This is a genomic window from Staphylococcus kloosii, from assembly GCF_032139365.1.
GTDB classification, from domain to species: domain Bacteria; phylum Bacillota; class Bacilli; order Staphylococcales; family Staphylococcaceae; genus Staphylococcus; species Staphylococcus kloosii_A.
The window spans coordinates 1-84,615 of the sequence record NZ_JAVTDB010000070.1 but is presented as its reverse complement, the minus strand read 5'-3'; the positions used below and the strand labels follow the sequence as shown (position 1 = coordinate 84,615).

The 84,615-nt window shown below is 33.8% G+C and carries 77 protein-coding genes, 1 tRNA gene, 1 other RNA gene, 2 pseudogenes and 2 riboswitches; of the genes and pseudogenes, 55 read left to right on the top strand and 26 right to left on the bottom strand.

Annotated features, from left to right (window positions below):
• The first annotated feature begins 296 nt into the window (after window positions 1–296).
• Window positions 297–470 carry a hypothetical protein gene (locus tag RPL90_RS09490; protein ID WP_313548282.1) on the top strand — a complete coding sequence of 58 codons (174 nt, stop codon included), beginning with the start codon at window positions 297–299 and terminating at the stop codon, window positions 468–470.
• A 114-nt stretch (window positions 471–584) separates the two neighbouring features.
• Window positions 585–758, top strand: coding sequence for a hypothetical protein (locus RPL90_RS09485; RefSeq protein ID WP_313548278.1), 174 nt, complete (start codon window positions 585–587; stop codon window positions 756–758).
• Window positions 759–810: 52 nt separating this feature from the next.
• Here the strand turns inward: RPL90_RS09485 and RPL90_RS09480 are convergent, their stop codons facing one another.
• Window positions 811–1,080, bottom strand: coding sequence for a VOC family protein (locus tag RPL90_RS09480; RefSeq protein ID WP_313548275.1), 270 nt, complete (start codon window positions 1,078–1,080; stop codon window positions 811–813).
• A 246-nt stretch (window positions 1,081–1,326) separates the two neighbouring features.
• Here RPL90_RS09480 and RPL90_RS09475 point away from each other — a divergent pair, with 246 nt between their 5' ends.
• The 5 genes from RPL90_RS09475 (at window position 1,327) to RPL90_RS09455 (ending at window position 4,431) form a co-directional block, all read left to right on the top strand.
• On the top strand, window positions 1,327–1,731 hold the full coding sequence (locus tag RPL90_RS09475) for an SRPBCC domain-containing protein (RefSeq protein WP_313548273.1): 405 nt from the start codon (window positions 1,327–1,329) through the stop codon (window positions 1,729–1,731).
• 20 nt (window positions 1,732–1,751) lie between these two features.
• Window positions 1,752–2,135 carry a VOC family protein gene (locus RPL90_RS09470; RefSeq protein ID WP_313548271.1) on the top strand — a complete coding sequence of 128 codons (384 nt, stop codon included), beginning with the start codon at window positions 1,752–1,754 and terminating at the stop codon, window positions 2,133–2,135.
• 7 nt (window positions 2,136–2,142) lie between these two features.
• Window positions 2,143–2,319 carry a VraH family protein gene (locus tag RPL90_RS09465; RefSeq protein WP_313548267.1) on the top strand — a complete coding sequence of 59 codons (177 nt, stop codon included), beginning with the start codon at window positions 2,143–2,145 and terminating at the stop codon, window positions 2,317–2,319.
• 245 nt (window positions 2,320–2,564) lie between these two features.
• Window positions 2,565–3,923, top strand: coding sequence for a glucose transporter GlcP (glcP, locus tag RPL90_RS09460; RefSeq protein ID WP_313548264.1), 1,359 nt, complete (start codon window positions 2,565–2,567; stop codon window positions 3,921–3,923).
• Window positions 3,924–4,104: 181 nt separating this feature from the next.
• Window positions 4,105–4,431, top strand: coding sequence for a PH domain-containing protein (locus RPL90_RS09455; protein WP_313548260.1), 327 nt, complete (start codon window positions 4,105–4,107; stop codon window positions 4,429–4,431).
• An 85-nt stretch (window positions 4,432–4,516) separates the two neighbouring features.
• On the opposite strand, the gene RPL90_RS09450 is transcribed toward RPL90_RS09455, so the two are convergent.
• Window positions 4,517–5,455: a ketopantoate reductase family protein gene (locus RPL90_RS09450; protein ID WP_313548257.1), complete on the bottom strand. Its 939-nt coding sequence runs from the start codon at window positions 5,453–5,455 to the stop codon at window positions 4,517–4,519.
• A 278-nt stretch (window positions 5,456–5,733) separates the two neighbouring features.
• Here RPL90_RS09450 and mbcS point away from each other — a divergent pair, with 278 nt between their 5' ends.
• From mbcS to RPL90_RS09435, 3 genes are all read left to right on the top strand, one after another.
• The gene (gene mbcS / locus RPL90_RS09445) at window positions 5,734–7,314 is read left to right on the top strand and encodes an acyl-CoA synthetase MbcS (RefSeq protein ID WP_313548254.1); all 1,581 of its coding nucleotides are present in this window, start codon (window positions 5,734–5,736) and stop codon (window positions 7,312–7,314) included.
• A 298-nt stretch (window positions 7,315–7,612) separates the two neighbouring features.
• Window positions 7,613–8,044 carry an organic hydroperoxide resistance protein gene (locus RPL90_RS09440; RefSeq protein WP_313548250.1) on the top strand — a complete coding sequence of 144 codons (432 nt, stop codon included), beginning with the start codon at window positions 7,613–7,615 and terminating at the stop codon, window positions 8,042–8,044.
• A gap of 116 nt (window positions 8,045–8,160) precedes the next feature.
• Window positions 8,161–8,583, top strand: coding sequence for a GNAT family N-acetyltransferase (locus RPL90_RS09435; protein ID WP_398573865.1), 423 nt, complete (start codon window positions 8,161–8,163; stop codon window positions 8,581–8,583).
• A 40-nt stretch (window positions 8,584–8,623) separates the two neighbouring features.
• On the opposite strand, the gene RPL90_RS09430 is transcribed toward RPL90_RS09435, so the two are convergent.
• Window positions 8,624–8,848 (bottom strand): hypothetical protein, encoded by a 225-nt coding sequence (locus RPL90_RS09430; RefSeq protein WP_313548241.1) that lies wholly within the window; start codon window positions 8,846–8,848, stop codon window positions 8,624–8,626.
• A 223-nt stretch (window positions 8,849–9,071) separates the two neighbouring features.
• Window positions 9,072–9,172: riboswitch (guanidine-I (ykkC/yxkD leader) on the top strand.
• Between the two features lie 50 nt (window positions 9,173–9,222).
• Here RPL90_RS09430 and RPL90_RS09425 point away from each other — a divergent pair.
• The 9 genes from RPL90_RS09425 (at window position 9,223) to araD (ending at window position 15,930) form a co-directional block, all read left to right on the top strand.
• Window positions 9,223–9,546 carry a DMT family transporter gene (locus RPL90_RS09425; protein WP_313548235.1) on the top strand — a complete coding sequence of 108 codons (324 nt, stop codon included), beginning with the start codon at window positions 9,223–9,225 and terminating at the stop codon, window positions 9,544–9,546.
• A 3-nt stretch (window positions 9,547–9,549) separates the two neighbouring features.
• A complete protein-coding gene (locus RPL90_RS09420; protein ID WP_313548228.1) occupies window positions 9,550–9,864 on the top strand; it encodes a DMT family transporter in 315 nt (104 codons plus the stop codon).
• 553 nt (window positions 9,865–10,417) lie between these two features.
• Entirely contained in the window at window positions 10,418–11,482 is a 1,065-nt protein-coding gene (gene ulaG / locus RPL90_RS09415; RefSeq protein WP_313548220.1) for an L-ascorbate 6-phosphate lactonase, read from the top strand.
• Between the two features lie 20 nt (window positions 11,483–11,502).
• The gene (locus RPL90_RS09410) at window positions 11,503–12,930 is read left to right on the top strand and encodes a PTS ascorbate transporter subunit IIC (protein WP_313548213.1); all 1,428 of its coding nucleotides are present in this window, start codon (window positions 11,503–11,505) and stop codon (window positions 12,928–12,930) included.
• A 28-nt stretch (window positions 12,931–12,958) separates the two neighbouring features.
• Window positions 12,959–13,237 carry a PTS sugar transporter subunit IIB gene (locus RPL90_RS09405; RefSeq protein WP_313548207.1) on the top strand — a complete coding sequence of 93 codons (279 nt, stop codon included), beginning with the start codon at window positions 12,959–12,961 and terminating at the stop codon, window positions 13,235–13,237.
• A gap of 11 nt (window positions 13,238–13,248) precedes the next feature.
• A complete protein-coding gene (locus tag RPL90_RS09400; RefSeq protein WP_313548201.1) occupies window positions 13,249–13,719 on the top strand; it encodes a PTS sugar transporter subunit IIA in 471 nt (156 codons plus the stop codon).
• An 18-nt stretch (window positions 13,720–13,737) separates the two neighbouring features.
• A complete protein-coding gene (locus tag RPL90_RS09395) occupies window positions 13,738–14,379 on the top strand; it encodes a 3-keto-L-gulonate-6-phosphate decarboxylase UlaD (protein ID WP_313548171.1) in 642 nt (213 codons plus the stop codon).
• The gene (locus tag RPL90_RS09390) at window positions 14,376–15,239 is read left to right on the top strand and encodes an L-ribulose-5-phosphate 3-epimerase (protein ID WP_313548161.1); all 864 of its coding nucleotides are present in this window, start codon (window positions 14,376–14,378) and stop codon (window positions 15,237–15,239) included. The genes RPL90_RS09395 and RPL90_RS09390 overlap by 4 nt, the downstream gene beginning before the upstream one ends.
• Window positions 15,232–15,930 (top strand): L-ribulose-5-phosphate 4-epimerase AraD, encoded by a 699-nt coding sequence (gene araD, locus RPL90_RS09385; RefSeq protein WP_313548154.1) that lies wholly within the window; start codon window positions 15,232–15,234, stop codon window positions 15,928–15,930. The genes RPL90_RS09390 and araD overlap by 8 nt, the downstream gene beginning before the upstream one ends.
• 443 nt (window positions 15,931–16,373) lie before the next feature.
• On the opposite strand, the gene RPL90_RS09380 is transcribed toward araD, so the two are convergent.
• From RPL90_RS09380 to ahpC, 7 genes are all read right to left on the bottom strand, one after another.
• Window positions 16,374–16,739 carry a magnetosome magnetite crystal formation protein family gene (locus tag RPL90_RS09380; RefSeq protein ID WP_313548151.1) on the bottom strand — a complete coding sequence of 122 codons (366 nt, stop codon included), beginning with the start codon at window positions 16,737–16,739 and terminating at the stop codon, window positions 16,374–16,376.
• Between the two features lie 132 nt (window positions 16,740–16,871).
• A complete protein-coding gene (locus RPL90_RS09375) occupies window positions 16,872–17,231 on the bottom strand; it encodes a hypothetical protein (protein ID WP_313548145.1) in 360 nt (119 codons plus the stop codon).
• Between the two features lie 118 nt (window positions 17,232–17,349).
• Complete coding sequence (locus RPL90_RS09370) at window positions 17,350–17,565, bottom strand: hypothetical protein (RefSeq protein WP_313548137.1); 216 nt, start codon at window positions 17,563–17,565, stop codon at window positions 17,350–17,352.
• 226 nt (window positions 17,566–17,791) lie between these two features.
• Entirely contained in the window at window positions 17,792–18,412 is a 621-nt protein-coding gene (locus RPL90_RS09365; RefSeq protein WP_313548132.1) for an NDxxF motif lipoprotein, read from the bottom strand.
• 185 nt (window positions 18,413–18,597) lie between these two features.
• Entirely contained in the window at window positions 18,598–18,936 is a 339-nt protein-coding gene (locus tag RPL90_RS09360) for a hypothetical protein (protein WP_313548127.1), read from the bottom strand.
• A gap of 81 nt (window positions 18,937–19,017) precedes the next feature.
• Window positions 19,018–20,568 (bottom strand): alkyl hydroperoxide reductase subunit F, encoded by a 1,551-nt coding sequence (gene ahpF, locus RPL90_RS09355; RefSeq protein ID WP_313548123.1) that lies wholly within the window; start codon window positions 20,566–20,568, stop codon window positions 19,018–19,020.
• A 17-nt stretch (window positions 20,569–20,585) separates the two neighbouring features.
• A complete protein-coding gene (ahpC, locus tag RPL90_RS09350; RefSeq protein ID WP_313548120.1) occupies window positions 20,586–21,155 on the bottom strand; it encodes an alkyl hydroperoxide reductase subunit C in 570 nt (189 codons plus the stop codon).
• 544 nt (window positions 21,156–21,699) lie between these two features.
• Here ahpC and nfsA point away from each other — a divergent pair.
• Both nfsA and RPL90_RS09340 read left to right on the top strand, forming a co-directional pair.
• Window positions 21,700–22,455, top strand: coding sequence for an oxygen-insensitive NADPH nitroreductase (gene nfsA / locus RPL90_RS09345; protein ID WP_313548117.1), 756 nt, complete (start codon window positions 21,700–21,702; stop codon window positions 22,453–22,455).
• A 76-nt stretch (window positions 22,456–22,531) separates the two neighbouring features.
• Window positions 22,532–23,119, top strand: coding sequence for a hypothetical protein (locus RPL90_RS09340; protein WP_313548294.1), 588 nt, complete (start codon window positions 22,532–22,534; stop codon window positions 23,117–23,119).
• 49 nt (window positions 23,120–23,168) lie between these two features.
• Here RPL90_RS09340 and RPL90_RS09335 read toward each other — a convergent pair whose 3' ends face one another.
• From RPL90_RS09335 to RPL90_RS09320, 4 genes are all read right to left on the bottom strand, one after another.
• Window positions 23,169–24,554, bottom strand: a complete 1,386-nt coding sequence (locus RPL90_RS09335; RefSeq protein WP_313548114.1) for an L-cystine transporter — start codon at window positions 24,552–24,554, stop codon at window positions 23,169–23,171.
• A 270-nt stretch (window positions 24,555–24,824) separates the two neighbouring features.
• On the bottom strand, window positions 24,825–25,838 hold the full coding sequence (locus tag RPL90_RS09330) for a hypothetical protein (protein WP_313548111.1): 1,014 nt from the start codon (window positions 25,836–25,838) through the stop codon (window positions 24,825–24,827).
• 125 nt (window positions 25,839–25,963) lie between these two features.
• Entirely contained in the window at window positions 25,964–26,647 is a 684-nt protein-coding gene (locus RPL90_RS09325) for a hypothetical protein (RefSeq protein ID WP_313548109.1), read from the bottom strand.
• Between the two features lie 148 nt (window positions 26,648–26,795).
• Window positions 26,796–27,230, bottom strand: coding sequence for a general stress protein (locus RPL90_RS09320; RefSeq protein WP_313548107.1), 435 nt, complete (start codon window positions 27,228–27,230; stop codon window positions 26,796–26,798).
• 215 nt (window positions 27,231–27,445) lie between these two features.
• A riboswitch (purine riboswitch) is annotated at window positions 27,446–27,548 on the top strand.
• A gap of 222 nt (window positions 27,549–27,770) precedes the next feature.
• On the opposite strand from RPL90_RS09320, the gene xpt reads away from it, so the two are divergent.
• The 6 genes from xpt (at window position 27,771) to RPL90_RS09290 (ending at window position 36,642) form a co-directional block, all read left to right on the top strand.
• Window positions 27,771–28,364, top strand: coding sequence for a xanthine phosphoribosyltransferase (gene xpt, locus RPL90_RS09315; RefSeq protein WP_313548105.1), 594 nt, complete (start codon window positions 27,771–27,773; stop codon window positions 28,362–28,364).
• Window positions 28,361–29,617 carry a xanthine permease PbuX gene (gene pbuX, locus RPL90_RS09310; protein WP_313548102.1) on the top strand — a complete coding sequence of 419 codons (1,257 nt, stop codon included), beginning with the start codon at window positions 28,361–28,363 and terminating at the stop codon, window positions 29,615–29,617. The genes xpt and pbuX overlap by 4 nt, the downstream gene beginning before the upstream one ends.
• A 41-nt stretch (window positions 29,618–29,658) precedes the next feature.
• A complete protein-coding gene (gene guaB / locus RPL90_RS09305; protein ID WP_313548099.1) occupies window positions 29,659–31,125 on the top strand; it encodes an IMP dehydrogenase in 1,467 nt (488 codons plus the stop codon).
• 20 nt (window positions 31,126–31,145) lie between these two features.
• Window positions 31,146–32,687, top strand: a complete 1,542-nt coding sequence (guaA, locus tag RPL90_RS09300; protein ID WP_313548096.1) for a glutamine-hydrolyzing GMP synthase — start codon at window positions 31,146–31,148, stop codon at window positions 32,685–32,687.
• 1,304 nt (window positions 32,688–33,991) lie between these two features.
• A complete protein-coding gene (locus RPL90_RS09295) occupies window positions 33,992–35,440 on the top strand; it encodes an SUMF1/EgtB/PvdO family nonheme iron enzyme (protein ID WP_313548093.1) in 1,449 nt (482 codons plus the stop codon).
• Entirely contained in the window at window positions 35,440–36,642 is a 1,203-nt protein-coding gene (locus tag RPL90_RS09290) for an MFS transporter (RefSeq protein ID WP_313548091.1), read from the top strand. Before RPL90_RS09295 ends, RPL90_RS09290 begins: the two co-directional genes overlap by 1 nt.
• Window positions 36,643–37,425: 783 nt before the next feature.
• On the opposite strand, the pseudogene RPL90_RS09285 reads toward RPL90_RS09290, so the two are convergent.
• The 4 genes and pseudogenes from RPL90_RS09285 to RPL90_RS09270 all read right to left on the bottom strand — a co-directional run bounded on the left by RPL90_RS09285 (window position 37,426) and on the right by RPL90_RS09270 (window position 40,564).
• Window positions 37,426–37,901, bottom strand: a pseudogene (locus RPL90_RS09285) (GNAT family N-acetyltransferase).
• A 130-nt stretch (window positions 37,902–38,031) separates the two neighbouring features.
• Entirely contained in the window at window positions 38,032–38,451 is a 420-nt protein-coding gene (locus RPL90_RS09280; protein ID WP_313548089.1) for a lipocalin-like domain-containing protein, read from the bottom strand.
• 25 nt (window positions 38,452–38,476) lie between these two features.
• Window positions 38,477–39,229 carry a 3-hydroxybutyrate dehydrogenase gene (locus tag RPL90_RS09275; protein ID WP_313548087.1) on the bottom strand — a complete coding sequence of 251 codons (753 nt, stop codon included), beginning with the start codon at window positions 39,227–39,229 and terminating at the stop codon, window positions 38,477–38,479.
• A gap of 18 nt (window positions 39,230–39,247) precedes the next feature.
• A complete protein-coding gene (locus RPL90_RS09270; RefSeq protein WP_313548084.1) occupies window positions 39,248–40,564 on the bottom strand; it encodes a GntP family permease in 1,317 nt (438 codons plus the stop codon).
• Window positions 40,565–40,733: 169 nt separating this feature from the next.
• On the opposite strand from RPL90_RS09270, the gene RPL90_RS09265 reads away from it, so the two are divergent.
• The 3 genes and pseudogenes from RPL90_RS09265 to RPL90_RS09255 all read left to right on the top strand — a co-directional run bounded on the left by RPL90_RS09265 (window position 40,734) and on the right by RPL90_RS09255 (window position 43,408).
• Window positions 40,734–41,648: a LysR family transcriptional regulator gene (locus RPL90_RS09265; RefSeq protein ID WP_313548081.1), complete on the top strand. Its 915-nt coding sequence runs from the start codon at window positions 40,734–40,736 to the stop codon at window positions 41,646–41,648.
• Window positions 41,649–41,740: 92 nt separating this feature from the next.
• Complete coding sequence (locus tag RPL90_RS09260; RefSeq protein ID WP_313548078.1) at window positions 41,741–42,721, top strand: ketoacyl-ACP synthase III; 981 nt, start codon at window positions 41,741–41,743, stop codon at window positions 42,719–42,721.
• Between the two features lie 141 nt (window positions 42,722–42,862).
• Window positions 42,863–43,408 (top strand): annotated as a pseudogene (locus tag RPL90_RS09255) (PepSY domain-containing protein).
• Between the two features lie 111 nt (window positions 43,409–43,519).
• Here the strand turns inward: RPL90_RS09255 and RPL90_RS09250 are convergent.
• Entirely contained in the window at window positions 43,520–44,008 is a 489-nt protein-coding gene (locus tag RPL90_RS09250) for a DUF805 domain-containing protein (protein WP_313548075.1), read from the bottom strand.
• A 175-nt stretch (window positions 44,009–44,183) separates the two neighbouring features.
• The gene (locus RPL90_RS09245) at window positions 44,184–45,626 is read right to left on the bottom strand and encodes an MDR family MFS transporter (protein ID WP_313548072.1); all 1,443 of its coding nucleotides are present in this window, start codon (window positions 45,624–45,626) and stop codon (window positions 44,184–44,186) included.
• Window positions 45,627–45,883: 257 nt separating this feature from the next.
• Here RPL90_RS09245 and RPL90_RS09240 point away from each other — a divergent pair, with 257 nt between their 5' ends.
• From RPL90_RS09240 to RPL90_RS09230, 3 genes are all read left to right on the top strand, one after another.
• Complete coding sequence (locus RPL90_RS09240; RefSeq protein ID WP_313548068.1) at window positions 45,884–47,095, top strand: CynX/NimT family MFS transporter; 1,212 nt, start codon at window positions 45,884–45,886, stop codon at window positions 47,093–47,095.
• A gap of 60 nt (window positions 47,096–47,155) precedes the next feature.
• Complete coding sequence (locus RPL90_RS09235) at window positions 47,156–47,896, top strand: alpha/beta hydrolase (RefSeq protein WP_313548065.1); 741 nt, start codon at window positions 47,156–47,158, stop codon at window positions 47,894–47,896.
• 198 nt (window positions 47,897–48,094) lie between these two features.
• Window positions 48,095–52,933 carry a YSIRK-type signal peptide-containing protein gene (locus RPL90_RS09230; protein WP_313548062.1) on the top strand — a complete coding sequence of 1,613 codons (4,839 nt, stop codon included), beginning with the start codon at window positions 48,095–48,097 and terminating at the stop codon, window positions 52,931–52,933.
• A 93-nt stretch (window positions 52,934–53,026) separates the two neighbouring features.
• Here RPL90_RS09230 and RPL90_RS09225 read toward each other — a convergent pair whose 3' ends face one another.
• Window positions 53,027–53,401, bottom strand: a complete 375-nt coding sequence (locus RPL90_RS09225; RefSeq protein WP_313548059.1) for an iron chaperone — start codon at window positions 53,399–53,401, stop codon at window positions 53,027–53,029.
• A gap of 115 nt (window positions 53,402–53,516) precedes the next feature.
• Window positions 53,517–54,830 carry a branched-chain amino acid transport system II carrier protein gene (gene brnQ, locus RPL90_RS09220; protein ID WP_313548058.1) on the bottom strand — a complete coding sequence of 438 codons (1,314 nt, stop codon included), beginning with the start codon at window positions 54,828–54,830 and terminating at the stop codon, window positions 53,517–53,519.
• Window positions 54,831–55,162: 332 nt separating this feature from the next.
• On the opposite strand from brnQ, the gene RPL90_RS09215 reads away from it, so the two are divergent.
• The 8 genes from RPL90_RS09215 (at window position 55,163) to RPL90_RS09180 (ending at window position 64,305) form a co-directional block, all read left to right on the top strand.
• Window positions 55,163–56,494, top strand: coding sequence for a sodium-dependent transporter (locus RPL90_RS09215; protein ID WP_313548290.1), 1,332 nt, complete (start codon window positions 55,163–55,165; stop codon window positions 56,492–56,494).
• A 353-nt stretch (window positions 56,495–56,847) separates the two neighbouring features.
• Window positions 56,848–59,109: a YSIRK-targeted triacylglycerol lipase gene (lip, locus tag RPL90_RS09210; protein ID WP_313548056.1), complete on the top strand. Its 2,262-nt coding sequence runs from the start codon at window positions 56,848–56,850 to the stop codon at window positions 59,107–59,109.
• Window positions 59,110–59,291: 182 nt separating this feature from the next.
• Window positions 59,292–59,843 (top strand): GNAT family N-acetyltransferase, encoded by a 552-nt coding sequence (locus RPL90_RS09205; RefSeq protein WP_313548054.1) that lies wholly within the window; start codon window positions 59,292–59,294, stop codon window positions 59,841–59,843.
• A gap of 3 nt (window positions 59,844–59,846) precedes the next feature.
• Window positions 59,847–60,314: a GNAT family N-acetyltransferase gene (locus RPL90_RS09200; RefSeq protein WP_313548052.1), complete on the top strand. Its 468-nt coding sequence runs from the start codon at window positions 59,847–59,849 to the stop codon at window positions 60,312–60,314.
• A gap of 189 nt (window positions 60,315–60,503) precedes the next feature.
• A complete protein-coding gene (locus tag RPL90_RS09195) occupies window positions 60,504–61,529 on the top strand; it encodes a methionine ABC transporter ATP-binding protein (protein ID WP_313548050.1) in 1,026 nt (341 codons plus the stop codon).
• Window position 61,530: 1 nt separating this feature from the next.
• Window positions 61,531–62,190, top strand: coding sequence for a methionine ABC transporter permease (locus tag RPL90_RS09190; RefSeq protein WP_313548048.1), 660 nt, complete (start codon window positions 61,531–61,533; stop codon window positions 62,188–62,190).
• A gap of 20 nt (window positions 62,191–62,210) precedes the next feature.
• Entirely contained in the window at window positions 62,211–63,050 is an 840-nt protein-coding gene (gene gmpC / locus RPL90_RS09185; protein ID WP_313548045.1) for a dipeptide ABC transporter glycylmethionine-binding lipoprotein, read from the top strand.
• Between the two features lie 274 nt (window positions 63,051–63,324).
• Window positions 63,325–64,305, top strand: a complete 981-nt coding sequence (locus tag RPL90_RS09180; RefSeq protein WP_313548043.1) for a LysM peptidoglycan-binding domain-containing protein — start codon at window positions 63,325–63,327, stop codon at window positions 64,303–64,305.
• 49 nt (window positions 64,306–64,354) lie between these two features.
• Here RPL90_RS09180 and RPL90_RS09175 read toward each other — a convergent pair whose 3' ends face one another.
• The gene (locus RPL90_RS09175) at window positions 64,355–64,621 is read right to left on the bottom strand and encodes a hypothetical protein (protein ID WP_313548041.1); all 267 of its coding nucleotides are present in this window, start codon (window positions 64,619–64,621) and stop codon (window positions 64,355–64,357) included.
• Between the two features lie 171 nt (window positions 64,622–64,792).
• Here RPL90_RS09175 and RPL90_RS09170 point away from each other — a divergent pair, with 171 nt between their 5' ends.
• From RPL90_RS09170 to RPL90_RS09160, 3 genes are all read left to right on the top strand, one after another.
• Complete coding sequence (locus tag RPL90_RS09170) at window positions 64,793–65,179, top strand: NUDIX hydrolase (RefSeq protein ID WP_313548038.1); 387 nt, start codon at window positions 64,793–64,795, stop codon at window positions 65,177–65,179.
• A 9-nt stretch (window positions 65,180–65,188) separates the two neighbouring features.
• Window positions 65,189–65,656, top strand: coding sequence for a GNAT family N-acetyltransferase (locus RPL90_RS09165; RefSeq protein ID WP_313548286.1), 468 nt, complete (start codon window positions 65,189–65,191; stop codon window positions 65,654–65,656).
• A gap of 98 nt (window positions 65,657–65,754) precedes the next feature.
• Window positions 65,755–67,020, top strand: coding sequence for an ammonium transporter (locus RPL90_RS09160; RefSeq protein ID WP_313548035.1), 1,266 nt, complete (start codon window positions 65,755–65,757; stop codon window positions 67,018–67,020).
• Window positions 67,021–67,058: 38 nt separating this feature from the next.
• Here RPL90_RS09160 and RPL90_RS09155 read toward each other — a convergent pair whose 3' ends face one another.
• The 3 genes from RPL90_RS09155 to gltC form a co-directional block, all read right to left on the bottom strand.
• A complete protein-coding gene (locus tag RPL90_RS09155; protein WP_313548032.1) occupies window positions 67,059–67,844 on the bottom strand; it encodes a YibE/F family protein in 786 nt (261 codons plus the stop codon).
• Complete coding sequence (locus RPL90_RS09150) at window positions 67,841–68,953, bottom strand: YibE/F family protein (RefSeq protein WP_313548028.1); 1,113 nt, start codon at window positions 68,951–68,953, stop codon at window positions 67,841–67,843. The genes RPL90_RS09155 and RPL90_RS09150 overlap by 4 nt, the downstream gene beginning before the upstream one ends.
• Window positions 68,954–69,049: 96 nt before the next feature.
• Window positions 69,050–69,937 carry a glutamate biosynthesis transcriptional regulator GltC gene (gene gltC, locus RPL90_RS09145; RefSeq protein ID WP_313548025.1) on the bottom strand — a complete coding sequence of 296 codons (888 nt, stop codon included), beginning with the start codon at window positions 69,935–69,937 and terminating at the stop codon, window positions 69,050–69,052.
• Between the two features lie 142 nt (window positions 69,938–70,079).
• Between gltC and gltB the strand changes: the two genes are divergently transcribed.
• The 11 genes from gltB to recR all read left to right on the top strand — a co-directional run bounded on the left by gltB (window position 70,080) and on the right by recR (window position 84,264).
• Window positions 70,080–74,576: a glutamate synthase large subunit gene (gene gltB, locus RPL90_RS09140; RefSeq protein WP_313548021.1), complete on the top strand. Its 4,497-nt coding sequence runs from the start codon at window positions 70,080–70,082 to the stop codon at window positions 74,574–74,576.
• 19 nt (window positions 74,577–74,595) lie between these two features.
• Window positions 74,596–76,059, top strand: coding sequence for a glutamate synthase subunit beta (locus tag RPL90_RS09135; protein WP_313548017.1), 1,464 nt, complete (start codon window positions 74,596–74,598; stop codon window positions 76,057–76,059).
• Window positions 76,060–76,120: 61 nt separating this feature from the next.
• Window positions 76,121–76,213 (top strand) — tRNA-Ser (locus RPL90_RS09130).
• Between the two features lie 188 nt (window positions 76,214–76,401).
• Window positions 76,402–77,829 (top strand): PTS system trehalose-specific EIIBC component, encoded by a 1,428-nt coding sequence (treP, locus tag RPL90_RS09125; RefSeq protein ID WP_313548015.1) that lies wholly within the window; start codon window positions 76,402–76,404, stop codon window positions 77,827–77,829.
• Between the two features lie 83 nt (window positions 77,830–77,912).
• On the top strand, window positions 77,913–79,547 hold the full coding sequence (treC, locus tag RPL90_RS09120; RefSeq protein ID WP_313548013.1) for an alpha,alpha-phosphotrehalase: 1,635 nt from the start codon (window positions 77,913–77,915) through the stop codon (window positions 79,545–79,547).
• A 20-nt stretch (window positions 79,548–79,567) separates the two neighbouring features.
• Complete coding sequence (gene treR / locus RPL90_RS09115; protein WP_313548010.1) at window positions 79,568–80,293, top strand: trehalose operon repressor; 726 nt, start codon at window positions 79,568–79,570, stop codon at window positions 80,291–80,293.
• A gap of 103 nt (window positions 80,294–80,396) precedes the next feature.
• Window positions 80,397–80,665: signal recognition particle sRNA large type (ffs, locus tag RPL90_RS09110), an RNA gene on the top strand.
• A 288-nt stretch (window positions 80,666–80,953) separates the two neighbouring features.
• Entirely contained in the window at window positions 80,954–81,478 is a 525-nt protein-coding gene (locus RPL90_RS09105) for a GNAT family N-acetyltransferase (RefSeq protein WP_313548008.1), read from the top strand.
• 59 nt (window positions 81,479–81,537) lie between these two features.
• A complete protein-coding gene (dnaX, locus tag RPL90_RS09100; protein ID WP_313548005.1) occupies window positions 81,538–83,259 on the top strand; it encodes a DNA polymerase III subunit gamma/tau in 1,722 nt (573 codons plus the stop codon).
• Window positions 83,260–83,345: 86 nt separating this feature from the next.
• A complete protein-coding gene (locus RPL90_RS09095) occupies window positions 83,346–83,663 on the top strand; it encodes a YbaB/EbfC family nucleoid-associated protein (protein WP_195721563.1) in 318 nt (105 codons plus the stop codon).
• A gap of 4 nt (window positions 83,664–83,667) precedes the next feature.
• Complete coding sequence (gene recR, locus RPL90_RS09090; RefSeq protein WP_048794399.1) at window positions 83,668–84,264, top strand: recombination mediator RecR; 597 nt, start codon at window positions 83,668–83,670, stop codon at window positions 84,262–84,264.
• Window positions 84,265–84,615 lie beyond the last annotated feature (351 nt).

The following is an 84,615-nucleotide window of genomic DNA, read 5'->3' as shown; positions in this document are numbered from 1 at the left end:
AAAATAAAGCTAAATAATTTTTAAAACAAAATTATTTTGGCTATAAATCTACATAAAAAAATAATGAAAAAGTGTTGCAATACAAAGTTTTTAATATATACTGTTTTATAGAGGCTGGTATTAAGTTTTTTTCTTTGTACTAGGTCTATTTGCAAACATAAATATTCAATTAAATGGTAAGTACTTTATGTACTTACCACTATTTTTTATAAATTAAATTTATTACTTTAGATAGTAGCAGTATCTAAAATTTAAAATTACATTTTTGATATCTTCTTGAGAGGAAGTTTTATAATTTGTTATTACACATGAAAGCAATTTTGAAAAGTTTATTTATAGCGATAATCATCTTTTTATTGTTGTTAGCAATTTGTGGTACAGATGCGATAATTGGATCTGTCATAGTAGCTATAGTAGCATTCGTTATAGGTTATACTTCTTTCTTGTATGCACAACACAAAAATAAATAGGCATACGTTAATGTATACACTTGCATAACTAAGTGAGTTATGAAAATCATATTCCGGGTATTTATAATAACAAGGGCATTTATGCGGTATTATAAAATAAGGAGAGGGATCGATATGTGGATTGTAGCAATATTATTAGTTATCGTAGGTATTGTGTTCTTAGTATTAGGTAAAAGAACCTCTCGTCATCGTTTAGGAAGAAGACAAAGCTTCTTTAGTTTAGCTACCGTATTTTTAATTTTTGGTGTAGTCGATATTGTCGGTTTGATTATTAATGCATTAATATAATGTATTAGAATAAACATAAGACCTCCCGCAGTTTAAAAGGGAGGTCTTATGTTTATTTTACTTCTTTTACGGCAAAGTAATTTTGTTCTGAATCAGCAAAATTAAATACGCTACCCATAGGTAATGTCATTACTTCACCTGTTTCAATGCCACATTGTTGTAATGATTCACGTAACGAATCGAAATTTGCAGTAGCAAAGATTAATGATGGCGTAGCTGTATTAACACCCATATCCATCTCATCTACTTTTGCTTTATCTTGTAACACAATTAAAGTTTGTGCATCTTCTGATGGGGCTAATTTAACAACCCGCATTTCCATTTCAGTTGTATCTTGTACAACAGTGAAAGAAAGGTGTGTTGTTCAAAAATCTATCCTTTATCATGATCATATACATATATCATTACTTCATCTAATCTATCTAACATTATTTTCACCTCAAAAGAACATTTTTACAAAGTATAATAGAGTAATGGTGGAAAAGCACACTATATTTATTAGGAGTTTAAAGCATATTGTTGAAGGTAATAATTAAACATACCATGAGCTAGAAAAGAGGAATTACGTATGGATATCATTACTAAGATGGAAATAAAAGCGCCAGCTTCAAAGGTATTTGAAGCATTTGTGGATCCTAAAGAAATTGGTGGATTTTGGTTTTCATCAAGTTCAAAGCTTTGGAAAGCTGGTGCAAATGTAATGTTACGTTATGACGAATATGATGCAGAAGTTGAAATTAAAGTTAAAGCAGTTACGCCTAATAAAAATATTGAATTTCAATGGGGAGATAAAACGGTAACAATAAATTTTGAATCATATGATGATAAAACGCTAGTAACGATAAAAGAAAGTTCGTTTGATTCTTCCGAAATTGAGCGTATTCTCGGTCAAAAAGAAGGTTGGGTTTATATGTTAAGTTGTCTAAAAGCTTATATTGAGCATGGTGTAAAAATTAGAGCGGGATTACAATAAATGATGGTGGTGTATTAACAATGAAGATAGTAGCAACGAGTATATTTGTAGAAAATCAAGAAAGCGCACAACAATTTTATACTGAAATATTAGGCTTCGAACTGAAACATAAAATAGATATGGGTGGCCCCAAATGGTTAACTGTAAAAGAAAATAACGACGCTAATCCAGTAGAAATTGTATTAGAACCCAATGATAATCCTATCGCTAAAGATTACCAAACACGTCTTTTTAATGAAGGCATACCTGCTACAATGTTTGCTACTGATAATATAGAAGAAGAGTATAAGTCGTTAAAAGCGCAAGGTGTCCGATTCACGCAAGCACCACACGCTATGGGAGAACTGAAACTGGCTATATTTGATGATACTTGTGGCAATTTAATTCAATTAATTGAACAATAATAAGGATGTGCTCAAAATTTTACGTAAGAGAATTGAAAAAGAACGACAATCAGGATTTATCGCTATATTGTTTACCATCATTTTCGCAAGTGTTTTTAGTTTAATGTTTACACCATTTGTAGGAATACCTGTGGCAATATTAAGTGGGATGTTTATTCATTTCACTGATAGAGACGATGAATAATTGAATAACCTAACTTTATATTTTTTAAATAATTCTTATTCTTAGTGACATTTGAATAAGGATTTTTTTGTTTAATTAATAGAAATAGTGAAAATTTTTCTACTGTAAAAATTGGTCCTTATTCTATTATAAGCTTTTCTTATTACTTTTTTATTATACTTGTTTGTAAGTTCTATCAAAATATAAATTGAAACGCTTTCATTTTTAGATTATAATAACCTTAATTATGAAAGGGATGATATTAAGTGAATGCAAACAAGTATTTAATTTTTATTTTGGGAGCTTTAGGCGGATTATTATATGGTTACGATAATGGTGTTATTTCTGGTGCGCTATTATTTATCCACCATGATATTCCTTTAAGTGAATCTATGAAAGGTTTAGTCGTATCATCAATGCTATTTGGTGCAATAATCGGTGCTGGTGGTAGTGGCCCATTATCCGATAAAATAGGGAGAAGACGTCTAGTATTGATAATTGCGATTGTATTTATCATTGGTACACTGTTATTATCATTTGCGCAAAACATTGAAATGTTAATATTAGGTCGTCTAATTATTGGTCTAGCAGTAGGTGGTTCAATGGCTACTGTACCTGTATACTTATCTGAAATGGCACCTACTGAATTCCGTGGTTCTCTTGGATCACTTAACCAATTGATGATTACGATTGGTATTTTAGCAGCTTATATAGTTAACTATGCTTTTGCAGACATGGAAGCTTGGCGTTGGATGGTTGGTTTAGCAGTAGTACCTTCAGTTATTTTATTAGTGGGTATTGCGTTTATGCCTGAAAGTCCAAGATGGTTGTTAGAGCACAAAGGTGAAAATGCTGCGAGAAAAGTAATGAAAATTACATTTAATGAGCAAGAAATAGATAAAGAAATTAAAGAAATGAAAGAAATCTCAGCCATTTCTGAATCAACATGGACGATTTTAAAATCTCCATGGATTAGACCCACATTAATCATTGGTTGTGTTTTTGCTTTATTCCAACAAATCGTAGGTATTAATGCGATTATTTTCTATGCGCCAACAATTTTAAACAAAGCTGGTTTAGGGGAAGCAACTTCAATCTTAGGTACAGTTGGTATTGGTTTGATTAACGTTCTTGTTACGGTCGTAGCAGTATTCGTAGTAGATAAAGTAGGTCGTAAGAAAATGCTTGTGACTGGTAATATAGGGATGGTTGCTTCATTAGTAATTATGGCAGTCCTTATTTGGACAATTGGTATTACTTCATCTTCATGGATTATTATCATTTGCTTATCACTATTTATCGTATTCTTTGGTTTAACTTGGGGTCCTATTTTATGGGTGATGTTACCCGAAATGTTCCCAATGCGTGCACGTGGGGCAGCTACCGGTGTAGCAACATTAGTACTAAACGTTGGTACAATTATTGTTGCGCAGTTATTCCCAATGCTTAATAGTGCATTAAGTACAGAATGGGTCTTCTTAATATTCGCAGTTATCGGTGTCTTAGCTATGATTTTCGTTATTAAATTCTTACCAGAAACAAGAGGTCGTAGTTTAGAAGAAATTGAATATGACTTAAGAGAGAGAACTGGCGCTAAACCACAAGAAATGCAAAGTTTATCATAATAGTTATAGAGCCTGGGACTATTGTCTCAAGGCTCCTTTTTATTTACTGCACTTATGAGTTAAATATAGTTGCTCTTAATAGACAATTTTATAGTTATAATAGACAATGTTACTAAGCACGAATAAGTGGTAATTTAGAAAGAAAACATGATAACTAGAAAAAAGCAAAGGTGAGGATAAGATGATTTTAGATAATGTAAATCCAGATGATTTATTTCCAACTGAGAAGAAAGGGCCGACAGTACTTGGTGATATAGAATATAATGTTAAAGGTGAACAACGTTTATATAAAGGTGCTTACATAGCTACGAATGAAAGATTAATATTAAATGTTGATATGGATGGACAATTTTATTATAGGAATATTGGCTATAATGAAATTAAATCAATTTCTCTTGATGGCCAAGTTATCAATTTAAGTTTTGAAATAGGTGACTTCCCAATTAAAAATATTGAAAAGGGTGACGTTGAAACATTTGCGTCCTTTGTACAACAACAAATGAACTAAATAAAAATAATAAAAAAGGCTCACAGCTAAATGCGTACACTAGCTGTGAGCTTATTTGTTTTATAAGCAACTATAATATAAAATCTTAATACGTTACATAATCAAGTTCTAATTCGTGAACTTGGTGAGTTAACATTTCGTTTAGTGGGGTAGGGATATTTAGTTCTTTCCCATATTTAGCAATTTGCCCGTTAAGAAAATCAATTTCTGTCAAACGGCCTTTGTGTAAATCTTGATGCATTGAAGGATAGTGTAAACCTTGTGTAGATTCAGGATAAGCAGCTTCTATCTTGTGAAGCATGTCTTCTGTTTTGATGTCAATATTACGTGCATTAGCTACAGATACGATTTCTTCTATTAATGGCTTAATCATAGCTCTAGCTTGATCGTATGCGCCTAACTCGCCAATACGCTTATCTAAGATAGTACATAGAGGATTAAGCACACTGTTTAAAGTAGCCTTCGACCATATAGAAATAAAGACATTATCACTGATAGCTGAATTCAATCCAGCCTCATTAAAAATGTTATTTATTTCTTCAGTTCGTTTATCCGCCTCTCCATCGGCACGCTGTAATTCTATTGTGCCTGAACCTTCTAATAAAAGTTGTCCTGGGCCTCTTAATCCTGCAGTCCACATTGTAACTGCTAAAAATATTTGAGATTTTGGTACTACTTCTACGAACCGTTCGTCATGTCCTAAACCGTTCATCATAGTTAATATCGCTGTTGATTCTTTGATGGCGTTGTTATCATATAACGCATTGATCATTGCTGAAGCATCCATTGCTTTAGTTAAAATGATGAGTAAATCATACTGTTCATTTACTTCAGAGGGTTTTTTAGCAGTGATATTTACATTATAAGTTGATGTTTCAGTTTTAATTTCTAATCCGTCGTCATTAATTTTGGTAATATGTTCGTCCCAATAATCAATGAGTGTTACATAGTAACCTGCCTCTTTAATTTGTGTTCCGATGCGACCGCCCATAGCACCAGCACCAGCGATTGCGATATGATACATAAAAACACGTCCTTATCGAAAATGAATGGTCATTTCTTTGTATAAGACTAATAAATGACTTACTATATAAATTTTATAGCCTTAAATATTTTGTTATATATAATTAGTTTATCACTTTATTAATATAAATTTGCAATTATCAGACTTTTTACTTATCAAATTAATGAAATAGGCGTACAATTTAGACGTATGATTAAAGGTTAAGGTAGTATGTTCATGTTTAAGATGATATTAAAATAAGATGTATTGAATATTTTAATTTCAAAAGGAGAGTAATTATGAAGAAATCAGATTTAGTTGCACCAGAACGGTATAATATTGTTGAAGAAATTGAAAAGTATGCCGTTGATACGTCGAAACAGGCGATAGCTTATGAAGATGAAGAGGGTAATACAGATAGTATTACATATAGCAATTTAATAAAAAATGCCAATAAAATCGGACATGTATTTTCTAATCATGGATTACAAAAAGGGGACAAAGTACTAATAATGATGCCTCGTAGCATTATTACGTATGAAATCTATACTGCCGCATTAAAATTAGGATTAGTTATTATTCCTAGTTCTGAAATGCTTAGAACTAAAGACTTACAACATAGAATTACACATGGCGATGTAGCTGCTGTTGTAGTAATTAATGAGGGCATTAATGAATTTAAAGGTATAGCAGAATATGATAACTTAACGAAATTTATCGTCGGCGGACATGAAGACGATTGGATTAATATTGAAGATGAACAACAACAAGCAAGCGATGAATTAGATATCGTCACAACTTATAGAGACGATATTGCTTTATTGTCATATACTTCAGGAACGACTGCTAAACCGAAAGCCGTTGTTCATACACATGGTTGGGGTTATGCACATATGCAAACAGCACCGAAATATTGGTTAAGTGTTAATGAAGGTGACACAGCTTGGGCTACAGCTGCACCAGGATGGCAAAAATGGATTTGGAGTCCTTACCTATCTATTATGGGATCAGGTGCTAAAGCGTTAGTTTACCAAGGTAAATTTGATGCTAAAAAATATTTAGAACTGTTACAAAGATATGAAGTTAACGTGCTATGTTGTACACCTACAGAGTATCGGCTAATGGCTAAATTACCTAATTTGAAAGATTATGATTTATCTCATCTTCATAGTGCAGTTTCTGCAGGAGAACCTTTAAACCAAGAAGTAATAGAAAAGTTTCAACAAAACTTTGATTTAACTGTAAGAGATGGCTATGGTCAAACAGAAAATACGCTACTTATTGGTTCGCTTAAAGACGCCGAAACGCGTCCAGGATCAATGGGGAAAGCTATTTTAGGCGACCAAGTTACAATCATTAATGAAGATGGTAATGAAGTTGAACCAGACGTAACAGGTGATATTGCCGTCTGGTTAGATTCACCAGCACTTTTCAAAGGTTATTATAAAGATGAAGAACGTACTACAGATTCCAAACGTGGAGCATTTTACGTCACAGGAGATCGTGCACGTATCGATGAAGATGGCTATTTCTGGTTCCAAGGCAGAAGTGACGACATTATTATTAGTTCAGGTTATACAATTGGGCCATTCGAAGTAGAAGACTCACTCATCGGACATCCTTCAGTTAAAGAATGTGCTGTAGTGGCTAGTCCTGATGATATTCGTGGCAACGTGGTTAAAGCTTTCGTTATTTTACAAGATGATGTAGAAGGCAATGATGCACTAGTAAAAGAGTTACAAAACTACGTTAAACAAGATGTTGCGCCATACAAATATCCACGTCAAATAGAATTCGTTGATGATTTACCTAAGACAAATTCTGGCAAAATTAGACGTGTAGAATTGCGTGCATCAGAAATTGAAAAATTTAATAAATAGTAAATTAAGCGTCTAGGATATCGTATTAATTCTAGACGCTACTTTTATATTGACAGTAGACGACTCAATTAAAACGACGTTTGTATCTAGCTTTTTTCTACTCTAGTCATCCTTGCCGATGCAGGGCTACAAAATTTTCTTATACGAATAAGTTTTCTGTTCTAATCTCTTGATGAAAGCATATTTATTGCTATATGGATAATAGGGATTTATAATTAAATCAATCTCAATTACATTGTGTTTAATTTAATTGAGAAAAATACATTATACTTTTAAGTATATTTAGAGGTGCATATTTATGGCAAAAGTACTATATTCTACAAACATGATTAGTAACGGGGGTCGTGATGGCCGTGTATTTAGCCCTGATAATACATTCGTGCAAAACTTAGCTACACCTAAGGAGATGGGCGGACAAGCGACTACTGCTGAAACAAATCCGGAACAATTATTCGCAGCAGGTTATAGCGCATGTTTTAATAGTGCATTATCATTAATATTACAACAAAATGGTGTTGCTGATGCTAATCCAGAAGTAGAAGCGGAAATTGAATTGATTGCCGACGAAGTAGATAAAGGTGTTAAATTAGGTGGCAAGCTTACAGTAACACTAGAAAATTTAACTCAAGAACAAGCAGAAAAATACGTAGAACAAGCACATAATTATTGCCCATATTCAAAAGCAACGAAAGGGAATATCGACGTAGCATTAGAAGTGCACGCGCAATAAATCATTTAATTGGAATAACAGCGTATCTATTTTAATAGGTGTGATTGTTATTCCTTTTTGTTTTTAACTATTTTATCAGGGTAAGAGTTGAGTGAAGTAGCTAAGGGGTGAATGAGTTGAAAGTAAATTTTACATATGATTTCGACGCAAGCAATGTTCCGAAAATGAAAGCAATATATCAATCTAATGGCTGGACGAGCCATACGGAAGATAATATAAATACTATTTTCAAAGCAAGCACGCATGTTGTTATAGCTAAGGTCGATGAGAAAGTTATTGGGTTTGCAAGGGCATTGTCTGATGGCGTTTATAATGCCGCAATTTATGATGTAGTGGTAGATAAAAATTATCATAAATATGGGATTGGCAGGGAAATTGTAGAAAAGTTAATAGATCGAATAGGTGAAGTATCGTGTATACATTTGATAGCGACGACAAAGCATACGACTTTTTATAAGCGGATTGGTTTTAGAACATTAACCACTGGTATGGCGGTGTATCAACAAGAGCGATTAAAAAATGAGTACACTGTTGATTAAACGTAACAGATGTACTCATTTCAGGTTTGATGTTTGGTGTTTACAATGAATAGTCTTTCACGTCCTTAAAGTCGTAGTTTTTAATAATAGTGCAACCTAATGGATGAAAGCCATTATCTACATGTTCATTAATTTCTTCTAAGACGTTTAATATTTCGTATTCAGGTGTTGATACATCAAACGTATATTTAAATAAATGCTCTTTGTCTGATAACACAGTAGCGACTAATTCTTGGTTTTCCATTTTATAGCCTAATAATTGCATAATCATCTTCACCTTTCTTTATATATATTATTGTTAGGTAGCTAAAACGTTTAGTTCTAAATTAGAATTATTCTAATTAATTACTAGTATACATTAAAATTAGTAAAATGTAGAGTGTTTTAGCTCTGATAATTGAAAAAATTTTAATGCCAGCGTCTCGAAATTTTTTGAAAATACTATGGTTGACCGTTATATAAAGATTTGATATAGTTCAATTAATTTAATAAAAGCTTTCTAGGGTTCCGTAACTTCATAGTTAGTCAGGTCCGAGAGAAAGCAACATGTTGATTACATGTTACACGGAAGGATAAAAGCCTGGGAGATAGTTTAAATACTATCTTCCGGGTTTTTTTTAGTTATTAGGAGGTATGAAAATGAATTGGTTAAAAATTATTATAGCAGCATTGTTTGAAGTTGGATGGGTTGTTGGTTTAACACATGCATCTAATACTATTGAATGGTTTGGGACCGTAATAGCCATTTTTTTAAGTTTCTATTTATTAATACAAGCGTCGAAAGTATTACCAGCTGGAACGACGTATGCGATATTTGTTGGTCTTGGTACTACAGGGGTTACTTTATGTGATTTCTTAGTTTTTGGACAACCATTAAATATAGGAAAGATAGTATTGATATTCACATTGCTGGCTGGCGTAGTTGGGTTGAAACTTGCTACAACGAGCGAGAAAGGAGCGTAAATTATGGATTGGATTATATTAATTATTGCTGGTGTATTTGAGATGCTTGGAGTGGCATCATTGAGTGCTTATACACATAATAATAAATTAAGCTCATTAATATATATGATTGTGAGTTTCGCGCTTAGTTTTATTTGTCTAGCTATAGCGATGATAACATTGCCAATGAGTACAGCATATGCAGTGTGGACTGGGATCGGTGCCGTAGGTGGCGCTGTGATAGGTATGTTGTTTTATAAAGAATCAAAAGATTTTTTACGTGTATTATGTATCTTGGTAATTCTAGCAAGTACGATTGGTTTGAAATTAATGAGCTAAAAAAAGAGCGACACGTAAGTGCCGCTCTTAAAGAGTAATATGTTCATGAATATAAAAGACTAGTAGTTAATATTAACTACATTTTTAATATAGCATATGCTTCTTTATTGATACAAATATTTTACTTTAATTATTTTTAACTTGCTAGATAATGAATTATTACATATTTTTTTACAGTAAAAGTGAGATTTCGGTATTTTGTAGATGTTGTTTTCTACTTAAAAGTGTCGTAGTAAAGAATGGAATAACTAATAAATCGTTGATTGTAAAATGATAATAAAAGATAGTAATACTTATGCATTTTACAGATAAATAATAATTTATATGATATTCACTGCCATTATGGAAGCTGGTCAACAATTAATTTTCCTCATTTTTGAATATAAATATTATACGAATAGATCAAAATTACACCTTAATACTTTTATATTGGGGTGTTTTTCTATATTATATTGTAATTAATATAATATAGAAAATATAAAATATATTGAAAAATAAAAGTGATGATTATATAATTTCGTAAACGCTTACAGATATTATAGGAGGAAATAAGATGTCTAAAGTACAAAATATTACAAAAGAGCAGTGGATTCTATCCACATTCCCAGAATGGGGAACATGGTTAAATGAAGAAATTGAGGAAACGCAAGTACCAAAAGATAATTTTGTGCTGTGGTGGTTAGGTTGTACAGGAATTTGGTTAAAGTCACATGAAGGCACTAATATTTTATGTGACCTATGGTGTGGGAGTGGTAAACGTACTAAAAAGAATAAGTTAATGAAGTCTGGTCACCAAATGCAACGCATGTCTGGATGCAAAGAGCTTCAACCTAATTTAAGAACGCAACCATTTGTTATTGATCCATTCGAGATGAAAAATATTAATGCGCTAGTAGTGACGCATATACACTCAGATCATCTAGATATAAATACCGCAGCAGCAGTATTACAAAATACCGATGATTCAGTTCCATTTATAGGCCCTAAAGCTGTAGTAAACATTTGGAGAGATTGGGGCGTGCCTGAACATAGATGTAAAGTGGTTAAACCCGGAGATAGCATAAAAGTGGGAAGCATAGAGATAGTAGCACTAGAAGCCTTTGATCGTACTGCATTAATTACTGTACCACAAGAATATCAATTGAATGGCCAGTTTCCTCAAGATATGGATGATATTGCAGTGAACTATTTATTTAAAACGTCAGGGGGTAATCTTTACCATGCTGGAGACTCTCATTTTTCGGTAAAATTTGCTGAACATGGGAACAATCACGAGATTGATGTTGCATTAGGTGCCTTTGGAGAAAACCCAAGAGGTATTACTGACAAATTAACGTCGGTTGATTTATTAAGAATGGCAGAGTGTTTAAAGACAAAAGTTGTTATACCAGTGCATCACGATATATGGTCTAATTTCCAAGCTAATCCACAAGAAATACTAACGCTGTGGAAAAATAAAAAAGACTTTTTAGACTATGATTTCACACCTTTCATTTGGCAAGTTGGCGGCCAATATACTTACCCTCAAGATAGAAATAAATTGGAGTATCATTATCCAAGAGGCTTCGAGGATGTCTTTACTACAGCAAATGATTTACCGTATCCTTCATTTTTATAAAAGCAAAGGAATGAACAGCTATGAACAACTTATATAAAATATTTATTTGGTTTATAGATAATATACTCACTAAGCCTGAATTTTTCATTGGTATTATTGTTTTTGTAGGCTACGTATTACTTAGAAAAAAATGGTATGAATGTTTGGCTGGTTTTATTAAAGCGGTTGTTGGTTTCATGATTTTACTCGTTGGAGCTAAAGGCTTAGTAGAAAAATTCAGACCCATATTAGCCGGTTTAGCCGATAGGTTTGATTTGAAGGCGGCAGTTATTGATCCATATTTTGGACTGAATGCTGTTGATAGTGCATTAAAATCTATAAATTTAACTACAACTTATACGATGATTGCACTTGTAATTGGTTTTCTACTAAATATTTTATTAGTAAAACTTAGCAAGATAACGAAACTTAGAACATTGTTTATTACAGGTCATATTATGGTCCAACAATCATTAACAATTACGTGGATTGTATTTTTTGCATTTCCAGAATATAGAAATTTTATAGGCAGTACAATGATTGGCATTCTAGTGGGGCTATATTGGGCTGTTGGTTCTAATTTAACGGTTGGACCGACACAACGACTAACTAATAACGCTGGTTTTGGAGTTGGACATCAAGAAATGTTTGCTATTTGGTTAGTAGACAAAGTGGCACCTAAATTAGGAAATAAAGAGAAAAATTTAGAAAATATGAAATTGCCTAAATGGTTGTCGATGTTCAATGATAGTATCGTTGCAACAGGGACGCTCATGCTTATCTTTTTTGGCACTATTTTAGTAATTTTAGGTGAAGACTTTTTAAGAAAATTAGACCCTCAAAACTTCCCCGAAAAGTTATCTTTTGTTACTTATATTATTTCAAGCTCGCTATCATTTTCAGTATTTTTAGCAATTTTGATGATGGGAGTAAGGATGTTCGTGTCAGAATTAACGAACTCTTTCCAAGGTATATCGAATAAATTATTACCCGGGTCATTACCGGCAGTGGATTGTGCTGCAACGTTTAATTTTGCGCCTCAAAACGCAGTGTTATTTGGATTTATTTGTGGCTCGTTAGGTCAATTCATTACTATTTTAGGTCTGATTTTGTTTCATTCACCCGTACTTATTATAACTGGTTTTGTACCTGTGTTTTTTGATAATGCTACTATTGCCGTTTATGCCAATAAGGTTGGTGGAACAAGAGCAGCTTTAATTTGTGCTTTTGTTTCTGGTGTGTTGCAAGTGTCGATAGGTGCATTTGCTGTAGTGTTCTTTGATTTATATAAATTTGGCGGTTGGCACGGAAGTATAGATTTTGAATTAATTTGGCCAGGCTTTGGATTCTTATTACACCATTTTGGCTTAATAGCATACTTTATAATCATTATCTTATTGCTCTTAATACCTCAATTACAATATAGAAGAGCGAAAGACAAAGAGCTATACTATCAAGGTTTAGAATAATACAACACAAAAATGGAGGAATTTAATTATGTTAAAAATTTTAGCAGCTTGTGGCAGTGGCATGGGATCATCAATGGTGATTAAAATGAAAATTGAAAAATGTTTACGTGAACTTGGTGTTAGTGATTTTTCTGTTGATTACTGTAGTATCGGAGAAGCAAAAGCGCAGGCAAATGGATATGATATCGTGTTTGCTAGTAAATATTTAATTCAAGAATTAGAAGGTAGGACGACGAGTAAATTATTAGGATTAGACAATTTAATGGATGATGCGGAAATAAAAGAAAATTTACAACGTGTAATTTGAAGGTGAATATTATGGTGTCATTTAAGGAAAGCATTATTAATGAACAATCTATTTGGTTAAATCAAGATGCTAAAAATTGGGAAGAAGCTGTGGCAAAAGCTACAGCCCCGTTATTGCAAAGTGGGGCTATAACAACAAATTATGTAGAGGCTATTATTGAAAATACTAAAAAATATGGGCCTTATTATTTATTAATGGATGGCATGGCAATGCCACATGCAAGACCGGAAGATGGTGTGAACCGAGATGCTTTTAGTCTCGTGATATTTAATGAACCTATAGATTTCGGAGATAATAAACGCGCGAGTGTATTTGTAGTTTTAGCCGCGACATCATCTGATATTCATACGAGTATTGCGATACCACAAATAGTTAGTGTATTCGAAATCGATAATATAATTGATAAATTAACAACAGCGACATCTGTAGAAGAAATCATCGCACATATCGATAAAGCAGATATGAGTGAATATATTTCATAACATCAAGGAGGGACAACTATGACTAAACCATTACTACAAATTGCTTTAGACAATCAAACTATTGATAGCGCAACGCGTACGTTAAAATCATTAGACAACGAAGTGGACATTATAGAAGTAGGGACAATATTATGTTTACAAGAAGGTAGACATGCTATCGAAACAGTTAGGTCATTATATAAAGATAAAATAATATTAGCAGATACTAAGTGTGCAGATGCAGGAAAAACAGTCGCTCAAAATTGTAAGGATGCTGGTGCAAACTGGATGACAGTCATTTGTTGTGCGACGATAGAAACAATGATTGCTGCAAAAAATGTGATGGACGATATTCAAGTAGAGTTATATGGCGATTGGACCTTTGAACAGGCACAACAATGGTTTAATAACGATATAAAACAAGTAGTATATCATCAAAGTCGTGATGCACTTTTAGCTGGTAAAAAATGGTCGGAAGAAGATTTAAATAAGATTCAAAGACTTATTGATATAGGATTTAAAGTTTCCGTTACAGGTGGCTTAGAACTGGATACAGTGAAATTATTTCAAGGTTTAGATATATATGCATTTATTGCTGGACGCAACCTTAGAGAGACTGAAAATCCTGCTTACGCTGCGCGTGCTTTTAAAGAAGAAATTACAAGGGTTTTTGAATCATGAATTATCTAGGTATTTATGAAAAAGCCATGCCGGTAGCTTTATCAATATCTGAGAAATTAAAATATGCTAAACGATTAGGCTTTCAGTTTATAGAGATGTCTATCGATGAGTCAGATGATCGGTTAGCTAGATTAACCTGGTCAAATGATACTATTCATAAAATTAATGAAACGCAATTATACGAAGATATTTATGTGCAAAGCATTTGTTTAAGTGGACATAGAAGATATCCATTAGGTTCATCTGATGAGAATATTAGAAGAAAAGCTTTGGAAATAATGTTCCAAGCAATTGATTTAGCTCAAAAAATAGGTGTACGTGTCATTCAACTGGCTGGGTATGACGTTTACTATGAAACAAAATCACAAGCAACTGCTCAAAATTTCAAAGAAGGGCTCACCGTTGCTCTAGATTACGCTGCTAAGAAGCAAGTCATTTTAGCGCTTGAAATCATGGATGATACATTTTTGAATAGTATTTCGAAATATATTGAATTAAAGCATGCTGTAGGCAATCACCCGTACTTAAAAGTATATCCAGATATAGGAAATCTTTCTGCCTGGCCACAAAATAATGTGCCTATTGAATTAACGAAAGGGATAAATGATACCGTGGCAATCCATTTAAAGGACACATTGCCTGTTACGTCTAATTTCAAAGGCCAATTTAAAAATGTTCCATTTGGTGAAGGAAAAGTAGATTTTGTCGAGATATTTCAAACATTACAGCATTTAAAATATAATGGGCCATTTTTAATAGAAATGTGGTCGGAAAATTTAAAAGATCCTAAAGAGGTCATATTAAATGCCAAAACATTTATCGAAGAAGCAATCATGAAAAGTGGTGTTCATCATGGATAAAGCAATGATACAACGACTAGTTTATGAGGGTAATTTACAATTGCCAAAAAATAAATTAGTAAAATTGACTTGGGGTAATGTCAGTATGGTTGACCGCGACAAAGGCATCATTTGTATTAAACCGAGTGGTATACCGTACAGTAAACTATCTCCTGTAGATATGGTCATTACTGATTTAGAAGGCACAGTACAAGGAAATCAACTTAAGCCATCATCTGATTTACCCACACATGTATATTTATATAAGCATTTTCTAAACATCAATAGTATAGTGCATACGCACTCACTACATGCAGTATCTTTTGCACAAGCAGGTAGAGCAATCCAACCGTATGGAACGACACATGCAGACACTTTTTATGGACCGATACCTTGTGCTAGACAGTTAACCAAAGAAGAAGTTGAACAAAATTATGAGTACAATACAGGTAAAGTCATTGTAGAAACTTACCAGTCTTTAAATATTACTCCAGATGCAATACCAGCCATTAATACAAAAAACCATGGTCCATTTATATTTGGGACATCGGTAAAGCAAGCAATAGAACATACTATTGTTTTAGAAGAAGTTGCAGAGATGGCATTAAAAACAGAACTATTAGCGCAAGATAATAGTTCTGCAATAGACCAATTTTTATTGGATAAACACTATTATAGAAAGCATGGCAAAAATGCATATTACGGTCAATAACTAAAGATGAATAATGGAATATGATTATTTCCATTATCAATCATCATGTCCCAAGATGTCATTTTCATAATATAAGTGGTGATTTTAGTGCTTAAGCGGAAAAATGTGGTAGGTAACAATGTAAAAAGGATTAGTATACATGTAAGACATAGTGGATATTTTGTTCTTCTTGTAAATCAGCTATGTTATTATTTACAGCAAAACAACAAAGTATAGAATAGGAAGCGGGACAAAAATCTTATTATTATAAAAAGATTTTGTAGTCCCGCCCCGACAAGGATGACTAACGTTGAAAGCAACTTGATATAAGCGTATTTTCAATCCAGTCATCTATTGCCCATGCAAAAGTAGAGCCTGAAGACAGAATATGTCCCAGGCTCTTAGTTTATTGTCTATTACTATTTAATTTATATAAAAATGTTGTTGTGTTCTATCGATTTTGACTAGGGTCTAAAGTAACTTTCATCTGAGATTAACACTTTAACACCACGATATATATTTTTAATTGTATACCAAACTGTGACCACTAAGAGTACGATAGCTATCGTAATCATTACAACTGCTTGCCAAGTTGATTGGGAGGATAAGGCACCTGCTCCAAGAGTTGCGCTAAATATTAAAATAAATGGACATAGATAAGTAATGATATGATATATCAAAGATTTTGCTGCATGTGCTGACGTAGGTTTGTCTGATAAAATCCATACAATAATCGGTAATATGAGTGGTGCGAAAAATATACTGAAGTAACATAAAGCTGCAAGTATTTTACCACTTTGCACATTTGAATAAGAAGTTTTATAATCCATTTTTTCACCTCACAAAGAGTGTATCAAATCAGTGATGAAGTATGTAGGTTAGTTACTTAATATGACAACATTGTTAGGTCCTTAAACAGTGTATAATATAAAAAAGACCTTATAGAGAAGGTCTTTAAACGTTTATTCTGCACATAATGTTGTTATAGCACTCGCGATAATAGCCATCGTAGTTAAAATTAAAACGACTACAAGCAGTGGCACGGGTGTAGTGAATATAACGATAAGTGTTAGAAATAACGCAGGTATTGCAAAAAATATTTGCCATATCGTTGAAATAATGCGTGTTGCTTTATACTTAAAAATTCCTAGTATTAGCGCGGGTAAGAATATACAAGCTGAAAAGCCTAAAGCGATCCATATTTCAGCAGGTCGTTCAAAGTTTATTTCGCTACCACCAGTTGGGTTATTATAAGCGATAGTAATAATTGATAGTGTAATAAAAATGACTGCTAATAATAATGTGGTCAAACGGTATTTCATAAATCGCACACCCCAATGTTTAATAAATTAAATACATTGTGACATATAGTAATTTGGGTGTCAAAATACATTTTTAAAATACAAAAATAGTCTAGACACCAATTTTGTAATGTCTAGACTAATAACTATCCACTGCTGCAATACTATGTTGAAACTCTTGATAAAAAACATCTAAATTGTCTAAAAAGCTACCTACCATGACTGCAATGACAACGCAAGTGATACTAAGTACGATTTGTTTGGAAGAAATTCTGCCTTGTTTTTCTTGTTTGTCTACTAAATTATATGCAATAAAGACAGCAGCAATTGCACCAATTAAAATTGTTAAAACCATTTAAGCCCCCTAGGTTTAAATACTTTGTTTTCAATACAAAGTAAGTTTAACAAATGGTGACGTAGTGCTAAAGTTAAATAACAATAAAAAACCTTACAATTATGTAAGGTTTATTACGAAGTTCTGTTATAAAGTATTAAAAAGTGACAATTTCAACTTGCAAATACTGATAAATTAACTATTAACGATGTCATAGTTTTGTAATGTGTGCGACATTATATGAAGACTACTTATCTATAGCTTTAGTACTAATATTTTTTGATTTTAAGAATTTCTTAATTTTAGCTTGTTGTTTGCCGTTTACTTGTCCAGCGTATTTAGTAGAAACATCGACGACATTTAATTCATTTTGTGGTTGGTAATCAAGTTGTTCGATATCATCATCGACGTTTTTAATCGTACTGTTTAATGATGTGAAATATTTGATAATACGATCTACATTTGTCTTGTAACCTTTAGGAAGGTTGTTATCTTCGACGAACTTTTTAAATCTAACATCATTTTTGATTGCATTACGTGATAAGTCAGAAAGGCGTTTTGACTGTTTGTCCGTGATTTTTTTATCTGAATTTGATTGTCTATCTAATTTGTATTGCATTAAATATTTGTTATCAAGAATGACTGAGTTGACATCGAGATATTTTTGGATAGCTTTATTCATTTCTTCTTCGCTGATATTTTCTCCACTTTTATTAGAATGGAAAATATCTTTTTCGGTAAGTACTTTTACATTTTTAGGTGCATGTTTTGCGCTATGTTGGTTATCGTCGTGGTCTTCATCGTTTGAACAAGCAGCCAGTACGACGGCTAATATCATAATGAACGCTAATAAAATACGCTTTTTCATTTCGTGTAGTAATCTCCTTTATAAAAAATTAAGCATTAATTGGAATGTTATTTATGTACATACTATAGAGTATCATTTTTGAGATTGCATTCAAATGGCATTTTTTTGAAGAAACGCACAATCTAATGAACAAAATCTCACAATTTTTCATAATGAAATTGTGCTTAAAAAATTTAGCTTTATGATTAGGATAAAGATTTTAGTCTATGTTCAAGGACTAAATAAATAATACATAAAGTTATAATATAGAGTAAAGCTTCTGCGGTTAATAAACTACCATTTCTATGGAATATAATCAGCAATAAATCAATAATAGTTAGCGGCACGCCAAGAGCAGCATATAGTTTAAAAAACTTTTGATTTAATTTTTTATATGTAAGTTGTGCTATTTTCCAATGTTTAGTACTTAACATAGCGCGTTTAGTTTGATAAAGCATGGGGCTTTTTTGAGCAGTGTTGGTATGTGTTGTAATAATACGTTTGGAGAAATGTAAATGTATTATTGCTACAATTAGTAATAACATATAAGGTCGTCCAATCACGTTAAAGTAAATAATATAGTATAGTATAAAAAAAGAGGAGTCAACTTAGACTCCTCTTTAAAATTACATAACACTTGCTTCAATTTTAGTGTGACGAATAATATAATCAAAAGCATTTAATGCGGCATTTGCACCTGCACCCATTGAAATAATGATTTGTTTATTACGGTCATCTGTTACGTCGCCAGCGGCAAATATTCCAGGAACACTTGTCGCATTTTTACGGTCAATCGTAATTTCTTTAGCTTCATTCATGTCGACATATTCATCTAACCACTCAGTGTTAGGCAATAAACCAATTTGAACGAATATACCGTCTAATTCAATTGTATGCTCTTTATTTGTACTAATATCATTATATTTTAAACCTGTTACTGAATCTTCACCAATAACTTCGGTAGTTTGAGCTTGTTTAATAACTGTTACATTTGATAGAGAGTTTAAGCGTTGTTGTAATACATCGTCAGCTTTTAACTCTGTATTTCTTTCTAATAATGTTACATGTTTAACTATTCCGGCTAAATCAATGGCAGCTTCAACACCAGAGTTACCGCCACCTACAACTGCAACATCTTTACCTTCGAATAATGGACCATCACAGTGAGGGCAAAATGCCACACCTTTGTTGATAAGCGCATCTTCACCAGGAACTTGTAGTTTACGCCAACGTGCACCAGTAGCAATAATGACAGTTTTACTGCGTAATTGCGCATCGTTATCTAAAGTAATAACGATGTCATCATCTGTTTTTTCAATACCACTAGCACGAACGCCAGTCATAACATCGATATCATCATATTGTTTAATATGATCTTCTAAAGCAGATGAGAATGTTGGTCCGTCGGTTTCTTTAACTGTTACAAAGTTTTCAATTGCAGCAGTATCATTTACTTGTCCACCAATGCGGTCTGCAACGATACCTGTGCGTAAACCTTTACGAGCTGTATAAATGGCAGAAGTACCACTTGCAGGGCCACCGCCAAGGATTAAAACATCGTAAGGTGCTTTGTCGTTAAATTCAGATGGGTCAGCTTGGCTACCTAAATTAGTTAAAATATCTTGTACTGACATACGGCCATTACCAAACTCTTCTCCATTTAGGAAAATAGCAGGTACAGCCATGATATTTTCGGATTCTTCTTTAAAAATGGCTCCGTCAATCATAGTATGAGTGATATTAGGGTTTAATAAACTCATTAAATTTAAAGCTTGAACTACGTCAGGACATTTTTGACAAGTTAAACTGATATAAGTTTCAAAATGTAGTGGACGGTCTAGTGCTTTGATTTGATCTATAACTGCTTGTTCTTCTTTTGGTGGGCGACCACTCACTTGTAATAAAGCTAGAACAAGTGAGTTAAATTCGTGCCCCATCGGTAAACCTGCGAAAGTAATGCCAGTATCTTCTCCTGGGCGATTTACTGTGAAGCTAGGCGTACGTTTTAGGTCAGTTTCTTCTACACTAATGTTAGATGACATGCTTGCAACTTCATCTAAAAGTTCTTTTAACTCTTTAGATTTATCATCAGAACCAAGACTTGCGCTTAATTCTACATCACCTTCCATTAATTGAAGTAATTGCTTAAGTTGTGATTTCAACTCATCATTTAGCATTTGACATCAATGCCTCCTTAGATTTTACCTACTAAGTCAAGTCCAGGTTGTAATGTTTCTGAACCTTCTTCCCATTTTGCTGGGCAAACTTCGCCTGGATGTTGACGAACGTATTGTGCTGCTTTGATTTTGTGTACTAAAGTACTTGCGTCACGTCCAATTCCGTCAGCGTTGATTTCTGCTGCTTGAACAACACCATCAGGGTCAACGATGAAAGTACCACGTTGAGCAAGACCTAATGCTTCATCTAGAACATCGAAGTTACGAGTAATAGTTTGAGAAGGGTCACCGATCATTTGATATTGGATTTTGTTAATAGCTTCTGAATGGTCGTGCCATGCTTTGTGTACGAAATGCGTATCAGTTGATACTGAATATACATTAACGCCTAATTCTTGTAATTTATCATATTGACCTTGTAAGTCTTCTAACTCTGTGGGACATACGAATGAAAAGTCTGCTGGGTAGAAACAAACAACACTCCATGAACCTTTTAAGTTTTCGTCAGAGATTTCAAAGAATTCATCTTTCTTTGGATCATAAGCATTTGCTGTGAATGGTAAAATTTCTTTATTAATTAAAGACATAAAAAAACATCCTCCTAAATTGTATATTAATTACTTTGAGATTAGAATTTCGCAATAGATTATTCTGATTGTTTATTTATAATAATTCTAATCTTTGGAATCCATTATTACATTTAATTTTTATTTCGTCAACATAGCCGTTTCGGTCTAGTAATGATAACGAATTTAGATTTTTAAAGGTTTTGTGACAACAAAAAGGAAGTATAGTTCATTAATTTTTAACGTTCATTGTTATGATCATTATACATCTCTTTAATATCAATTAGATAATTTCATTCTCAACTAAAATACTTTATTAGGATTATTTAAATTCTTAATATCCATCAAAGTCAATAGCTATGCACATGGTATCGCTTACACAATATTTTAAATATACGACAATAATACGCTATTATTTTCATTAAATTCTTTATCACTTTAAATTATAAAGAAATTTAGTTATATAGCTTTAAAATCATAGAAAAAAGGGTAAGCATTAAGTAAGTATATCGTACTTATATTTGCTATTATTTATTAAATAAGTACATAGAAAAGAGGTTTTAGCGTGACAAATTATGTTTATGACTTAATGAAAAAACACCATTCAGTTAGAAAGTTTAAAGACAAACCGCTTTCTAATGATGAAGTTAAAAAACTAGTTGAAGCAGGGCAAAGTGCTTCGTCATCTAGTTATTTACAAACTTATTCTATTATAGGTGTTGATGATCCACGAATAAAAAAAGATTTAAAAGAAGTTTCAGGACAACCATATGTTGTAGACAATGGCTACCTATTTGTATTTGTAATGGATTATTATAGACATGCGTTAATAGAAGAAGATAAGAAAAGCAACATGGACGTTTCGATAGGTTCTACAGAAGGATTATTAGTAGGTACTATTGACGCTGCACTAGTGGCTCAAAATATAGCGGTTGCAGCAGAGGATATGGGATATGGCATAGTTTATTTAGGTTCCTTACGTAATGATGTTCATCGCGTGAAAGAAATACTTAATTTACCGGAACATACTTTCCCACTATTTGGTATGGCCGTGGGTGAGCCTGCTGACGATGAAAATGGTGCACCGAAACCACGTTTGCCGTTTGAACATGTTTTTCACGAAAATCAATATAACAATAATGATCAAGAACAACGTCAAGCATTAGAAGATTATGACAACACTGTAAGTGATTATTATCATAAGCGTACGAATGGAGAACGCAATGAAACGTGGTCTAATCAAATTGCTCGTGCATTAGGAAGCAAGCAAAGGCTAGATATGTTAGATGAATTGAATAAATCAGGTTTCTTAAAGCATTAAATTTTCGTATTAAACATTTTTCTGTGATATACGTAATTAAAAGTTAATTATTAGGAAGGAGTTGGTTACATTGAGCATGTTTGATAAATTATTTAAAAATAATGATGACAATCGTGATTGTACACCTGAAGAAAGTAATGATAACCAACAAGTACATGCCAATGAAGATGTACTTACTCCTTCGCAAGCACAAGATTATTGGGCAAAAATTGCTAGTAAAATCATTGTCAGTGCAACGAATTGTGTAGACCATATGGCTGAACGTATTTTCATACTGATATCATTTGATGAAAAAATGCCCACCATGGATATATTTTTTCAAATGAATGGTCAAATTAGAATGTGGAATGATTTAGACAATCCGCAACAAAAAAAGGTAATTTATCAAAGTTTGTTGCCTCAAGCTGGCAACGTGGTCAAACAAGTCCATAATCTTTATGATCGCGCAGACGTGACGCGTATCGCATATTCTCAAATTCAATTTGAATTTGAAAGTAAGACTTGGTACTTACATGATATTTCACAGGCGTCAATGGAAGCGCAACTAGATAAAGAAGCAGCATTCTTAAAATGGTTTGATGATGTCTCACGTGAAATTAAAAACCTAGCTGTTGATAGTGAACAAAAAATAACGTGGGGCCCATTTAAACCACTTAGTAATTAACAAAAAAAGCGCAATAGCAATTGCTATTGCGCTTTTATTCTATATAAGTTTAACTATTAGCAGTTAATTCGCCGTAAGATTCTTCGTGATAAACGTCTTTATCTAAGTTGTTAGTTAATTTTGATGTACCTACACCTGCTAGCATAGAGTCATTGACGTTTAATGCTGTACGTCCCATATCAATAAGCGGTTCTACAGAAATTAAGACACCAGCTAGAGCAACAGGTAAGTTTAATGTTGATAGTACCAAAATAGATGCGAATGTTGCGCCGCCACCAACACCGGCAACGCCAAATGAACTAATAATAACGATACCAATCACAGATAAGATAAACTGTAAATTGATTTCAACGTGAGCTACAGGTGCTACCATAATAGCTAACATTGCAGGGTAAATACCTGCACAACCATTTTGACCTATTGAGAGTCCAAATGAAGCAGAGAAGTTAGCGATGCCGTCAGGTACACCCAATCGATTTTTTTGAGTTTGCACGTTTAAAGGTAATGAACCTGCGCTCGAACGTGATGTGAATGCAAATAGTAACACTTCACCTGTTTTCTTAATAAATGTTAAAGGATTTAATCCTAAAATCATAAGGATGATCATGTGAATGATATACATTACGATTAATGCTACATAAGTTGCGATAACAAATTTACCTAATGTCCAAATTGCTGCAAAGTCGCTTGTAGCAATTGTTTTAGCCATGATAGCTAAGATGCCATATGGTGTTAAACGTAACACAAAGGTAACGATCGCCATTACTAATGCATAAACTGCGTCGATACCGCGTTTAAGTAAATTGCCTTGTTCTGGTTGCTTACGTAAAACGCGTAAAAAGGCAAAGCCGATAAACGCTGCGAAAATCACAACGGCAATTGTTGATGTTGCACGTTGACCAGTGAAATCTAAGAATGGATTACTTGGTAACAATTCAAGGATTTGTTGTGGTAATGTTTTAGCACTCATATCTTTTGCTTGGCTAGCTATTTCGCTACCTTTAGAACCCACTGCACCACCTAAATCGATTGATGAAGCATCTAAATTGAACGCCAGGGCAGTTAAGATACCGATAATAGAAGCAATGCCGACAGTTCCTATTAAGAAGACAAAAATCCACATACCGACCTTGGCGAATTTTTCACCAATTTGTATTTTAGTAAATGCAGAAACGATAGAGATAAATATTAACGGAATAACAATCATTTGTAAGAGGGAAATATACCCATCTCCAGCAATACTTAGCCAATCCGTCGTTTGTTTTGTTATTTTGCTATCTACACCATAAATTAAGTGTATCGCAATACCGAAGACGATACCTACGCCTAACGCAGAAAAGACACGTTTAGGGAAAGAAACGTGTTTTTTAGCCATAATACTTAATCCGATGATGAAGGCCACAAAAATAATAATGTTTAAAATAGTAAGTAACATTGTCAGGACCTACACTTTCCTATAATAATTTTTAATAAGCCGAGTTACTTAATAAGGATAGTAGCATTTATAAATATATTCAAGAGGATTGCTTAATAAATATTTATAATATTAAAAGATTATATATTCTGACAATTATAATTGTTTGATGTCTAAAAATAGAAAATATAAGTAGGGGGCAAGGAAGGTATAAATGAGCTGTCGGAATTATATGACACAACATTAAAACAGCCACAACAATTAATCATGTTGTGACTGTTCATAATAAACTTATAAATTAAATAAACGTGCAAAGAACCCTTTTTTCTCTGAAGAAGATGTTTCTTTAGTTAATGGTGATGATTGTGAAGTTGCTGAATATCCATTGTCATTTGTTGCATCAGAAGATAATGCTGACTGATCATTTTCACTACTTTCATTTGGTTGAGAAGTAGCTTCCGTTGAAGCGGTTTGTGTAATTTCTTGGTCGTTTGTTTTACTGCTATCAGTTGTAGCTTCTTGCGCTTCTGCATTAGGAGCATCTCCATCAGTTGAAGTCTTCGTTTCTGTTGAGTGTGAATCAACTTGTGTGAATTCCTCTTCAGTAGATTTCGTTTCGCTCTGTTTATTCGTATCTATAGTAGCTTTGTTCTCTTGTGGTACTTCTTGTTTATCTTTATTTGTTGTTGCACTGTCTTCAGTGGCTTGAACTTGCTCTAAACTTTGATTAGGTTGTACTTTAGAACGCTCTGTATCATTAGCGACACTTGATTGAATTAGGGCAGCTTGTTCGGACTGTGTTTTGTGAATTTCTGCTTGAGTCGTTTTTATTTCATCAGTAGAAGATTGGATCGTTTTTAACGCTTCAGTATTTGTATCGAGCTTAGCAGTAATTTGATTTTGTAATTCGCGCAATTCGTTTTGTTGATTGTGTACTTGGCTAATCATTTGGCCTAACATATGACGTTCTTCACGAATTTGTTGAATCTCACTACGTAATTCTTCTACGACTTGACTAACATTTTGGTCGGTAGGTAGGTTGCTACTATCATCTTTGACTAATACTTGTAGAAAATCTTTTTCTTGTTCTAATTCATCGAAAGCTAAATCGTAACTATTTGTTTGTCTGACTTTCTCGGCGATATCTTGGAATAACTCGATATCTTCTTCTTTAAAGTCTGTAGCTTCTCTACCTCGATATTCTGTCTTGCTGAGTTGGTATCCACGTTCTTCTAAATGCTGAACTATTTTACGTACTTGTTTTTCACTAAGTTCTACACGTTGGGCGAATTCTTTCGTTAACATAGAAATAAATCCTTTCTAAAAATAAAATTATGTATAGGGACGTTTGTCTTCGGTCAGTGAAACGTCAGTCTTACTTCTATGTTATTTTACCCCGTTTTTATAATGATTTCAAGTATTGCTGTACTTTAAGAATGCTTACGTAAATCCATCTGTTCTAACATAGGATAAATGATATGACGTGAAATTTTGTTAGCAAACACATACTTTAATATATAATTTGATTTGATACTCGTACCATAGATGTCTTTTGTTAATTCAATGTTAGATTTAATAAACAAGTCCATTGACTGCTCTTCAAAATTATTTTTGATAGGTTGTCTTGGCGCTATATAGTCGATATCATTTTGTTGCTCAAATCCATACTCCATTAATAAGCGACGTCTTTTATTTAGTACTATTGTTTTTTCATTGTCTTCTGACTCAGCTTCTTCTATTTCTTGATCTACTTCGAGCATGATGAAATTAACGTCATGAGCGTGCAATTGGTTAGATAGTTTGTTTAGTTCCTTTTCCATTTCTTCGAGCGTAAGTCTAATTGTTATGTCTCGATTACCGTTGTTTTCGGCTAACAAGTAAATTAAAAAAGCTGAGTTTGTAGTAGCTTCATAATGTGCTGTAGCAATACTGACGATTGAATCGTTATCAATACCGACAAGGAAAATGTAATCATGTTTAGTATATTTATTTTCTAGTGACTGACGGAAAATCTTTTCTCCCTCTTTAAGAGAGACGTCTAGCTTACCGTCATATAAATTTAAAGCTTCTTCGAATAAAGGATCTTGCACGGTTTTAACTATTTTAAATTCCATCTTCAAACCTCCGTACTGTAGATTATTTGTGCTTATTGTAGCATACAGATGAATATGGCGTAATGATCAACTGTGGTAGAAAGCTTTATAAATGACTAAAAAAAGAGTATTAGTTGTTAAACTAATACTCTACAAAACCTATTTAGCATTAAGACTTTGGCCCTTCTGATTGTTCAGAATAATGGTTACCAACAATGCTATTTTGATTTTCCATTTCGCCTTCAGTGGCATATGCAGCATTGTAATTTTGTACTTCATCATGTGAAGATTCATCTTTTGAGATGACTAAAATATATTTACCTTCATGAAGTTCATTTTTATAATGTTCCTCTTCATCCTCAGGCATACTGTAATGTGCAAGTACAGCAGCTTCAGTATCTTCACCAGTAAGTAATTTAGCTGCCATGTCACTTATACCACCTGTAGTTGCTGTTAAATTAATTTCAGAGTCATGTAAATCATCTAAGTGTAATTTTTTCTTGCTAATTACAGATAATTCGTAATCATGATACCCTTCTGCTCTTTTTTGTTTAATTGCTTCATATAATTCATCTGTACCATTTATAACTTTAAATTCAGCCATGGTTGTACCCTCCAATTAACTTCTTTCGATTACTCATTCTTTACCCAATTGTGCTTAGTGTGAAACGATTTAATTAAATTATAAAACGAATCTCTATAACTTACAAATGTTATTATACTCTATAATTAACCGCTTACAACTGTAAATTAAACAGTCAATTAGCATACATTTTATATAAAGTGTATATTGAAAGGAATATGAAAATTTGGTATTATCGTATAATAATTTAACTAGCTCATATAATCTAAAGAATATGGCTTTAGAAGTTTCTACCGTGTTGCCGCAAACGACATGACTATGAGTAACAAGACAATACATACAATAACTATATTTTAATCATGCATAACCGAATGGAAGTGGTTTGGTTTCCTACCATCCTACTTATTGATTTGCTAGCGGGAAAGGTAATTAATATTTAGGAGCATACAGCTGATTATCTTGGTCATTGGTCACGTTTTTGTATTGCATGTTCACTCATAGATCCTGAAACTTCATTAGTTTAGGGTCTTTTTTGTACACATTACGAGGAGGTTTTTTCGAGTGAATTTGTTGGAACAAAGAGTTAAAGAAGATGGTGTGGTCATTGATGAAAAGATTTTAAAGGTAGACGGTTTCCTAAATCATCAAATTGATGCGCAACTTATGTATGAAATTGGTAATACTTTTCATGACCAATTTAAAAATGAAGGAATTACGAAGGTGTTAACTATTGAGGCGTCAGGTATTGCGCCTGCAATTATGGCTGCACTACGTTTTAATGTACCTTGCTTATTCGCCAAAAAAGCGAAACCAAGCACATTAACAAAAGATGTATATCAGGCTGAAATACATTCATTCACTAAAAATAAAACGAGTACCGTCATCGTTTCAGATGAATTTTTATCAGCAGATGACCGCGTACTCATCATTGATGACTTTTTAGCAAATGGTGATGCTTCTTTAGGACTTAACGAAATTGTTCAACAAGCTCAGGCGACGACAGTTGGTATTGGCATTGTAGTCGAAAAGAGTTTCCAACAAGGTAGGAAACGATTGGAAGATGTAGGGTTAACAGTATCTTCATTATGTAAGGTCGCATCGCTTAAAGGTAACAATGTCACATTCACCGATGAAACAGTAAGCGAGGAAGTATGAAGACCTTTATTTTAAGTGTTCAACATTTACTTGCTATGTATGCGGGTGCGATACTTGTTCCAATCATTGTAGGTACAAGTTTGCATTTTTCATCCGAGCAAATTGCGTTTTTAGTGACCGTTGATATTTTTATGTGTGGTATCGCTACATTGTTACAAGTATGGAAAGGTACAGGGACAGGCTTACCTATCGTGTTAGGTTGTACTTTTACAGCAGTAGCACCGATGATATTAATTGGCCAAACAAAAGGTATTAGCGTTCTATATGGTTCGCTATTACTATCAGGTGTTTTAGTAATCATCATTGCACCGTTTTTCTCCTATTTAGTAAGATTCTTCCCTCCGGTTGTAACTGGGAGCGTAGTGACTATTATAGGTATTAATCTTATGCCTGTTGCAATGAATTATTTAGCAGGTGGAGAAGGTGCTAAAGATTACGGCGATGGTAAGAATATTCTTTTGGGCATTGTTACGTTAGTCGTTATCTTGATTGTACAACGATTTACTGAAGGTTTTTTAAAATCAATTGCCATTCTCATTGGTTTAGTCGTTGGAACGGTGCTTGCCTCGTTTATCGGTATAGTTGACGTTAAACAAGTAGGTGAAGCGCATTGGTTTGCATTACCACAACCGTTTAGATTTTCTGGACTCAGTTTTGATTTAGGTGCTACCATTGTCTTTTTTATTGTGGCGCTAGTTAGTTTAATAGAGTCTACGGGCGTTTATCATGCATTGAGTGAAATTACAGGTAAACAATTAACACGTAAAGATTTTCGTAAAGGATACACAGCTGAAGGGATAGCTATTGTTTTAGGCGCAATTTTCAATTCATTCCCATATACAGCCTATTCACAAAATGTGGGTTTAGTATCCTTATCAGGCGCTAAGAAAAATAAAGTTATTTACGGTATGGTTATTTTATTAATAATTTGTGGATGTATTCCAAAACTAGGTGCAATGGCTAATATGATTCCGTTACCTGTTTTAGGTGGCGCGATGATAGCAATGTTTGGCATGGTTATGGCATATGGTGTTAGTATATTAGGTAATATCAATTTTAAAAATCAAAATAATTTGTTGATAATCGCCGTTTCAGTTGGACTAGGTACGGGCATTAGTGCTGTTCCTCATGCTTTTAAGGCACTTGGTAGTCAATTTGCTTGGTTAGTACAAAATGGTATCGTACTCGGCGCATTATCTGCGATTATTCTGAATTTCTTCTTTAATGGCATTAAGAACCAACAAAAAACATAAGTTATGAAAATAACTATAAACAAAATGGAGGCTGTTTAATAATGTGGGAAAATAAGTTTGAAAAAGAATCTTTAACTTTTGATGATGTATTACTATTACCGGCAGAGTCAGATATTTTACCTAAAGAGGTAGATTTAAGTGTTCAATTGTCAGATAAAATTAAATTAAACATTCCTGTCATCTCTGCAGGTATGGATACTGTAACAGAATCGAAAATGGCAATTGCAATGGCAAGACAAGGTGGTCTTGGTGTTATTCATAAAAATATGAATATCGAAGATCAAGCTGATGAAGTACAAAAAGTTAAACGTTCTGAAAATGGAGTCATTACTGATCCATTTTACTTAACTCCATCAGAAAGTGTGTTCGAAGCAGAAGCGCTTATGGGTAAATATCGCATTTCAGGTGTACCAATCGTAAATAATGAGGAAGAAAAGCAATTTGTAGGGATCATTACAAACCGTGATTTACGTTTTATCGAAGACTTTTCAATTAAAATTTCTGATGTTATGACGAAAGAAAATTTAGTTACTGCACCTGTAGGTACTACACTAGATGAAGCAGAAGATCTATTACAACAACACAAAATCGAAAAATTACCATTAGTTGAAGACGGCAAATTAAAAGGGCTCATCACTATTAAAGATATCGAAAAAGTATCAGAATTCCCTTATTCAGCTAAAGATGAACATGGTAGATTATTAGTTGGTGCAGCAATTGGTATTGCTAAAGATACTGATATTCGTGCAGAAAAATTAGTGGAAGCAGGCGTGGATGCGTTAGTAATTGATACAGCACACGGACATTCAAAAGGTGTTATTGAGCAAGTACGCCATATTAAAGAGAAGTTCCCACAAGTCACATTAGTCGCTGGTAATGTTGCTACTGCAACAGCTACTAAAGCTTTATATGAAGCGGGTGCTGATGTCGTGAAAGTTGGTATTGGACCTGGTTCAATTTGTACAACACGTGTTGTAGCAGGGGTAGGTGTGCCTCAAATCACTGCTGTTTATGATTGTGCAACAGAAGCACGTAAACATGGTAAAACAATTATCGCAGATGGCGGTATTAAATTCTCAGGCGATATTATTAAAGCGTTAGCTGCTGGTGGTCACGCAGTGATGCTAGGTAGTTTACTTGCAGGTACTGAAGAAAGCCCAGGAGAAACTGAAATATTCCAAGGTAGACAATATAAAGTTTACCGTGGCATGGGCTCATTAGGCGCAATGGAAAGTGGTTCAAATGACCGTTATTTCCAACAAGACAAAACACCTAAAAAATTCGTGCCAGAAGGTATAGAAGGACGTATTGCTTTTAAAGGTGCTTTACAAGACACTGTATATCAATTAATGGGCGGTGTAAGATCAGGTATGGGTTACACTGGTTCTAAAAACTTAGAAGCGTTAAGAGAAGAAGCTCAATTTACACGTATGGGCCCTGCAGGACTAGCAGAAAGTCACCCACATGACGTTCAAATTACAAAAGAGTCACCTAATTACTCATTCTAAGTCAAAGGAGATAAACACTTATGGAAATGGCTAAAGAGCAAGAGTTAATTCTTGTTTTAGACTTCGGCAGTCAATACAATCAATTAATTACACGCCGTATACGTGAAATGGGCGTGTATAGTGAATTACACGATCACGAAATTTCTATTGAAGAAATTAAATTAATGAACCCTAAAGGTATTATCTTATCTGGCGGACCCAATTCAGTATATGAAGAAAATTCATTTACAATTGATCCAGAGATTTACAATTTAGGTATTCCAATTTTAGGTATTTGCTATGGTATGCAACTGACTACGAAATTATTAGGCGGGAAAGTTGAACGTGCCAATGAACGTGAATATGGTAAAGCAATTATTAATGCTAAAACTGACGAATTATTCTTTGGTTTACCTGAAGAACAAAACGTTTGGATGAGCCATTCTGATAAAGTTATCGAAATTCCTGACGGTTTCGAGGTAATAGCAGATAGTCCAAGTACAAATTATGCAGCAATTGAAGATAAATCACGTCGAATATACGGAGTACAATTCCATCCAGAAGTACGTCATACTGAATATGGTAATGATTTACTACGTAACTTTATTCGTCGCGTATGTGAATGTACTGGCGAATGGTCAATGGAAAACTTTATCGATATTGAAATAGAAAAGATCCGCGAACAAGTTGGCGACCGTCGTGTCTTATGTGCAATGAGCGGTGGTGTTGATTCATCAGTAGTTGCAGTGTTGCTACATAAAGCAATTGGTGATCAATTAACATGTATCTTTGTTGACCATGGCCTGTTACGTAAAGGTGAAGGTGACATGGTTATGGAACAATTTGGTGAAGGTTTTAACATGAATATTATTCGTGTTGATGCACAAGAACGTTTCATGAACAAATTAGCGGGCGTTTCAGATCCAGAACAAAAACGTAAAATCATTGGTAACGAATTCGTATATGTTTTTGATGATGAAGCATCTAAATTAAAAGGTGTAGACTTCCTAGCACAAGGAACACTGTACACTGACGTTATCGAATCAGGTACAAAAACTGCCCAAACGATTAAATCACACCATAACGTAGGTGGCTTACCTGAAGATATGGAATTCCAACTTATCGAACCAATCAACACGTTATTTAAAGATGAAGTACGTGCATTAGGTATTGAGTTAGGTATCCCTGAACACTTAGTTTGGAGACAACCATTCCCAGGTCCGGGACTTGGTATTCGTGTATTAGGTGAAATCACTGAAGATAAATTAGAAATCGTTAGAGAATCTGATGCAATCTTACGTCAAGTGATCCGTGAGGAAGGTCTTGAACGCGAAGTATGGCAATACTTTACTGTCTTACCAGGCATTCAATCAGTCGGTGTCATGGGGGACTACCGTACGTATGACCATACAGTAGGTATTCGTGCGGTAACGTCTATCGATGGGATGACAAGTGACTTTGCTCGTATTGACTGGGAAGTCTTACAAAAAATATCAAGCCGTATCGTTAACGAAGTAGACCACGTCAACCGCGTAGTCTATGACATAACTTCTAAGCCACCAAGCACTATTGAGTGGGAATAAAATGATGAAACCCCTTAGGCATCCCTAAGGGGTTATTTTTATAGTTTTAGCATTAGTTTGAATGACAAATTATGTTTATGATTGTCGTAGTGTTATTACTTAAATAATAAAACGAAGACACAACCCATAATCAAACCAACTATAAATAATAGCCATATTAAATGTAGACTAAATCTCCAATCTTTAGCTCGCGCTTTAGTTTTGCTGTTTGAATACCACAAGTCCAGCGTTTTATATAATGCTAGCGCTATTCCAAATAACAAAGGGTAAATTACAAAATTCATAGCGACACTACTATCATTTTAGGGATTTGGTTAATGACAAAATATCATTAATTAAGTAGTGGTACAAGGCTACCCGTATAAACTATTATTTTGAATTTTAAAGTGAAAGTATCACGTAACATTTTCGCTAAAAAAGTATTTTAAAGAAAAAATACTAAGATATTGATAATGGCTAAGAGAGTCCCAAAGCATCCACAGTTTCTTAAAAGGTATCATATAATGATTAAAGATAGGGATAATACTTATTGGAAACGTAATAGGTATTAATTATGTTGATTTAACAGTACCTAGTATTTATAAAGTGATACAATTTTTCAAAAAAGTATTTGGTGTTAAAGTTGTGAAGAACGTATTAAGTATGATGATGAAATTAGAGAAGGTGCAGAAGTGGAAAAAAGTTAGTTCTCTAGAAAGGTGACAAAATTGTTAAACAGTGCATAATTGTGATTTGTAAAGGTTCCAATATAGGAATGTTTGAAATGGAAAGTAGTAATCAAGCTGATCCATTGGAATTAGAAGATTTATCATATGCCCCTATTTCGCTATTTGCAGATGACATAAATTAAGCAATTAAAGGTGATGAAAATGCAATATCAAAGCTGTTATCAGAAAAACATGGTAACTCTAGATATGAAGATAGTAAGGGCAGTAGCAGCGTTTATGTGGAATCACCATGGCGTAGTTTGATTGAACTACAGGCGATACCAAATGGCTATTATTATCCTGAAGATAGCGAGAGCACAGTCTTTATTCCAGATGAAACGAAATAAATATTGTAAAAGTTTAAATATGATTGATAATATTCAGAATATTTGTAAAAAAATATAATGTTGTGTTAAATTTAAGTTATACTAAAAAAAGGAGGGGAACAATCATGAAATCATTAAAACGAAATTGGAAAGAAACTATAATTGAACCATCATTAAGTATTAGTGGAAAATGGGATTAATAAAAATAGTCAAAAGTTTTATAGATTTTATTATAAAACTTTTGACTATTTCATTTTAAGGGGGTTCTAATATGTTATATAAATCAAGTGAAAACTTAAAGAAATACAATGAAGATATGGATTATTTAATCAGTGTTGAGGAAATATTAAATAACATTAAATTTAACAATAAATTAGAAGTTAGAAAGAAAGCTAAAGAAATACTAGGTTTATCTGAAAATATAAAACATTTTGCAGTTGCTGAACAATTATTTGGAATAGCAATTAGTTTTCAAAATAGCTTTATTAGAGCTGTTTTGATAGATTTTATTAAATTGTGGATTCCATACTCTACTGCTATAGAAACAATTGTGCATTTAACTCATGATCCTGATGATATAGTTTCTTTTAAAGCCATGGAAGTGTGTGGAGAAGAACGATTGGAGTTATCTATACCTTATCTATCTAATATAGTTGGAGATATTACTGAGAGAAATAATCCAAGAAAACCTGTGGGATTAGGTGCCCAAGTAGTAGTAAGCAATCTTTTGAAAATTTATAATTGCCAAAGTGAAGAAGAATTATATTTTAAAAAAGCATATTATGATAAGAAGTTGAAATTAGAAAATAAATACAAAGAAAAAATTAATATATCAAGAGGATTAAAAGAAAAATTTAAGTCATTAAATGAAGAAAATATGATTTATATAGAAGAAGGCTTTTTTAATTATGGTATAAATGAAGATGAAATAATTGAAAAAGAATTTTCATGGTCTGATAATACACCAAAAGAAAAGGTGTGGTTACCATCATATTTTATAGATAAAAATCCAGTTTCAAATGCTGAGTATGATGAATTTTCTGATTTTATTGAAACGTACGGGCACATATTTTGTCACCCCAATGAACCAAAAAATAAAAATCATAGAAGAAATACATATTATGATGAGCGCTATAAAGATCAGCATCCTGTGTCAGGTATAGATTATTATGATGCTTATGCATATTCAAAATGGAAAGGCAAGTCATTACCTTCGGAATTTCAATGGGAAAAAGCAGCAAAAGGCAATGCTATTACAAAATGGCCTTGGGGAAAACAATTTGATGAAAAGAAAGTTTTATATTCAGGCACGTTGTTAGGTAAAAAACCGGAATCTATAACTGAATGGCATAATGGTTTATTGGAACTATTCAACAAAGAATCACTACTATCTGAAAATGTTAATATTATTAGGAATCAATCTAGTTATGGAGTAAATAACATGTTAGGTGGGAACTGGGAGTGGACTAAAAGTGATTACTTCTCTAAAAGAATGTTTTATCCATCCTTTACCCATAATCATGAAAAATTCAATCAATTTGGAGTGTTAAAAGGAGGGTCATTTTATTCTCATCCAGAACAAATGTATCCATCATTTAGAGGCAAAGATATACCATTCTGTAGGCATGATGAAATGGGGTTTAGGTGTGTTAAAGAAATACCGTTGCCTTTACTTAGGAAAGAAAATAATAATGTTATAAATAATAAGGCGATATACTGATGAAATTAAAGACTAACTTTATATTTTTATTGATGGCAGTATTGTCTACAAATTTAGCTTTTTCATTTTACACTATGGCATTAACGTACTATGTCTATGATGTCACTAATTCTGTGTTTTATTCAAGTTTAGTTACGTTTGTTAGCGTTGGGGCTAAAGTGTTATCCGGATTATGGATAGGAAACATAACAGAAAAAATTAAACGTAAAAATTTATTGATATATAGCATGGGTATACAACTCATTAGCATGGTAGTATTATATCTTTTAACCAATATTGAAGAGTATATTATTATTATATACTTTATTATATTTATTTTGTCATTTGCAAATGGTACTTTTACGCCAATGAAATCAAAGATATTAAAAGAAACATTAGAAGAACAAGATATGTCTAAAGGCCTCTCGATCTTAAATAGTATTGATCAAATATTACTCTTTTCTGGATGGGTATTAGGCGCTTGGATTATCTCTTTAATTGGAAATAATAAGTTATTGTTGATATCTGTAGTATTATTGATTATGGCTTTTATATCAGTAATCAAGATAAAAATGGATAATGTAAAAGAAGAAAGCGTGAATAAAGGATCAATAGGCAACATTAAAGATTTATTTAGTTTATTAAACAGCAAACCGCTAATCAAAAATTTAATCATAATAGAGTGTTTAGAAGTTTTAATAGGTTCGATATGGATTGGTTCAATTACTTTGAAATTTGTACAAAACCACTTACATCAAAATATTGAATGGTGGGGATATATTAATGCAAGTTATTATTTAGGCACAATTTTAGGTGCGTTTATTGTAATGAAATTTAATAACATATTTCAAAATAAACCAGTAAGGATAATCATTTATTTTATAGCTTTATATGGAATTTTATTAATTATTTATTCGATTAATTCACTCAGCATCTTCGCTATAGTTCTAGTTATTTTCATAGGACCAATTTTACTAATTAAAGAAATAGTGCAGGAAAGCTATTTAATTAATATGATTAGCCACAAAGACATGATTAAAATAACTGGTTTGAAAAACGCATTTGTGCAATTGGCATTTTTATTATCAATATTAATGGTTGGAGCTATAACTGAAGTTATTAAAATACAATATGTATATACTATTTCTGGAGTATTTTCATGTTTAATTGCACTCTATTTTTATCGCTTTACTAAAAAATATTTTGAAAAAAAAGAGTATTAATGTATTGATAATATCTTAGAAAACCTAATCGCATATATTTCCAGATGAAACGAAATAATTTTGAATAATAAAACCCCTCGAGCAAAAGCTTGAGGGGCTATTTTTTGTAGTAACACTACGCATTATTTAACTAAAAAGTAATTGTATAAGTTTTGAAACGATAATACTATTGGACTAAAAAAGGAGAAATAAGGGGTTGGTGTAGAGGGTATTATATTTCATAGAATGATAAAAAAAGCAATTTAAGTATTATCAAAAGGGCATATTACTTATTAGTATTAGAGATTCATATATAATACGTTGTGTTCAAGCTTCACCTCATTTCATGATTTTTTGATGTTGCAAACAATTTACGTATTATCTAGTGTAACGCAAATTGTATCTATTCTCTCTATTGGTTTAATTTTACTACATAATAGAAAATAAAAACTTTCTAAAATTTACTAAATAGCAATTATTTTTTAATTTTTTCAAAATTTAAGTCAGTTTTTATATTAAAAATTTCACCGCTAGTGGAGTTATGACGAAGTTGTTTTTATGAGTGGGCTATATTTAATTTGAAAGTTTGTTATATTTTACATAACGATATTTAATGTATAAGGAAGAGATTATTATGTAGCAATTTAATATAAGAGTAACGTGACTCTTATCATCTGTAATGTTGGTTTACTCTGGCAACGACATTCTCAAGGCAAGAATAAACAACACGCTAAAAAGTAGTGATACGCTATGCGAAGAGCAAAATGACAATACGAGTTTTATGTATCAAGCTTTTTATAGCACTTATATTAAGTTATACCATTCAACGCCGCCATGGGTTAAATTTGATATGCCATAATTTGTATAATCATACCCTTCATAAAATGAGATTAATGAAGCTCTACATGTTAAAGTTATCCCATTTCTATCGTGTTTTTTGCTAGGTTTTCAAAACGTTGCAACAATTGATCAGCTAAACCTCGACCCCTATATTCTTTTGCGACAACGACACCTAATATAGGCAAATAACCACCTTCAAATGGATTAGGTTGAATAGTTTCGAATAAGTCATCCGTAATATACATTTTACTAATGACTGGCCCATTAATATAACCGGCAACTTTTTCCTTATCTAATGCCACAATAAAAGTGTCATTAATATTATATATTCTATCAATGTGTGTATGCTTAGTAGCTGCTTCAGCTGTTGTAAAACCTGCGTTTTCAATTGCTAATATTTGGTTTAAATCAGCTATTTTAGCATTTCTGAATTCAAACATGCCATTACTTCTTTCAATATTTAAAGAAGAACTATATTAAAGTTAATATGTTTAATATATACGCGGATTTATTTTATGAAGACAATAAAAAAGGAAATGAAATTAATCATTTCCTTAGTGAGTTTATTGATTAAACGCGTTGCCAGACAAGTTTTTGGTTAGGAACATTTCCATTAACAATACTTAAAGTATCACCTTCGAGTTTGAATAAGCGAGGTTGTGTATCACCTAACCATGTTGGATTCATACTTACGTCCATTGTGTGATATACGGTAGCATTTTCTTCATCTAATTCAAATCTTCCTGAATAAGCTAAATAACCATGAGCTGCCTTTGCCATTTCTTCTGTAGTGCCTGTGTGGATGTCTCCAGAAGTATAAGCCGGACGTCCTTGTTGCATTAGCTGTGCAGACATATAGCCATCGGGGTTATACATTATAAAGCCCGTCGCATCTTCGCCTAATGGATAGAAAATATTACCTTGTTCATCTTCATCTTGATATTTAATAAGTTTCCAAGTACCAATTAATTTGTCTTTTAAATTAGTCATTATAATCTCTCCTTTTAATTAATATTTACGCGTTTGATCCACCTGAAACACTAATAGTTTCACCTGTAATAGCTGATGACTTATCAGAAGCTAAAAAGACGATAGTATCTGCAATTTCACTAGGTTCTAATAAGCGGTTCATTGGCATTTTGCCTGTAATATTTTTTTCCATTGCTTCTTGTTCAGTGATACCGTCTTGTTCAGCTAAGTTTGCTAATTGGTTTTCGATTAATGTAGTGCGTACAGGTCCTGGAAGTACTGCATTTGAAGTAATACCATAATCTACAGTTTCTAATGCTACTGTTTTAGCAAAGCCAATTTGAGCAAATTTTGAAGCGACATATGCAGATTTAAATGGGTCTGCCATTTCACCATGTGCTGAAGAAACAGTTATAATACGTCCTTGTTGCTGTTGTTTCATGCTTGGAAGCACATGTTTAGTCATTAAAAATGTTCCAGTTTGAATAACATTAATGACTTGATTCCATTTTTCTAAAGGGAAGTCTTCTACTTTAGATATATATTGAATTCCGGCATTATTCACTAATACATCGATACTGCCATATTGAGATGTAATATCGTCTATAGCTTCTTTAATATTATCTTCGTTAGTTACGTTAACTTCACATGCAATGCCATTGTTTAACGAATTTGCTGCTTCTTGTGCTTTATCAAGATTCATATCAAAAATAAATACGCGGTCACCTTCAAGATCAAATGCTTGTGCTGCTGCATAGCCTATACCTTGAGCTGCTCCAGTGATAATTACGTTTCTCATAATAAATTCCTCCTAAAATTAAATAAATAATGCGATTAAAATAACTACAATAAGTGCTAGTAAATTTGCTCCTGTATTTGTGATAAATAGATATTTAAAACCATTTTTATGATTCAAACCTGTAAGTGCAAAGAAAGTTAATACAACGCCTGTATGTGGCATAACAGTGAATATGGATGAAGACATCGTCGCTATTCTATGAATAAGTTCTGGGTCGACCCCCATGTCTAAATACTGTTTACTGAAAGCACCCAATACAATTCCTAAAGAACCGGAAGAGGAACCTGTGATTATGCCAAATAGTGCAGAAGCTACGGCGATACTTATTAATGGACTACCCGGTATATTTAAAATTAAATGCTTAATTAATTTGAAGCCTGGTGCAATTGTTATTACGGTGCCAAAAGCTACAGTAGAAGCTGTTAAAAATATGGGGATAACAGCATTTGTTGTTCCCTCATTAATGACTTTTTGCTGTTTAGGAATATAACTTTTAAACATTACCGCTGATAAAATAATAGAAATAGCTAAGCCAATAAGAATAATGTTTTCTATACTTAAAATACTACCGGCAATAATAATAATGATAAGAACAAAGATAGGTAGTATACTTTGTACAAATGACGGAATGGGTCTTGATGCTTGTTCGTCGGTTATATCTAAATGATAGTCTTTGAAAGTTTCGCCATTGGCAATGCTTTTATTCAATGCATGTTTCATATACCATAGTCCAAATACTGTTGCTACTATTGCGCCGATAATACCTAACCATGGTGAAGCGGCTAATGTCGTCCCTAAATATTTTGTAGGTACAACATTTTGCACAGAAGGTGTGGCAGGTAACATCGTCATCGTAAATGTCCCTAACCCTAAGAAAATGGGTATGCCGATTAAATTCCAAGCGATATTTAACTTTTCAAATAATGGTTTTGCTAATGGAACTAATACGAAAACTACTACAAATAAACTAACGCCACCGTAAGTTAAAATTGCAGTAATCATAAATAATGCAACAAGTATTGAATATGGATTATTACTACCAACTTTAGAAATTATTTTTTCGGCAATACTTTGTGCCGCACCACTAACATCCATATACTTTGCCAATAAAGCACCTAATAAAAAGACTGCGAAAAAGTTAATAATAAAATCTGTTAAACCTGTCATATATGAATGTTTTGCGCCAATTAGTAAATCGAAAAATGGTAATTGGTTAGTTAGAATGACAATAATTGAGGCGATTGGTCCGATTATTAATATGGAAAATCCTCTCATAGCCATGTAAATAATAAATATGATGGCAATTAATATGCCAATTGAATAGAAAATATCCATTTTACACTTCCTTACAATTAAAATATTGTTAGACCAAGCGTTTAAATATTAATATTTTGTGTTATGTCTAATCTTATTGTCTACCTTTAAAACGGTTGTGTAAAAGACGTTTTACGCTATAATTACTATAACTAAATTGTTATAGTTGATGAGTAGAAGGAGTGTAGCGATGACTAAAATGAATGGGGCAAGATATTTAGCAGCAATCAAACAGTATGGCAATATTTCTCATGCGGCAAAGGCATTATATATATCCCAGCCTTATTTGAGTAAGTTTATTAAAGAACTTGAACAAGATATAGGTGTAACTTTAGTGAATAGACATACGAGTCCCTTAACTTTAACTTACGCTGGTGAAAGATACTTACATTATATGAAGCAAATAGCTGATATTTATAAAACCATGGAAAATGAAATACAAACATTATCTAATTTGAAAAAAGGACAACTGTATATCGGAGTAAATCCAATATTAGCAACGCATACGCTATATAATATTTTGCCGGAATTTACTAAAAGATATCCAGGAGTAGAAATAAAATTAATAGAAGAATCTGCACATCGTATAGAACAATTATTGATAGACAACAAAGTAGATATCGCATTGACGATTTTGCCACTATATCAAGAGAATATAGCATATGATGTTTTATATACCGAAAAGATTTATATGGCATTACCGCCAAACCACGCATTAACTTATAAATCTGACGCAGCCTTACTTGATTCAACAACTATATTTGAGTATTTAAACAATGCCAAATTTATTTTGTTAAAACCAGAGATGGCATTGCGTAAAGTTACAGATCAAATACTAAAAGACTATGATGTTAAACCTAATATCACAATGGAAACATTAAGTGTGGAAAATGCCTTGAAGCTTGCAAACGAAGGATTAGGTATTACGTTTGTGCCTGAAAGTGTGAAAAATAAAAATGAGCACAATAACTGTAAGTATATAGCTTTAGATTCTTTTAAATACTATAACCAAGTAGTTATCGCTTATGGAAAAGACGACAAAACGCAATTGTCAGAAGCGGCTAAAGCGTTATTAAGCATGGCGCAAAACAACTATAACCAATAGATGGTTTCCAACTTAAATTGAACTAATTCTACGTATATGATTAAATTAATGAATGAATTAGAGTCCTATAAAAAATAATGAAGGTGACGACAATGCAATCATACGCAAAAATTACAGCGCAAGGTGCTTATGTGCCAGAAAAGATTATGACGAACCAAGATTTTGAAAAATTAGTAGAGACTTCAGATGAATGGATACAGCAGCGAACTGGAATAGTTGAACGTAGAATAACAGCACAAGATGAGTATACGAGTGATATAAGTTATCAAGCAGTTGTGGATTTACAACAAAAATATAATGTTGATGTAAGTGATGTCGATATGATTATTAACGCGACTTTGACGCCAGATTACAAAACACCTAGTGTAGCTTCATATGTTCAGGCTAGATTAGGAATTAAAAATGCAGGTGCTTTAGATATTAATGCAGCATGTGCCGGTTTTGCTTACGGTCTTAATTTAGCAAATGGTTTAATTACTTCAGGTCAAAACAAAAAAATATTAGTAATTGGTGCTGAAACATTATCAAAAATCACAGATTATGAGGATAGAAGTACATGTGTATTGTTTGGTGATGGGGCAGGTGCATTTTTAGTAGAATATAGCGAAACAGATGCTAGTTTTATTGCGAGTTCGTCAGGATCTGATGGTGACAAAGGCCATAATTTATATTGTAGTGAATTATCTCAAGAAATGTTTGGCGAACAATTGAAAAACGCAGGTAACATTGTGCAAAACGGTCGTGGAGTATATAAATGGGCAGTTGGCAATGTCCCTAATATCATTAACGAAACACTTGATAAGAGTGATTATGACCTGGAAGATATCGATTGGTTTGTGCCACATAGTGCGAATGCGAGAATGATCGAGTCAATTTGTGATAAAGCTAATATTGCTAAAGAGAAAGCACTTATGAGTTTAGCATATTATGGCAATACATCCTCTGCTACGATTCCACTCGCTATTGATTTAGCTATGGAACATAATAAAATTAAAAAAGGTGATCATTTATTGCTTGTCGGTTTCGGTGGCGGACTTGCTTATGCTTCAACTTTAATTAAATGGACCTTATAAAATTATTACTTCCTAAGTAATGTTGTAATATAGTGAAAACGAGAGTGACACGCTTTTTAATTTTAGCAGTTTGAAAATTCAAATCAAATGTGTTTTATACAACGTACAATGGGAAAAAAGTTGTAAGGAGGTTGGTTTATTATGAAATTCAAACATATAACTGCAGTAGCATTATCTGGTGCTTTACTTGCTGGATTCAGTGGAGGCGCAGGTGCACAAACTGCTAATGCGAAAAGTAATGATACAATTAAAGTAAGCCAAATTAAAACATAACCTAAACAAGCTGTGAAAAAAACTAAAAGTGTATATGGTGGCCAAAAAGTTAAAGAGATAGCATTTGAGAAAAGCCATGGTAAATGGGCTTATAAAGTTTCTCAACATAAACCAGGTAAAGAATCTGAAGTTATTGTTGCTAACAAAACTAATAAAGTGTTAAGCAAAGAAACTGAAAAAGAAGATCATATGGATAAAAGTAAATCATTTAACTACAAAGATGCTATCAACTACAAAAAAGCACTTAAAAAAGGCCAAAGCAAATTCCAAGGGGACATTGGCGAATGGTCATTATCTAAGGAACACGGTAAAAAACTCGTTTATGACATGGACCTGAAGAAAGGCAAAACTAAACATGAAGTATCTGTTGACGCTAAAAGCGGTAAAGTCTTAAGTAACGAAAAAGATGACTAATCAGTGTGATGAAGTGCAAATGTTATTCAATGATAAGAAGAAGCGGACCCGTTTCATCGGGCCCGCTTTTTTATATGCATGTATTCTATCAATAGCAATGAATAGACATAATCATTTTAACTCATTGACATATTTAGGGTTCGCACCGTATTTGTTTGACGCCTCATTACCTCTCGTACAACATGCGATAAGTGAAGCAATCGCTAGTACTATAAATATTAAAAATATAATAAGACCAATAATAGCAATAGTTATATTAAAAGCATTATTAAAATTGAAGTCATAATTAACATTTGGAATTATACTACCAATATCGCTTAAAATAGTTAATGCGAATAAAATGATAGGTATTTTCATCGTCATACTTATATCGTGGAATCTTCTTACAGTTACAGTAAAGCTAGGAATATAATTTACTATTGTGAATACCGTAGCAATAGTATAAGTCAACCATGAAGGTAATGGTAATACTGCATTAAGTATGCTTGCAATGATTTCAATTATCAGGGTGGCTAATACAGGATACCAAAATTCCTTACGTCGAGCTCTACCCTGAATTTTAAAAGCGTTAAGCCAATACAATTTGTAGTAATGCAACATATAAAATCCACCTTAATTTTAAATAATTTATATTGTGTTAAATAATAATACATTTAGACTAATATATCAAATCATTATAAATTAAAATTGAAGTAATTAATAGTTTGTAACAATGTTTCGTATGAAACATTTAAAAACCCACACACCTTAATTTTGGTGTGTGGGATTAATTGATTTATTCATTTGTAGTACGAGTCGTTTGCTTTTTGTCATTTTTAATAAGTAATGTACAAATAAAGCCAACAATTAATAAAATAGTTGTGAAGATAAATGCAGCATCTATACCTTGTACTGTCGCATGCTGATTCATCACAGTTTTACTTTCTGTCATCGCGTGTTGAGCAGCGTAACTCTTTCTTACTATAGCTAAGATAGTAATCATAACCGCCGTACCAATGGCACCTGCCATAATACGTAGAAAGTTCATTATTGCTGTACCATGAGAAATGTTTTCTGAATTTAATGCGTTAACGCCTTTCGTATTTAATGGCATTATGATTAAGGCTACTGAAAACATTCTTATTGCATATATTATAACGACATACCAATAAGGTGTATTTGATGATAAGAAACAATGTAATATTGTCATGATTATCAATAGTATAAAACCAGGAATAGCCAATACTTTTAAGCCATATTTATCATAAATTTTACCAGTGTAAACTGACATAAAGGCATTGACAACCGCACCGGGTAAAATCACAAAACCTGAAAGAATTGCAGATAAACCTAAACCAGATTGGATATAAATAGGAATTAATAACGCTGGTCCAACGATGCCGATAAATAGAATCATCGAACTTACTGATGATAACGCGAAAGTTCTATTGGCGAATACTTTTAAGTTTAATAAAGGATTATCGATTTTAATTTGTCTCGTTACAAAAATAGCAACGATGGCTAAACCGACAATTAATGAAACAATAACGATAGGTGAATTAAAGCCTAAGTTACCTGCACTACTAAATGCATATAACATGAGACCAAATCCTAATGTAGAATAGACTACAGATGTCTTATCTAGCTCTCTATGTTTTGTAGTGTTATTACTTTCAACAAAAATGATCCCTATAACAAATGCAATAATTGCTATAGTCGCCACAACGATAAAGGGTGCTCTCCAACTGAATGTATCAATTAAGAACCCAGTAAGTGTTGGGCCAATAGCTGGAGCAGATTGTGCAACAATACCAGTAAGACCCATTGCGAAACCACGTTTTTCGGACGGGAATAAGGTGAAAACTGTGAATTGCATTAACGGAAGTAATAAACCTGCGCCAATAGCTTGAATTACTCTGGCTACCATCAGTAAACTAAAGGTAGGCGAGAAGGCTGCCAAAATAGAGCCGATTAAAAAAGCGCTCATCGAGAAAATATATAATGGTCGAGTATGGAATCGATCCATTAGAAATGCAGTTAATGGAATCATAATCCCATTGACTAACATAAACCCTGTGATAAGCCACTGGGCAGTTGTTTCATCAATCTTTAAACCAGTCGTAATAGCTGGTAAAGCAGTGTTAAGTAATGTTTGGTTAAGCATTGCCACAAAAGCACTGCTAAGCATTACTAAAATAATTGTATTTCTTTTTTTAGTCGATATCATATCGGACGACATAAACATTACCTCTTTTCTAAAACATCACAATTACAAATTTTAACGCTTTTTAGTTAGCAAAGCAAACCTGTTGGTATTAAAATCTAATATAAAATTTATTAGAATTTTCAAAACGTTTAAATGGTGGTTAGCAAAAGAGGAATAAAAGTCTAAAATAGAATATATATAAGTTAAAACATTGTTGTTAAAAAATAGAAGTAGAATAGTGATGGATTTTAGAATTAAATGTAATTTACATATAAATTGGAGGGAGTAATATGGACGAGTCAGCTAAAATAACTAAAAATTGGGCTATCGTCTTTGCTGTCGTGTTTGTAGCATCTACGTTACGTGCACCTTTGACTTCAGTCGGTCCAGTCATAGATCATATTAAAGATGCTATGCATATTAATAATAGTGTCGCAGGTATTTTAACAACCATACCATTACTCGTATTTGCCATAGTTTCTCCTTTAGTATCAAAAGTGGTTGATAAGTTAACAATGTCGCGAACGATTGTATATAGTACGTTATTGTTAATAATAGCGCTTGTCATAAGAATATTGGGAGGTTTCAATTTATTTATTATTGGGACGGTATTGTTAGGTGTAGCGATTGCTTTTGGCAATGTCGTATTACCTAGTTACGTCAAATGGTCGTTTCCAGCTCAAATAGGTATTGCGACAGGAATGTATAGTGGAACAATGAATTTTACTGCTGGGATAGGCGGTGGCGCGAGTGTGCCGTTGTCTCAAATGACCCCATTGGGTTTCCGTATTTCATTATCATTTTGGATTGTATTCGCTATTATTGCTTTGGCACTCTGGTTGCCAAATGTGAGTAAGGGTGTCAAAAGAGAGCAGCGAGATCACATCAATCAATCAAAGCATCCAGATAGTAATAAAAAAGTTAAAGTACTTAATTCAAAATTAGCATGGACGATAGCTATGGTAATGGCCTTTCAATCTATGATTTTCTATACAAATGTAGCTTGGATTCCTACTATTTTGATGGACCGGGGTTTAAGTCCTAGTACTGCGGGTTACTTATTTATGTTGAGCCAATTTGCGCAAGTACCAATGACTTTTGTATTTCCTATATTAGCCTCTAAATTGAAAGAGCAAAGCATATTAGTAGTTATAATTGTATTTTTATTTATTACTGGTTACTGTCTATTTTTTACAAATGCATTAATATGCTTAGTCATAGGTATCATCATTATAGGATTAGCAATGGGTGCTTGCTTTAGTCTTTGTATGACCTTTTTCTCTATTCGTGCTCGTACTAGTAAAGGTAGTATCGCATTGTCAGGCTTTGGACAATCTATCGGTTACTTAATTGCTGCAGTAGGGCCATTTTTTGTAGGTTGGTTACACGATACAACAGGCCATTGGAATTCAGCAATTATAGCCTTGATAACTATGTCAGTACTCGTTTTAATATTTGGTTATCCAGCAGCTAAAAATAAAGTGATTGAGGATCAACAATAGTAACTTTATAAAGATGTATAATTAGTTTTGGAATTAATAACATGGAGTGACACATAACAAATGATTAAAGTAAAAGAACCCAATCCCATTTTTTTGGAAAATAAAGACACGCAACATGCAGTATTATTATTACATTCGTTTACTGGGACAGTTAGAGATGTAAAATTACTGGCTACTAAGCTAAATAAAGCTGGGTATACATGCTTAGTACCTGCATATCGAGGTCATGGTCTAATGATTTCGGAGTTAATGCAATATACTATACAAGATTGGTGGCAAGATGCATTGGCTGGTTACCAACAATTAAAAGATAAAGGATATAACAAAATTACCGTACTTGGTGTCTCATTAGGTGGTTTATTATCTTTAAAACTTGCCGAAGAACAAGTAGTGCATTCAGTCATCGTTATGTCTACACCATATAAAAAAGACGATGCAAGTTTGGAAATGAGACTGAAAAATTATGGATCACGTATGGGACAATTACTTGGTTTAGAAGATGTTGAGATTAATCGACAAATGGCATTAATTCCTCAATATGAAGCTGGTTTATATGAGTTTAAACGCATGGTTGACGATATTATGTCTAATGTTAAACATATAGACGTTCCTATTGCGATTAAATATGGTAAAGAAGATGAACTTTCATATGAGCAAAGCGCCAATTATATTTATAATCAAATTGAGCATTCTAAAAAATCAATTATAGGATATGATTTATGTCATCATCTAATGACCCAAGGTAAAGGTAAGGAAGCGGTTGAAGAAGATATATTAGCTTTTCTAGCACAGTTTAATTAAAAGAGAATTAATGTCGACAAGCATAGTGATGATTCACTATGCTTTTTTATGATATCGACAAAATGTCCTGCTATTTTTTACTTATTTCAGTGCTGAATTTTACTACTTTGCTAATTCTACTTCTAAATAAAAACCAGAAGCATATAATAACGTAAGAAAATAATTTTTTAAGCGTAGAGAGGAGATTTAGATGCCACTATGAAGCGATATTTTAATAATTTAAGTGAAAAGAATCAAAAAAATTATTCTTTAAGAAAGTATAAAGTAGGCGTTATTTCAGCATTAGTTTCTTCAATTTTTATATTTGGATTATACAATGACACAACTGAAGCTGTTGAAACAGACAATAGCCAATTTAATTCAACAAATGGTAAAGCAGGACATAATTATTATTCAAATTTAAACCCAGTGCATACAACAAATTTGAATGTAGGGAATCCCTATGGATCACAATACAATGATCAAAAAGCAGGAACAAATAATGTTGGAGCTGTAAACTCATTAAATACATCAACATTAGATTCTGGTAGAACAGGATTAGTAAGTGCGCCTTCATCGGCAAATAATGGGACGGCTAATAATCAACTTGATGCATCTAATAATCAAGGTCGATCAAACAATCAAAACAACTCATCTTCGCTAGGAAAACAATTAAATGCGAGTGTGAATCCATATGGTGCAGCTACATCACCAAATAGTACGCAAGTTCCATCTTTAAGTGCTTTGCCAAGTACTCAAAATAAGCAACCTGCAGTTCAACCAAACAGAAATAATAATTCATTTAGAAATAATATAGGTGGAAATCGTTCGGATTTATCAAATTGGTTATTACCATCAAAACCAAAGCAAAATGGAGCATCACTTGCACAGAGGCAACAATTGGGAGCAGCAGTTGGAGGTGTATTAGGTAAGGATGTGGTAAGTGTAGACCAACATGGCACTGTTACGTTAGCAGATGGGACACAAGTACCTTTCATTGGAAGCTTCCCAAGTTCACCATCTCAACCAAATAGTAATAAAGTGGTACCAAGTCAGAAGAATAATCAGCCACCAAAAGATATAAAACCACCTTCACCTTTCGGATCACCTTATGGTAGTGGTAATGGTGTAGTAAGTCCTGGTTTGGCTGATTGGATTTTACCAGCACTCCCCAAAAATAATTCTGTAGCAAATTCAAACCCACAAAATAACAATTCAGTTGCATCAAATAATAGTGTTTCTCCGAAAGACCGAACAGTTCCTGCAGGCGGAAATCATGTTAAAAATGGAAATGTAAATAACGCAAATTCAGTACAACCTAGCAATGATGCTCAAAGTTCTCAAAGTCAACAGCGAAATGGAGCATCACTTGCACAGAGACAACAATTGGGAGCAGTAGTCGGAGGTGTATTAGGCAAGAATGTAGTAAATGTAGACCAATATGGCACTGTTACGTTAGCAGATGGGACACAAGTACCTTTCATTGGAAGCTTCCCAAGTTCACCATCTCAACCAAATAGTAATAAAGTGGTACCAAGTCAGAATAATAATCAGCCACCAAAAGATATAAAACCACTTTCGCCTTTCGGATCACCTTATGGTAGTGGTAATGGCGTAGTAAGTCCTGATTTAGCTGATTGGATTTTACCAGCACGCCCCAAAAATAATTCTGTAGCAAATTCAAACCCACAAAATAATAATTCAGTTGCATCAAATAATAGTGTCTCCCCGAAAGACCGAACAGTTCCTGCAGGCGGAAATCATGCTAAAAATGGAAATGTAAATAGCGCAAATTCAGTACAACCTAGTAATAATGCTCACAGTTCTCAAAGTCAACCATCTTCCAATAAAGTGCCTAATATGTCGACTCATTCACAACCACTTTCGTCACAACCTAATAATAACAACAATAAAAATTTTGATCCTTTTGATGATCAAGTAGCAGCACCAGACTACCCAGCAGAAACAATCGACTTGAAAAACTTAGGAACAGAGTGGGATGGTGTCGTTAAAGATTTAGAACTACAAAAAATAGCCGCAGACTATCCAGAAGAAACGATCGATTTAAACAACTTAGGACCAGAATGGAACGGTGTCATAAAAGACAAAGAAGCACAAAAAGCAACTTCAGAGTATCCAGCAGAAACAATCGACTTGAAAAACTTAGGAACAGAGTGGGATGGCGTCGTTAAGGATTTAGAAGCACAAGATGCAACTCCAAGTTACCCAGAAGAAACAATCGATTTAAATAACTTAGGACCAGAATGGGATGGTGTCGTAAAAGATTTAGAAGCACCAAATGCAGCGCCAGATTATCCAGCAGAAACAATCGATTTAAATAATCTAGGAGCAGAATGGGAAGGCGTCGTAAAAGACAAAGAAGCACAAAATGACACGCCAGATTATCCAGAGGAAACGATTGATTTAAATAACCTAGGACCAGAATGGGACGGTGTAGTAAAAGACAAAGAAGCACAAGATGAAGCACCAGACTATCCAGAAGAAACAATTGATTTGAACAACCTAGGTCAAGAATGGGATGGTGTGCTTAAAGATTTAGAAGCACAAAATGACACGCCAGATTATCCAGAGGAAACAATCGATTTAAATAACCTAGGAGCAGAATGGGATGGTGTCGTTAAAGACTTAGGAACACAAAATGAAGCACCAGACTATCCAGAAGAGACAATCGATTTAAATGATTTAGGAGCAGAATGGGATGACGTCGTAAAAGACTTAGAAGCACAAAATGAAGCACCAGATTATCCAGAGGAAACAATTGATTTAAACAACTTAGGAAAAGAGTGGGATGGCGTAGTTAAAGACTTAGAAGCACAAAATACAGTATCAGATTACCCAGAAGAGACAATCGATTTAAACAACCTAGGACCAGAATGGGACGGTGTCGTTAAAGATTTAGAAACACAAAATGAAGCACTAGATTATCCAGAGGAAACAATTGATTTAAACAACCTAGATCAAGAATGGGATGGTGTCGTTAAAGACTTAGGAACACAAAATGAAGCCCCAGACTACCCAGCAGAAACAATCGACTTGAACAACTTAGGAACAGAGTGGGATGGCGTAGTTAAGGATTTAGAAGCACAAGATGCATCTCCAAGTTACCCAGCAGAAACAATCGATTTAAATAATTTGGGTCAAGAATGGGATGGCGTAAATAAAGACTTAGAAACACAAAATACAGCACCAGATTATCCAGAAGAGACAATCGATTTAAACAACCTAGGAGCAGAATGGGATGGCGTAAATAAAGACTTAGAAACACAAAATACAGCACCAGATTATCCAGCAGAAACAATCGACTTGAAAAACTTAGGAACAGAGTGGGATGGCGTCGTTAAGGATTTAGAAGCACAAGATGCAACTCCAAGTTATCCAGCAGAAACAATCGATTTAAATAATTTGGGTCAAGAATGGGATGGTGTCGTAAAAGATTTAGAAGCACAAGATGCAACTCCAAGTTACCCAGAAGAAACAATCGATTTAAATAATCTGGGTCAAGAATGGGACGGCGTAAATAAAGACTTAGAAACACAAAATACAGCACCAGATTACCTAGAGGAAACGATCGATTTAAATAATCTGGGTCAAGAATGGGATGGTGTGCTTAAAGATTTAGAAGCACAGGATGTAGCTCCAAATTATCCGGAAGAAACGATCGATTTAAATAATTTAGGAGCAGAATGGGATGGTGTCGTTAAAGACTTAGGAACACAAAATGAATCACCAGACTACCCAGAAGAAACAATCGATTTAAACAACCTAGGAGCAGAATGGGACGGCGTAGTTAAAGATTTAGAAGCGCAGAATGCATCTCCAAGTTACCCAGAAGAAACAATCGATTTAAATAATCTGGGAGCAGAATGGGACGGCGTAGTTAAAGATTTAGAAGCGCAGAATGCATCTCCAAGTTACCCAGAAGAAACAATCGATTTAAATAATCTGGGAGCAGAATGGGACGGCGTAAATAAAGACTTAGAAACACAAAATACAGCGCCAGATTATCTGGAAGAAACGATCGATTTAAATAATTTAGGAGCAGAATGGGATGGCGTAAATAAAGACTTAGAAATACAAAATACAGCACCAGATTATCCAGAGGAAACAATTGATTTGAACAACCTAGGAGCAGAATGGGATGGTGTCGTTAAGGATTTAGAAGCACAAGATGAAGCCCCAGACTATCCAGAAGAAACAATCGACTTGAACAACCTAGGACCAGAATGGAACAGTGTACTAAGTGAAACAAATCAATTAGGCGAACTAGCATTTCCAGAAGAGACGATCGATTTAAATAACTTAGGGCCAGAATGGGACGGGGTTCTTAAAGATTTAAATCAACAAGTTCAAAAGCCACGGCATGATATTGATCAACAATCTGATATGAAGCATAATCAAGATCATAAGCAAAACGTTGGAAATAGTGAGAAACCGCTTAATGATAACCTACTTGAGGATGGTAATTCAAGTAATAGTCAGGCGCTACCAAATGACAACCAACAGCAATCTGGTAATCAGTTGCCTAAAATAAAAGATATGATACCAGAAGCTAATCCGCAAGTAGATACTAAAAAGCCTCAAAACATGAGTATACAAGATGGTCAACACAAAGTAGTGGAAATACCAAAAGAGGTTTCAAATAAAGTGGCTATTAATTCTAAAGCTAATCTATCTGATAATAACGTAAATAAAGATGGAAAATTAGCAGTAGATCAATCTGAGCCTAATAAAGTAATTAATAGTGATTCACGTGTAGCGAAAACTAAGAGCATAATACAACTAACGCCAAAAGTAACGAATGTTAAAAAAGCTCAAAATGTGGTAACGGCAAATAATAAGGTGCAAACTGCATCTACGCAGAAAATACACAAAGTAAAAGTTTCAACTTCTAAAACGAAAAACAAACAACATAATTCTCATAAGCAATTACCGAAGACTGGGGAAAGTACGCCAGCCACTACACCAATTTTAGGTGCAGTATTATCATTATTAGGTACGTTAACTTTAATAGGTAGACGTAAAAAACAACAAGATTAATACACATTAAAAAAGGCATATCATCAATATAAAATGATGGTATGCCTTATTTATGGTTGATAATAAATGAATGCCTAAATTATAAGCTAGATATTATTGTTTCACCCAAAAACTTGTATAATCTTTCTTTTCAGATATTTTGAAGTCTATGATCTCTTTCAGTAATTTATAATCTACTTCTTGTGTCCATAAAATACGGTATAAGTTTGCAGTTTGACTGTACCCAGCTTGTTCTATGTGATTATTAAATTGTTTTATCCCTGTTGCTTCGGGATTAACGGAAAAATGTTGTTTAGCACTACTAAATCCTATTATAAATGTACTATGGTGAGTGAACATTGGCTGATTCCATTTTATTGTAGTTTTTAGTTCTGGAAAATTTTCGTGAATCCAATTAAACATCGTTGTTAATTTACTTCTATGGTTATCGTTTTGTATCGTTTGTAAATAGTCACTAAATATTGCCATTTTTCATATCCTCCTTATCAGTAGTTCGAAAACTAATAACAATGGTTAGCAACAGTATATATTACTTATCCTATTTAAGCCGTTGAAATGTATCACTTTGTACTGTAAGTATGAATCAATTTTTAGCTGTACTTTTATGAAAGTTATTTCTTAGGAAATAATCTAATATTACGCCTATTATAGCTAAAATAATAAAAGGCAGCAGCCATGCCAATTGATAACTTGAAAATGGTAAAAGTTGATACAAGGCGCTAATGTTTTTACTCATATTAAAATCAGATAAAATTTGCAAAATTGATATAACTAAAGTAATAATTGTTGGAATAATAAAAGCATATTTTAACTCGAACTTGATAAATATACTGATAAAAGACATGAGTACTAAAACGATAGAAGTTGGATAAATAAATGTTAATAACGGTACTGCTATTTGTAAGATTAAATTTAAACCTAATATTGATACGATAAAGCCAAGTAATGAAAATAGTAAAACGAATTTTTTATATGAAATTTTAGGCAATTTTTTCATTGCAAATGCTGAGCAAGCATTAACTAAGCCAATACAAGTAGTTAGACAAGCAAGGATTACAATGACTCCGAAAACAAGATTGCCGGAAGGTCCAAATACGCGTAATGTATTATAAGTTAAAATATCAGTACCGTTTTTAAACCCGTGATGCATTGTTGTTGCACCTAAATAAGCTAATGAAAAATAAATTACTGCTAGCAGGATGGCAGAGATCAAACCAGCTTTGGCGACGCTAGCCATGAGTTGTTTGCGTTCTGAAATGCCATTTAATTTCAATGTTTGAACAATCACTACTGAAAATGCAAGGGCAGCAATTAAATCCATAGTGAAATAGCCTTTCAGAACACCTGAAACAACTGGCATATTTGCATACTCGCCGATAGGCTGTTTAATAGACGTTTCTGGATGAATAAAAACGAGTACACATAACAGTAAAATAATAAATATTAAGATAGGTGTTAAATATTTACCTAAATTATCGACAATTCTATTAGGATATAACGCAACAATGTACACTACAAAGAAAAATAACAATGAAAAGATAATGAGTGTCATATGATTATGTACGGGCAAAATATTTTTAGTCCCAATTTCATATGCTACATTGGCAGCACGTGGGATACCATATAAAGCGCCAATAGATAGGTAGACACATATTGCGAATACTAGACCGAATACCGGGTGTACTTTGCGTCCAATACTTTCTACTCCGCCATTCATGTAGGCGACTACGATAACTGTTAAATAGGGCATGATTATACCAGTGATAGCAAAGCCACACATTGCTAACCACATATGATTTTGGGCAGTATAACCTAACATTGGTGGGAAAATAAGGTTGCCCGCTCCAAAAAAGAATGAAAAAAGCATTAATCCTGAGATGATAATTATTTTATTCATGGGGATGTCTCCAACTATTTTTATAATTAATGTTCTAGAAAAATTAAATTTCTGCAAAACGCATATAGCATACCATAGTATTGTACAGAGTACAAAGAATTTTCTGATAACAAGGGGTCAATTGCACTAAAAAAGCACCTCGGCATAAATTCGTTTTATATTATGAATTCAACGAAAGTTTTTTATTTCGTTCTCAGAAAGTAGTTCACTATATTAAGAACTATGTTTTTTATGTGAATTAGTTTGTTTCTATTGAGTTCCATTGCTAGACATGATATATTATTTTCCGCACTAATTGAACGCTTTAACGCAATAAAGTTAGAAGGATGACGATTATGAAAAATCAATCGCAATGGAAAACATCGACAGGGTTTATTTTAGCCAGTGCAGGTTCTGCTATAGGACTAGGTGCAATGTGGAAATTTCCATATATGGCGGGCGTATATGGTGGCGGCGCCTTTTTACTTATGTTTTTAATTTTTACGCTACTCGTAGGCTTACCGCTATTAATTATGGAATTTACAGTTGGTAAAATGGGAAAAACCTATACCACTAAAATATATGAAAAATTAACGGCTCGTAAATGGCTAAATATTATTGGATGGAATGGTAATTTAGCTGTATTTATTTTATTTGCTTTTTACAGTGTTATTGGCGGATGGATTATCATTTATCTTTTTAAGGTGCTCATACAATTAATTACTTTTAATGATACCGCATTAAGTAAAATTAACTTTGATCACATCATTACTAATCCATGGCTGACTATTTTGGGCCAAGGTGTATTTATCTTTTTAACAATGATTATTGTTATGTTAGGTGTAGAACAAGGATTAGAAAAAGCATCAAAATTTATGATGCCTTTATTATTTATATGTTTAATTATTATCGTCATTAAATCACTTTCGTTAGATGGTGCAATGGCAGGCGTGCGTTATATATTGGAGCCACGTTTAGATGATATATCTGTGAAAGGTATCTTATTTGCGTTAGGGCAATCATTCTTCACACTATCGTTAGGAACAACGGGTATGATTACTTATGCAAGTTATGCTTCTAAAGAAATGACTATAAAAACTTCTGCCATTTCAATCGTTATTATGAACATTTTGGTGTCAGTATTAGCGGGGCTTGCTATTTTTCCGGCTATTTCTGCTTTCGGTTATAAGCCAACTGAAGGACCAGGACTATTGTTTAAAGTGCTACCTAGTGTCTTTGAACAAATGTCTTTCGGTACGTTTATTTATTTTGTATTTTTAATTTTATTCTTGTTTGCAGCACTCACTTCGTCTATTTCATTATTAGAATTGAACGTTTCAAACTTTACTAAGAATGATAATACGAAACGTAAAAAGGTTGCTGTCATAGGTAGCATATTAGTATTTGTATTAAGTATTCCTGCAACTTTATCGTTTGGCAGTCTGAGTCATATTCAATTCGGGGCCGGATCGATTTTTGATAATATGGACTTCCTTGTGTCTAATATCTTAATGCCATTAGGGGCATTAGGAACGACTTTAGTAGTGGGTCATTTGTTAAAGATAGAAGAACTTAAATCACATTTTGGGAGAGATAAATTTAAATTTTTCATACCATGGTATTTATTAATTAAATTTGTATTACCTGTAGTTATTGTTGTTATCTTTATCGTCCAATTTTTCTAAATAATTAAGCTGCTTTGTGGTGAATTCACCACAAAGCTTTTTTATAAAAAATATATTTTCCAAAATTAAATTGTACTTAACTGTTGACCTGAATAAAAACTTATAGTAAAGTTTTGTTACATTTTATTCTATATAAATATTTATATAGAATATTTTTTAACATCTTAGTGTAAGCGGTTGCAATATTGCGACGCATCATATTTCACGAATATTGTGATAACGATCAAATTAAAATAATAAGGAGCGTGCTAAATCAAATAAAATTGCTGAGCTTTATATTTTGATTTTCCATTGAGACAAAGTGATGAAAATTTGAATTTCGTAGAAAAAAACTGTTTATAGAGGTGTTAGAAATGGAAGAAAAACAACAAAAGTATAGTATAAGAAAATTTAGTGTAGGTGTATCGTCAATTGTTATTGCGTCTTTATTTTTTTTAGGAGCTGGTACGGCGTCTGCTGAAGAATCACAGCACACTGTTCAAGGGAACGGCGACAAGACGGAGACTACTTCTCAAGACCAAAATAACCGTCCAAAAGTTGATGAAGGTCAACAAAGTAATGCAGATGACACGACTGCTCAAAATAAAATGAGCGAAACGAATACAAGTAATTCAACAGATGTAGCAAATAAACATAAGGAACAAACTAAACAAGTTCAACAGAATAGTGAATCGCAAGCGAATGATAATAAATCAACTGATGACCAGAAAAAAGAATTTGATAAAGCATCTTCGCAACAAGAAACAAAACAGGATGCTCAAAAAGCAGAGGTATCAAAACAACAACAGTCTCAACAACATCAATCCGACAATAGTGAAGATAACTTAACAAAAGAGCAAATAAATGATAATGATACAAAAGAGCAGATGACAAATAAAGTTACCCAAAGTGAAGATAGTCAATCTACTGATAAAGAACAACAACAAACTACTAAAAATAATGATAACGTAGGCGAAAGTAAAAACACGGCAGGAATAGCCTTACATAATAATGAAAATGATAAATCAAATGATACAAAAGAACCGTCAAATAAACAACAAAGTATCGAAAACGAACAAGAGTTAAACAATAAGGCTAATGAATTAAACGCGACATCACAAGAAAATACTAAAAACAAGCAAGATACGATAGACGAGCAAGCAAAAACTTCAATACAACAAGACAATGCAACATCTCTTAAGACATCAAATGACAATAAAATAGATAACCCAAGTGAGAATGAGGATGAAAATAAAATAACTGAACATGACGACAGCGATAACACAGCCATTAATAACAAACAGGATAGTGCGTCTTTCGATAGCTTAGAAAATTTAGCCGATAACAAGGCAGCGAATAGTAAAGATGACAAGACACCGACAGACGGTATCACATCTTTAAAAAATAACGCCGTTGCTACGACAAATACCAAAACGGCACAACGTGAATCAGAAAATGTAACAGACCAACCGTCCAAAAAAGCTAAACAAGGAGAATATAAAAATCAGGATCCAATTATTTTAGTGCATGGCTTTAATGGCTTCACAGATGATAAAAACCCTGTCGTTTTATCTCATTACTGGGGCGGAGATAAATTAAATATTACTCAAGACTTAGAACAAAATGGTTATCAAGCATATGAGGCAAGTATCGGTGCATTAAGTAGTAATTACGACAGAGCAGTGGAACTTTATTACTATATTAAAGGTGGTCGTGTCGATTATGGCGCAGCACATGCTGCTAAATATGGTCATGAACGATATGGTAATACGTACGAAGGTGTTTATAAAGATTGGCAACCAGGTCAAAAAGTACATTTAGTTGGGCACAGCATGGGTGGTCAAACTGTACGCCAATTAGAAGAATTACTAAGAAATGGTAACCAAGAGGAAATCGATTATCAAAAAGAACATGGTGGTACAATTTCGCCATTATACCAAGGTGGTCATGATAATATGATTTCTTCGATTACGACTCTAGGTACACCACATAATGGCACCCATGCTGCAGATGAAGTAGGTAATGAAGCGATTGTACGTCAAGCAGTATATGATTTTGTAAAATTAAGAAGTAATAAAATTACAAATGTTAATTTCGGCTTGGATCAATGGGGACTTAAACAACGTCCAGATGAAAACTTTATAGAATATGCAAAACGTGTTAAAGAAACGAGCAAGGTGTGGACGACTAAAGATAATGGCTTATATGATTTAACAAGGGAAGGTGCGACAGAATTAAATCGTCATACATCGATCAACCCTAATATTGTATATAAAACTTATACAGGAGAAGCGACACATGAGACATTATTAGGCAAACAAAGGGCTGATTTGAATTTATTCTTACCATTCGCATTAACATCCAATGTCATAGGTAAAGCTAAAGAAAATGACTGGCGCGAAAATGACGGTCTTGTTTCTGTCGTTTCCTCGCAACATCCGTTCAATCAACCTTATACTAATGCGACTGACACAGTACAAAAAGGTGTATGGCAAGTTACACCTGTACGTCATGGCTGGGATCACGTCGACTTTGTGGGGCAAGATACTTTGGATGCAACACATAGTAGAAAAGAATTACAAGACTTTTGGCATGATTTAGCTGCAGACCTTGTTCGTGATGAACAAGTAACGTGATTAATTATATTATTTTGAATAAGGAGGCTATACTATGACTGGAGATATTGTAGAATTATTAGGGTCATTATTTAGAGTGTTAAAGTCAATATTTGCATAAGTTATATTGCAACCTGATTATATAATCAGGTTGTTTTTATATGCGCAATTATTTTATGATTATCAAAAAGCGGGGTGAATAAATGGAATTTTCACATGGAGAATTAGTACCTATATATGACGCTATTTTAGATGCTTTGTATTATTGGAAATATGAGGAAAAGCATCAAGAGGCAAAACGATGGAATGGTCCTTACATAAAAGAACAGTATATTTCAAAAGATAACTTTAAGAAAGAAGCAAAACGAAACCGCTATATATCTGATAAGGTAGAACGAATGTTAGCGATAGTTGTAGATGAAAAGTGCATAGGTTCAGTGAGTGCTTATTGGGTATCTAGAGAAACAAACTGGTTAGAAATAGGTATCGTTATTTATGATAAACAATATTGGGGATATGGAATGGGCGCAGAAGTATTTCAACAATGGATAGACTATTTATTCAATCAAAATTTTGTGCACCGTCTCGGAATAGCTACGTGGTCTGGTAATACGCGTATGATTGGATTAGCTAAACATACAGGAATGATTGAAGAAGCAAGGGTTAGACAAGCTAGACAAGTAGCAGGTACATATTATGATGCTATAAAAATGGGCATATTAAAAACTGAATGGTTAAACAAGGATAGGGGGTAAGCGATGAAATTAATTGAATATAACACAGCATATTATCATCAACTTGAAGATTATCAGTTGTCTGAAGCGCAACTTCAATTTACCGGCGCCCCTTTGGAAAATATATATCAGCAACAAGGGAAAAGAAATCATCCGCTGCTATTATTAAATGATTGTGATGAGATTGTTACTTATTTTGGACTGCAGGAAGAACATGAATATCACGAATATTACCCTAATCAACAAACATGTTTGATGCGTTCCTATTCAACTGATTTACGTCATTTGCGTAAAGGATATGGTAAAGCTTCTTTAACATTGCTACCAGATTTTATGCACGAAAACTATCCTGATATAGAAACTGTTATATTGGCAGTAAATGAAAAAAATCAAGCGGCGCAAAAATTATATAAATATGGTGGATTTATTGATAGTGGTCGTCGAGTGGCAGGTAAAAAAGGGGAGTTAATTATTATGGAACTTACTTTATAACGGTTGGGTACTGCAAAGTACTCAACCGTATTTATGTAGAATTTCATTATTAATGAAATAAGTAGTAATAGATTGAATAGAATAAATAAACATTCAAAAAAATCAGAAAATGGTGTTGACGCTATATAATGAATACCATATAATTCAAATAATCTTATCAGAATAATAAGGAATACGGAGGTGCTAGCGTTGATTGAGTTTCGCAATATTGACAAGACGTTTCATAAGAAAAAAGAAACCGTTCATGCATTGAAAGATGTCTCTTTTACTGTAGAACAGAATGACATATTTGGAGTGATTGGTTATAGTGGCGCTGGTAAAAGTACGCTCGTTCGATTGGTTAATCAATTGGAGAGAGCAACAAAAGGACAGGTCATTGTTGATGGACATGAACTGGATACATATAAAGAACAAGCGTTACGTACTGTGAAAAAACAAATAGGCATGATATTCCAACATTTTAATTTGTTAAATGCCAAGACGGTTTATAAAAATGTAGCAATGCCACTAATTTTAAGTAAAAAAAATAAATCGGAAATAAAACAAAAAGTTGAAGAAATGCTAGAGTTTGTTGGCTTAGCAGATAAAAAAGATCAGTATCCAGATGAGTTATCGGGTGGTCAAAAGCAACGTGTAGCAATCGCTCGAGCATTGGTCACTAATCCTAAAATATTGCTGTGTGACGAAGCTACAAGTGCATTGGATCCAGCAACAACGAGTTCAATTTTAGATTTGTTACAACGCGTTAATCAGACATTCGGTGTCACAATATTGATTATTACCCATGAAATGGGCGTAATACAGAAAATATGTAATAGGGTAGCAGTTATGGAAAGTGGTAGAGTAGTTGAATTAGGTAACGTTAAGCAAGTTTTCAGTCATCCTCAAACACAAACTGCTAAAAACTTTGTGTCGACAGTTATCACTACAGAACCTTCAAAAGAACTACAACAAACTTTTGATGATCGAGATGATGATAAATACCAAGACTATAAGTTGTTTTTAGATGCTACACAAATTAATCAACCTATTATTAATGAACTTACTCGACATTATCATTTAAATGTAAATATTTTATTTTCATCAATGTCTGCGATTCAAGATGAAACAGTGTGCTATTTATGGTTAAGAATAGAACGAGATAATAATTTTAACGAGCAAAGTATTAAACAATACTTTGATACTAAAGCCATATCATTTGAGGAGGTGCAATAATATGTTCGGATCAAGTATCGACAGTAGTCAATTATTTGAAGCATTATACCAGACGTTATATATGGTAACTGTATCTTTAATAATTGGTGCTATTATAGGGATTCCATTAGGAATATTACTTGTCATTACACGTAAAAATGGTGTTTGGCCAAAGGTCGTATTACATCAAATTTTAAACCCAATCATCAATATTTTGCGGTCTATACCTTTTATTATTTTATTAATAGCCATCGTGCCATTTACGAAATTATTAGTAGGAACATCAATAGGTACAACTGCGGCAATCGTACCGTTAACGGTATATGTTGCACCTTACATTGCACGTTTAGTAGAAAACTCTCTATTAGAAGTTGATGATGGTATTGTAGAAGCGGCTAAAGCTATGGGAGCTTCTCCTATTCAAATTATTTGGCATTTCTTATTGCCAGAAGCGCTTGGTTCATTAATATTAGCCATTACTACGGCAATTATTGGTTTAATTGGTGGCACTGCTATGGCCGGTGCGGTTGGTGGCGGTGGTATCGGTGATTTAGCGCTTGTCTATGGCTACCAACGATTTGATACATTGGTCATCATTATTACAGTAGTTGTGTTGGTTATTATTGTACAAATTATTCAATCGTTAGGAAATTATTTATCAAAAAAAATTAGAAGAAATTAATTATAAAGGGGACATGTGTAATGAAGAAATTATTATTTTTAGTAGTCGCGGCCTTGGTCGTTCTTGCTGCTTGTTCAGGTGGTAAAGAAAAAGTAACTGTAGGCGTTGCTTCAAATGATACTAAAGCATGGGAAAAAGTAAAGGAATTAGCAAAAGATAAAGATATTGATTTAGAAATTAAGCAATTCTCTGACTATAATGTGCCTAATAAAGCATTAAGTGATGGAGACATTGATATGAATGCATTCCAACATTTTGCTTTCTTAAACGAATATAAAAAGTCGCATAAAAATGCTAAGATTTCTGCTGCTAGTACGACGGTTCTAGCGCCACTTGGTATTTATTCTGATAAAATCAAGGACATTAAAAACGTGAAAGAAGGAGCTAAAGTAATCGTACCTAATGATGTATCTAACCAAGCGCGCTCATTGAAATTATTAGAAGCTGCTGGGTTGATAAAATTAGACAAAGACTTTGGTTTAACAGGTTCAATTAAAGATATAAAAGACAATCCGAAGAAGTTGAAAATAAAAGCAGTAGACGCGCAACAAACGGCGCGTGCGTTATCTGATGTTGATTTATCAGTAATTAATAATGGTGTCGCGTCAAAAGCAGGACTAGATCCGAAAAAAGACCCATTATTCCAAGAGAAAACAACATCTAAAGCTGTTGAACCGTACATAAACGTAATTGCAATAAATGATAAAGACAAAGACAACAAAACTTATAAAGAAATAATTAAGTTATATCATTCTAAAGAAGCACAAAAAGCACTTAAAGAAGATACGAAAGATGGCGAAAAATCAGTCGATTTATCTCAACAAGAAATCAAAGAAATCGAACAGAGATTAGCAAAATAATATATATTAAGAGTGGAGGGTTACCCTTCACTCTTTTTATGTATTTAATTAAGAGTCTAATATGAACAATCCGTATAGTTATATAATAGGACTAATTTCGAACAAGTATAAAATTGTTTAACCCAATAAAAAAAGAAATTATTTTTTTAACTTTGCAAACCATTGTAATGATAATGTCATATAAATAATACACTAATGTCAAAATTAAAGTTGTATAATATAGGAGTGAGTAAAAAGTGAATCGTGAAATATACGAGTTTGGGAGGATTGAATCGTGCATAAAAAAATTATAGCAACTATTTTTGGGACTAGTGCACTAGCTACTGTAGCAGCAACTAATGCGAATGCCGCTACTACTTATAAAGTGAAAAGTGGTGACTCTTTATGGTCAATCGCAGAAAAATATAAAATATCAGTAAGTAAATTAAAATCATTAAACAAATTGTCTTCAAATGTAATATTTCCAAATCAGGTACTTACTGTTTCAGGTACTACAAGTACAAAAAGTACAACAACAGCGACAGCTAAAACATACACAGTAAAATCAGGAGATTCGTTATCTGCAGTTGCGTCAAAATACGGTACTACTTATCAAAAATTAATGTCACTTAATGGTTTGAAAAATACAATTATTTACCCGGGGCAAAAGTTAAAAGTATCTGGTACTGCAGTAAAAACAACTACGAATACACCTGCAAAGACTACAAGTACAGCGAGTACTTCTACATATACAGTTAAATCAGGGGATACTTTATCAGTGATTGCATCTAAATATGGTACAACATACCAAAAAATCCAATCACTCAATGGCTTATCTAATTTTATTATTTATCCAGGGCAAAAATTAAAAGTTCCTGGTACTAGTACAACTACTAAAACTGGAGCGGCTACTGCTTCATCTGGTTATAAAACGCCTATATTCAATCATGCTAATTTATATGATTGGGGACAATGTACATGGCATGTTTTCAATAGACGTGCTGAAGTTGGTAAAGGTATTAGTACATATTGGTGGAATGCAAACAATTGGGACACAGCTGCTGCACAAGATGGTTATACAGTAGATCATCGTGCTACAGTAGGTTCAATTCTGCAATCGGATGCTGGTTACTATGGACATGTGGCATTCGTTGAACGTGTTAATAGCGATGGAAGTATTTATATTTCAGAAATGAACTACGGCGCTGCACCAGGAATTAAAACATTTAGAACAATTCCTGCAACACAAGTATCTAGTTACAAATTTATTCACTAAAATTATTAAAAAGCAGTTTACTTAGCTTAATGCTAAGTAAACTGCTTTTTTAATCGTTACGTAAAGATTTTATACGTTTAGCCGTAGTTATTATTGTGCTAGCAAAAGTAAATGTTGAAAATACTTTTGCGAATTTTTTAGGAGACTTTAAAGCTGTATAAAAGTCTAAAGTAGCACCTATTGTAGATATAGCCATGCTAGCGTATAATAACTTTTTATTTCTAGAATGATAAGCATACCAGTTGAAACCATCAATCGCGATGCCAGCAAAGTTTACGGCGTTTGATATGCGATTAATGTTATTTTTTATAGCCATTGCGTTCTAACCTCCTGAAAATACTGTGTGTTAATATTTAAAGAGTGTATGAATATTAGTTTGATCGTAGATACATATTAAATAGTAACGAGACATCTCGTTTTTACAAGACAATATGATAACATAACTGATAACGGTGTAAAAATAATTGAGATATAAGCGAGGGATACAATGATAACTTGTGTATGTTTAGTAGTGGAAAACAATAATGACCTATTACTCGTTCAGGCTAGAGATAGGGAAAAGTATTATTTTCCAGGAGGGAAAATTGAAGAAGGAGAAACTTTCAAACAAGCACTTATACGTGAGATAGATGAAGAATTGAATGTGTCACTCAATCCTGATAAATTAAGCTATATGAATACAGTAATCGGCGAAGCTTATCCGCAAAAAAATACGTTAACCAAACTGATTTGTTATCAAACTACAGAGGACATAGATTGGGAAAGTATTGGTTCATGCAGTGAGATTACGGACGTCAAATGGATAGCGAAATCAGAACCGTCATATATTGCACCTGCCGTATTAACGTGGATAGAGCAAGTTGCGAAAGCGTAGGTGGATACTATGAAATTTATAAAATACACAGCTTCATTATGGTACTATATTAAGAACTTCAATATTTCACAAAGTGATAGGCGTTTTACAAAGACGCCTGCAGAAAACATCCAATTAGCACAAAACAATGCGGAAAGATTTCCAACATTGGTCTTTAACGATAATCAGCAGTGTATTGCCTTTTTTACGCTGCATATCGGAGAAGGGATTAAACCTTATACAGATAATCCAAATGCTATTTTCTTTAGATCTTTTAGTGTAGATAACAATTTCAGAGGCGAGGGTGTAGGGAGAGCTGTAATTGAACATTTACCAACGTATATTGGTGATATTTATCCGACAATAGATGAAATTTATTTAACGGTAAATACCGATAATGAAGTTGCATTACAGCTATATAAGAAATGTGATTATTGTTATGTAGGTGATGCTTATTTAGAGGGAAAACCAGTTCATATTTTAAAATATTCTATATAGTCATGTCATGAAACATTACACATTATGTAACGTTTCATGACTGATTTTTGCTATTCGTTATACACCATTGTATTATCCCAAATAAAGGAGAGGATACAATGAGTGTTTATGATACATTATTCTTATTTTTGTGCACGCTGCTTGTCTGGTTAATGACGCCAGGTTTGAGCTTATTTTATGGTGGTTTAGTGCAATCGAAAAACGTTTTAAATACTGTAATGCAAAGTATGTCTGCAATTGTTATTGTGACATTCGCTTGGGTCATTGCTGGATTTTCTTTTAGTTTTGGCCAAGGGAATGCGCTCTTTGGAGATATTACATATTTAGGATTAAATCATGTTGGATTCGATGTTCAAAAAGATTTATCTCCGCATGTGCCTTTAGCCTTATTTATGTTATTCCAATTAATGTTTTGTACCATAGCAGTGTCAATTTTGTCTGGTTCCATAGCGGAGAAAATGAAATTCATCCCTTATTTAATATTTGTTTTTTTCTGGGTGTTGATCGTTTATAGTCCAGTGGCTCACTGGGTTTGGGGCGGTGGTTGGATTGATCGTATTGGTGCAATCGATTACGCCGGCGGAACAGTTGTACATATATCTTCAGGTGTGTCTGGATTAGTTTTAGCAGTCATGATAGGTGCCGGTAAAAACTTCGACAAACGACCGCCACATAATTTAGTTATTACGTTAATTGGAGGTATATTTGTTTGGTTAGGTTGGTATGGTTTTAACGTAGGAAGTGCTTATACTTTTGATTCAATAGCATTAACTTCATTCGTTAACACGGTATTAGCGGCAAGTGCGGGTGCATTGGGTTGGTCAATCGTAGAGTACGTTCAGAAAAGAACGGCAAGTCTTATAGGTATGCTATCAGGTATGTTAGCTGGTCTAGTAGCTATTACGCCTGCAGCAGGGTTCGTTAATTATGGGAGTGCAGTTATTATTGCCATAATCGGTGGTATATGTTGTTATTTTGCAATTAATTATATCAAAGTTAAAATGAAATATAATGATGCATTAGATGCCTTTGGCATTCATGGTATTGGTGGTGTAGTAGGAGCCGTTTTAACAGCGGTATTTCAATCTCATAGTGTAAATAGTTCTATTAGTGATGGTGTGATTTTTGGTGGTAATTTCATGGCATTAGTCGTACAAATTGTCGCTGTCGTTGTGACGATAGTGTTTAGTGGTGTAGTGACGTATTGTATCGCTAAAGTTATTAGTTTTGTAACTGAACTTGGTACTTCAGAAGTGGAAGAGGAAAAAGGTTTGGATAGTATAGTACATGGTGAAAATGCTTATTTTAATAGTGAAAATGCTTATTTTAATGGGGAATTAAACAAATTAAATAAACGTTATTAAGCGCAACAAAACCAAGATGCTAGCATCTTGGTTTTTGATTAATCATTATATTCTCCTGTGGGGTGGCTAGCGTGTTTGCTCGTTTTTATCATTTTTGCAGTTAGCCAAGCCGTAATCGGTATACTTATCGCCACTGCAATCCCGCCTAATATAATCGATACAAATTCTTGAACGAAAATTTTAGAATTAATAATATGACCGAATGAATAATTCAATTTAAAAAACCAAAAGAATAACGTTAATTGGCCACCAAAATAGGCGAGATAAATAGTGTTGGCAGAAGTGGCTAAAATTTCTCTGCCGACACGCATGCCAGAGTGGAACAAATCAGCTTGCGATAAATTATTATTCGTTTCATATAATTCATAAATAGGTGAACTTATTGTTATTGCTAAGTCAATTACGGCTGCGATCACTGCTAATAAAACAGTGAAAACCATAAATTTAACCATATCGACACCTATATTCATTGAAAACACATATGTTTCGTCTTGTTGTTCTGTCGCAAAGCCTTGTAAATGTCCTATAGAAACAGATAGGTAGATACCAGCGATTAAAATAATGGTTGTTAAGATTGTGGCGAAAAAGGCTGCTTTTGTTTTGACGTTGTAACTATTAAGTACGAATAAGTTGCAGGCAGCAACTGCAATACAAAAAATTACCGTTACGAAATAGATGGGTGCGCCTAAAACGATAAAAATGATAGCGAATAAAAGAATTATGAAATTTAAAAATAATGTTAAAAAGGAAACGAACCCTTTTTTGCCCCCAAATATAATCATCAATGCAAAGAGAATAATGGCTAAAATAGTTATTACGTTCATTGTTTCGCCCCTCTCAATTTATGAATAAATTGCATTAATAAGATGGTTAAAGGGATTGTTAAGACGATACCTATACCACCAGTAATAGCGCGCGCTACTTCTAATGACCAATTCATTGATAATGTATAAGTGATGGTATTGGCATTTTTAATATAGATTAATATCATTGGTAAACTACCTGACAAATAAGAGAATAATAATATGTTTGTCATCGTTCCCATGATGTCTTGACCAATGTTACGTCCTGCCAATGCCCAACGTGTCATTGCTATATTTGGGTTGCGACGTAATATTTCATACATACCACTGGCTATAGTAATTGCTACGTCCATTACAGCGCCTAAAGAACCAACGATCACTGAAGTTAAAAAGACTTCTTTAGGTGGAAGTGTTAAAAAACTCATTGTTTCAAATTTTAAGCCTTCTCCTCCAGTGAATGTGATGACGAGTTGTGTGATGCCGATACAAATAAAAGTGCCTAATAGTGTACTTACGATCGTTACTAACGTTCGCCAATGCCATCCGGTCACTAATAGCAATGTGCATGTTGTAGAAATAATAATTGCGATACTCATTAAGCCGAATAAATTAAAATCAGGCGCAACGTTATGGATTGCGATCGCTGATAGTACCGCAGCGGTATTTATGATTAATGATAAAATAGATTGTAAACCGACTTTTCTACCTACTAATAGGATGGTTAGTAAAAATATGCCAGTTACAACGACGACTAAACTATCTCGCTTTTTCTCCAAAATATAGCCGTCACTTGGTTTTTTATCTATGTGCATAAGTACTTTATTATGTTTAGTGAATTTCTCACTATCGGCTTGTGAAGCGACATATGAATTTTTAATTTTTGTTGTTTGGCCTTCGAACTTGCCGTTTAACATATGTATAGTTAGTACCTGTTGATGTTTTGTATCTGAATTATGATGTTCATCAGTTACATGAGATGTTTTGACATTTTGAACGTTAGTAATTTTTCCGATAGGCATATGATAGAATTTATCATTGACTAAAGTGAATAAAAATAAACCGATAAAAAAGACGCAAAAGATTAGAATAATCCAATTAAATGGACGCTTAAACTTTGATTTTAACTTCATGAATACTACTCCAAACCTACTTAATTTGACAACGTGATTATACGCCCGTATGAACAAGATTTCAAAAATTTATATTATAGATAGCTTGTTCTTATCTTAATGATAGGTTGATGCGCGACTTAGTAAATTGTCGATAGTTGTTTTTAATTCTTTAATGTCGTGTTTATGATTATCTTTGCGTAGGGCACAACAAATCGTACGTTTTAATTGAGTGTGCTCGAGAGAGATTTCAATCCATTGTTGATCATTTTTATCTAACATTTGATAAGAGGGTGCAATAATATAGCCTCTATTTTTAGTTAATAAATATTTGGCGATTTGTGTATGTGTAATCGTACGAACTGGTTTTTTAGTTTGTTGTTCTAATGTTTGTATGATATTTGAAGGCATACCGTGTAATTGATATATTTGTGTATTTGTAAATTGTGACAATGGCGGATTAGTTGCCATAGCTATAGGATTATCTTTCGGTACATAGATATGGTATGTTTCTTCGAATAATGGAATGATTTCTACGTCGTTATTGTGCTTTATGTCAGGTGTTAAATCCATAAGTGCAACATCGATTTGATTAGAGAATAAGGCATTAGCGATTTCAGTTTCTTCCATTAACATGGGTTCTATTTTTGTGTCGCTAGTATTTTCGAAAGTTTGGATGAGTAATGATAGTACTTGAGAGATATAACTGTTTACATAACCAAGTCTAATTGTAAAATTATCGAGTTCCGATTGATTATGGAATAATCGTATCGTTGACTCGGTCTGCTCTATAATTTTTTTAGCTTCTGTAAAAAGCGTTTGTCCTGCTTCTGTTAGATAGATGTTTCTACCTTGTCTTTTAAACAAAGTGATTTGTAACTCTTCTTCTAATTGAGTTATTTGTCTACTGATTGCTGATTGAGCGATATCTAATTCTAATGCTGCTTCAGAAATATGCTCACGTTTAGCAACTTCTATAAAATAACGTAATTGCTTAATTTCCAATGGATTTCACCCTTTCTCACACAATCATTCTAATAATTAGAATGATATCATCTATTTTATATATTGAACAGAATAATAAGCTGATATATAGTATAACCTATTCATAAAATATTCTGAATTTTTCGTAAAAGGGGTGAACATCATGCTCAAAAATGGCACGAGATTAGGCTTATATGATAGTCGAGAAGAACATGATGCTTGTGGTATCGGGTTTTATGCCAATATGAATAATAAACGTACGCATGATATTGTGTTGAAATCGTTGGAAATGCTACGGAGATTAGATCATCGTGGGGGAATTGGAGCTGACGGTGTAACAGGTGATGGTGCAGGTATTATGACTGAAATACCATTTGAATATTTTGCTAAACATGTCGATTTCGACCTACCAACCGAAGGGCAATATGCCGTTGGGTTATTTTTTACTAATGAGAAAATTGCTGGGTCTAAACATGAAAGCCCATTTAACGCGTTCTTTGAAGGCGAAGGGCTAGAAGTATTAGGTTACAGAGATGTGCCTGTAGATACTGACGCAATCGCACCTCACGTGGCGAAAACGATGCCTCACATTCAACAAGTGTTTGTAAGTTTAAATGATGTTGCACACAAAGAAAAAGCGCTTTATTTAGCGCGTAAACAATTAGAACATTATGGTAATGATCAAGAACTAGAGTTGTATTTTACTAGTCTTTCACATAAAACAATCGTTTATAAAGGTTGGTTGAGATCTGACCAAATCAAATCATTATATAAAGACCTATCACATGAATCATACGTTTCTAAATTAGGCCTAGTACATTCACGTTTTAGTACTAATACATTCCCTAGTTGGAAACGTGCGCATCCAAATAGACTATTGATGCATAACGGTGAGATTAATACTATCAAAGGTAATGTTAATTGGATGCGTGCACGTCAAGAGCGCTTAGTCAATACTGTATTTGGAAGAGACAAACATAAAATACATGAAATTGTCGACGAAGACGGTAGTGACTCCGCAATCGTAGATAATGCATTAGAATTTTTATCGCTTTCGATGGAACCAGAGAGAGCAGCAATGTTGTTAATTCCAGAGCCTTGGTTATACAACAAATCCAATGATGCTAACGTACGTGCATTCTATGAATATTACAGTTATTTAATGGAACCGTGGGATGGTCCTACAATGATTTCGTTTTGTAACGGAGATAAAATCGGTGCACTCACTGACCGTAATGGATTAAGACCGGGCCGTTATACAATTACAAAAGATAATTACATTGTTTTCTCTTCAGAAGTCGGTGTTATTGATGTACCAGAAGAAAATGTCGTATATAAAGGTCAATTGAACCCTGGTAAATTGCTATTAGTAGATTTTAATGAAAACAAAGTTATCGAGAACAATGAGTTGAAATCACATATTGCAGACGAATTACCATATGAAAGTTGGTTAAGCCAATTTAAAGTAGATTTAGATCTACTTAACATTTCTTATAAATCATCAAATTGGGATGAAGAGACATTAACACGTCTACAAAAGCAATTTGTTTATACGAAAGAAGAGATGGACAAGTATATGACTGAACTTGTCGAAAGTAAAAAAGATCCGATAGGTGCTATGGGGTATGATGTGCCGATTGCTGCTCTTAATGAAGAAGATGAATCACTATTTAATTATTTTAAACAACTTTTTGCACAAGTTACCAACCCACCAATTGATGCGTATCGTGAAAAAATAGTGACGAGTGAGTTATCTTATTTAGGTAGTGAAGGTAATTTGTTAAATCCTACAGAAGACGCCTTAAATCGTATCCAATTATCCAAACCAGTACTAACTGAAGCGCAGTTAGAAACGATAGAAGCAAGTCGTTTTAATGTGAAACGATTATCTACCGTTTATAACAAAGGGCTAGAAGAAGCACTCGAAGAACTTGGTGATGATGCGATAGCAGCTGTTAAAAATGGTAGTGAAATTATCGTACTAGATGATAGCTTTTTAGTATCACAAAATGGCTATGCAATTCCAACGCTATTAGCGGTCAGTCATATTCATCAATTATTAATTCGCAAAAACTTACGTATGGATACAAGTATAATTGCGTTATCGGGTGAAACACGAGAAGTACATCATGTTGCGTGTCTATTAGGATATGGCGCAAATGCCGTTATTCCATATTTAGCGCAACGTACGATTGAACAATTGACTCTCAATGGCCGTATTGAAGGTGAAATTGAAGAGACGGTTCAAACGTATACGGACACTTTGTCCGAAGGTGTTATTAAAGTCATGGCTAAAATGGGTATTTCTACAGTTCAAAGTTATCAAGGGGCACAAATCTTTGAAGCGGTAGGATTAGCTCACGAAGTCGTTGATAAATACTTTACTGGTACTAAGTCTAAATTGTCTGGTATCACATTAGAATTAATTGATAAAGAAAATAAAGCAAGACAAAGTAAGTTAAGTAAGTACATTCAACCAGGTAGTACATTCCAATGGCGTAAACAAGGTCAGTATCATGCGTTTAATCCGACTTCTATTCATTTATTACAACATGCATGTCGACTAAATGATTATGAACAATTTAAAGCATTTTCAAATGAAGTAAATACTAAACGTACAGACCACATACGTCATTTAATGGAATTTAAAAAGCAAACGCCAATTAGTATAGATGAAGTAGAACCTGCAAGTGAAATCGTACATCGATTTAATACGGGGGCGATGAGTTACGGTTCTATCTCTGCAGAAGCACACTCTACACTAGCCGAAGCGATGAATAAAATAGGCGGTAAGAGTAATAGTGGTGAAGGTGGCGAAGACCCTAAACGTTATATTATTGATGAAGAGGGTCGCAATCATTCAAGCGCTATTAAACAAGTAGCTTCTGGACGTTTTGGGGTAACGAGTGATTACCTTCAACATGCTAAAGAAATTCAAATTAAAGTTGCGCAAGGCGCTAAACCAGGGGAAGGCGGACAATTACCAGGTAGTAAAGTATATCCGTGGATTGCCGAAGTAAGGGGATCTACACCAGGTATTGGTTTAATTTCACCACCGCCACATCATGATATTTATTCAATTGAAGATTTAGCACAATTGATTCATGATTTAAAAAATGCAAACAAAGAAGCGAATATTACAGTGAAACTTGTATCAAAAACAGGTGTCGGTACCATTGCATCAGGTGTGGCTAAAGCATTTGCAGACAAAATCGTCATCAGTGGCTATGACGGTGGTACAGGAGCTTCACCCAAAACGAGTATTCAACATGCTGGAGTGCCATGGGAAGTAGGCTTAGCCGAAACACATCAAACATTGATGATGAATGATTTACGTTCACGTGTGAAAGTCGAAACAGATGGTAAATTACTAACTGGTAAAGACGTTGCATATGCGTGTGCACTTGGTGCTGAAGAGTTCGGTTTTGCTACTGCACCACTCGTAGTATTAGGTTGTATTATGATGCGTGTGTGTCATAAAGATACTTGTCCGGTAGGTATTGCTACGCAAAACCAAGATTTACGTGCTTTATTTAATGGTAGAGCCGATCATGTAGTTAACTTTATGCATTTTGTAGCAGAAGAGTTGCGTGAAATCTTGGCAGAGTTAGGATTAAAATCTGTAGATGAATTAGTTGGTAGAACAGATTTATTACAACGAGCGCCACATCTGAAAGATCGTCCAAAAGCAAATACGATGGACGTCGAAGCGTTACTCTATAAACATGACGGTGATCGTTTTAACAACATTGAACAAAACCACCATCTTAAAGAAGGTTTCGATTTAAATTATTTATATCCAGATGCGAAAGAAGCACTTGAACAGGGTAAAGCCTTTAAAGGTGAATATACGATTAATAATGAACAACGTGATGTTGGTGTGATTACAGGCAGTGCAATTACACGTGCGCATGGCCCGGAAGGATTACCTGAAGATACGATTTTCGCATACACACAAGGACATGCAGGTCAAAGTATAGCTGCTTACACGCCTAATGGATTAACTATTCATCATACTGGCGATGCGAATGACTATGTTGGTAAGGGGTTATCCGGAGGTAAAATTATTATCAATGCGCCAAATGAAACACGTGAAGATGAAATTATTGTCGGTAACGTTTGTTTCTATGGTGCTTCTCAAGGTAAAGCGTTTATTAACGGTCGTGCAGGTGAAAGATTCTGTATACGTAACAGTGGTGTCCAAGTAGTCGTTGAGGGTATTGGCGACCATGGCCTGGAATATATGACTGGTGGACGTGTACTCATACTTGGCGATGTTGGTAAAAACTTCGGTCAAGGCATGAGTGGTGGTGTAAGTTATATCTTCCCATCGGATGTAGAACAATTTAAAGAAGTGAACAAGCTAGATACTTTAGATTTTGATCGTGTAACAGTTAAAGAAGAACGTAACGTAATTAAAGAAATGTTAGAAGAACACGTTAAATATACAAATAGTAAAAAAGCAATTGAGGTACTCAATGACTTTGATAATATAGCTGATAAAGTAGTCAAAGTGATTCCGAAAGATTTCAAATTAATGATGCAAAAAATCGATATTCAAAAACGTGAGACACCTCAATTAGATGAAGCGTTACTTAATGCATTTAACGATAAACGCACTCATTTAGAGCCAGATCAACAATTAACGGCTGTATATTAATCATTAAGGGGGGATTTGCATGGGTGAATTCAAAGGCTTTATGAATTATGATAAACAACAACTCGATGAATTATCACTAGTTGAACGTTTAAAAAATCACTCTGCATTCCAGCAGCGCTTCACACGTGAAGAAGCATCTATACAAGGTGCACGTTGTATGGATTGTGGTACACCATTCTGTCAAACGGGTGAACCATTTGGCCGTGAAACGATTGGTTGTCCGATTGGCAACTATATTCCTGAATGGAATGATTTGGTATATAGAAAAGATTTCAAAGCGGCGTATGAACGTTTAATGGAAACAAATAATTTTCCAGAATTCACAGGATATGTTTGTCCAGCACCATGTGAACAATCATGTGTGATGAAAATTAATCGTGAATCAGTAGCCATTAAAGGTATAGAGCGAACAATTATTGATGAAGCTTATGAAAACGGCTGGGTACAACCAACTATTCCTGAAGTTCGTAAGGATGAAAAAGTAGCAATAGTTGGTAGTGGTCCAGCTGGGCTAACTGCTGCTGATGAATTAAATAAATTAGGTTATAGCGTGACAGTTTATGAACGTGCCCAAGAAGCGGGCGGTCTACTAATGTACGGTATCCCTAATATGAAATTAGATAAAGAAGTCGTACGTAGAAGAATTAGCGTTATGGAAGAATCAGGCATCGAGTTTCAAACGGGCATAGAAATTGGTGTTGATATTTCAAAAGAAGCATTAGAAGAATCTTACGATGCAATTATTTTATGTACGGGTTCTCAAAACGCGCGTGATTTACCTTTAGAAGGTCGCATGGGACAAGGTATTCACTTTGCGATGGATTATTTAACAGAACAAGCGGAATATTTAAATGGTGAAATTGACGAAACAACAATTACTGCAGAAGGTAAAAATGTCATCGTTATCGGTGCAGGTGATACAGGTGCCGATTGCGTTGCCACTGCATTAAGAGAAAATTGTAAATCAATTGTACAATTCAATAAATATACAAAACAACCTGAAGAAATTGAATTTGAGACTAATGAACATTGGCCATTAGCAATGCCGGTATTCAAAATGGATTATGCTCATAAAGAATATGAAGCTAAATTTGGTATAGAGCCAAGAGCTTACGGTGTGCAAACAATGCGTTATGACGTTGATCATATTGGTAACGTCAAAGGTGTTTATACTCAAATTTTACAGGAAACTGAAGAAGGTATGGTCGTAGTAGACGGTACTGAACGTCATTGGCCGGCAGATTTAGTATTACTATCAATTGGTTTCGTAGGTACAGAAACTACAGTGCCTCATGCATTTGATATTCAAACTGAACGTAATAAAATTGTTGCAGATAATAAAGACTTTAAAACGAATCAATCTAAAATATTTGCAGCGGGTGATGCAAGAAGAGGTCAAAGTTTAGTTGTTTGGGCAATTCAAGAAGGAAGAGCTGTAGCCGATTCGGTAGATAGTTTCTTGAAGGCTAAGGCGGCAGTTTAATAATAAGTTTTTTTATTGACTTTTAAAACGAGCTATAATAATATTATTGTTGTGTTCGTTTGGAGGAATACCCAAGTCCGGCTGAAGGGATCGGTCTTGAAAACCGACAGGGGCTTAACGGCCCGCGGGGGTTCGAATCCCTCTTCCTCCGCCATTAATAAATAATCCAAGACTAATAGATACAAAAGGCAAGTATTCAAATTATTGAATGCTTGCCTTTTTTATGCGTTTGACAAATACAAGCCAATAAAATGCTGTTTTCTAAGCATTTATGTAAGCCTTTACACAACTTGTCTATACATGTATAATTTCATTAAGATACAAAGATGGGAGTGGATTATCTTGGCTGTAAAAAGAAAAGATGTTCAGGATATCGTTGCAGCAATTGGGGGAAAAGAAAATGTCGACACAGCCACGCACTGTGTTACGCGTTTGCGTATCGTGTTGAAAGATGACGATAAGGTAGATAAGGATAAATTAAGCGAGAACGATTTAGTGAAAGGTCAATTTAAAGCGGATAACCAATATCAAATAGTTATTGGTCCTGGTACAGTCGATGAGGTGTATAAGCAATTTATCGAAGAAACGGGCTCGTCTGAAGCATCTAAAGATGATGCCAAAATAGCAGCGGCGCAAAAGGGGAATGCGCTACAAAGGTTAATCAAATTATTGGGTGATATATTTATACCGATTTTACCAGCTATCGTGACTGCTGGTTTACTTTTAGGAATTAATAACTTATTAACGATGGAGAATTTATTCGGGCCAGATCCATTAGTGAAACAATTCCCACAACTTGGAGATTTCTCGGATATCATTAACGTGATTGCAAATACTGCATTTACTTTTTTACCAGCACTTGTTGGTTGGAGTAGTATGCGTGTGTTTGGTGGGAGTCAAATACTTGGTTTGGTATTAGGTTTAATACTAATGAATCCTCAATTAGTACCACAATCTGATATTGCTAAAGGCCATATCCCAACATGGAATATTTTCGGCTTACACATTAAACAATTAAACTACCAAGGGCAAGTATTACCAATATTACTTGCGACATATGTGTTAGCACAAATTGAAAAATTCCTTAATAAACGCGTGTTAGATTCTATTAAAATGCTTGTTGTAGGGCCTGTATCATTATTAATTACAGGATTTTTAGCATTTATTATCATAGGACCAGTAGCATTATGGATTGGTACTGGTATAACAAACGGCGTTACATTTGTCTTTGAACATGCTGGTTGGTTAGGCGGTGCGATTTACGGATTATTCTACGCACCATTAGTTATTACAGGACTGCATCACATGTTCTTAGCTGTAGACTTCCAATTAATGGGCAGTCATTTACAAGGCACCTACTTATGGCCAATCGTTGCAATCTCTAATATTTGTCAGGGTTCAGCTGCATTTGGTGCTTGGTATGTCTATAAAAAACGTAAAATGGTTAAAGAACAAGGTCTAGCTGTAACTTCAGGTATTTCTGGTTTCTTAGGCGTAACAGAGCCGGCAATGTTTGGGGTCAACTTACCTTTGAAATATCCGTTTCTAGCATCTATTATAACTTCTTGTGTATTAGGAGCGATTATCGGTGCGAGTGGCGTACTTGGTAAAGTTGGTGTTGGTGGTGTACCTGCATTTATCTCGATTCAAAAAGAATTCTGGGGCGTATATTTAGTTTGTACAATACTAGCCATCATCGTACCATTTGTTTTAACAATCATCTTATCTAGATTCAGTAAAGAAGAAACGAAAGAATTGGTAGAAGAGTAATAAAGACTGTACAACAACAAATAAACTCGCTATGTTGATTTAGCGAGTTTATTTTTCATAAAAGAGTAAAGGTGGAATGAATCATGGCACTAAATGATTGGAAAAAGTCCGTAGTTTATCAAATTTATCCTAAGTCTTTTAATGATACAACTGGGAACGGAGAAGGCGACATTAACGGTATAATTGAAAAACTGGATTATTTACAATTTCTAGGTATAGATTACTTATGGTTAACGCCAGTATATGAATCACCGATGAATGATAATGGTTATGATATTAGTGATTATTATAAAATTAACGACCAATTTGGGAATATTGATGATTTGAAAATGTTAATTGAACAAGCCCATCAACGTGACTTGAAAATTATGTTAGATATAGTCATTAACCATACTTCAACAAAGCATGAATGGTTTAAACAAGCTTATTCAAGCGTCGATAACCCTTATAGAGATTATTATTTCTTTAGACGTGCTGCTAATGATGTACCACCTACTAACTGGGAGTCTAAATTCGGTGGTAACGCATGGAAATATGATCCTGAAACTGAAACATATTATTTACATTTATTTGACGTAACGCAAGCGGATTTGAATTGGGATAATCCGCAAGTCAGAAGTGAACTTTACGATATTATCAATTATTGGATTGATTTTGGCGTGGATGGTTTCCGTTTTGATGTGATTAACCTTATTTCGAAAGGTGAGTTTAAAGACTCTGAAAAAATAGGGAAAGAGTTTTATACTGACGGGCCGCGTGTGCATGACTATTTACATGAAATGAATCGACATACTTTTGGTGATAAAGATATGATGACAGTCGGTGAGATGTCATCTACTACGATTGACCACTGTATTAAATATACGAATCCCGAACGACAAGAATTAAGTAGCGTCTTTAACTTCCACCATTTAAAAGTAGATTACGTTGATGGAGACAAATGGTCTAATGCGAAGTTAGACTTCCTGAAGCTCAAAGAAATATTAATGGAATGGCAGCTTGGTATCTATGAAGGTGAAGGATGGAACGCTATATTTTGGTGTAACCATGACCAACCACGTGTCGTTTCAAGATTCGGTGATGATACGACAGAAGATTTAAGAAGACGAAGTGGCAAAATGTTAGCGATCGCGTTGCATATGTTACAAGGAACACCGTATATTTACCAAGGCGAAGAAATAGGCATGACAGATCCACATTTTACTTCAATAGAACAATATCGAGATGTAGAATCGTTAAATGCATATAAAGCTATGCAAAATAAAGGTTATGATGAAACGGAAATTATAGAAATATTAGGTCAAAAATCACGAGATAATTCCAGAACACCAGTACAATGGACTAATGAACGTAATGCAGGATTTACTACTGGGGTACCATGGATAGAAATACCTAACAATTTCAACATAATAAATGTCGAAGCAGCCATTGCTGATAAAAATTCAATTTTATATGTATATAAAAAATTAATTGAATTAAGACATAAACACGATATTATTACGTATGGTAGTATAGAACCATTATATATGGAAGATGAACATTTATTTATCTATAAACGTCATTATAGTAGTGAAACTTGGCTTGTCATTACGAATTTTTCAAAATCAGCTACAACATTACCAAAAGATTTAAATGTCGAAGGCGATGTTGTACTGCAAAATGGCGAATGCAACAATGGCACTATAGAAGGATTTGGAGCGATAGTAATTGCTCAATAATAGGTAGAAGAGTTGAGGACATGGGAAAGAAAAAATTTGTTTTAATATATGAAGCATTAAAAACAGCTATTTTATCAGAAGAGCTAACGTACGGTGAACGTATTCCTTCTGAACACGACCTAGTAGAATATTATCAAGCTTCACGAGAAACTGTTAGAAAAGCACTTAACTTATTAGTTAGTGATGGTATGATACAGAAAATCAGAGGTAAGGGTTCAGTGGTGATTTATCAAAACATTACAGAGTTTCCGTTTGCTGACTTGATGAGCTTTAATGAAGTGAAAAATGATTTACAACTACAATATCAAACGAAGGTAATTAAATTTGAACAGATTAAAGCAGGAGCAGAGCCATACATCAAGGAACAACTAGGACTGACGGCCAACGCTGTATTATGGCATATAGTTAGATTGAGAATGTTAAATGGGAAAGTAAAAATTATTGATGAAGATTACCTTGTGGCTGACATGGTACCGGATATTACTATAGAAGATGCACAGTCATCAATTTATCATTATATAGAGGATGTATTGGAACTTGAAATTAGTTATTCCAATAAGACTATTACCTTTGAATCTTTTGGTGAATTAGAGTTTGAACAATTTGGAAATATAGAACCGCCCTATACTGCTACAGTTAGAGGGATTGTACATTTAAAAAATACTGAACGTTTTCAATACAATATATCAAAACATCTAGCTACTGAATTTAGATTCAATGATTTTTCACGTAGAAGAAAATTATAAATTGCTGTTTTGAGCGTTCAAAAGTTTGATAAGATAACAATTATTAATAAGTTCGGTCATATGTCTTGCAATGAAGTTGTAAATTATAGTATTATAAACTTTGCCGTGCTAGGTGGGGAGGTAGCGGTTCCCTGTACTCGAAAACCGCTTATGCGAGACTTAATTCCTTTGCTGAGGGTGTATTTTTGTGAAGCCAGCCCAAAGCACGTAGTGTTTGAAGATTTCGGTCTTATGCAATGTGAACCCATGAATCATGTCAGGTCCTGACGGAAGCAGCATTAAGTGGATTATCATATGTGCCGTAGGGTAGCCGAGATTTAGCTGTCGACTTTGGTAACGTTTATGAATTATATTCGATGCAAAGGTGCACGGTTTTAAATTTTAAAAATAATTAACTTACATAGATTGAGAAAGAGAGACAAAAATCTTATTTTTATAAGAAGTTTTTAGTCTCGCCCCGGCAAGGATGATTAGCGTTAAAAGTAGCTTGATACAAGCACATTATCAATTGAGTCATTCACTGCCCATATAAAAGTAGAGTCTGAAGACAATATGATGTCTCAGGCTCTACTTTTATATTATGGTAAAAAAATAGTTTGACGAGAATATTTGTGGAGAATAGTGTAATATTTACATAACGAAGACGATGGAGGGGCATCTATGCAAATATATCTGAGTACATTAACCGAAAATGATTATGAAACGAGTTTAGAAGCTATTGAAGCAGCATTTAAAAATGTTGAGATGTCAAATCACGATGAGCATCAACTTGTTAATAAGATTAGAAAATCTGAGACGTATAATTATGAATTGGAAGTTGTGGCTAAAAATGACGCGGGAGAAGTCATAGGACATGCGTTATTATCTGAAGTAACAATAGCAGATGAACACGATCAACATATTGCTTTAGCATTAGCTCCAGTATCTGTGATATCAGAATATCGTAACCAAGGGGTAGGAAAAGCGCTAATACAAGCAGTAGAAGAGCGAGCTAAAAACCATGGTTATGGGACGATTGTAGTGTTGGGTGACCCTGAGTATTACCAAGCATTAGGTTATGAGTGTGCTTATAACTATAAAATATACGCGCCCTTCGATGTTCCTAAAGCCTATTTTATGGTTAAATTTTTAACTCATGCTAACAGACCTTCTGGTAATGTGAATTACCCCGCTGCTTTTAATTGATAGTCACAATTCGAATGACAATGCTATAATGTGTATTGAATGTTATTGGAGGTGCGAGTGTGAATTACCAGGCTTTGTATAGAATGTTCAGACCTCAAGCGTTTAGTGATGTCGTAGGTCAAGAACATGTAACTAAAACTTTACGTAATGCAATTTCAAAAGGGAAGCAATCCCACGCATATATATTTAGCGGACCTCGTGGAACTGGTAAAACGAGTATTGCTAAGGTGTTTGCGAAGGCAATTAACTGTTTGAATAGTGAAAATGGGGAACCGTGTAACGAATGTGTGATATGCAAAGGAATCACGCAGGGGACTAATTCTGACATTATAGAAATTGATGCTGCAAGTAATAATGGTGTTGATGAAATAAGAAATATTAGGGACAAAGTAAAATATGCACCGAGCGAATCGAAATATAAGGTCTATATTATTGATGAAGTTCATATGCTTACTACAGGTGCATTTAACGCCTTATTAAAAACTTTAGAAGAACCACCAGCACACGCTATTTTTATTTTGGCGACTACAGAACCTCATAAAATACCTCCAACTATTATCTCAAGAGCGCAACGTTTTGATTTTAAATCTATTAATCATGATCAAATTGTGGAGAGGCTGAAGTTTGTAGCAGAAGAACAACAAATAGATTATGACGATGCAGCGCTTGATTTTGTAGCCAAAGCTTCAGAAGGTGGTATGCGTGATGCATTGAGTATTATGGATCAAGCTATTGCATTTGGAGATGATCATTTAACATTACAAGATGCATTGAATGTAACGGGTAGCGTTGATGACGAAGCGCTTAATAAATTGTTCGCACAAATTATAGATGGTGATGTGAAGTCGGCATTTAGCACATATCACCAGTTTGTAGCAGACGGTAAAGAAGTCAATCGTCTCATTAATGATATGATTTACTTCGTTAGAGATACCATTATGAATAAAACTGCAAATAACAATGCTGAATATGATGCATTAATGCATTTTGAATTAGAAACGTTGTATCAAATGATAGATATAATAAATGATACCTTAGTGTCGATTCGATTTAGCGTCAATCAAAACGTACATTTCGAAGTCTTATTGGTGAAATTATCTGAAATGGTGAAGGGAGAACCACAAACGATTCAAAATGTTGCTACAACAAGCGTAGCTTCTGAACCGAATAATGATGTCTTGCTACAACGTATGGAACAACTAGAAAATGAATTAAAGACTTTGAAAACACAAGGCGTTACTACACAAGCGGCGCAACCAACTAAACCACAACCAAGTAATAGAGGAAGTAAGTCTAAAAATATTTTTTCAATGCAACAAATTACTAAAGTGTTAGATAAAGCGAATAAAGAAGATATTAAATTGTTGAAAGACCACTGGGGAGAAGTCGTAGATCATGCTAAAAACAATGACATGAAATCATTAGTTAGCTTATTACAAAACTCTGAGCCTGTGGCTGCTAGTGAAACACATGTGTTAATCAAATTTGAAGAAGAGATTCATTGTGAAATCGTTAATAAGAATGATGAAAAGCGTGAAAATATCGAAAACGTCGTATGTAATATCATAGACAAGAGTGTTAATGTTGTTGGCGTACCATCCGATCAATGGATGAGAGTAAGATCGGAATACCTACAAAATAGAAAGTCTGCTGATGGAGTTACTTCTAATGATAGTAATGGCGAGACTCAACAAGTTAATGAAACAGAAGAAGTAGATGTAGTTCAAAAAGCGAAAGACTTATTTGGTGAAAATACAGTTAACGTTATTGATGAAGAGTGATACATGACAATAAATATAAAGGCATGTATAATATTAGCAAAGCATAATTTTAATAATATAAAGAATAACTAAGGAGGATTTACATTATGCGCGGTGGCGGAAATATGCAACAAATGATGAAACAAATGCAAAAAATGCAAAAGAAAATGGGCGAAGAGCAAGAGAAATTAAAAGAAGAACGCGTTGAAGGAACTGCAGGTGGCGGTATGGTTGCTGTAACAGTGACTGGTCACAAAGAAGTAGTAGACGTTGTTATTAAAGAAGAAGCGGTAGACCCTGACGACATTGAAATGTTACAAGATTTAGTGATTGCTGCTACTAATGAAGCGATGAACAAAGCTGATGAATTATCACAAGAGCGCTTAGGTAAGCACACTAAAGGCTTAAACATTCCTGGAATGTGATAACATGCAATATCCAGAACCTATTTCTAAACTGATTGACAGTTTCATGAAATTGCCAGGCATTGGACCGAAAACGGCACAACGTCTGGCATTTCACGTATTAGATATGAAAGAAGACGATGTCGTTCAATTTGCGAAAGCATTAGTAGATGTGAAACGTGAATTAACCTATTGTAGTGAATGCGGACATATAACAGAGCAAGACCCATGCTATATATGTCAGGATAAACAAAGAGATCGTTCTATTATCTGTGTAGTTGAAGACGATAAAGATGTTATTGCTATGGAAAAAATGCGAGAGTTCAAAGGATTGTATCATGTGCTTCATGGTTCAATATCTCCAATGGATGGAATTGGACCTGAAGATATTAATATCCCTTCCCTTATCAATCGTTTGAAAGATGAAGGCGTAAAAGAATTAATATTAGCAATGAATCCTAATTTAGAAGGCGAATCTACAGCAATGTATATTTCGCGTCTCGTTAAGCCAATAGGCATAACTGTAACTAGATTAGCGCAAGGCTTGTCAGTTGGCGGAGACTTAGAATACGCAGATGAAGTAACGCTATCAAAAGCTATTATGGGTAGAACTGAGATGTAAAGCTATCGCTGTGAAGCGGTGGCTTTATTTTTTTATAAAAAACTTTAAAAAAAGTTAAAGTTTGTAAATAAAGGGGTTACAAGGTTTGATGGAGGCGTTATTAGTAGGTTTTACGTTTTTAAACGAACGAAATAAAGTCGTATCATAATATTGTTCGGAAATTAGAGTATAACGAGGTCTGATTTGGGTAATTAGTGTAAATTTTACCGTTGTACATTCTTCGAAATGCCTGTATAGTATTTACTTGTCGAGCGAAACAAACGACGAACATTAAAAAACGATTTGAAAAACTTTTAAAAAGTTATTGACATTTAGTTAAAACTTCTGTAAAATTGTTTCTTGTCGGATTGA

Coding starts and splice junctions, on each gene's coding strand:
- mbcS (WP_313548254.1), top strand. CDS start 5,734: ATGAAGAAATCAGATTTAGTTGCACCAGAACGGTATAATATTGTTGAA.
- RPL90_RS09330 (WP_313548111.1), bottom strand. CDS start 25,838: ATGTTAACGAAAGAATTCGCCCAACGTGTAGAACTTAGTGAAAAACAA.
- RPL90_RS09470 (WP_313548271.1), top strand. CDS start 1,752: ATGAAGATAGTAGCAACGAGTATATTTGTAGAAAATCAAGAAAGCGCA.
- gmpC (WP_313548045.1), top strand. CDS start 62,211: ATGAAGAAATTATTATTTTTAGTAGTCGCGGCCTTGGTCGTTCTTGCT.
- recR (WP_048794399.1), top strand. CDS start 83,668: ATGCAATATCCAGAACCTATTTCTAAACTGATTGACAGTTTCATGAAA.
- brnQ (WP_313548058.1), bottom strand. CDS start 54,830: ATGAATAAAATAATTATCATCTCAGGATTAATGCTTTTTTCATTCTTT.
- RPL90_RS09135 (WP_313548017.1), top strand. CDS start 74,596: ATGGGTGAATTCAAAGGCTTTATGAATTATGATAAACAACAACTCGAT.
- RPL90_RS09360 (WP_313548127.1), bottom strand. CDS start 18,936: ATGTTATTACTAATTGTAGCAATAATACATTTACATTTCTCCAAACGT.
- RPL90_RS09200 (WP_313548052.1), top strand. CDS start 59,847: ATGAAATTAATTGAATATAACACAGCATATTATCATCAACTTGAAGAT.
- treC (WP_313548013.1), top strand. CDS start 77,913: ATGGCACTAAATGATTGGAAAAAGTCCGTAGTTTATCAAATTTATCCT.
- RPL90_RS09260 (WP_313548078.1), top strand. CDS start 41,741: ATGCAATCATACGCAAAAATTACAGCGCAAGGTGCTTATGTGCCAGAA.
- RPL90_RS09240 (WP_313548068.1), top strand. CDS start 45,884: ATGGACGAGTCAGCTAAAATAACTAAAAATTGGGCTATCGTCTTTGCT.
- treR (WP_313548010.1), top strand. CDS start 79,568: ATGGGAAAGAAAAAATTTGTTTTAATATATGAAGCATTAAAAACAGCT.
- RPL90_RS09265 (WP_313548081.1), top strand. CDS start 40,734: ATGACTAAAATGAATGGGGCAAGATATTTAGCAGCAATCAAACAGTAT.
- RPL90_RS09340 (WP_313548294.1), top strand. CDS start 22,532: ATGTTTGATAAATTATTTAAAAATAATGATGACAATCGTGATTGTACA.
- ahpC (WP_313548120.1), bottom strand. CDS start 21,155: ATGTCTTTAATTAATAAAGAAATTTTACCATTCACAGCAAATGCTTAT.
- RPL90_RS09165 (WP_313548286.1), top strand. CDS start 65,189: ATGAAATTTATAAAATACACAGCTTCATTATGGTACTATATTAAGAAC.
- RPL90_RS09475 (WP_313548273.1), top strand. CDS start 1,327: ATGGATATCATTACTAAGATGGAAATAAAAGCGCCAGCTTCAAAGGTA.
- RPL90_RS09235 (WP_313548065.1), top strand. CDS start 47,156: ATGATTAAAGTAAAAGAACCCAATCCCATTTTTTTGGAAAATAAAGAC.
- RPL90_RS09430 (WP_313548241.1), bottom strand. CDS start 8,848: ATGCAATTATTAGGCTATAAAATGGAAAACCAAGAATTAGTCGCTACT.
- RPL90_RS09450 (WP_313548257.1), bottom strand. CDS start 5,455: ATGTATCATATCGCAATCGCTGGTGCTGGTGCTATGGGCGGTCGCATC.
- RPL90_RS09335 (WP_313548114.1), bottom strand. CDS start 24,554: ATGTTACTTACTATTTTAAACATTATTATTTTTGTGGCCTTCATCATC.
- RPL90_RS09225 (WP_313548059.1), bottom strand. CDS start 53,401: ATGGCAATATTTAGTGACTATTTACAAACGATACAAAACGATAACCAT.
- RPL90_RS09170 (WP_313548038.1), top strand. CDS start 64,793: ATGATAACTTGTGTATGTTTAGTAGTGGAAAACAATAATGACCTATTA.
- RPL90_RS09380 (WP_313548151.1), bottom strand. CDS start 16,739: ATGGATTATAAAACTTCTTATTCAAATGTGCAAAGTGGTAAAATACTT.
- RPL90_RS09175 (WP_313548041.1), bottom strand. CDS start 64,621: ATGGCTATAAAAAATAACATTAATCGCATATCAAACGCCGTAAACTTT.
- RPL90_RS09155 (WP_313548032.1), bottom strand. CDS start 67,844: ATGAACGTAATAACTATTTTAGCCATTATTCTCTTTGCATTGATGATT.
- RPL90_RS09400 (WP_313548201.1), top strand. CDS start 13,249: ATGGTGTCATTTAAGGAAAGCATTATTAATGAACAATCTATTTGGTTA.
- RPL90_RS09320 (WP_313548107.1), bottom strand. CDS start 27,230: ATGGCTGAATTTAAAGTTATAAATGGTACAGATGAATTATATGAAGCA.
- guaA (WP_313548096.1), top strand. CDS start 31,146: ATGGAAATGGCTAAAGAGCAAGAGTTAATTCTTGTTTTAGACTTCGGC.
- RPL90_RS09150 (WP_313548028.1), bottom strand. CDS start 68,953: ATGAAGTTAAAATCAAAGTTTAAGCGTCCATTTAATTGGATTATTCTA.
- RPL90_RS09205 (WP_313548054.1), top strand. CDS start 59,292: ATGGAATTTTCACATGGAGAATTAGTACCTATATATGACGCTATTTTA.
- RPL90_RS09245 (WP_313548072.1), bottom strand. CDS start 45,626: ATGTCGTCCGATATGATATCGACTAAAAAAAGAAATACAATTATTTTA.
- ahpF (WP_313548123.1), bottom strand. CDS start 20,568: ATGCTAAATGATGAGTTGAAATCACAACTTAAGCAATTACTTCAATTA.
- RPL90_RS09455 (WP_313548260.1), top strand. CDS start 4,105: ATGATTTTAGATAATGTAAATCCAGATGATTTATTTCCAACTGAGAAG.
- RPL90_RS09405 (WP_313548207.1), top strand. CDS start 12,959: ATGTTAAAAATTTTAGCAGCTTGTGGCAGTGGCATGGGATCATCAATG.
- ulaG (WP_313548220.1), top strand. CDS start 10,418: ATGTCTAAAGTACAAAATATTACAAAAGAGCAGTGGATTCTATCCACA.
- RPL90_RS09365 (WP_313548132.1), bottom strand. CDS start 18,412: ATGAAAAAGCGTATTTTATTAGCGTTCATTATGATATTAGCCGTCGTA.
- RPL90_RS09095 (WP_195721563.1), top strand. CDS start 83,346: ATGCGCGGTGGCGGAAATATGCAACAAATGATGAAACAAATGCAAAAA.
- RPL90_RS09370 (WP_313548137.1), bottom strand. CDS start 17,565: ATGGTTTTAACAATTTTAATTGGTGCAATTGCTGCTGTCTTTATTGCA.
- RPL90_RS09390 (WP_313548161.1), top strand. CDS start 14,376: ATGAATTATCTAGGTATTTATGAAAAAGCCATGCCGGTAGCTTTATCA.
- RPL90_RS09280 (WP_313548089.1), bottom strand. CDS start 38,451: ATGACTAATTTAAAAGACAAATTAATTGGTACTTGGAAACTTATTAAA.
- RPL90_RS09160 (WP_313548035.1), top strand. CDS start 65,755: ATGAGTGTTTATGATACATTATTCTTATTTTTGTGCACGCTGCTTGTC.
- RPL90_RS09410 (WP_313548213.1), top strand. CDS start 11,503: ATGAACAACTTATATAAAATATTTATTTGGTTTATAGATAATATACTC.
- RPL90_RS09295 (WP_313548093.1), top strand. CDS start 33,992: ATGTTATATAAATCAAGTGAAAACTTAAAGAAATACAATGAAGATATG.
- RPL90_RS09425 (WP_313548235.1), top strand. CDS start 9,223: ATGAATTGGTTAAAAATTATTATAGCAGCATTGTTTGAAGTTGGATGG.
- RPL90_RS09420 (WP_313548228.1), top strand. CDS start 9,550: ATGGATTGGATTATATTAATTATTGCTGGTGTATTTGAGATGCTTGGA.
- RPL90_RS09105 (WP_313548008.1), top strand. CDS start 80,954: ATGCAAATATATCTGAGTACATTAACCGAAAATGATTATGAAACGAGT.
- RPL90_RS09270 (WP_313548084.1), bottom strand. CDS start 40,564: ATGGATATTTTCTATTCAATTGGCATATTAATTGCCATCATATTTATT.
- gltB (WP_313548021.1), top strand. CDS start 70,080: ATGCTCAAAAATGGCACGAGATTAGGCTTATATGATAGTCGAGAAGAA.
- RPL90_RS09395 (WP_313548171.1), top strand. CDS start 13,738: ATGACTAAACCATTACTACAAATTGCTTTAGACAATCAAACTATTGAT.
- guaB (WP_313548099.1), top strand. CDS start 29,659: ATGTGGGAAAATAAGTTTGAAAAAGAATCTTTAACTTTTGATGATGTA.
- RPL90_RS09325 (WP_313548109.1), bottom strand. CDS start 26,647: ATGGAATTTAAAATAGTTAAAACCGTGCAAGATCCTTTATTCGAAGAA.
- RPL90_RS09250 (WP_313548075.1), bottom strand. CDS start 44,008: ATGTTGCATTACTACAAATTGTATTGGCTTAACGCTTTTAAAATTCAG.
- RPL90_RS09440 (WP_313548250.1), top strand. CDS start 7,613: ATGGCAAAAGTACTATATTCTACAAACATGATTAGTAACGGGGGTCGT.
- lip (WP_313548056.1), top strand. CDS start 56,848: ATGGAAGAAAAACAACAAAAGTATAGTATAAGAAAATTTAGTGTAGGT.
- araD (WP_313548154.1), top strand. CDS start 15,232: ATGGATAAAGCAATGATACAACGACTAGTTTATGAGGGTAATTTACAA.
- RPL90_RS09485 (WP_313548278.1), top strand. CDS start 585: ATGTGGATTGTAGCAATATTATTAGTTATCGTAGGTATTGTGTTCTTA.
- RPL90_RS09375 (WP_313548145.1), bottom strand. CDS start 17,231: ATGAAATACCGTTTGACCACATTATTATTAGCAGTCATTTTTATTACA.
- RPL90_RS09230 (WP_313548062.1), top strand. CDS start 48,095: ATGAAGCGATATTTTAATAATTTAAGTGAAAAGAATCAAAAAAATTAT.
- RPL90_RS09480 (WP_313548275.1), bottom strand. CDS start 1,080: ATGGAAATGCGGGTTGTTAAATTAGCCCCATCAGAAGATGCACAAACT.
- pbuX (WP_313548102.1), top strand. CDS start 28,361: ATGAAGACCTTTATTTTAAGTGTTCAACATTTACTTGCTATGTATGCG.
- RPL90_RS09290 (WP_313548091.1), top strand. CDS start 35,440: ATGAAATTAAAGACTAACTTTATATTTTTATTGATGGCAGTATTGTCT.
- RPL90_RS09275 (WP_313548087.1), bottom strand. CDS start 39,229: ATGAGAAACGTAATTATCACTGGAGCAGCTCAAGGTATAGGCTATGCA.
- RPL90_RS09190 (WP_313548048.1), top strand. CDS start 61,531: ATGTTCGGATCAAGTATCGACAGTAGTCAATTATTTGAAGCATTATAC.